At 55.4% G+C, this 115,343-nt stretch carries 80 protein-coding genes and 1 other RNA gene (2 of these 81 running past the window's edge); 22 read left to right on the forward strand and 59 right to left on the reverse strand.

The features are described 5' to 3' along the window. The 9 genes from NR302_RS15230 to NR302_RS15270 all read right to left on the reverse strand — a co-directional run. Positions 1–1,339, reverse strand: partial view of an efflux RND transporter permease subunit gene (locus tag NR302_RS15230; protein WP_258143841.1) — the 5' portion only. 1,766 nt of this gene lie to the left of the window's left edge; the window shows 1,339 of its 3,105 coding nt (coding positions 1–1,339); the start codon lies at positions 1,337–1,339; its stop codon lies beyond the left edge, outside the window. Continuing rightward, on the reverse strand, positions 1,336–4,485 hold the full coding sequence (locus tag NR302_RS15235; protein ID WP_258143842.1) for an MdtB/MuxB family multidrug efflux RND transporter permease subunit: 3,150 nt from the start codon (positions 4,483–4,485) through the stop codon (positions 1,336–1,338). The genes NR302_RS15230 and NR302_RS15235 overlap by 4 nt, the downstream gene beginning before the upstream one ends. Continuing rightward, a complete protein-coding gene (locus tag NR302_RS15240) occupies positions 4,482–5,726 on the reverse strand; it encodes an MdtA/MuxA family multidrug efflux RND transporter periplasmic adaptor subunit (protein WP_258143843.1) in 1,245 nt (414 codons plus the stop codon). The genes NR302_RS15235 and NR302_RS15240 overlap by 4 nt, the downstream gene beginning before the upstream one ends. A 142-nt stretch (positions 5,727–5,868) precedes the next feature. Continuing rightward, the gene (locus NR302_RS15245; RefSeq protein ID WP_258143844.1) at positions 5,869–7,269 is read right to left on the reverse strand and encodes an efflux transporter outer membrane subunit; all 1,401 of its coding nucleotides are present in this window, start codon (positions 7,267–7,269) and stop codon (positions 5,869–5,871) included. 91 nt (positions 7,270–7,360) lie between these two features. Further along, entirely contained in the window at positions 7,361–10,492 is a 3,132-nt protein-coding gene (locus NR302_RS15250) for an efflux RND transporter permease subunit (protein WP_258143845.1), read from the reverse strand. A gap of 9 nt (positions 10,493–10,501) precedes the next feature. Next, positions 10,502–11,638 carry an efflux RND transporter periplasmic adaptor subunit gene (locus tag NR302_RS15255; protein WP_258143846.1) on the reverse strand — a complete coding sequence of 379 codons (1,137 nt, stop codon included), beginning with the start codon at positions 11,636–11,638 and terminating at the stop codon, positions 10,502–10,504. 290 nt (positions 11,639–11,928) lie between these two features. Beyond that, on the reverse strand, positions 11,929–12,117 hold the full coding sequence (locus tag NR302_RS15260; protein WP_061719884.1) for a hypothetical protein: 189 nt from the start codon (positions 12,115–12,117) through the stop codon (positions 11,929–11,931). A gap of 404 nt (positions 12,118–12,521) precedes the next feature. Continuing rightward, positions 12,522–14,252, reverse strand: a complete 1,731-nt coding sequence (locus NR302_RS15265; RefSeq protein ID WP_061719881.1) for a penicillin-binding transpeptidase domain-containing protein — start codon at positions 14,250–14,252, stop codon at positions 12,522–12,524. 269 nt (positions 14,253–14,521) lie between these two features. Continuing rightward, the gene (locus tag NR302_RS15270; RefSeq protein WP_258143847.1) at positions 14,522–16,783 is read right to left on the reverse strand and encodes a molybdopterin-dependent oxidoreductase; all 2,262 of its coding nucleotides are present in this window, start codon (positions 16,781–16,783) and stop codon (positions 14,522–14,524) included. 197 nt (positions 16,784–16,980) lie between these two features. Here NR302_RS15270 and galR point away from each other — a divergent pair, with 197 nt between their 5' ends. Further along, entirely contained in the window at positions 16,981–17,982 is a 1,002-nt protein-coding gene (gene galR, locus NR302_RS15275; RefSeq protein ID WP_036649453.1) for an HTH-type transcriptional regulator GalR, read from the forward strand. Between the two features lie 43 nt (positions 17,983–18,025). Here galR and NR302_RS15280 read toward each other — a convergent pair whose 3' ends face one another. Continuing rightward, positions 18,026–18,475 carry a GNAT family N-acetyltransferase gene (locus NR302_RS15280; protein WP_154192399.1) on the reverse strand — a complete coding sequence of 150 codons (450 nt, stop codon included), beginning with the start codon at positions 18,473–18,475 and terminating at the stop codon, positions 18,026–18,028. After that, complete coding sequence (gene lysA, locus NR302_RS15285; protein ID WP_258143848.1) at positions 18,475–19,728, reverse strand: diaminopimelate decarboxylase; 1,254 nt, start codon at positions 19,726–19,728, stop codon at positions 18,475–18,477. Before lysA ends, NR302_RS15280 begins: the two co-directional genes overlap by 1 nt. A gap of 110 nt (positions 19,729–19,838) precedes the next feature. Between lysA and NR302_RS15290 the strand changes: the two genes are divergently transcribed. Further along, a complete protein-coding gene (locus NR302_RS15290) occupies positions 19,839–20,759 on the forward strand; it encodes a LysR family transcriptional regulator (RefSeq protein WP_258143849.1) in 921 nt (306 codons plus the stop codon). Here the strand turns inward: NR302_RS15290 and NR302_RS15295 are convergent. Next, positions 20,756–21,919 (reverse strand): MFS transporter, encoded by a 1,164-nt coding sequence (locus tag NR302_RS15295; protein ID WP_061719877.1) that lies wholly within the window; start codon positions 21,917–21,919, stop codon positions 20,756–20,758. The two genes, NR302_RS15290 and NR302_RS15295, sit on opposite strands and share 4 nt — an antisense overlap. Before the next feature lie 362 nt (positions 21,920–22,281). On the opposite strand from NR302_RS15295, the gene NR302_RS15300 reads away from it, so the two are divergent. Then, on the forward strand, positions 22,282–22,908 hold the full coding sequence (locus tag NR302_RS15300) for a hypothetical protein (RefSeq protein ID WP_008108213.1): 627 nt from the start codon (positions 22,282–22,284) through the stop codon (positions 22,906–22,908). Between the two features lie 48 nt (positions 22,909–22,956). Here NR302_RS15300 and NR302_RS15305 read toward each other — a convergent pair whose 3' ends face one another. From NR302_RS15305 to prfB, 9 genes are all read right to left on the reverse strand, one after another. Continuing rightward, positions 22,957–23,628: a DUF1989 domain-containing protein gene (locus tag NR302_RS15305; RefSeq protein ID WP_061719875.1), complete on the reverse strand. Its 672-nt coding sequence runs from the start codon at positions 23,626–23,628 to the stop codon at positions 22,957–22,959. A gap of 13 nt (positions 23,629–23,641) precedes the next feature. Continuing rightward, complete coding sequence (locus NR302_RS15310) at positions 23,642–24,307, reverse strand: amino acid ABC transporter permease (RefSeq protein ID WP_258143850.1); 666 nt, start codon at positions 24,305–24,307, stop codon at positions 23,642–23,644. Next, the gene (locus NR302_RS15315) at positions 24,307–24,957 is read right to left on the reverse strand and encodes an amino acid ABC transporter permease (RefSeq protein WP_008108217.1); all 651 of its coding nucleotides are present in this window, start codon (positions 24,955–24,957) and stop codon (positions 24,307–24,309) included. The genes NR302_RS15310 and NR302_RS15315 overlap by 1 nt, the downstream gene beginning before the upstream one ends. 3 nt (positions 24,958–24,960) lie before the next feature. Continuing rightward, on the reverse strand, positions 24,961–25,608 hold the full coding sequence (locus NR302_RS15320; protein WP_258143851.1) for an urea carboxylase-associated family protein: 648 nt from the start codon (positions 25,606–25,608) through the stop codon (positions 24,961–24,963). Further along, the gene (locus tag NR302_RS15325; protein ID WP_258143853.1) at positions 25,592–26,224 is read right to left on the reverse strand and encodes an urea carboxylase-associated family protein; all 633 of its coding nucleotides are present in this window, start codon (positions 26,222–26,224) and stop codon (positions 25,592–25,594) included. Before NR302_RS15325 ends, NR302_RS15320 begins: the two co-directional genes overlap by 17 nt. Positions 26,225–26,226: 2 nt before the next feature. Then, entirely contained in the window at positions 26,227–27,063 is an 837-nt protein-coding gene (locus tag NR302_RS15330) for a transporter substrate-binding domain-containing protein (protein ID WP_154192403.1), read from the reverse strand. Between the two features lie 262 nt (positions 27,064–27,325). Further along, entirely contained in the window at positions 27,326–28,177 is an 852-nt protein-coding gene (locus NR302_RS15335; RefSeq protein WP_258143855.1) for a MurR/RpiR family transcriptional regulator, read from the reverse strand. A gap of 131 nt (positions 28,178–28,308) precedes the next feature. Further along, the gene (gene lysS / locus NR302_RS15340) at positions 28,309–29,829 is read right to left on the reverse strand and encodes a lysine--tRNA ligase (RefSeq protein WP_154155352.1); all 1,521 of its coding nucleotides are present in this window, start codon (positions 29,827–29,829) and stop codon (positions 28,309–28,311) included. Between the two features lie 9 nt (positions 29,830–29,838). Continuing rightward, positions 29,839–30,937 (reverse strand): peptide chain release factor 2 gene (prfB, locus tag NR302_RS15345; protein WP_258143857.1). Its coding sequence is split into 2 segments (ribosomal slippage): positions 29,839–30,861 and positions 30,863–30,937, totalling 1,098 coding nucleotides; the frame shifts between segments, so codons are not numbered across the junction. A gap of 554 nt (positions 30,938–31,491) precedes the next feature. On the opposite strand from prfB, the gene NR302_RS15350 reads away from it, so the two are divergent. Continuing rightward, entirely contained in the window at positions 31,492–34,254 is a 2,763-nt protein-coding gene (locus NR302_RS15350) for an autotransporter domain-containing protein (RefSeq protein ID WP_258143858.1), read from the forward strand. Between the two features lie 81 nt (positions 34,255–34,335). Here NR302_RS15350 and recJ read toward each other — a convergent pair whose 3' ends face one another. The 3 genes from recJ to xerD are packed head-to-tail and all read right to left on the reverse strand — an operon-like array spanning position 34,336 to position 37,699. Then, positions 34,336–36,063, reverse strand: a complete 1,728-nt coding sequence (gene recJ, locus NR302_RS15355; protein WP_258143859.1) for a single-stranded-DNA-specific exonuclease RecJ — start codon at positions 36,061–36,063, stop codon at positions 34,336–34,338. A gap of 6 nt (positions 36,064–36,069) precedes the next feature. Next, the gene (gene dsbC / locus NR302_RS15360; protein WP_154155349.1) at positions 36,070–36,783 is read right to left on the reverse strand and encodes a bifunctional protein-disulfide isomerase/oxidoreductase DsbC; all 714 of its coding nucleotides are present in this window, start codon (positions 36,781–36,783) and stop codon (positions 36,070–36,072) included. 22 nt (positions 36,784–36,805) lie between these two features. Next, entirely contained in the window at positions 36,806–37,699 is an 894-nt protein-coding gene (gene xerD / locus NR302_RS15365; protein ID WP_008108233.1) for a site-specific tyrosine recombinase XerD, read from the reverse strand. Between the two features lie 100 nt (positions 37,700–37,799). Between xerD and fldB the strand changes: the two genes are divergently transcribed. Further along, the gene (fldB, locus tag NR302_RS15370; RefSeq protein ID WP_258143860.1) at positions 37,800–38,318 is read left to right on the forward strand and encodes a flavodoxin FldB; all 519 of its coding nucleotides are present in this window, start codon (positions 37,800–37,802) and stop codon (positions 38,316–38,318) included. On the opposite strand, the gene NR302_RS15375 is transcribed toward fldB, so the two are convergent. Both NR302_RS15375 and sdhE read right to left on the reverse strand, forming a co-directional pair. Beyond that, positions 38,315–38,674 carry a protein YgfX gene (locus NR302_RS15375; RefSeq protein ID WP_258143861.1) on the reverse strand — a complete coding sequence of 120 codons (360 nt, stop codon included), beginning with the start codon at positions 38,672–38,674 and terminating at the stop codon, positions 38,315–38,317. The genes fldB and NR302_RS15375 overlap by 4 nt on opposite strands. 34 nt (positions 38,675–38,708) lie before the next feature. Then, entirely contained in the window at positions 38,709–38,975 is a 267-nt protein-coding gene (gene sdhE, locus NR302_RS15380) for an FAD assembly factor SdhE (RefSeq protein WP_061719865.1), read from the reverse strand. A 218-nt stretch (positions 38,976–39,193) separates the two neighbouring features. Here sdhE and ygfZ point away from each other — a divergent pair, with 218 nt between their 5' ends. After that, positions 39,194–40,177, forward strand: a complete 984-nt coding sequence (ygfZ, locus tag NR302_RS15385; RefSeq protein WP_258143862.1) for a tRNA-modifying protein YgfZ — start codon at positions 39,194–39,196, stop codon at positions 40,175–40,177. Positions 40,178–40,226: 49 nt separating this feature from the next. On the opposite strand, the gene NR302_RS15390 is transcribed toward ygfZ, so the two are convergent. The 9 genes from NR302_RS15390 to NR302_RS15430 form a co-directional block, all read right to left on the reverse strand. Next, on the reverse strand, positions 40,227–40,880 hold the full coding sequence (locus NR302_RS15390; RefSeq protein ID WP_061719863.1) for a hemolysin III family protein: 654 nt from the start codon (positions 40,878–40,880) through the stop codon (positions 40,227–40,229). 241 nt (positions 40,881–41,121) lie between these two features. After that, on the reverse strand, positions 41,122–41,865 hold the full coding sequence (locus NR302_RS15395; protein ID WP_258143863.1) for an SDR family oxidoreductase: 744 nt from the start codon (positions 41,863–41,865) through the stop codon (positions 41,122–41,124). Between the two features lie 62 nt (positions 41,866–41,927). Beyond that, positions 41,928–44,801 (reverse strand): aminomethyl-transferring glycine dehydrogenase, encoded by a 2,874-nt coding sequence (gene gcvP / locus NR302_RS15400; protein ID WP_258143864.1) that lies wholly within the window; start codon positions 44,799–44,801, stop codon positions 41,928–41,930. Positions 44,802–44,900: 99 nt separating this feature from the next. Further along, a complete protein-coding gene (gene gcvH / locus NR302_RS15405; RefSeq protein WP_008108250.1) occupies positions 44,901–45,287 on the reverse strand; it encodes a glycine cleavage system protein GcvH in 387 nt (128 codons plus the stop codon). A 22-nt stretch (positions 45,288–45,309) separates the two neighbouring features. Further along, complete coding sequence (gene gcvT / locus NR302_RS15410) at positions 45,310–46,407, reverse strand: glycine cleavage system aminomethyltransferase GcvT (RefSeq protein WP_008108251.1); 1,098 nt, start codon at positions 46,405–46,407, stop codon at positions 45,310–45,312. A 508-nt stretch (positions 46,408–46,915) separates the two neighbouring features. Continuing rightward, positions 46,916–48,118, reverse strand: coding sequence for an FAD-dependent 2-octaprenylphenol hydroxylase (gene ubiI / locus NR302_RS15415; RefSeq protein WP_154155339.1), 1,203 nt, complete (start codon positions 48,116–48,118; stop codon positions 46,916–46,918). A 20-nt stretch (positions 48,119–48,138) separates the two neighbouring features. Beyond that, positions 48,139–49,317 carry a 2-octaprenyl-6-methoxyphenyl hydroxylase gene (gene ubiH, locus NR302_RS15420; protein WP_258143865.1) on the reverse strand — a complete coding sequence of 393 codons (1,179 nt, stop codon included), beginning with the start codon at positions 49,315–49,317 and terminating at the stop codon, positions 48,139–48,141. After that, positions 49,314–50,636: a Xaa-Pro aminopeptidase gene (gene pepP / locus NR302_RS15425; RefSeq protein WP_258143866.1), complete on the reverse strand. Its 1,323-nt coding sequence runs from the start codon at positions 50,634–50,636 to the stop codon at positions 49,314–49,316. Before pepP ends, ubiH begins: the two co-directional genes overlap by 4 nt. Before the next feature lie 50 nt (positions 50,637–50,686). Further along, positions 50,687–51,268, reverse strand: coding sequence for a YecA family protein (locus tag NR302_RS15430; RefSeq protein WP_061719857.1), 582 nt, complete (start codon positions 51,266–51,268; stop codon positions 50,687–50,689). Between the two features lie 170 nt (positions 51,269–51,438). On the opposite strand from NR302_RS15430, the gene zapA reads away from it, so the two are divergent. The 3 genes from zapA (at position 51,439) to NR302_RS15445 (ending at position 52,662) form a co-directional block, all read left to right on the forward strand. Then, positions 51,439–51,768 (forward strand): cell division protein ZapA, encoded by a 330-nt coding sequence (zapA, locus tag NR302_RS15435; RefSeq protein WP_007890288.1) that lies wholly within the window; start codon positions 51,439–51,441, stop codon positions 51,766–51,768. A gap of 39 nt (positions 51,769–51,807) precedes the next feature. Further along, positions 51,808–51,991: non-coding RNA, 6S RNA (gene ssrS / locus NR302_RS15440), on the forward strand. Between the two features lie 74 nt (positions 51,992–52,065). Then, the gene (locus NR302_RS15445; protein WP_258143869.1) at positions 52,066–52,662 is read left to right on the forward strand and encodes a 5-formyltetrahydrofolate cyclo-ligase; all 597 of its coding nucleotides are present in this window, start codon (positions 52,066–52,068) and stop codon (positions 52,660–52,662) included. Positions 52,663–52,700: 38 nt separating this feature from the next. Here NR302_RS15445 and serA read toward each other — a convergent pair whose 3' ends face one another. Both serA and rpiA read right to left on the reverse strand, forming a co-directional pair. Next, the gene (gene serA / locus NR302_RS15450; protein WP_258143870.1) at positions 52,701–53,939 is read right to left on the reverse strand and encodes a phosphoglycerate dehydrogenase; all 1,239 of its coding nucleotides are present in this window, start codon (positions 53,937–53,939) and stop codon (positions 52,701–52,703) included. A gap of 279 nt (positions 53,940–54,218) precedes the next feature. Continuing rightward, entirely contained in the window at positions 54,219–54,878 is a 660-nt protein-coding gene (rpiA, locus tag NR302_RS15455; RefSeq protein ID WP_008108258.1) for a ribose-5-phosphate isomerase RpiA, read from the reverse strand. A 181-nt stretch (positions 54,879–55,059) separates the two neighbouring features. On the opposite strand from rpiA, the gene NR302_RS15460 reads away from it, so the two are divergent. After that, the gene (locus NR302_RS15460; RefSeq protein ID WP_007890292.1) at positions 55,060–55,965 is read left to right on the forward strand and encodes a LysR family transcriptional regulator ArgP; all 906 of its coding nucleotides are present in this window, start codon (positions 55,060–55,062) and stop codon (positions 55,963–55,965) included. Positions 55,966–56,003: 38 nt separating this feature from the next. Here the strand turns inward: NR302_RS15460 and NR302_RS15465 are convergent, their stop codons facing one another. Then, positions 56,004–56,732 carry an oxidative stress defense protein gene (locus tag NR302_RS15465; protein WP_008108260.1) on the reverse strand — a complete coding sequence of 243 codons (729 nt, stop codon included), beginning with the start codon at positions 56,730–56,732 and terminating at the stop codon, positions 56,004–56,006. A gap of 218 nt (positions 56,733–56,950) precedes the next feature. Between NR302_RS15465 and NR302_RS15470 the strand changes: the two genes are divergently transcribed. Beyond that, positions 56,951–58,258 (forward strand): MFS transporter, encoded by a 1,308-nt coding sequence (locus NR302_RS15470; protein ID WP_258143871.1) that lies wholly within the window; start codon positions 56,951–56,953, stop codon positions 58,256–58,258. Here the strand turns inward: NR302_RS15470 and NR302_RS15475 are convergent. Beyond that, on the reverse strand, positions 58,245–58,943 hold the full coding sequence (locus NR302_RS15475; RefSeq protein ID WP_258143872.1) for an IclR family transcriptional regulator: 699 nt from the start codon (positions 58,941–58,943) through the stop codon (positions 58,245–58,247). The two genes, NR302_RS15470 and NR302_RS15475, sit on opposite strands and share 14 nt — an antisense overlap. 57 nt (positions 58,944–59,000) lie before the next feature. On the opposite strand from NR302_RS15475, the gene NR302_RS15480 reads away from it, so the two are divergent. After that, positions 59,001–61,259, forward strand: a complete 2,259-nt coding sequence (locus NR302_RS15480) for an FAD-dependent oxidoreductase (protein WP_374990646.1) — start codon at positions 59,001–59,003, stop codon at positions 61,257–61,259. Here NR302_RS15480 and argO read toward each other — a convergent pair. The 6 genes from argO to tkt form a co-directional block, all read right to left on the reverse strand. Then, entirely contained in the window at positions 61,256–61,879 is a 624-nt protein-coding gene (gene argO, locus NR302_RS15485) for an arginine exporter ArgO (protein WP_258143874.1), read from the reverse strand. The genes NR302_RS15480 and argO overlap by 4 nt on opposite strands. Before the next feature lie 127 nt (positions 61,880–62,006). Beyond that, positions 62,007–62,882 (reverse strand): small-conductance mechanosensitive channel MscS, encoded by an 876-nt coding sequence (gene mscS / locus NR302_RS15490; protein ID WP_008108267.1) that lies wholly within the window; start codon positions 62,880–62,882, stop codon positions 62,007–62,009. Positions 62,883–63,070: 188 nt separating this feature from the next. Further along, positions 63,071–64,150, reverse strand: coding sequence for a class II fructose-bisphosphate aldolase (gene fbaA, locus NR302_RS15495; protein WP_154155324.1), 1,080 nt, complete (start codon positions 64,148–64,150; stop codon positions 63,071–63,073). A gap of 104 nt (positions 64,151–64,254) precedes the next feature. Then, positions 64,255–65,418, reverse strand: coding sequence for a phosphoglycerate kinase (gene pgk / locus NR302_RS15500; RefSeq protein ID WP_258143875.1), 1,164 nt, complete (start codon positions 65,416–65,418; stop codon positions 64,255–64,257). Positions 65,419–65,469: 51 nt separating this feature from the next. Beyond that, on the reverse strand, positions 65,470–66,489 hold the full coding sequence (epd, locus tag NR302_RS15505) for an erythrose-4-phosphate dehydrogenase (RefSeq protein ID WP_008108272.1): 1,020 nt from the start codon (positions 66,487–66,489) through the stop codon (positions 65,470–65,472). 340 nt (positions 66,490–66,829) lie between these two features. After that, a complete protein-coding gene (tkt, locus tag NR302_RS15510; protein WP_154155320.1) occupies positions 66,830–68,821 on the reverse strand; it encodes a transketolase in 1,992 nt (663 codons plus the stop codon). Positions 68,822–69,094: 273 nt separating this feature from the next. On the opposite strand from tkt, the gene NR302_RS15515 reads away from it, so the two are divergent. Next, complete coding sequence (locus NR302_RS15515) at positions 69,095–69,847, forward strand: M48 family metallopeptidase (RefSeq protein ID WP_008107309.1); 753 nt, start codon at positions 69,095–69,097, stop codon at positions 69,845–69,847. Positions 69,848–69,924: 77 nt separating this feature from the next. Here NR302_RS15515 and NR302_RS15520 read toward each other — a convergent pair whose 3' ends face one another. From NR302_RS15520 to traF, 3 genes are all read right to left on the reverse strand, one after another. Next, on the reverse strand, positions 69,925–70,329 hold the full coding sequence (locus NR302_RS15520; protein WP_008107307.1) for a YidB family protein: 405 nt from the start codon (positions 70,327–70,329) through the stop codon (positions 69,925–69,927). 54 nt (positions 70,330–70,383) lie between these two features. Continuing rightward, positions 70,384–71,304, reverse strand: a complete 921-nt coding sequence (gene speB, locus NR302_RS15525; protein WP_258143876.1) for an agmatinase — start codon at positions 71,302–71,304, stop codon at positions 70,384–70,386. 157 nt (positions 71,305–71,461) lie between these two features. Then, positions 71,462–72,670 (reverse strand): conjugal transfer protein TraF, encoded by a 1,209-nt coding sequence (gene traF / locus NR302_RS15530; protein WP_258143877.1) that lies wholly within the window; start codon positions 72,668–72,670, stop codon positions 71,462–71,464. 470 nt (positions 72,671–73,140) lie between these two features. Here traF and NR302_RS15535 point away from each other — a divergent pair, with 470 nt between their 5' ends. The 5 genes from NR302_RS15535 (at position 73,141) to NR302_RS15555 (ending at position 78,368) form a co-directional block, all read left to right on the forward strand. Beyond that, positions 73,141–73,917, forward strand: coding sequence for an ABC transporter permease (locus tag NR302_RS15535; protein ID WP_258143878.1), 777 nt, complete (start codon positions 73,141–73,143; stop codon positions 73,915–73,917). Continuing rightward, positions 73,914–74,573 carry an ABC transporter ATP-binding protein gene (locus NR302_RS15540; RefSeq protein WP_258143879.1) on the forward strand — a complete coding sequence of 220 codons (660 nt, stop codon included), beginning with the start codon at positions 73,914–73,916 and terminating at the stop codon, positions 74,571–74,573. The genes NR302_RS15535 and NR302_RS15540 overlap by 4 nt, the downstream gene beginning before the upstream one ends. Beyond that, positions 74,570–75,553, forward strand: coding sequence for a galactosyltransferase-related protein (locus tag NR302_RS15545; protein WP_258143880.1), 984 nt, complete (start codon positions 74,570–74,572; stop codon positions 75,551–75,553). Before NR302_RS15540 ends, NR302_RS15545 begins: the two co-directional genes overlap by 4 nt. Next, a complete protein-coding gene (locus NR302_RS15550) occupies positions 75,550–77,055 on the forward strand; it encodes a stealth conserved region 3 domain-containing protein (RefSeq protein WP_258143881.1) in 1,506 nt (501 codons plus the stop codon). The genes NR302_RS15545 and NR302_RS15550 overlap by 4 nt, the downstream gene beginning before the upstream one ends. Before the next feature lie 122 nt (positions 77,056–77,177). Then, positions 77,178–78,368 (forward strand): DUF563 domain-containing protein, encoded by a 1,191-nt coding sequence (locus tag NR302_RS15555; RefSeq protein WP_258143882.1) that lies wholly within the window; start codon positions 77,178–77,180, stop codon positions 78,366–78,368. A 130-nt stretch (positions 78,369–78,498) separates the two neighbouring features. Here NR302_RS15555 and NR302_RS15560 read toward each other — a convergent pair whose 3' ends face one another. The 11 genes from NR302_RS15560 to speA all read right to left on the reverse strand — a co-directional run bounded on the left by NR302_RS15560 (position 78,499) and on the right by speA (position 110,616). Continuing rightward, the gene (locus NR302_RS15560) at positions 78,499–79,674 is read right to left on the reverse strand and encodes a capsule biosynthesis protein (RefSeq protein ID WP_258143883.1); all 1,176 of its coding nucleotides are present in this window, start codon (positions 79,672–79,674) and stop codon (positions 78,499–78,501) included. 15 nt (positions 79,675–79,689) lie between these two features. Then, positions 79,690–81,717 carry a capsular polysaccharide biosynthesis protein gene (locus tag NR302_RS15565; protein ID WP_258143884.1) on the reverse strand — a complete coding sequence of 676 codons (2,028 nt, stop codon included), beginning with the start codon at positions 81,715–81,717 and terminating at the stop codon, positions 79,690–79,692. A gap of 12 nt (positions 81,718–81,729) precedes the next feature. Then, entirely contained in the window at positions 81,730–83,406 is a 1,677-nt protein-coding gene (locus tag NR302_RS15570) for a polysaccharide biosynthesis/export family protein (protein ID WP_258143885.1), read from the reverse strand. A gap of 23 nt (positions 83,407–83,429) precedes the next feature. Continuing rightward, positions 83,430–84,572, reverse strand: a complete 1,143-nt coding sequence (locus NR302_RS15575; RefSeq protein ID WP_258143886.1) for a capsule biosynthesis protein — start codon at positions 84,570–84,572, stop codon at positions 83,430–83,432. 44 nt (positions 84,573–84,616) lie between these two features. Then, on the reverse strand, positions 84,617–85,594 hold the full coding sequence (locus tag NR302_RS15580; protein ID WP_258143887.1) for an SIS domain-containing protein: 978 nt from the start codon (positions 85,592–85,594) through the stop codon (positions 84,617–84,619). Positions 85,595–85,914: 320 nt separating this feature from the next. After that, complete coding sequence (locus NR302_RS15585) at positions 85,915–87,141, reverse strand: HlyD family type I secretion periplasmic adaptor subunit (protein ID WP_008107279.1); 1,227 nt, start codon at positions 87,139–87,141, stop codon at positions 85,915–85,917. After that, the gene (locus NR302_RS15590) at positions 87,138–89,309 is read right to left on the reverse strand and encodes a type I secretion system permease/ATPase (RefSeq protein WP_008107276.1); all 2,172 of its coding nucleotides are present in this window, start codon (positions 89,307–89,309) and stop codon (positions 87,138–87,140) included. The genes NR302_RS15585 and NR302_RS15590 overlap by 4 nt, the downstream gene beginning before the upstream one ends. Further along, the gene (locus tag NR302_RS15595; protein ID WP_008107274.1) at positions 89,306–90,757 is read right to left on the reverse strand and encodes a TolC family outer membrane protein; all 1,452 of its coding nucleotides are present in this window, start codon (positions 90,755–90,757) and stop codon (positions 89,306–89,308) included. Before NR302_RS15595 ends, NR302_RS15590 begins: the two co-directional genes overlap by 4 nt. 74 nt (positions 90,758–90,831) lie before the next feature. Then, the gene (locus tag NR302_RS15600; protein WP_258143888.1) at positions 90,832–106,923 is read right to left on the reverse strand and encodes an Ig-like domain-containing protein; all 16,092 of its coding nucleotides are present in this window, start codon (positions 106,921–106,923) and stop codon (positions 90,832–90,834) included. A gap of 308 nt (positions 106,924–107,231) precedes the next feature. After that, on the reverse strand, positions 107,232–107,921 hold the full coding sequence (locus NR302_RS15605; RefSeq protein ID WP_008107267.1) for an EAL domain-containing protein: 690 nt from the start codon (positions 107,919–107,921) through the stop codon (positions 107,232–107,234). A gap of 715 nt (positions 107,922–108,636) precedes the next feature. After that, a complete protein-coding gene (gene speA, locus NR302_RS15610) occupies positions 108,637–110,616 on the reverse strand; it encodes a biosynthetic arginine decarboxylase (RefSeq protein WP_008107264.1) in 1,980 nt (659 codons plus the stop codon). 784 nt (positions 110,617–111,400) lie between these two features. Between speA and metK the strand changes: the two genes are divergently transcribed. The 4 genes from metK to endA form a co-directional block, all read left to right on the forward strand. Further along, positions 111,401–112,555 (forward strand): methionine adenosyltransferase, encoded by a 1,155-nt coding sequence (gene metK, locus NR302_RS15615; protein ID WP_061720231.1) that lies wholly within the window; start codon positions 111,401–111,403, stop codon positions 112,553–112,555. A gap of 465 nt (positions 112,556–113,020) precedes the next feature. Beyond that, entirely contained in the window at positions 113,021–114,415 is a 1,395-nt protein-coding gene (locus NR302_RS15620; protein ID WP_008107259.1) for a sugar porter family MFS transporter, read from the forward strand. Positions 114,416–114,533: 118 nt separating this feature from the next. Then, positions 114,534–115,046: a SprT family zinc-dependent metalloprotease gene (locus tag NR302_RS15625; RefSeq protein ID WP_258143889.1), complete on the forward strand. Its 513-nt coding sequence runs from the start codon at positions 114,534–114,536 to the stop codon at positions 115,044–115,046. A 113-nt stretch (positions 115,047–115,159) separates the two neighbouring features. Beyond that, positions 115,160–115,343: the 5' portion of a deoxyribonuclease I gene (gene endA / locus NR302_RS15630; protein WP_258143890.1), read on the forward strand. Its footprint extends 524 nt past the window's final position; 184 of the gene's 708 nt are visible here — the first part of the coding sequence; the start codon lies at positions 115,160–115,162; its stop codon lies beyond the right edge, outside the window.

A 115,343-nucleotide genomic window follows, 5' to 3' on the forward strand; every position in this document is an offset into this window, starting at 1 on the left:
TAAACACCGCAATCAGCGACATGGTCATCGACAGCACGGTAAAACTCACTTCCTGCGCGCCACGCAGCGCCGCGCGCAGCGGACTGAGCCCTTCTTCGATATGACGCGTGATGTTTTCCAGCACCACAATCGCGTCATCAACAACAAAACCGGTGGCGATAATCAGCGCCATCAGCGACAGGTTATCGAGGCTGTAACCCAGCAAATACATCACCGCGCAGGTGCCAATCAGCGAGACCGGCAGCGCCAGCGCCGGGATAATCACCGCCTGCACGTTGCGCAGAAACACAAACACCACGCCGATCACCAGCAGCATCGCCACCAGCAGCGTCTCTTCGGTGTCGTACAGCGAAGCGCGCACCGTCGGCGAGCGATCCACCACCACTTTCAGTTGAGTGTCGGCGGGCAGATCTTTTTCCAGCGCCGGCAGCTGCGCTTTAATGGCGTCAATGGTGTCGAGCATATTGGCACCGGCCTGGCGCTTAATGCCCACCATCACCGACGGCATAGCGTTGAGGAAACCGGCCTGATACTGATCTTCCACCGAATCATAAACGGTCGCGACATCGTGCAGCCGCACCGCTTTGCCATCTTTATACGTGACGATCAGATCCTGGTACTGCGCGGCTTTATCCAGCTGGCCGTTGCTGTCCACCACCCACGACTGGCTACTGCCCTGCAGAATCCCTTTCGGCTTATTGGTGGTGCTGTTGGCGATGGCGCTGCGCACCGTATCCAGCGAAATGCCGTACTGCGTCAGCTTCAGCGGCTGTAGATCGATACGCACTGCCGGTAAGGCGCTGCCCATCAGCGACACTTCACCCACGCCTTTCACCTGCCCCATCGCCTGCTCGATTTTGCTTTCGGCCAGATCGTAAAGTTCGCCCGGCGTGCGCGTGGCGGAAGTCAGCGCCAGCATCACAATCGGCGCATCGGATGGATTGGCTTTGCGATAGGTCGGCAGCGACTCCATGGCGCTCGGCAGCAAACTGCGCGCGGCGTTGATCGCCGCCTGCACGTCACGCGCCGCGCCATTGATGTCGCGATCGAGATCAAACTGCAAAATCACGCTGGTCGATCCCTGCGAACTGCTGGAGGTCATCTCGGTGACACCGGCGATCTGCCCCAGCGAACGCTCCAGCGGCGTGGCAACGGTGGCCGCCATGGTTTCCGGGCTGGCACCAGCCAGGCTGGCGCTCACCATAATGGTGGGGAAATCCACCTGCGGCAGCGGCGCGACCGGCAGCAGCCGGTAGCCCAACGCGCCCAGCAGCAGGATCGCCAGCGTCAGCAATAATGTGGCAACCGGGCGGAAGATAAACAGCCGGGTGAGGTTCATCGCTCGCCTCGCGCCTGCTGCTGCTTGCGCTGCATGTAGCGCTTGCCGCGCTGCGCGATGCCATCAAACCACAGGTAAATCACCGGCGTGGAGAACAGCGTTAGCACCTGGCTGACAATCAAACCGCCGACAATCACCAGCCCCAGCGGCTGGCGCAGCTCGGCACCGGAACCGGACGCCAGCATCAGCGGCAGTGCACCCAGCAGCGCCGCCATGGTGGTCATCAGAATTGGGCGGAAGCGCAGTAAACACGCCTGATGAATCGCGTCCCGCGCGCTCATGTGCTGCTTGTTTTCCGCCTCCAGCGCGAAGTCGATCATCATAATCGCGTTCTTCTTGACGATACCGATCAGCAGGATCACGCCAATCAGCGCGATCAGGCTAAACTCGCTGCCCGCCAGCAGCAGCGTCAACAGCGCACCGACCGCCGCCGACGGCAGCGTCGAGAGAATGGTCACCGGATGGATAAAGCTTTCATAGAGAATGCCGAGCACCACGTACATGGTGATCAACGCCGCCAGAATCAGCCACAAGGTGTTGCCGGTGGCGCTCTGGAACGCCGAGGTTTCGCCCTGATAACGCAAGGTGATGCTCGATGGTAGATTGAGCTGCTGCGTCACCTCGGCGATCGCCTTCTGACCCTCTTCCAGCGAGTAACCGCTGTTGAGATTGAACGACACCATTACCGCCGGGAACTGATTAAGGCGCATATGCATCAGTGAACCGGTGCGCTGATGAATGGTGGCGATGGAAGTGAGCTTCACCATGCCGGTGGTGGTGGTTGTGGTGGTGTCATCAGTTGAAGACGTGGTACTGCTGGTCACCGGCAAATAGACATCATCAAACGAAGCTGGCGATTGCTGATACTGCGGCGCCACTTCCAGCACCACGCGATACTGATTGGCCTGGGTAAAGATGGTGGAGACCAGGCGCTGACCGAAGCTGTTGTACAACGCGGTATCGACGTCGGCGGCGGTAATGCCGTAGCGCGCCGCTTTATCGCGGTTGAGTTCGACGTAAGCCACACGCCCTTGATCCTGCAGGTTGCTCACTACGCCGTTAAACTCCGGACGCTGCTGCAAGGCGGCGACCATCTTCGGCGTCCAGCTCACCAGGTTTTCGCTGTCGGCATCATCCAGCGTGAATTGATATTGGCTTGGCGACACCTGATCGTTGACGGTCAAATCCTGCGCCGGTTGCAGATAGAGCTGAATGCCCGCCACCTGCTGCGCCGCCTGTTGCAGCTGTTTGATCACCACATCAGCTTTGTCATCGCGATCGCCAAATGGCTTGAGGTTGATCTGGATGCGCCCGCTATTCAGGCTGGTGTTGCTGCCATCAATACCGATGGTTGAGGACAAACTCTCCACCGACGGATTTTGCAGAATCACCTTCGCCAGCGCCTGCTGCCGTTTCGACATCTCGCTAAACGACACATCCTGCGACGCCACGGTGACGCCCTGAATCAGCCCGGTATCCTGGGTCGGAAAAAAGCCTTTTGGGATGGCGATATACAGCAGCGCGGTGAGCGCAAAGGTCGCCAGCGCCACCAGCAGCGTCAGCTTCTGATGGTTCAGCACCACCGTTAGCATTCGGTCGTAGCCGCGCACCAGTTTGTCGAACACTTCGCCGCCCTTACGCGAGAAGCGCGACTGTTTTTCCGGCGGAATGTGCTGCAGCAAATAGGCGCACAGCATCGGCGTCAGCGTCAGTGACACCACCATTGATACCAGAATCGACACCGCCAGCGTGATGGCAAATTCGCGGAACAGCCGCCCAACCACATCGCCCATAAACAGCAGCGGAATCAGCACCGCAATCAGCGAAAAAGTCAGCGAGATGATGGTGAAACCAATTTGCTGAGAGCCTTTCAGCGCCGCCTGCATCGGCGTTTCGCCCTCTTCCAGCCGCCGTGAAATGTTCTCCACCACCACAATCGCGTCGTCGATAACGAAGCCGGTGGCGATGGTCAGCGCCATCAGCGACAGGTTATTCAGGCTGAAGTCGGCCAGATACATCACGCCGAAGGTGCCAATTAGCGACAGCGGCACCGCCACGCTGGGAATCAAGGTCGCCGCCACGTTGCGCAGGAACAGGAACGTCACCATCACCACCAGCGCCACCGACAGCATCAGCTCAAACTGTACGTCGCTGATCGAGGCGCGAATGGTTTGCGTACGATCCGACAGGATGCTCATCTTCACGCCGTCCGGCAGCGCCGCTTGCAGCTTCGGCAGCTGCGCTTTGATGCTGTCCACCACCTGAATCACGTTGGCGCCCGGCTGGCGCTGCACGCTGATCACAATCGCCGGGCTGTTGTTAGCCCACGCCGACTGGAAACTGTTTTCCGGCCCTTGTTCGATATGCGCGATATCTTTCAGCCGCAGCGCCGCGCCGTTTTGGTAAGTGATGATCAGATTGCCGTACTCATCGGCGGTGCGCAGCTGATCGTTGGCGTCGATAGTGACCGAGTGATATTTGCCGTCGAAGCCGCCTTTCGAGCCGTTCACGTTGCTGTTGCTAATCAACGTGTTGACGTCTTCCAGCGACAGCTTGTGCGCTGCCAGCGCTTTCGGGTCCATCTGCACGCGAATCGCCGGTTGATGGCCGCCCGCCAGCGTCACCATGCCGACGCCGTTAATCTGCGACAGCTTGAGCGCCACGCGCGTGTTCACCAGATCCTGCACCTGCGTCAGCGGCAGCGTGTCGGAACTTACCGCCAGCGTAATCACCGCCGTATCGGCCGGATTGACCTTTTTGTAGGTCGGCGGATTGGGCAGATCGCTCGGCAGCAAGTTGTTGGCAGCGTTGATCGCCGCCTGCACTTCCTGCTCGGCGACATCCAGCGACAGATCGAGGCTGAACTTCAGCGTGACGATCGACGATCCGCTTGAGCTGGTCGACGTCATCTGGCTCAGGCCGGCCATTTGCCCGAGCTGGCGCTCCAGCGGCGAGGTGACGGACGACGCCATCACATCCGGGCTGGCGCCGGGATAGAGTGTGGTGACCTGAATGGTCGGGTAATCCACCTGCGGCAGCGCCGAAGTAGAAAGAAAGCGATAGGAGAAGAGCCCGGCGATCAGCACGCCAACCATCAGCAAAATGGTGGCGACCGGACGCTGGATAAACAGGCGAGACGGATTCATTTGGCCTCGGCGGTCGCGGTGGTTTTGCTCTCATCCGCCAGCTGCACTTTGCTGCCGTTGGTCAGGCGATCGATGCCTTCAGTCACCAGACGATCGCCCGGCTCCACCCCTTTGAGGATTGCCTGCTGATCTTCACCAAACGTTGGCCCGGTGGTGACCGCTTTGCGCGTCACGGTGTTGTCTTTATTGATGACAAACACGAAGCTGCCGTCGCTGCTCAACTGCAGCGCCTGCGCCGGGATCACCGTGGCGTTTTTCAGGATGTTGGTTTGCAGACGCAGATTGACGAACTGATTGGCAAACAGCGATTCGTCTTCATTCGGGAAGGTGGCTTTCAGCTCGATGGTGCCGGTGGCGGTATCGATCTGGTTGCTGATGAACTTCACCTCGCCCTGCGCCAGCGCACTGCTGTTGTCCTGATCGTAGGCGGTGGCGGGCAGACTTTGTCCGCCGTGCAGCGCTTTGGTCAACTGCGGAATGTTGCCCTGCGGCACGCTAAAGGTCACGGCGGCGGGCTGCATCTGCGTTACCACCACGATGCCGGTGGTATCGGTGGTTTGCACCATATTGCCGGGATCGACCAGACGCAAACCGACGCGTCCGCTGATTGGCGAAGTGATGCGCGCGTAGTCGATATCCAGTTTGGCGCTGGCGATCTGCGCTTCATCGGCGGCGACCGCGCCTTTGTACTGGCCAACGGTGGCGGTTTGCGTATCAAGATCCTGGCGCGACAGCGAGTCCTGCGCCGCCAGTTTCTGATAGCGCACCAGCGTTAACTGTGCGCTTTTCAGCAACGCCTGATTCTGATTGAGATCGCCCTGATACTGCGCCAGCGTGGCTTGATAGCTACGCGGATCGATCTGCGCCAACAATTGTCCGGCGCTGACTTTCTGCCCTTCAGTGAAGAACACTTTTTCTAACTGGCCGGCCACGCGGCTGGTCACAGTGACGCTGGCGTTAGGGATAACGGTACCGAGCGCGTTGAGGTATTCCGGCACATCGGCGGTCGTGGCGACGCCGCTGTGCACCAGCGTTGCGCCGCCCATCATCATCGCCATGCCCGGCGGGCCGCCCGCGCCACCACGATGACCGCCGCGTCCGCCTTTCTCACCGCCCGGTGGCATGCCGCCATGTCCGCCGACCACGCGCCAGATCACGCCCGCCACAATCAACAGCACAACCAACAGGAGCAGCCATTTCAGCCAGCGAGAGAACGTGGAACGGGAAGCGTTAGGAGTCATCAGGATCTTCAAGTCAGCAAGAAAAAGGAAAATCCCCGGTAAAACAGGGGATTATTTCAAAGGGAAATCATCACTGCGCGCATTATCGGTTGAATGCCCGCGCGAATTCCATACGCGAACCGTAAGGGTTTCGTTAAGGCGATTAAGATTTCCAGCCGCCGCCTAACGCCTTGTACAGGGTGATTTTCTGGCTCAGCTGGCCCAGATGCGCGCTGATCAGCGACTGCTGCGAACTGTAAAGCGATCGCTGGGCCACTAACACATTGAGATAATTGTCTACGCCTTGCTTGAAACGCAAAGCGGAATAGTCGTAGTCGCGCTGATTCGCGCCAACCTCCTGTTGCAGCGCCGTCAGCTGATCCTGCCAGGTATCCTGCCCGGCCAGCGCATCGTTCACCTCTTTGAAGGCGGTTTGAATCGCTTTCTCGTAATCAGCAATGTCGATGCGTTTTTCGATATGCGCGATATTCAGGTTGGCCTCGTTTTTACCGCCGTCAAAAATCGGCAGATTAATCGATGGCATGAATGACCATGCGCCGGTGCCGCCGCCCAACAGGCTGCCAAGCGAACTGCTGCTGGAGCCGCCGGACGCGGTCAGCGTGATGCTCGGGAAGAAGGCGGCACGCGCCGCGCCGATATTGGCATTCGCCGCCTTCAGCGTGTGCTCCGCTGCCATGATGTCCGGGCGACGCGTCAGCAGGTCCGACGGCAAGCCAGCCGGCGTGGCCGGGAATTGCCAGTTGGCGTCCAGCGTGGCGTGCGACAGCAGCGTGGCGGGCAGATCGGTGCCGACCAGCAAGCGCAGCGCATCGACATCCTGCCGCACCTGCCGCGTGTAACTCGCCACGTCGGCCTGCGCCGCGCGCACCGTGCTTTCAGCTTGCGCCAGATCCTGATCGCTGCTGGCACCGCCGTCGTAGCTGAGTTTGGTCAGGCGATACGATTCCTGCTGGCTTTGCGCGGTACGTTGCGCCAGATGCAGCAGATCGTTATCCGAACTCAGCGTCAGCCACGCCGTCGCCACTTCCGCAATCAGCGAGATGCGCGTGGCGCGCTCGGTGGCGGCGCTCGACAGATAGGTTTCCTGCGCCTGATCGCTCAGGCTTTGCAGGCGACCAAAGAAATCCAGCTCCCACGACGTCACACTCAAGCCGCTGTTCAGCTCGTGATAGGTCACCGCGCCGCTGGTTTTGGTGTTGTAGAGATTGGCCGGTTCATGCGCCGAGGTCTGACTGGCCGTGGCGTTGATCGACGGCATCAACGCCGCGCGCTGCACCGTGACGCCCTGCTGCGCCTCTTGCACATTCAGCGCCGCCACGCGCAGGTCGCGGTTGTTGTCGAGCGACAGCTGAATCAGGTTGCGCAGCGTGGCATCAGTGAAGAAGTTCTGCCACGGCAAATCCGCGACGTTGCCGACCGGCGTCGCCTGGTCGTATTTAGCATCCACCGGCAGCGCCGGGCGCTGATAGTGCGGTGCCATGCTGCATCCGGCCAATACCAGCATCAGCGGCAACAGCGCGAGACGGAAATTTTTAGTGTTCATTTTTAACTTAAGCATTCAAGTGCCTTTGTATGAAGGTGCGCATCAATGCGCACCCTACAAAACCTGTAGGGTCGCCATTCATGGCGACCGTTTAACTGTCTTGCACGGTCTCTGCTGCGGCTTTTTTCTTGCGCGCAAAGAACTGCGAAACCACCACGTAAAACATCGGCACAAAGAAGATGGCGAGGAAGGTGGCGGTGATCATTCCGCCCGCCACCGCCGTACCAATTGAGTGCTGACTGCCTGCGCCCGCGCCGTTGGAGATGGTCAGCGGCAGCACGCCGAGAATAAACGCCATCGAGGTCATGATGATTGGACGGATACGCAGCCGCGCCGCTTCCACCGCCGCTTCCACCAGTGTTTTGCCCTCGCGCTCATGCAGCTCTTTGGCGAACTCGACGATAAGAATGGCGTTCTTCGCCGCCAGCCCGACCGTGGTGAGTAAGCCAACCTGGAAGAACACATCGTTCTGCAGGCCGCGCAGCAGCACCGCGCTGATGGTGCCGAGAATGCCGAGCGGCACCACCATGATCACCGAGAACGGGATCGACCAGCTCTCGTACAGCGCTGCCAGACACAGGAACACCACCAGAATCGAGATCAGATAGAGCTGCGTGGTTTGGCTGCCTGAGGCTTGCTCCTCATACGAAATGCCGTACCACTGCACGCGGAACCCGTGCGGCAGTTGCTTCGCCAGCTGCTCCACCGCCTTCATCGCTTCACCGGTACTTTGGCCTGGCGCGGGCGATCCGAGGATCTCTTCGGCGGTTAGGCCGTTAAAGCGTTCAAAGTGCGGCGAGCCGTACACCCATTTGCCCGAAGCAAAGGCGGAAAATGGCACCATGGTGCCGCTGCTGTTGCGGAAGTACCATTTGTCGAGATCGGACGGCGTGACGCGTGAGTCCGCTTTGCCCATCAGATAGACCTCTTTCACGCGGCCGTTATACATGAACTGATCGATGTAGCTGGAGCCCCACGCCACCGACAAGGTGTTGTTGATGTCGGTCATGCTCAGGCCAAGCGCGCTGGCCTTCTCATCATTGATCTCCAGCTGATACTGCGGCTCATCTTCCAGCCCGTTAAGACGGACCTGCGCCAGATGCGGATCTTTGTTCGCCAGCGAAATAAGCTGGTGCGCGGCATCCATCATCTGCTGATGGCTGTGCGCGCCGGTATCCTGCAGATAGAGATCGAAGCCGGTGGCGTTACCCAGCTCCATCACCGCTGGCGGCACCATGGCGAAGATTTTGGCGTTCTGATAGTTGGCGAAGTGCGCCATCACGCGGTTCGCCAAATCCTGCACGCTTTGCCCGCTGTGCGTGCGGTCGCCCCAATCTTTCAGGCGCACAAAGGCCATGGCGTTGCTCTGGCCGCGACCGGCAAAGTTAAAGCCCGCCACGCCAAAGGTGGTGGTCACCACCGACGCTTCGTTCTGTTGCAGATAGGCGTTGAGATCGTTGATTACCTGTTGAGTGCGCTGCGACGACGAATTCACTGGCAGCGTGATCTGCACCATCATCAAGCCCTGATCTTCACCCGGCAGGAAGGTGGTTGGTACGCGGGTGAACAAAAAGCCCGTCACGCCGACGATCACCAGATAGATCACCAGGAACAGGCCGCGACGGGAAATCACTTTGCTGACGCCGTTGGTGTAATGCATCGCGCCGCTGTCGAACTTGCGGTTAAACCAACCGGCGAACCCGGTGGTTTTGTGCTCCGCCGCCGCCGGTTTCAGCAAGGTGGCGCACAGCGCGGGCGTGAAGATCAGCGCCATGATCACCGACAGCGCCATCGCCGAGACGATGGTGACCGAGAACTGGCGGTAAATCACGCCGGTCGATCCGGAGAAGAACGCCATCGGCAGCAGCACCGCCGACAGCACCAGCGCGATGCCAAACAGCGCGCCCTGAATCTGCTGCATCGACTTGATGGTGGCAGCTTTGGGATCGAGATGCTCTTCGTGCATCACACGCTCGACGTTCTCCACCACCACGATGGCGTCATCCACCAGCAGCCCGATGGCCAGCACCATACCGAACATGGTAAGAGTGTTAATGCTGTAACCAAACGCCGACAGAATGCCGAAGGTGCCCAGCAGCACCACCGGTACCACCAGCGTGGTGATCAGCGTGGCGCGCAGGTTTTGCAGGAAGATCAGCATCACGAAGAACACCAGCACTACCGCTTCGATCAGCGTTTTCACCACTTCTTCAATCGAGGCGCTGACCACCGGCGAGGTGTCGTACGGATACTGAATCTCGACGTTATCCGGCAGCGAATCTTTCAGGTCGGCGATGGTTTGGCGCACCGCTTTGGCGGTATCCAGTTCGTTGGCACCGGTTGCCAGACGCAGCGCGATACCGGCGGCCGGTTTGCCGTCCATGGTGGCGTCGATGCCGTAGCTCTGCGGCCCGAGCGCTACGCTGGCCACATCTTTCAGCCGCACCTGCGAGCCGTCGCTGTTCACTTTCAACAGCACATTCTCAAACTGCTTCACGGTGGTGAAACGGGTTTTGCCGAGGATCGTCGCCTCGGTTTTTGCGCCCTGAATGGTCGGCAATCCGCCCAGTGAACCAGACGACACCTGCACGTTTTGGTTATCAATCGCGGTGGTAACATCGCTCGGCATCAGGTTGTATTTGTACAGCTTGGCCGGATCGAGCCAGATGCGCATCGCGTATTCCGAGCCCAACACCATGAAGTCGCCGACGCCCGGCGTACGCGAGATCGGATCTTCCAGTTTCGACACCAGCATGTCGGCCAGATCGCCGTTGGTCAGCTTGCCGTCTTTGGAGATCAGCCCAATCACCATCATGAAGTTTTTCTGGTACTTACGGATGCGGATGCCTTGCTGCGTGACATCGGTGGGCAGCTGCGACTCCGCCAGCGACACGCGATCCTGTACCTGAACCTGGGCAATATCGGGATTGATGCCCTGATTAAAGGTGGCGATGATCTGCGCGCTGCCGTCCGAGGCGCTGCTCGACTCCAGATAACGCAAACCATCCAGACCGTTCAGCTGCTGCTCAATCACCTGCACCACGGTGTTTTGCGTGGTTTCAGCGCTGGCGCCCGGATAGGTCACCGAGATGGAAACCGCTGGCGCGGAGATGTTGGGATATTGATTGACCGGCAAACTGATGGCGGCAATCGCGCCCACCAGCATCACGATAATCGCGATAACCCAGGCAAAAATTGGACGTTCAATAAAAAACTTCGACATGCCGCCCCCTTATTGCGCTGCTGCGTCAGTCATCGAAAGACTCACCGCATTAGCGGATGGCGTGTCATTGGTGTTGGCGGCGGTGGTGGTGACTTTCACCCCGCTGCGCACGCTTTGCAGGTTGTTCACCACCACGTTTTCCCCTTGCTGCAGGCCCGACGTTACCAGCCATTCGCCTTTGATCATCTCGCCGGTGTTGATGCTGCGCTGCTCAATGGTGTTGTCGCTTTTCACCACATAGACATACGGCTGACCTTTGGTGTCATGCATGATTGACTCTTGCGGCAGCAAAATGCCTTGCTGCTGAATGCCCTGCGGGAAGCTGGCGTGCACGTACATGCCGGGAAGTAATTCGTTATTAGGGTTCGGGAACACCGCGCGCAGCACCACGGTGCCGGTGGCGGTATCGACGTTGACTTCCGAGAATGCCAGCTTGCCCTGCTCGGCGTACTGGCTGTTATCTTCCAGCGACAGGCCAACGGCGGCGGTGTTGTCGGCCACTTTGGCAATCTTGCCTTCCGCCAACGCGCGGCGCAGACGCAGCAAGTCGGTGGACGATTCGCTGACATCAACATAGATCGGATCAAGCTGAGTGATAGTGGCGAGATAATCGGTTTGCCCATTGGTGACCAGCGCACCAGCGGTATACAGCGAGCGGCTGATGTGGCCGGAAATCGGCGCTTTCACCAGCGTATAATCGAGATTCACCTTGGCGGTTTCCACATCGGCCTGCGCTTCACGCGCGGCGGCGACCGCATCGTCGTAAGTTTGCTGACTGATGGCGTGCGCGTTGGCCAGCGGCTGATAGCGCTTCACCACCATCGCATCGTTCTGCCAGGTCGCCATCGCTTTGTCGTAGGCCGCTTTGTAGGTGGCCGGATCGATTTGATACAGCGGCTGGCCGGCTTTCACTTCACCGCCCTCAGTGAACAGGATTTTTTCAATCACGCCGCTCACCTGCGGACGCACCTGCGCGGTTCTCACCGCCGTGGTCCGGCCTGGTAATTGGGTAACGAGCGTAACGGGTTCCGCTTTCAGGTTGACCACGCCCACTTGCGGGGTGGCGGATGCGGCGGGCTTTGCTCCGCCCTGGTCACAGGCTGCCAGTAAAAACACCACGCTGGCAGAAAGAAGTTTCAGGCGCATAGTTGTTCTCTAAAAGATAGGAAGGGAATAGTCACGAAGGTAATGACTCAAAAAGTCATTGTAGGGAGGCGGGTTAAGCGAGGTTGTTAAGGTTGCGTAAAATATATTTTCCAAAGGAAAATGGTAAACCTTTCGTGCCATAAATCGTTGGGAATTTTAGCTTTTCGCGGGTTTTTAATGGGGATAGCGTCCGTGCATATCGCACCCGTAGGGTCGCCATTCATGGTGACCGTTCCGAAGGCCGCACAGTACGGTCATTGGCAAGGTCGTCATAAATGACGACCCTACGGTTATCCCTTCGGTTCGATGCCGCGGCGGCGCAATTCGCGGCGCGCCAGCTCTTTTAACCAGCACGACAGCGTGACGTTGTCGTCGTCAGTCACACTGCGCAGCTGTTCGTGCAGCTCCGGATGAATACGTAATTGAAACGCCGAGGATCGGCCCTCGCCTTTTGGCGTGCGGTCTTTGGTTTTTGGCATTGCGGGTGGCCTCAACGAATCGCAATAAAAAATCGCCCCCTAAAGCGCTACCAACACTGTAAGGGGCTAGCGAACCGCCATGGAATGCGACATCGCGGTGCGTTACATACAGGTTACACAACCAGATATTTTTATGTTGCCGGGGAAGTGTTAAGACTCAGACAAGAGGTGTGAGCGAGTTCGCGCGGCAGTAAATAACAGGCAAAAAAAACCCACGCATCTGCGTGGGTCGGTGTAATAACAGGGTACTGCCAAAGCAGCTTGTTTCACACCCATCAATACCTCTGGGATGTCCATACTCGCACCGTTGAGCCGGTGAAAGACAGGTGCAAAAAGCAACGGTGTTTGGGGAAGTGAAACGAGGTGTGAATATTCTCCACACCTCACTTACACTTTTGATTTAACTAAGATTTGTCTGAAGAAGGTTTACTGTAGATCGCGTCAGGTGCCACGTTCATGTGCTTGAGTACCGGGCCCATGATGTTGCCGAAGATGGGTGCCGCCACCGAGCCACCAAAGTGATCGCCAGCGGTGGGATGGTTGATCATCACCACCAGCGCCACTTCCGGATGGCTGGCAGGCGCGATGCCTGCGGTGTAGTTGATATAACCGCCATCATACTTGCCGCTGGTGCCCATCTTCTCTGCGGTACCGGTTTTAGTCGCCAGACGATAACCCGGTACAGCCGCTCTGACACCGGTGCCGCCCGGCAGCACGTCGCTCTCCAGCATGTGCACCACGGTTTGCACCACCTGCGGATTCGCCACCTGCTTGCCTAACACCGGCGGCGTCACTTTGGTGATCGACAGCGGACGATAGACGCCGTACGAACCGAGCGTGGCGTATTCACGCGCAATCTGCAGCGGCGTGACACGCAAGCCGTAGCCAAAGGCGAAGGTGGCGCGTTCGATATCGGCCCAGCGCTCGCGGTGCAGCGGGAAGTAACCGACGCTCTCGCCGGTCAATCCCAGCCCGGTAGGTTTCCCCAAACCAAACGCCTGATAGGTGTTTACCAGCGCTTCAGCGGGCATCGCCAGCGCAATGTGCGAGACGCCGATGTCACTCGATTTCTGCAGGATGCCGGTCATGGTGAGGCGCGGCCAGTGGCCAACGTCGCGGATCAGGTGGCCGTTAACGCTGTACGGCGTGGTATCGATCACCGAATCGGCGCGCACCAGATGGCGCTCCAGACCTTCCATCACCACCAGCGGTTTCACCGTGGAGCCTGGTTCGTAGCTGTCGTTGATCGCCGAGTTACGCATCTGCGCCGGCGTGGCGTTTTCGTAGTTGTTCGGGTTGAACGACGGATAAGAAGCCATCGCCAGAATTTCGCCGGTGTCGATTTTCACCAATACCGCCGCGCCTGAATCCGCCTTGTTGAGCAGCACGCCGTCGCGCAGTTTGCTGTAGAGCGTAAATTGGTCGAACTTGTCGATGCTGAGCTGCACGGTTGGCGGCTGCTGTGGCGGCTGGTAATCGATCATCGCAATGATGTTGCCTTCGCCATCCTGACGATAAACCTCTTTGCCGGGATCGCCCTGCAGCACATGATCGAAGCCTTTTTCGATGCCGTTCAAGCCGTTGCTGTCGGCTCCCACGATGCCAATCAGCGGCGCGGCCGCTTCACTCATCGGATAGAAACGGCTGTCGTTGTACACCGAACTGATGCCTTTCAGTTTCAACTCGGCGATATCTTTGGCGATGCCGAGTTCGATTTTGCGGCCCAGATAGAGGAAGCGTTTTTTCGGGTTGGCGGTGATGGCCGCACGTAGATCTTCCGGACGCTGATTGAGCGCTGCAGCGAGATACGCCCATTTGGCGCTGGTGAAATCGGGATTCGCCTCCAGCACGCGCATTGGATCGGCGATGATGTCACGCGCCGGAACGCTCAGCGCTAACGCCTGGCCGTCGCGGTCCAGCAAGGTGCCACGGTTGGTCGGCAGCGTCACGGTTCGCAGCGAGCGCTGATCGGCTTCGTGCTCCAGCATCGGATGCTTGATCAGCTGCAGGTCACCAACGCAGATCAGCAACAGCACCAGACAGCAGAAAACGCCAAGGCAAATCAGGCGAAAACGAAACGGGTTAAATGGCGCTTTTATCTGGTCTTTTCCCAGAAATTTTTTAATAGGAGGCATAACGTCCACTGCGATAAAAAATCAGGCTTAATGCCAGCAGTTATAAAGAAACGTAAACCGAGTTGACAGGAAAACTGTGTTTCGATTCGTTAAGCAAAAAAAAACCTGCGCATCTGCGCAGGTCGGTGTAATCAAGAAAACTTTTTGATGTTCACCCATCAATACCTCTGGGACCCTGACTGTAGCAAGGCGGCACGCTGGGAAACCATCTCCTAAACGCAACAGTTACCGGCAAAATGTAACCAGCGATGAGATTATTCGTTGCCCATTCACATCAGATGTTTTTTGATTTCCACCAGGCAACTCATGGCGTTAGGGCCCTGGGTTAACGACGAGGTGCCGATGTCTAATGTCAGTACATTCGGGTTGCCAGCGCGATCCCACGGCTGCCAGCCGCGACCAAATCCGGGATCAAACCAGGCGCCGGTGGCGATGATCACTACGCCCGGCGTTAAACCGTCGGTCAGGCGCACACCGGCCAGCATGCGACCACGCGCGTTGCTCACCTCAATCTCATCGCCATCCTGAATATCACGCGTTGCCGCATCCTGCGGATGCATATACAGCGTCTCATGTCCGGCGGTTTTGTTGCCTTGCACCGTGGCGGTGGCATCCATCTGACTGTGCAGACGATCGGACGGCTGAATCGAGATCATATGCAGCGGGAACTCGGCGCTGAGCGGCGCACCCAGCCACTCCTGCGGCTCGCGCCACTCCGGATGTCCAGCGAAATCGTCCAACTGATAATCGGCGATGGTCTGGCAGAACAGCTCAATCTTGCCGCTGGCGGTTTGAATCGGATGGCTGATCGGATCGGCGCGGAAATCATCCATAAACACGAACGGCTTGCCGCCTTCCGGGATCTCGACAAAACCGCGCTCCCAGAACTCACCGAACTCCGGGAAGGGAATATCACGACGCGCATGCGCTACCGCGCACTGCTGATACAGATGCTCAATCCACTGCATCTCATTGCGCCCTTCGGTGAACACATCACGATAGCCCAGACGATCGGCGATATCGGCGAAGATATCGAAATCGTTACGCGCCTGATGTTGCGGCTTGATCGCCTGATGCATCGCCAGCACAAAGCGATCGCGTGACGATCCGCCGATGTCGTTGCGCTCCAGCGTGGTGGTGGCGGGCAGCACGATATCCGCCATCTGCGCCGCCGGCGTCCAGACGATATCCTGCACAATCACCGTATCCGGGCGCTGCCAGCCTTCCACCAGACGATTTAGCTGCTGATGATGATGGAACGGATTGCCGCCCGCCCAGTGCACTAAGTGGATATCGGGATAGTGCTGAGTTTCGCCCTGGAATGCGTACGGCTGGCCGGGATTGAGCAGCATGTCGCTGATGCGCGCCACCGGAATCGACAAATTGCCCGGATTCGGGCCGGTGCTCATCATCGGTGCCGGACCGTCCTGACGCGGATTGCCGACGCTGTTCATCGAGCCGTGACCAAAGGAGAAACCGCCGCCCGGCAAGCCCGGCTGACCGAGCATCGACGACAGCGCAATCATCATCCAGTACGGCTGCTCGCCGCGATGGGCGCGCTGAACCGAATAGGAGCAGGTAATAAAGCTGCGTTTGCCCATCAGCTGCTGCGCCAGCAACGCAATGCGCGCCGCCGGAATGCCGGTAATGTTGCTGGCCCACGCAGGCGTTTTAGCAATGCCATCGCTTTCACCAAGCAGATAGCCGCGCAGCTGCGGCCAGCCGGTGCAGTGGCTAGCGAGGAAGCTTTCATCCAGCGCGTTACAGCGGGTGATTTCAAAACCCAGCGCCAGCATCAGCGCCACGTCGGTGTTTGGGCGAATCGGAATCCACTCGGCATTGACGAACGCCGGACAGTCATCGCGCATCGGGCTGATGTTGATGATTGGCGTGCCTTTAGCGCTAAGCTGCTCCAGCGCCGGTTTCAGGCTGTGCTGCCCCGCGCCGCCGGACGCCACCTGGCCATTTTTCAGCGCCAGGCCGCCAAAGGCGATAAAGATGTCGGCGTGCTGCACCACTTCCGGCCAATCGGTCACGCGGCCGGTCAGCGGCATATAGGTGCCAATCACGTACGGCAGGAAGAACTGCGCCGCGCCCCAGCTGTAGTTACCTTGCTGGTCGACACCGCCGCCGCCCTGAAAATAGAAGCGGCGAATCAGCGTGCGCGCGTGGTTGACGCGCCCGGCGGATGACCAGCCGTATGAGCCGTTGAAAATGCCGGATGCGCCGTAGCGATCGCGCACGCGGCGATTCTCTTCCGCCACCAAATCCAGCGCGGTATCCCAATCCACCGCCACGAAATCTTCCCGCCCGCGTAAGGTGCGATCGCTGTTCTCGCGCGACTTCAACCATGAACGGCGCACCATCGGCTGGCGAATACGCTTGTCCGAATAGACCAGTTCAGGAATGGTGTTGAGCATCGGCGACGGATCGGCATCGGCGAAGAAGGGTTCACAGCCAATCAGGCGATCGTTTTCAGTGACGGCAGTGAATGCGCCCCAGTGCGCCAGGTGTGGCACGCGAGTTTTCATGGTTTTTGGGTCCGGCAGGCAGGTGTAATGATGTCTGGCAGCATAACATGAGGCTGTAATTGAGCTAAAGCACGGCTGTGAGCGCCTGATTTTCCGTGCTTTTGCGACAGCGCTGGCATTCTGCCGGGTTGCTACAGGGTGGGTTTTCCGTAACACTGGTGGCATGTGTAAACGTTTTCCCGGATGTCGATAATCGCATGGCTACCATTAAGGATGTTGCCCGTATGGCTGGGGTGTCGGTTGCGACCGTCTCCCGCGTCATCAATAATTCGCCCAAAGCCAGCGAGAGTTCTCGCCTCGCCGTCACGGCGGCAATGGAGCAGTTGCAGTATCACCCGAACGCCAATGCACGCGCCCTGGCGCAGCAATCCACCGAAACCCTGGGTTTAGTGGTGGGCGATGTTTCCGACCCGTTTTTTGGCGCGATGGTCAAAGCGGTGGATGAAGTTGCGGGCCAGACCGGCAACTTTTTGCTGATTGGTAACGGTTACCACAATGAGCAAAAAGAGCGTCAGGCGATTGAGCAACTGATGCGCCATCGCTGCGCCGCCTTAGTGGTGCACGCCAAGAAAATCCCCGATGACGATTTAGAGATGCTGATGAAGCAGGTGCCGGGCATGGTGCTGCTGAATCGTCTGCTGAAAGGTTTTGAACATCGCTGCATCGCGCTGGATGACCGCTACGGCGCGTGGCTGGCAACGCGTCATCTGATTCAGCAAGGCCATACGCAAATCGCCTTTATCTGCTCCACTCACACCATTTCCGATGCCGAAGATCGGCTGCAAGGCTATTACGACGCGCTGAAAGAGCACGGTTTGCCGTGTAACGACCGTTTGGTGGCGTGGGGCGAACCGGACGAAGTGGGCGGCGAACAGGCGATGACCGAGCTGATGGGACGCGGCAAGCAGTTCACGGCGGTGGCCTGCTACAACGATTCGATGGCCGCCGGCGCGCTGGCGGTGCTGAGTGATAACGGCATTCGCGTGCCGGAAGAGATGTCGCTGATTGGCTTCGATGATGTGCTGGTATCGCGCTATGTGCGCCCGCGTTTAACCACGGTGCGCTACCCGATTGTCACCATGGCGCAGCAGGCGGCGCAACTGGCGCTGGCGCTCGCCAATGGCAGCGAGATGCCGGAAGTGACCAATATGTTTAGCCCGACGCTGGTAAGACGGCATTCGGTGAGTGGACCGGGTTAAGTCCTAACCGTCTTTCGTAGGGTCGGCATTCATGCCGACCTGGTTACAAACTTCGCGAATACACCTTCACCCGCACATCCGGGAACTCCAGCGCGTCGCACTGATACTGCCAGCCAAAACGCTCGTAATAACCGCCAAACGTTGACCATAACCACAGCTTGTCATGACCTCGCTGCTGCGCGAAATCGATCACATGCTGCTGCAGCGCTTCGCTCAATCCCTTGCCGCGCGCAGACTCCTCGACAAACAGCGCCGCCACCCACGGCGTGAGATCCTGACGGCTGATCAAATCGCAGCGCCAGAATCCCACCGTGCCGAGCGGTATGTCGCCATCAAGCGCCACAAAGGTCACCGGGAAATCGGCGCCGTTGAGGCTGCTGCGCACAATGCTGTCGTAAAACTCACGCGACGTACCATCGCCAAACGCCTGCCACAGCCAATCGGTGATCTGCGAGGCATGATGCGGTACTTCGCTGAGCGCGACGATCTTCATCAGATCAGCTCCAGCGCCAGCAGCTCCTGAATGGTCTGCGCACGACGAATTTCACGCGGTGCGCCATTCTCGAACAGCACTTCCGGAATCAGCGGGCGGCTGTTGTAGTTCGAGGACATCGATGCGCCGTACGCGCCGGTATCGTGGAACACCAGATAATCGCCGACCTGCGCCGCAGGCAGCGCGCGGGTTTCCACTTTGCCGCCTTCCAGCTGCGTGAACACGTCGCCCGATTCACACAGCGGACCGGCCACCACGCTCTCGACAGTGGCGTCGCCCAGCGCGCGGCCATCGACCGGCAGCAGAGAAATGTGATGATAGCTGCCGTACATCGACGGACGCATCAAATCGCTGAAACCGGCATCGACCAGCACAAAGTGACGGCTGCCCATCTCTTTCACCGCACGCACCTGCGACACCAGCACGCCCGATTCGGCCACCAGGAAACGGCCTGGCTCGATCTCCAGTTTCACTGGATGACCGAGATGCGCGGCGATACGCTCACGCGCACCGTTCCACAAGCCGTAATAGTGCTGGGTATCAATGGCTTCTTCGCCAAAGCGATAAGGAATCGACAAACCGCCGCCGGCAGAAATCGCCTCGAGATCCTGACCAAACGCCACCACCTGATCGACCATTGCGTCACACACCTGCTGCAGATGGCCGTAATCCACGCCGGAACCGATGTGCATATGCAGGCCGACCAGATGCAGGCCGTGCTGCTGAATCGCCGCCAGCGCCAGCGGCAGATCGCGGTGCCAGATGCCGTGCTTGCTGTTCTCACCGCCGGTGTTGGTTTTCTGGCTGTGACCGTGACCAAAGCCAGGATTGATGCGCAGCCACACCGCGTGGCCCGGCGACAGTTCGCCCAGTTGATGCAGCATATCCACCGAACCGGCATTGACCGGCACTTTCAGCTCGGCGATGCGCGTCAGCGTTGGCTGATCGAACACATCGGCGGTGAAAACGATATCTTCGCCGCCCGGCTGATAACCGGCGGCAATAGCACGCTCGATTTCACCCAGCGACACCGAATCGACTTTGACGCCCGCCGCGCGCATCAGACGCAGAATGTGAATATTGGAGCAGGCTTTCTGCGCAAAACGCACCACGTCAAAGGCGCCGAGTTGCGCAATGCGCTGCTGAATAATTGCGGCATCGTACGCCCAGAATGGGCCAGAATAACGCTGAGCCAGCGGCAGTAAGTTGGCGGCAGTTAACGCGGTTTCGCTGTTGTTGAGTGGGCGTGGCATGTCAATTCTCCTGTGTCATTGAGGCTATTTAGCCACAGCGCATCAATTCAGAAAAATATCTGTTTTAGCGACATCTATACAAATATGATATGGGTTGAGCGGAGGAGACGATGGCAAAAATTAACTGGCGACATATCGAAATTTTTCACGCGGTGATGACCAGCGGCAACCTGACGCAGGCGGCCACGCTGCTGCACACTTCGCAGCCGACGGTGAGCCGTGAACTGGCGCGCCTGGAGCAGCAGCTTGGCCTGCAACTGTTCGAACGCGTGCGTGGCCGCCTGCAGCCGACGGTGCAAGGCTTGCGGCTGTACGAAGAGGTGCAGCGCTCGTGGTACGGACTGGACCGCATCATGGATGCCGCCGAGGGATTGCGTCAGTTTCGTCAGGGCGAATTGTCGATCGCCTGTTTGCCGGTGTTTTCGCAGTCGCTGTTGCCGCCGCTGCTGCAGCCCTTTCTTCAGCGCTATCCGCAGGTCAGCCTGAATATTATTCCGCAGGAGTCGCCGCTGCTGGAAGAGTGGCTGTCGGCACAGCGTTACGATCTCGGCCTGACCGAAACCCAACACCCGCCAGCGGGCACCGAACGTGTGCCGCTGCTGACCTGTGATGAAGTGTGCGTGCTGCCGCCACAGCATCTGCTGTGTCAGCGCGAGGTGTTGACGCCGCAGGATTTCCACGGTGAAAACTACGTCAGCCTGTCGCGCAGCGATAGCTATCGTCAGCTGCTGGATTCGCTGTTTCATGAGCAGAATGTAGAGCGTCGTTTGGTGCTGGAGACGCACAGCGCGGCGTCGGTGTGCGCGATGGTGCGTGCAGGCGTGGGGATTTCGATTGTGAATCCGCTGACGGCGCTGGATTACGCCGACAGCGGTGTGGTGATGCGTCGTTTCAGCATTGCCGTGCCCTTCACCGTCAGTCTGGTGCGGCCGCAGCATCGACCGGCTTCAGCGCTGGTCGATCACTTCTGCGACCACCTGCAACAGCAAGTGGCCGCGTTTCCACAACGTATTGCCGAGCGGCTGGCTTAAGCGTTGACCGCTTCGCCCTGCCCGCCCGATTTGCGGAAGGTGATCAGGCAGATCACCAGGCCAACTGCCGCGAGTGCAGCAGCGGCAACCGGCACCGACGTCAGGCCATAACCTTTTTCGATCACCGCGCCGCCGACCCAAGCGCCGAGCGCATTGCCGACGTTGAAGGCGGAGATATTCAGCGTCGAAACCAGATTTGGCGCATCTTTGCCGTGGCGCACCACGTTAATCTGCAAGCCCGGCACGGTGGCGAAGGTCGCCATCGCCCACAGGAACAGCGTGATTTCCGCCAGCCACAGCGCATGGCTGGTCCAGCTGAACAGCAGCGAAAACAGCGCAATCAGCACAAAGCTGAGGATCAGACTGAACGACACTTTCCAGTCGGCCAGCTTGCCGCCAAGGATGTTGCCGACGGTCAGACCCGCGCCAATCAGGAACAGCGTCCAGCTGACACCACGATCCGAGATGCCGGTCACCTGCAGCAGCAGCGGCGCAATGTAGCTGAACAGCGCAAACATCGCCGCCGCAAAGAACACCGTCATCAGCAGCGACAGCCACAGTTTACCGTTGGCCAGCGCGCTGATTTCACTCGCCAGATGCACCGGCTTCTCTTCTTTGTTGGTCGGCAGGCTCACAATCAGCGCGATAAAGGCAAAGATGCCGATGATCGCCACGCCCCAGAAGGTGGCGCGCCAGCCAAACATCTGACCAAACCAGGTGCCGAGCGGCACGCCGAGCACGTTCGCCAGCGTCAGGCCGGTGAACATCAGCGCCACAGCAGAAGCTTGTTTACCCGGAGCTACCAGACTCGCCGCTACCACCGCGCCGATGCCGAAGAACGCACCGTGACACAGCGCCGTCACCACACGCGCCAGCATCAGCAGGTTGTAGGTGTAGGCCAATGCACAGAGCACGTTGCCGATGATGAAGATGATCATCAGCAGAATCAGAGTACGTTTACGCGGCAGTTTAGCGGTCAGCAACGCCATGATCGGCGCGCCAATGGCGACGCCCAGCGCGTAACCGCTGATCAGCCATCCCGCAGAAGGAATCGTCACTTGCAGATCGCCCGCCACCTCGGGCAGCAATCCCATAATGACGAATTCCGTGGTGCCGATGGCGAACGCACTCAGCGCCAGCGCCAGTAATGCAACAGGCATAACACACTCTCCCAATAATTTTTTGCAGGCGGGCCGCACTGCGAGCGCAGTACGGTTACAAAAGACGCTTATTAAAATTTGAACTGCGTCACACTGTTATTAAAGCATAGCCCTCTCATGCCAACCACCCCGCGCGCCGCAAGGCTTATTTGCGCCCGCAGCAATAATCCCTGCGCGGGAAAATGTCACTAACTAACCATTGAGACAGATTGATGTTTCCGCGCTACGCTTGAAAAGGATGTGATCCTTATCACAGTGAGTCAGCTTTTGACGCAAAATCAAACAGTAAAGGATGGACGTGCACTGCCGATACCTCAATGGATTGCCCGGTTATGTGGTGTCAAAAATCGAGGGGAAAGCGTATGCGATGGCTCATCGCGCTAACGGTTGGCTGCCTGAGTGGCTGCTCTGTTGGGCATTACGAATACAGCAAAGAAGCAGCAAAACGCGTCGATATGACCGTCACCGGCATTCCAACGGTGCTGGGCATTGGTGCGCTTGGCACCACCATTCCTCTCACGCCCGAATACAGCCTGACGGCGGCCCACGTGGCCAAGTATTCACTCTATCGGGTGAAAGCCTGGCATCCCGAATGCGATATCGCCGTGGTGTACCACAAAAACAGCGAAGCCAATCTGCCACCGCCGTTTCGCAATAGCCATATTGGCGATGAAGTGAATCTGTATGGTTACAGCTTTATTTCCGCGATGCCGGTGGCGTCGAGCGGCAAAAATCTGATCAACACCACGCTGGCGAATGACTGGAACAAGGCCAGCTGTGTGGTGGTGGCGGCCAATGCCGGTGTGGTGAAAGGCATGTCCGGCGGCGCGGTGTATAACGCCAGCGATGATACGCTGGCGGGCGTGATTGTTGGTTACAGCAGCCAGATCGATGACAATAAAAGCGGCAAGACGCTGTTTAAGAATGTGGCGCTGTATGTGCCGTATGCGCGGTTTCAGGCGTGGCTGGATGGGGTGGTGAAGTCTTAGGATTGTGCGATGTTTAGCAAGGTCGCCATGAATGGCGACCCTACGGAATCACGCGGGAACCCACGCGCCCTTCAACTGCACCTGCGGGAATCCGCTGGTCAAAATACGTAGCTCGGCATCGCGTGGGGTGTTATCGCCCTGCCCCTGAATGCTGACGATATCCTGCGGACAGGCGGAAAATGCCACAAAACAATCCATCTCGGCGCGCAGCACAATATAGTCGCCCGGCTTCGTCACCACCGGCAGCGTCTTCAGCGTGATGCCATCCGGCTGCACCTGAATATTCATAAAGATATTAAACGAGGCCAGATTGCCGTGCGGCAGCGTCACGCCTAACTCGCTCATGCCTTCAAACAGATTGTCATGGCAGTTGCGATGCGGTTCGGTGCAGCCGAGCAGCTCATAACGACGCGCGTCGCAGGCCGCCATAAAGGTGTCGTGCACGCCTGGCGAGGTATCTGCCACCAGCGTCAAAATCGGGTGGCGCTGGCTGGTGATAAAGCTGTCGCCCACTTTGGGATTGAGACGCTGATTCCACACGCGCGTCGCCTCCATACACATATATTCACTCACGTCTTCAGCGTTATACGCCCAGCAATCCACCACCTGCGTGCCGTGCAGGTTAATCACCTGCACCGCTTCACCTTTCTGCAGACGCACCGCTTTGCCGTAGCGCGCGGGAATGGTCATCGCTTCACGATGCTGAAATTCAGCCGACATGTTGTTCTCCTGATTAATGCTGCATGGCACGACGATAGCGCGTCATGCGAGATTCAAGGCCGCGCGCCAGCCAGTCGATGACGCTGTTGAGCAGCCAGTAACAGAGCGCCACCGTGAGATAGATCTCCAGCGGCGCGTAGGTATCCGAAATCGCCTGTTTGGCGGCGTACATAAACTCCTGCACCGAGACAATCGACAGCAGCGCAGAGTCTTTAATCAAACCGATCATCAGCCCGACCAGCGGCGACAGCATCTGCGGCAGGGTTTGCGGCAAAACCACATCGCGCAGCTGTTCACTGCGGCTCAGGCCCAGCACGCGGCACGCTTCCCATTGACCTTTTGGCAGCGCATCAATCGCCGAGCGGATCACCTGCGCAATGTAAGGCGCGTAATAGAGCGTCAATGCCAGCACGCCCACCACCGGCGATGACAGCGTGATGTCATATTCCGGCAGCACAAAGTAGAGCAGATAGATCACCACCAGCAGCGGCAGCGCGAGGGTTAAGCCGCTGTAAAGATTGAGCAACCGTAGCCAGAACCGCGAGGCGCGCATCAGCAGCACGGCCAGCAGCGCGCCCCACAGCAGCGAGCAGAGCGCCGCCACCAGACAGAGCTGCAAAGTGGCGATCAGGCCGTCACCGAGCGATGGCAAAGAGGTGATAATTGCCTGCCAATCCATTACGCCAACCTCCGTTTCGCTTCTAAACGACGCGCCGCCGCAATTAACGGCATGGCGATCAGCAGATAACCGGCCGCCACCAGCAGCAGAACCTGCGTGGCTTCGTAGGTGCGGGCGATGACGATCTGTCCGGCGTAGGTCAGTTCGGTCAGCGCCACCACCGACGCCAGCGGCGTGGTTTTCAGCAGAATAGTGAACTCATTCACCAGCATCGGCAGACTGGCGCGCATCACTTGTGGATTGATAACGTACCACCACGTCAGCAAGCGACTCAGGCCCAAGGTGCGCGACGCTTCCAGCTGTCCGCGCGTCACCAGACTGCGATTGACGCGCAGGATTTCCGCCACGTAAGCGCCGCTGTTGAGGCCAATGGCAATCACCGCGGCCAGCATTGGCTGACCGCCCAATCCCAGCCGCGGCAAGGTGAAAAACACCACAAACAGCTGCACAATCGCCGGCGTTCCGCGCATCACGCTGACATAGAAACGCCCGATGGCGCGCCAGATCCAGGCACGACGCAGCTGCAGGAAGCAGCCGAGCTGCCCCATCACTACGCTGACCAACGACGCCAGCACGGTGAGCACCAGCGTCATCAGCAGGCCGTGTCCGAGTTCCGGCAGCGCGGCCACTACCTGTTGATCCAGCCCCATGCGTTACTCCGCGTTAAAGTCGTGCAGGTTTTCCGCCACCGACAGCAGCAGCGGCGCGGGACGATCGTTGCCCTCAATGCCGGTGTTGCAGGCGGAGACGATGAACTGCGTGTCCATCACCACGCGACAGGTAATGCTGTCGCCGGCTTTGGTCAGGTTGGTTTCCGGCAGAATATCGCCTTCCCGCGTCAGCTTGACGTGCATAAACAGGTTGATGGGATCCGGCAGCTTCGGCACCACCATGCCCAGACGCGCCAGCTCGCCACGCAGCGCATCAAGGCTACCTTCGCCCTGATAGCCGCGTTCATTGAGAAACGCCGTGGTGGAGGCCGGCAGCAGCAGGTCGTGACGCTTCACGCTGTCTTTGCCCAGCACCATCATCGGACGGCGACGGTTGTTCACCAGACGCATGCCGGAACCGAGCAGGTAGCTGTTGCTGAACACCCGCGTGTGATGCACCGACAGCCATACGGCGGGATCGGCCAGGCTGAAGCCAAACAGCGAAGCCACCGCGCCGTCGCCCTGTGCGGTGATGCGCAGTAACTGGCCGCGCAGCACGCGAATCGAACCGATGCTGCCCGGTGCAACCTGCACCGGTTCAGCCAGCGTGCGCACAGCGGTTTCTTCATAACTTTCACGCATTAACAGCATGATTCATCTCCTGAGCGTGAAAATGGTCGCTGACCACGATGTCGATGGGCGTCACCTGCAGGCCATTGCCGGGAATGATGTCCTGCGGGCAGGATGAGACCGAGCAGATGAGATCGCACAGCGCTTCAAAGGTGATGCTGTCGCCCGCTTTGCTGTTGGGATCGGTCACTTCCATGCGGCCATCGGCGGTGACCGGGCCATTCTGGAACAGGTTGAACGGCTCTGGCAGCGAGAAGTAAGTGACGCCAAATTCCTTCATCCCTTCCAGCAGGTTATCCACGCAGTTGCGATGCCCTTCAACACCGAAATCGATGCTGAAACGGGTGCGATCGCAGGCGGGCACGTTGGCGTCGTGGATGCCGATGCTGTCGGCAAGAATGCGCAGCATCGGACGGTTTTCACTCGACCACAGCGCGTCGCCCGGCTTGAAGAACAGCGAGCGCAGTTGTTGACGCGTATGCACCGGCGACAGCTTCTCATTCAGATCATCGGCATTCACCGCGACGAAATCGGCCGCCTGCTGCCCTTCACTATCAATCACGGTAATAAACTGGCCCCTGCGCACGCGGAAGGTTTTGCCAAAGCCGGCGGGCACCGTCAGGTTGGACTGGCACATAATTACTCCTGCGGAATGAAGTCGCTGGCGGGCACGGTAAAGGTGGTGCCGAGATACTGCTGCTGCAGTTTGGTCAGTTCGCCATCTTTCTGCATCGCCAGGATGTGGTCGCTAATGGCTTTATTCAGGCTGCCATCTTCTTTACGTGTCGCCCAACCCATCCACTGCGACGGGCCGACTTCGCCGACCTGCGCCACTTTACCGGCATATTTTTTTGCCACCGGCGCGAGTACCGAGATGTCGTCATAAACGAAGTCGGCGCGTTTGGTCATCAAGGTGCTGACGGTTTGATCCAGTGAATCGACGTTGATGATGGTGATCGGTTTTTTACCCTCTTTCTTCAACTGCTCGTTGAAGCCCTTCAGCAGTTGCTCTGGCACGCTGGCGGTTTTCACCGCGCCGCGCAGACCCGATAAGCTTTCCGGACTCAGGGTTTTGCCGCTGAAGGTTTTCGCCTCGGCTTCACGCACCAGCACGCCATTAACGGTTTTGCTGTACGGCACGGTGAACAGCACTTTCTTCGCGCGTTCCGCCGTGACGTTAAGGGATGAACCTTCGGCATTGAAGGAGCCCGAAATCAGGCCCGGCAAAATGCCACTGAAGGCGGTTTTCTGAAACTCCAGTTTCACACCGAGATCTTTGGCGAAGGATTGCATGATCGCCACGCTGTAGCCGGTGATCTCGCCTTTGTCATCGGTGTATTCGTATGGAGGAAAGGTTGGATCGATACCGACGGTGATTTTGCCGCTGCTTTTGATGTCGGCCAGCGTGTCGGCTTGCGCCTGCGCCATAGTGCCTACGGAGAGAAGTGCGGCAATCAGCAGTGCTGTTTTTTTCATTATGGTGTTTCCCTGGTGTTGGTGAAATGTCTTTTTCTACTGAGCATATTTTGTGCCAGTTTTTTCACCACTACGTAGGGAAACCCACAACAACTCATTCTTTAGCTAATAAAATCAACTGGAAACATTTGTTTCTTGTTTTTTATTTTTAATTTCCATGATTTCACATGATGCAGAATGGGGATGAATGGATTGGCGGAGAGTGGACAGAATTGCACCGTTTTGGTGATTTTTCTGGCGCACCATGCGCCAGCACGGCGCATTATTCGAGTTCGTCGAGGGTTTGGTGCAGCGCTTCGATTTGCGCGAGATGATCGTTGCTGGCTTTACCCATTTGTCGGGCCACCAGTGAACAGAGCAGATTGCACACGCCAGAGAGCGCGGCGGTGCTGTCGAAGATTAGGCTGCTGTCGGTGTGACAGCGGATTACCCACTGCGCATGGCGCGCCGGTTTGCCGGAGAGCACGTCGGCGATATATAGCATTGGCACGTTGCGCTCGGCCAGTGCGTTCATTGCCGCTTCCAGCGCGGGCATACGCCGACGCAAACCGACGCAGATCACCACATCTTCAGCGGTTAGAGCCGCCATATGTTCCGCCAGCGAATCGCCGGGACGCGGCAGCAGACGCACGTCGGAGTGAATATGGATCAGGTCGCGATAGATCAGATGCGCGATGGTTTGGCTGTGGCGCCAGCCCATCACCACCACGCGTCGCGCCTGGCTGATGGCGGTGACCGCCTGCTGCAACTGTTCGCTGTCCAGCGTGCGATAGCTGTTGACCAGATTGGCGATCTCTTTTTCCAGATGCTGCTGCATGATGCTGGCCAGCGGCGACGCGCTGGGTGCCGGTTGCAGGTAGAGCGGTGATCCGCTGCTCTGCATTTCACGTGCCTGGCGGCGTGCGGCTTCATAACTTTCGTAGCCGAGATGGCGGAAGAAGCGCGTGGTGGTGGCTTTGGAGACGCCCGCGCTGTGCGCCAGTTCGGTGGCGGTGTTCATGGCTAGCTGGCCCGGTGCGGCGAGTAGCACATCGGCAAGTCGCTGCTCGTGGCTGGAGAGTTGATCCCAGTGCTGACGAATCCGGCCCTCTAACGTTGCCGCTTTTGCACTCATGGTGATTCCCTGAAAATGAAAAAAACCATCCTGCACAGAGCGTGCCGGGTTGTCATCAGGAATTTTGTTTTGGAAGGCGGGAATAAAAAAAGGTCGCCATGAATGGCGACCCTACAAGATGCCGGAGAGGATTACTTACCGGTCGGGCGCAGTGCCGGGAACAGAATGACGTCACGGATGGTGTGGCTGTTGGTGAACAACATCACCATACGGTCGATACCAATGCCCAAACCTGCGGTTGGCGGCAGGCCGTGCTCCAGCGCGGTGACGTAGTCTTCGTCGTAGAACATCGCTTCGTCATCGCCAGACTCTTTCGCATTCACCTGCTGCAGGAAACGCTCAGCCTGATCTTCTGCATCGTTCAGCTCCGAGAAGCCGTTACCGATTTCACGGCCGCCGATGAAGAACTCAAAGCGGTCGGTGATTTCCGGGTTCTCGTCATTACGACGCGCCAGCGGTGACACTTCAGCCGGGTATTCGGTGATGAAGGTTGGCTGAATCAGGTGCGCTTCAGCGGTCTCTTCGAAGATCTCCGTTACTACGCGGCCGAGGCCCCAGCTCTTCTCGACTTTGATGTGCAGCGATTTAGCAATCGCTACCGCTTTATCGAAGTCTTCCAGATCGCTCAGGTCGGTTTCCGGACGGTATTTCTTGATCGCTTCACGCATGGTGAGCTTCTCAAACGGCTTACCGAAATCGAAGCTGTGATCGCCATACGGCACTTCCGTGGTGCCCAGCACATCCTGCGCCAGGGTACGGAACAGGCTTTCAGTCAGCTCGATCAGATCTTTGTAATCCGCATACGCCATATAGAGTTCCATCATGGTGAACTCTGGATTATGGCGCGGCGAAATGCCTTCGTTACGGAAGTTACGGTTGATCTCGAACACGCGATCAAATCCGCCTACTACCAGGCGCTTCAGATACAGTTCTGGTGCAATACGCAGGTACATATCGATGTCGAGCGCATTGTGATGGGTGATGAACGGACGCGCAGACGCGCCGCCAGGAATCACCTGCATCATCGGGGTTTCCACTTCCATAAACTCGCGGTTAACCATGAACTGGCGAATGCCGGCCATGATTTGTGAGCGAATTTTGAAGGTTTTGCGCGAATCGTCGTTGGAGATCAGATCGAGATAACGCTGACGATAACGAGTTTCCTGATCGGCCAGGCCGTGGAATTTGTCCGGCAGCGGACGCAGCGCTTTGGTCAGCAGACGCAGCTCAGTGATGTGGATCGACAGCTCACCGGTTTTGGTTTTGAACAGCTTACCGCGCGCACCGAGGATATCGCCGAGATCCCACTTTTTGAACTGCTCGTTGTAGACGCCTTCTGGCAGATCGTCACGTGAGACGTAGATCTGAATCTGGCCGCCGACATCCTGCAGGGTAGCGAATGACGCTTTCCCCATGATGCGGCGCGTCATCATACGACCGGCCACGCTCACTTCTACGCCCAGCGCTTCCAGCTCTTCGTTCTCTTTAGCGTCATAGCTGGCGTGTAGCACATCGGACGTGGTGTCGCGGCGGAAATCGTTAGGAAACGCCACGCCTTTTTCACGCAGCGCGCTGAGTTTTTCGCGACGCGCTTTCAGTTCGTTGTTTAACTCAAGGGCGGCATCAGCGCTCTGCGGTTGTTGTTCAGACATGTCGGTTCCTTATAGCCCTGCTTTTAAACTTGCTTCAATAAAACGATCGATATCGCCATCCAGCACCGCTTGGGTGTTGCGGGTTTCTACGCTGGTGCGCAGATCCTTGATGCGTGAATCGTCGAGAACATAAGAACGAATCTGGCTGCCCCAGCCGATATCAGATTTGTTATCTTCCGCTGCCTGCTTGTCCGCGTTTTTCTTCTGCATCTCATACTCGTACAGCTTGGCGCGTAACTGCTTGAAGGCCTGATCTTTGTTCTTGTGCTGTGAACGGTCGTTCTGGCACTGCACCACAATGTTGGTCGGCAAGTGGGTAATACGCACCGCAGACTCGGTTTTGTTAACGTGCTGGCCGCCCGCACCGGAGGCGCGGTAAACGTCGATACGCAGATCGGCGGGATTGATATCGATATCGATGTTGTCATCCACTTCCGGGTAGATAAACACCGAACTGAATGAGGTATGACGACGGCCGCCGGAATCGAACGGGCTCTTACGCACCAGGCGATGAACGCCGGTTTCGGTACGCAGCCAGCCAAACGCGTAGTCGCCGATGATTTTAATGGTGGCGGATTTGGTTCCGGCCACTTCACCGTCTGACTCTTCGATAATTTCGGTTTTATAGCCTTTGGCTTCCGCCCAGCGCAGATACATGCGCAGCAGCATGCTGGCCCAATCCTGCGCTTCGGTGCCGCCGGAACCGGCCTGAATATCCATGTAGCAGTCGGCGCTGTCATATTCGCCGGAGAACATACGACGGAATTCCAGTTCGCCCAGCTTCACTTCCAGTGCATCAAGCTCGGCAACCGCTTCGTTGAAGGTCTCTTCGTCGTCGGCTTCCACCGCCAGATCCAGCAGGCCCTGCACATCTTCCAGGCCTTGTTTCATGTGATCCAGGGTTTCGACCACGGCTTCCAGTGAAGCACGTTCTTTGCCCAGCGCTTGCGCGCGCTCGGGTTCATTCCAGACGTCTGGCTGCTCCAGCTCGGCGTTTACTTCTTCGAGGCGTTCTTTCTTAGCATCGTAGTCAAAGATACCCCCGAAGAACGTCGCTGCGCTCGGTGAGATCCTGAATACGATTTTTGACCGGATTAATTTCAAACATGGCTTTTCAGTCTTTTTTGACGATTCGGTGAAAGGAGATAAAAACTAACGCGCTAGTTTACCCGAAAGTGTGCGTACTTTGTAGCATTGCACGCAGTGTGAGTGAGTGCGCACGCGCCGCGAGAAAAAAAGTTCTCAACCTTCTGGAAAGCCGCATTCGTTACGTTTTCCAAAACCCCCCAACAAATACCTCACCTTCAGAACCTTCTTAGGAATTTTCCTGCAAATTTTAGGCAATTAGCGCTGAAAGACGTCATTAAAGATCATGATTTATAAAGATAAATCATTAAGAATTGTCTTGTGAGAAATTTCCTGCAAGAAAGCAGACACGTCTCAAATAACGCCATTAAGCAGCGGATATTCAGCCTATCGATTTGTTAGCGCCCTTTTATCATTTTGCTCAGTGACTATCCCCCCGATGGACATCACTAACGTCCAGACCGTTTGTCACCACGACCGCCAGGAATGCGCAGCTTCGACAGGGAATGACACAGTAATCAGCGCCCGTTAACGTGAGCGGGCACAACATGTCCTGAGAGACATGAAGGAGTATCGATGTTTATTCCCGGTTTGCGCACTTCTCCGCGCCTGCTTGCCTTGTTAATGCCCTTGTTACTTGCCGCCTGCGGTGGTGGCGGCGGAGGTGGAGGCGGCGGTAGCGCAGCAACCTCGCCCACCGCCGGCACGCCTGAAACACCCACGCCAGCGCAGCCCAGCGCGTCAGGCAATGCCAGCAAAGTCGGCATTATTGATTCGGGGTTGTCGCCCGATCGCAGTGAAATTAATTACGCTAACGTGCAGTTCACTAGCTACGTCGGCGGCGGAAGCAGTTTAAATGATAATCAGGGCATTAACGGTCACGGCACCGTGGTGGCGCTGACGTTATTGGGCTTGTCACCGAGCAGCACGCTGTATGTGGCGCAGGCCTCGCAGAACAATGTCTTTCAGTACAACGATACCGCGCGCGCGGTGAGCGGCCTGCTGAGCCAGGGCGTGCGGGTTTTCAATATGTCGTACGCCTCCAGCGAGCGTTTAACCACCGCTCAGGCGTTAACCGATGCGCAGCCGCACTATCAGGTGCTGGTGCAAAGCATGCGTGAGATTGCGGCGGCTGACGGCTTAGCGGTGGTGATCACCGGCAATGGCGGCACCGCAACACCTTCTCCTAACGCACAGCTGCCGTTGATTTATCAGGACAGCGCGCTGCAAAAGAACATGCTGGCGGTCACCGGCGTGATGGACAGCACCTCATACGACACGGCAAACCGCGCGGCGTTAACCGGGCCGTTTGACGCCTGCGGCAACGCCGCAGCATGGTGCCTGAGCGCGCCAGGTTACAGCGATTATCGCTTTCAGAATGCCGATGGCACCTGGGTGAATGCGCGTAGCTACGGCACCTCGTTTGCCGCACCGCGCGCCGCTGCTGCGGCTTCGCAAGTGTTGCAGCGCTTTCCGTGGATGAGCGGCTACAACCTGCAGCAGACGCTGCTGACCACCGCCACTTACCGCAGCGATGCTTATGCAGGCGCTGCGGATAGCGCCAACGGGCGGCCTTACAACGATACCTTCGGCTGGGGCGATCTCAACCAGGCGAAAGCGCTGAACGGTCCAGCGATGTTTTGGGCCGATGATTTTCACGCCAGTCTGGATGCAGGCAGCTATGTCTTCTCAAATGCCATCAGCGGCGATCGTGGTCTGATCCTTGACGGCGCGAATAATGGCGGCGTGCTGCAGTTAACCGGCAACAACAGTTACCTCGGCCAGACCAGCGTTGCGGCCAATACGTTGCTTATCGATGGCGCGATTGCTGGCAGTGCCAACGTCAGCGGCAGCGGCACTCTGGGCGGCAGCGGCGTGATTGGCGGCAGCTTGCTCAATCAGGGATCGGTCAACGGTGGCTTGCAGGTGCAAGGCGATTACCAGCAAAGCAGCAATGGCGTGCTGAATATTGCGCTGAACAGTCCACTGCGCGTAGCGGGCCACTCGACGCTGGACGGCACGCTGAACCTTGCGCCACCGTCATCAACCTATGTAGTGAAACAGCAGGAAACGCTGCTGACCAGCGATGCGGGCGTCAGCGGCCAGTTCAGTCAGGTCAATACCGGCGTGTTCCTTGATGGTTCGGTCAGCTACAACGCCAACAGCGTGATCGGCCAGCTGACGCGTAAAAATACTGCGGCAGCCGCGGCAGCGATGGGCATCAACGGCACCAGCACCCAGCAAACGGCCGCAAATCTGGAGCAGGCGTTCAGCGTGGCGGATAGCTGGCAGCAACAGGGATCGCTTAGCAGTGCACAGCAGTCGGCACTGGGCGCGGCCGGAGCTTTCCAGACGCTGGCGGATGCCAGCAGTGCGCAGGCTGCCATCAATTCACTTTCCGGTCAGGCGCACGCCTCCAGCAATGCGGTGCTGTTTAACGCGCTGGATTATCAAAGCCGCCTGTTGAGCAATCGCATCGCCGACGCCAGCGCCGACAATCGTTACGGCTTCTGGATCGAGAGCGGTCAACTGCGCGGTTCGCTGGATCAGGCGGGCTACCTCGGCACCGATTATCGCAACACGCTTACTGCGCTGGGCGTAGATAGTGATTTAGGCGTTTCCGGTCTGCGCGTGGGCGTGGCCTGGACGCAGAATCAGATCGATTCCACCTACGACCAAACCGGCGGCACCAGTCGTAATCGTCTGCAAGGCGCGATGCTATATGGTCGCTACGATTTGACGCCAGAGTGGTATCTGCAGGGCAATCTTAGCTATCAACATGGCCGTGATGAGTTGAAGCGTTTGGTGTTGCTGGATGAAGCTTCGCCGGTGTCATCAACCACCAGCAGCAACAGCTGGCAGGCGGCGCTGCAAAGCGGCTATCGCTGGACAATTGAGGATAACTATCGCCTCGAACCTTATCTCGGCTGGCGTGAAACCGGGCTGGATACCGGTGCGTTTGAGGATAAAGGCAGCGCGTTTGGTCTGAGTGGTGACGGCGACAGCTATCGACGTAGCGTGGGATATAGCGGTTTGAGTATCAGCGCGCGACAGGATTGGTCGGCTGGATTGTGGAGCATGCTGAGCGTGTATGGCGAATATCAGTACGCGTTCAACAATCCGTCGATGGATGTCAGCGCGCGCTGGGGCGGATTTGGTGATGACCAGAACCGCTTCACGATTCCTGGTATGCAGCTCGATCGCCGGTCGCAGTGGTTAGGCGTGCGGTTGGATGTGGCGCAGACGTCACGTGCGCGCCTGTTCCTGCGCGCCGACCAGCACTTCGCCGATCGCGGTGACGAAAAAGTGCTGCGCGGCGGTGTGGATGTGAGTTTCTGATAAACGTTTTAAGGCCAACCAGGTGCGCATAAATGCGCACCCTAAGGTGTAGGGTCGCCATTCATGGCGACCTCACGCACCTTACATCGGCCAGATATGATCGATAATCAATTGCACCGAACGGTTACCACGATACTCGTTGATATCCAGCTTGTAGGCCAACTGCACCTGACGCACGCTGCTGTCTGGCCACAGCGTGGTATCCACGTTGAAGGCAATTCCATCTAACAGCGGGCCGCCGCCGAGCGGCTCGACCATCACTTTTAAATGGCGCTCGCCCACTAACCGCTGTTGCAGCAGCTTGAACTTGCCATCGAACACCGGCTCCGGGAACGCCTGGCCCCACGGACCGGCTTCTCGCAGCATTTCGGCGGTGTGCAGCGTAAACTCCTGCGCATGCAGTTCGCCGTCCGACCAAATCACGCCCTGCAACGCTTCGCCATCCAGCCACTCATCAATTAACGCGGCAAAACGCGCACGGAACTCCTCGTACTTCGCGGTTTCCAGTGACAATCCGGCGGCCATGGCGTGACCACCAAACTTGATCATCAAACCAGGGAATAGCGTGTCGAGGCGCTCCAGCGCATCGCGCAGATGCAAACCGGCAATCGAGCGGCCAGAACCTTTCAGCGTGCCGTCTCCGGCGGGAGCGAAAGCGATCACCGGACGATGGAAGCGCTCTTTCAGCCGCGACGCCAGAATCCCGACCACGCCCTGATGCCACTCAGGATGGTAAAACGCCAGACCCAGCGGCAGATCGGTGTGCTGGCGCTCCAGCTCATCGCACAGCGCCAGCGCTTCACTCTTCATGCCCTGCTCAATCTCTTTGCGCGTCTGATTCAGCGCATCAAGTTCATTCGCCAGCATGCGCGCCTCGGAGATATCTTCGGTGAGCAGCAACGCCACGCCGACCGACATATCGTCCAGACGACCAGCAGCATTAAGACGCGGACCGACGGCAAAACCGAGATCGCTGGCGGCAAGTTGACGCGCATCGCGATTGGCAATCTCCAGCAGTGCGCGAATCCCGGCGCGGCATTTACCGGCACGGATACGGCTCAAACCTTGCCACACCAGAATGCGGTTGTTGGCATCCAGCGGCACCACATCGGCTACCGTGCCCAGCGCCACCAGATCGAGCAGTTCCGCCAGGTTTGGCTCGGCGCGGCTATCGCTAAACCAGTTTTGCTGACGCAGATGCGCACGCAGCGCCAGCATCAGATAGAAGGCCACGCCAACACCCGCCAGCGAACGTGAAGGGAATTCGCTGTCGTTGAGGTTCGGGTTCACAATCGCTTCGGCGGCGGGCAAGGTTTCGCCCGGCAAGTGGTGATCGGTAACCAGCACCGGAATGCCGTGCTGATGCGCAGTATCCACACCGGCATGTGATGAGATGCCGTTGTCGACGGTGAGAATCATCTCCGCACCGCGCGCTTTGGCCTGCTCGACCACTTCCGGACTCAAGCCGTAGCCATCTTCGAAACGGTTTGGCACCAGATAATCAACGTTGCCGCCGAGGCTGCGCAGCGCCAGCACGGTTAACGCGGTGCTGGTGGCGCCATCGGCATCGAAATCGCCTACCACCACAATGCGTTTGCCTGCCAGCAGCATCTGGTGCAGCAGCGTCACGGCGGCTTCGATGCCACCCAGCGTTTGCCACGGCAGCAGATGTTTAGCGCCGCGCTCCAGTTCCAGCGCCTCTTTCACGCCGCGTTGCAGATACAAGCGGCGCAGCAAAGGGGGCAAATCAGCGGGTAGGATGGCTTCGGTCTCGGCTTCGCGCCGACGCAATTCAACAGAATGAATCACTGTGCGTTAACCGCCACGCTTCTGGCCGTCAAGCACCTGCTTCAGCTCTTGCGGTCCCTGATAGCCAGGAATCATCATGCCGCTATCAGTGAGAATGGCTGGCGTGCCCTGAATGCCAAACAGGATGCCGAGTTTGTACTGCTGCTCAATATTGATTTTGCAGGTCGCTGGCGCATCCATCTGCGGCGCATCGCCTTTCATCGCTGCATCGAAAGCTTTGTTACGGTCGGCGCTGCACCAGATGGCGCGCATGGCTTTTTCTACCTGACCGTTGAGACCTTCACGCGGGAAGGCCAGATAGCGCACGGTGATGCCGAGCGCATTGTAGTCGGCCATCTGCTCATGCAGCTTGCGGCAGTAGCCGCAGGTGATGTCGGTGAACACGGTGATGACGTGCTGCTCTTTCGGCGCTTTGTAGACAATCATATCTGGCGCCAGCGCGGTGACTTTTTTATCCAGCAGCTGGTTGGTGACGTTGACCGGTTGGCTGCCGCTAACATCATACAGCGGGCCCTGAATCATGTGTTTGCCGTCTTCAGAGACGTAAAGCACGCCGCTTTCGGTCAGCACCGTTTTGATACCCGGTAGCGGTGACGGCTGGATTTCAGCCTGCTGCAATCCCAGTTTTTTCAGCGTTTGCTGAATGGCGTTGTCATCGGCATGCGCCAATCCAGTGAATGCACTGACCAGCAGAGCCAGCATCGTTAGCTGCTTTTTCATCTTAAATCCTTGTTACCGCATCTCAAGCGCGCGGATGATGCTGTTGATGTAACAGACGCAGGCGCTCAGTGGCGACGTGCGTATAAATTTGGGTGGTCGAGAGGTCGCTGTGGCCCAGCAACATCTGTACGACGCGCAAATCGGCGCCATGGTTCAGTAAATGTGTGGCAAATGCGTGGCGCAGCACGTGCGGCGAGAGCTTTTCGCTATCGATACCGGCAAGGGTCGCATAGTGTTTGATGCGATGCCAGAAGGTCTGCCGCGTCATTTGCTGCGCGCGCTGGCTGGGAAACATCACGTCCAGCGTTTGCCCGTTGAGCAGCCACGGCCGACCATGTTCCATATAGTATTCAATCCAGTACACCGCTTCTTCACCTAACGGCACAAGACGCTCTTTGTTGCCTTTACCGATGACGCGCACCACGCCCTGACGCAGGCTGATATCGCTGATGGTCAAACCCACCAGCTCCGTCACGCGTAAACCGGTAGCGTACAGCAATTCCAGCATCGCCTTGTCGCGAAGTTCAAGCGGCACATCAATGCTCGGTGCCTGCAACAAGCGTTCGACCTGATTTTCACTGAGATCTTTCGGCAGACGCTGCGGCAATTTCGGTGCCGAGAGCAGCGCGCTGGGATCGTCGCTGCGCACTTTTTCCCGATAGAGATATTGGCACAAGCGGCGAATGGCGCTGAGGGTGCGCGCCGAGCTGGTGGCTTTGTAGCCGCCCTCGACGCGTTCGGCAAGAAACTGCTGCAAATCAAGCGCTTCTAACGTCAATAGCGTGCGATCGTGGTGATGCAGCCAACCGGTGAGCGTTTGCAGATCCTGCCGATAAGAGGCGAGCGTGTTCTGCGCCAGATTACGCTCAATCCAAAGCGCATCCAGAAACTGTTCGATCAGATCGCTGTCCTGCACTGTACTCTCCGCCCGTGTGAAATCGTGCTCATTATGCCTGAAAGTAGCCTGCTTCTGGTACAATTGCCCCCGAGTCAGTTTCAGACAGAGCATTAATTGCATGAATATTGGTTTGTTTTATGGTTCGAGCACCTGCTACACCGAGATGACGGCGGAGAAGATTCGCGACTTTATCGGTGAAGAATTAGTCACGCTACACAATTTGAAAGATGACGATCCGTCGCTGATGGAACAGTACGATTTGCTGATCCTCGGTATTCCGACGTGGGATTTCGGTGAGTTGCAGGAAGATTGGGAAGCGATTTGGCCGCAGATTCCGGCGCTGAACTTGCGCGGGAAAATCGTGGCGCTGTACGGCATGGGCGATCAGGGCGAATACGCCGAATGGTTCCTTGATGCGCTGGGCATGCTGCACGAACTGTTGCAGCCGATGGGCGTGCAGTTTGTGGGTTACTGGCCGCTGGAAGGCTATGAGTTTACCAGCAAAAAACCGCTGACCGCCGATGGCAACCAGTTTGTCGGCCTGGCGCTTGATGATGTTAATCAGTTCGAACTGAGCGATGAGCGCGTCGAACAGTGGTGCGAACAGATTCTGACGGAAACTGCAGCGCTGCTTTAAGGCAGCGTTTGCCCCTCGCGCAGAAAACAGCAGGCGCGTAACGTGCGCCATTCACCGGGCGGCAGGTTGTCGTGCATTAACCACAGCCGCCAGCGTTTCCCCTGCTGATTACGCAACACCAGCAAAACGCCATACGGCAACCAATCTGCCCTGCGCTCCGCTCGCCAGCGCACGCCGCGCCACAGCCAGTTGCCCTTCACGTCCAGCGCCAGATGACCTACGCGCTGCACCAAACGGCGCTCGTTGCGCCAGCACTCTGCCAGCAGCAGCACTAACACCGGCGCTTTACTCCACGCCCACGCGTCAGGCCACTCAAGCGCCAGCAGCAAACCGGCGCACAGCAGAAAGAGCGTCACATTCAGTGCGCGCGCACTGCGTGACGCCCGCAGATCACATTGCCACCGGACCGCGTTCACGGTTGCGCTGCTGAATCAGTTTCACCATGCGTTTGAACTCGGGATCGACCGGTTCACCGTGATTCATTAACCAGTTGAACAGATCGGGATCGTCACTCTTTAACAGCGCGATAAACACCTGCTTATCGGTGTCGTCCAGCGAATCATATTCGAATTTGAAAAACGGCATGATAGCGATATCCAGCTCCAGCATGCCGCGACGGCATGCCCATTGGACGCGGGCTTTGTCGTTAATTTCCATGTCTCAGGTTCCATGACTAAAAACAGTGGCGCTCAGTGTACCTGCTTTTTTTTCTCGCTGCAGGCGCTGTGCTTAACCCTGTGCAATGCCTCGGCGTTACATCCCCCAGTTTGCAATGGGTATCACGCGATTTGTGCGCCATATTCAGTAAACAGGTTGCAAAGCCGCACTGCTCTTTTACCATTGCAACCTATTACCTCATTAATCAGGAAAGACCTATGTCGATTTTTACCCTTCCACCTCGCCAGCCTGCTGCATCGTCACGCCTGCCATTGACCCTGATTTCGCTCGACGAATGGGCGCTGGTAAAGGTGCAGGGCAATGACAGCACGTCTTATCTGCAAGGTCAGCTAACGCTGGATGTTGCGGCGATGGGCGAGACGCAACATCGTCCCGCCGCGCACTGCGATGCCAAAGGAAAAATGTGGAGCAACATTCGTCTGTTCCATCGCACCGAAGGTTACGCGTACGTGGTGCGTCGCAACCTGCGCGAGCAGCAGCTTACCGAACTGAAGAAATACGCGGTGTTCGCCAAAGTCACCCTCGTCGCTGATGATGAAGCGGTGCTGCTGGGCGTTGCTGGTTTCCAGGCGCGCGCTGCGCTGGCGGGCGTGTTCAGCACGCTGCCGGATGCCGAAACACCGGTGGTGCAGCAAGGTGACAGCACGCTGCTGTGGTTTGCCCAGCCAGCCGAACGTTTCCTGCTGGTGACCACGTCAGAACAGGCGAATGCGCTGAAAGAAAAACTGGCGGGAGAAGCGCAGTTCAACGACAGCCTGCAATGGCTGGCGCTGGATATCGAAGCGGGCATTCCGGTAATTGAAAGCGCCACCAGCGCGCAGCTGATTCCACAAGCCACCAACCTGCAGGCGCTAGATGCCATCAGCTTCAAAAAAGGCTGCTACACCGGCCAGGAGATGGTGGCGCGCGCCAAATTCCGCGGCGCTAACAAACGCGCACTCTATTGGCTGGCGGGTAAAGCCAGCAAAGTGCCGGACGTTGGCGGTTCAATGGAGCTGCAGATGGGCGATAAATGGCGTCGTACTGGCACGGTATTGAGCGGCGTGCAGCTGGATGACGGCAGCGTTTGGGTGCAGGTGGTCATGAACAACGATTTGGAACCGGATAGCGTGTTACGCGTGGAAGGCGATGAAAGTGGCAAGTTGACCATTCAGCCGCTGCCTTATTCATTGACAGAATAATTGCGCACCAAACCCGTAGGGTCGCCATTTATGGCGACCTGGATCGAGCTTACATGACGTAAAAATAAATCGCGCAGAAGTGCAACACGCTGCCGCCAAGCACAAAACCATGCCAGATGGCGTGACTATAAGGAATGCGGCGCGAGACGTAGAAAATCACCCCCAGCGAATAAACAATCCCACCGGCAGCCAGCAGCCAAATCCCGCCCGGCGACAGTTTGATCGCCAGCTGATAAATCACCACCAGCGACAGCCAACCCATACCGAGATAAGTCACCAGCGACAGCGCTTCAAAGCGATGAGCAAAGGCGATTTTGAACAGGATACCGGCCAGCGCCAGACTCCAAATCACCACCATCAAACCCTGCGCCAGCGGCGAATTGAGCCCCACCAGCAAGAACGGCGTGTAAGTGCCGGCAATCAACAGATAGATGGCGCAGTGGTCAAATTTCTTCAGCCAGTATTTGGCTTTTTGATGGGGAATTGCGTGATACAGCGTTGAGGCGAGATAGAGCAAAATGATGCTGCCGCCGTACAGGCTGTAACTGGTGATTGCGGTGATGTTAGCTTGTGATTCAACGGCTTGTGTCAGCATTAACACCAGCCCGATGATACCGAAAATGCAGCCGATTCCGTGGCTGATACTATTGGCAATCTCTTCTGCCAACGAGTAGCCCTGGGCAATAACTGGGTTTTGTACCATGAAGGGATTCCTGAACAACGGAAAAAGCGAGTGTGCTATTTCTGAGCAACCAGAGTAACCGGGATAATTTTCAGAGTACACATGTACGCTAAATTAAATCTGTGAGTGGGTGTGACAGGTGAGAGATTGATTTAATCGGTCGCCATGAATGGCGACCCTACGGTGATTTGCTGAGGTTTTATGCGTAAATGATCGTCGATTTCAGGTTTTGTAGGGTTGGCATTTATGCCGCCCTGGTTAATTATCGCCCGCCAGCCGCATCAATAAAGGTGCCCGTCACATAAGACGCGGCATCGCTCGCCAGCCAGACAATCGCTTCAGCAATCTCTTCGGCCTGACCACCACGTCCCATTGGCAATATGCTCGCCAAACGATCGACTCGGCCCGGCTCGCCGCCGTCGGCGTGCATTTCGGTATAAATAAGGCCAGGGCGCACGCTGTTGACGCGAATGCCCTGCGCCGCCACTTCCAGCGATAAACCTTTGGTCAGCGTATCCATCGCTCCTTTTGAGGCGGCATAATCCACATATTCACCCGGTGCACCGAGACGTGACGCGGCGGATGACACATTGACGATGGCACCACCTTTGCCACCATGATGCGTCCCCATGCGTTTCACCGCTTCACGACAGCAAATGAATGTACCGGTGACGTTGGTGGCGAACACGCGTTGAATACGTTCGGCATCCAGATCTTCCACCCGGCATTGGGTAAACAAAATACCTGCATTATTCACCAGCACACGCAGTTCGCCCTCTTGCTGATCCAACTCGGCAAACATGCGTATAACCTGCGCTTCATCGGCGATATCGGCCTGCAGCGCAAAGGCACAGCCGCCCTGCGCTTCAATCTCTGCCACCACGCTTGCCGCTTCGGCTTGACGCTGGCGATAGTTGATCGCCACGCGATAACCCGCCTGCGCCAGCAATAACGCGGTTGCGCGGCCGATCCCGCGGCTGCCGCCGGTAATCAAAGCCAGATCCATTTTTGCCTCCAAAAAAAAGGCCGAATAATCGGCCCTTCATAAATACTACCCGTAACTTTAGCCTAAATATATTCGCTCATTGGTACACAGCTGCAGAACACATTGCGGTCGCCAAATACATCATCCAGACGTTTCACCGTCGGCCAATATTTGTTAGCGCTGCCGGCCGGGAACACTGCCAGTTCTCGGGTGTACGGATGCGTCCAGTCGCCGACGATTTCTGTCTGCGTATGTGGCGCGTTCACCAGCGGGTTATCTTCCAGCGGCCATTCACCATCGGCAACGCGATCGATTTCCATGCGGATGGCCAGCATCGCATCGATAAAGCGATCCAGCTCAATTTTGCTTTCTGATTCCGTTGGTTCAACCATCAGCGTTCCCGCAACCGGGAATGACATAGTTGGCGCATGGAAACCGTAATCGATCAGACGTTTAGCAATGTCCAGCTCGCTGATGCCGGTCTGCTCTTTCAGCGGACGAATGTCGAGAATACATTCGTGCGCCACGCGGCCATCGCGGCCCGCATACAGAATCGGATAAGCAGATTGCAGACGGCTGGCGATATAGTTGGCGTTCAGAATCGCCACGGAACTGGCTTGCTTCAGACCTTCTGCGCCCATCATGCGGATATACATCCAGCTGATTGGCAGAATCGATGCGCTACCAAACGGTGCGGCAGAAACCGCGCCCTGCTGCGTCAACACACCATCAATTTGCACTACGCTGTGACCGGGTACGAACGGCGCCAGATGCGCTTTCACGCCGATTGGGCCCATACCTGGACCGCCACCGCCGTGCGGGATGCAGAAGGTTTTGTGCAGGTTAAGGTGCGATACGTCCGCGCCGATGTAACCTGGCGTGGTGATACCAACCTGCGCATTCATGTTGGCACCGTCGAGATATACCTGGCCACCATGCTGATGCACGATCTGGCACACTTCGCGGATGGTTTCTTCATAAACGCCGTGCGTTGACGGATAGGTCACCATGATGCACGACAGCTGCTCACCGACCTGCGCGGCTTTCTCACGCAAATCGCCGAGATCGATGTTGCCTTGTTTATCACAAGCCACCACCACAACCGACATGCCCGCCATTTGTGCAGATGCCGGGTTGGTGCCGTGCGCCGAGCTTGGGATCAGGCAGACATTACGTCCACCTTCGTTGCGGCTTTCGTGGTAACGACGAATCGCCAGCAGACCGGCGTATTCGCCCTGCGCACCCGAGTTGGGCTGCATGCACAGCGCATCGTAGCCGGTCAGTTGCACCAGCCATTGCGACAGCTGGCCAATCATCTGCAGATAACCCGACGCCTGCTCAGCCGGGCAGAATGGATGCAGTTCGGCGAATTCCGGCCAGGTGATCGGAATCATCTCCGCCGCAGCGTTGAGTTTCATGGTGCACGAACCGAGTGGAATCATCGCCTGGTTCAGTGCCAGATCCTTTTTCTCCAGGCTGTGCATGTAACGCATCATCTCAGTTTCGCTGTGATGACGGTTGAACACCGGATGCGTCAGGAAGGCGCTCTCACGTACCTGACCCGCCGGGATCGCGCTGTTTTCCGCAGCAACGGCGGCATCCAGCGCATCAATGTCCTGCCCGTGCGCATCGCCCAGCAGGATCGCGAACAGTGCTAGCACATCTTCACGTGCGGTGGTTTCATCCAGCGTAATGCCGACGGCATTGTGGATATCGCTGCGCAGGTTGACGCCAAAGCTCTGCGCACGGTTCAGCACCGCCGCTTTATCGGCCACTTCAACCGTCAGCGTATCGAACCAGCTGTTATGGCGCAGCTTCAGGCCACCGTTTTGCAGTCCTGCAGCCAGAATGCTGGTCAGACGGTGAATACGTGAGGCAATACGTTTCAGGCCAACCGGACCGTGATACACCGCGTAAAGACCGGCGATATTCGCCAGCAGCACCTGCGATGTACAGATGTTGGAGTTGGCTTTCTCACGACGGATATGTTGCTCGCGGGTTTGCATCGCCATGCGCAGCGCGGTGTTACCGGCGGCATCGCGTGATACACCAATGATGCGGCCTGGCATCGAGCGTTTATGCTCATCGCGGCTGGCGAAGAACGCAGCGTGTGGGCCGCCGTAACCCATTGGCACGCCGAAACGCTGGGCAGAACCGAAGACGATATCTGCGCCCTGCTTGCCTGGCGCTTCTAACTGCACCAGCGCCATGAAGTCTGCGGCTACGCTCACCACTACTTTACGGCTTTTCAGCTCGGCAATCAGTGCGCGGTAATCGTGCACTTCACCGTGCGTGCCAACCTGTTGCAGCAACACGCCAAACAGATCGTCGTGATCTAATACCTTGTCAGCACTATCAATAATCAGTTCAAAACCAAAGGTTTCTGCGCGGGTGCGCACCACATCCAGCGTCTGTGGATGGATGTCATTGGCGATGAAAAATTTGGTAGCAGTTTTCAGTTTGCTGACGCGCTTGGCCATCGCCATCGCTTCGGCAGCGGCGGTCGCTTCATCCAGCAGTGACGCGGAAGCGATATCAAGACCGGTCAGATCCAGCGTCAGGGTTTGGAAGTTCAGCAGCGCCTCAAGACGGCCCTGTGACACTTCTGGCTGATACGGCGTATATGCGGTGTACCAGCCTGGGTTTTCCAGCATGTTACGCAGGATAACCGGCGGTGTGATTACCGCGCTGTAGCCCATGCCGATCCAGGATTTGTAGCGTTGGTTCTGACTGGCAATGGCTTTCAGCTCTGCCAGCGCTTGCTGCTCGGTCGCGGCGTCGCCCACTGCCGGCGGGCCAGGCAGTTGGATATCGGCAGGCACGATAGAACTAATCAATGAAGAGAGCGAACTGGCACCGATCGCTTTCAGCATTAAGTCCTGTTCTTCCGGCGTAGGACCGATGTGGCGCTCAATGAAAGCACCGTTGTGTTCAAGCTGGCTGAGAGTCTGGGTCATTTGCAGTAAATCCTGAATCGGGCTGGGTTACAAAAATGGCGTTAAATCAGGCAGATAAAAAAGAAGGTGGCGCAGCGCGTCACCTTCTAAAACTACCGGTTACTCGTCGATCGCGGCTTTGTAGGCATCAGCATCCAGCATGGCGTCGAGCTCTGACGCGTCGCTGGCTTTGATGCGGAACAGCCAACCATCGGCGTACGGCGCGCTGTTCACCAGCTCTGGCGAATCGCCCAGTTGGTCATTCACCGCAACAATTTCACCGCTCAGTGGCGCATAGATGTCTGAAGCCGCTTTCACAGACTCCGCAACGGCGCAGTCATCACCGGCCGCGAAGGTGGCGCCAACGTCTGGCAGATCGACAAACACCATATCGCCCAGCAGTTCCTGTGCGTGTTCGGTGATACCAACAGTAAAGGTGCCGTCGGCTTCTTTACGGACCCACTCGTGGCTATCGCGGTATTTCAATTCACTTGGCACATTGCTCATTGGCCATTTCTCCTGAAAAAAATTACTGGGCGACCGGCTTACCGGCGCGAACAAAAATCGGTTTGGTGACGTTTACTGGCATTTCACGGTTGCGGATTTCCACAATCGCCTGCTCACCAATTCCTGCTGGCACACGCGCCAGCGCGATGCTGTAACCCAGGGTTGGTGAGAAGGAACCACTGGTAATAATACCTTGCTGCGGCTGACCTTGTTGATCGGTGAAACGCACCGTTAAGCCGTTGCGCAGCACGCCTTTTTCGGTCATCACCAGGCCAACCAGCTTCTCGGTGCCATGCTCGCGCTGCGCCTGCAGGGCATCACGACCAATGAAATCGCGATCGGCAGGTTCCCAGCTGATGGTCCAGCCCATATTGGCGGCGAGCGGCGAAACGCCTTCATCCATCTCCTGACCGTACAGGTTCATGCCCGCTTCCAGACGCAGCGTGTCACGCGCACCGAGCCCCGCCGGTTTGACACCTGCGGCCAACAGCTGCTGCCAGAAAGCGGCAGCTTCAGTGGCAGGCATGGCAATCTCATAACCCGCTTCGCCGGTGTAACCGGTAGTGGCGATAAACAGGTTTTCTGCCTGCACGCCAAAGAAGGGTTTCATGCCGGCAACGGCATCACGCTGAGCGGCGCTAAACAGCGTTTGTGCTTTCTGCTGCGCGTTTGGACCTTGCACCGCAATCAGCGCCAGATCGTCACGCTCGGTCAGCTCCACGCCAAACGGCTGCGCATGCTGTTTAATCCACGCTAAATCTTTCTCACGCGTGGCAGAGTTCACCACCAGACGGAAGAAATCTTCGCTCATAAAGTAAACAATCAAATCATCAATGACGCCAGCGGAGGCATTCAACATACCGGTATAGAGGGCTTTGCCCGGCTGGGTCAGTTTGGCGACATCGTTCGCCAGCAGATAGCGCAGGAATTCGCGGGTACGTGCGCCGCGCAGATCGACGATGGTCATGTGGGAAACATCAAACATGCCGGCATCGTTACGCACCGCGTGATGCTCATCCATTTGCGAGCCGTAATGCAGCGGCATCATCCAACCGTGGAAGTCCACCATGCGCGCACCGCTTGCCTGATGCTGTTCGAATAGAGGCGTTTGCTGAGTCATAACCATCCTGTGAATACAAGTGAGTGTGACGCGCCTGCGTCGCCTTAGCAGGCTGACGCAAACGTTCTCTTTATGCTGAAGTTATCACCTAATGCGGCAATTAACCATGAGGAAAACGAGGGCGAAACACTACCACCTTTCAATGAGCCACCGAACAGCCACTAGCATAAATCACTGCGTTATTGTGATTTGCCTCGCACAAAATACGACTAAATTACTTTCATGCAGCAAATTTAGGGAATAGACGCCGCAGGTTTAAGAAATGGTCCGGCATGCGAATGGTTATTGCATGAATTAATCTAATGCGAATTAAGGGGTAAAATTAGAATAAATCAAACGAGGCGCGATTGCGGTGCAGCTCTGCATTATTACGGTGCAGCAGAGAAAGGTGAGGTTGATTTGGGCGTAATGGATGTCAGTAGAACGGTCGCCATGAATGGCGACCCTACGGATATTTGGTGGGAGTTTGTAGGGTGCGCATTCATGCGCACCGGGGATACAGAGGTGATTAGCGTATCCAGTTGGGTAGATCGTTAAGCCCCATCGCCTGTTTCAGCATCAGCGGTTTGACGCCCGGCAAAGTATCGGCGAGTTTGAGGCCAACATCACGCAGCAGCTTTTTCGCCGGATGGGTGCCGGCAAACAGTTCGCGGAAACCTTGCATCCCTGCCAGCATCATCGCCGCGCTGTGCTTGCGGCTGCGCTCATAGCGACGCAAATAGAGATGCTGCCCGATGTCTTTGCCTTCCTGATGCAGGCGGCGAATTTCACCAATTAATTCAGCTGCATCCATAAATCCAAGATTCACGCCCTGCCCGGCCAGCGGATGGATAGTGTGGGCGGCATCGCCGACCAGCGCCAAACGGTGCGCGGCAAAGTTACGCGCATAACGCGCCGTCAGCGGGAAGGTTTTACGTTCGCTCTCGACCTGACACAAGCCAAGGCGCATATCAAATGCCACCGACAGCTGCTGATTAAATAGCGCTTCCGGCATCGATTGCACGCGCGCCGCTTCCTGCGGCGAGAGCGACCAGACGATTGAGCATAAATGGGGATCCTGCATCGGCAGAAACGCCAGAATACCGTCGCCATGGAACACCTGGCGCGCTATGGCATCGTGCGGCATATCGGTGCGGATGTTTGCCACCAGCGCATGATGTTCGTAATCCCAGAAGGTCAGCGGAATATCCGCTTTGTCGCGCAGCCACGAATTCGCACCGTCGGCAGCCACCAGCAAACGGGCGCTCATCATGCTGCCATCTTGCAGCGTAATGAAGGCTTCGTTATCGCCAAACGCCACTTGCTGTAACTGTGCCGGGGCAAACAGCGTGATATCGCTGCTTTGACTGGCGCGCTGCCACAACGCGCTGTGAATCACTTCATTTTCAATGATATGACCGAGGTGCGATAAACCCTGCTGCTCATCATCAAAGCTGATCGATCCGAAGCTGTCCTGATCCCACACTTCCATGCCGTGATAGGCGCTGGCACGCAGCGCCAGAATGCTCGACCAGACATCGAGCTTTTGCAGCAGGCGCTCGCTGGCAGCGTTGATGGCGGAGACGCGAATCGACGCCTTGGCCGCCGGATCAAACTGTGGCTCGGGTGCTTTTTCCAGCACGGCAACGCGTAAGCCGCTGCCTTGTAGTCCGCAGGCGACGGCCAAACCCACCATGCCGCCTCCGGCAATTGCCACATCAAAAGTTTGCATTGCTGCCCCTTAATTCGTGCTTAACGCTTAACCCAGCCGAGCGTGCGCGCGGCAAGTGGATTTCGTAGCCAAGGCAGATGGTCCATTGCCACCAGCCCAAGATTTCGTCCTGCTACCAACGGCGCATAGCGGTTAGCAAACAGTCGGACTAAACCGTCAGTGACGCCAACCGTGGCGGCACGATCCGGCTGACGTCGCGCGGCAAAATGCTGTAATACCGCGAAACTACCGGGATCTTGCTGCTGACGATGTGCGCCCGCCAGCGTTTCCGCCAGCGACATCACATCGCGCAGACCGAGATTGAAGCCTTGTCCGGCAATCGGATGCAGCGTTTGTGCCGCGTTGCCCACCAGCGCCAGACGATGCGTCACCTGACGTTCGGCGGTTTGCAGCGCCAGCGGATAATGCTCGCGTTGACCGGTATGCGTGAAACGCCCCAACCGCCAGCCAAATGCGCGCTGCAGTTCTTGCAGGAAGGTGGCATCGTCCCACGACTTAATGGTTGCTTGCGCCTCAAGCGGATGGCACCACACCAGTGACATGCGATTGTCGGACATCGGCAACAACGCCAGCGGGCCGTGCTCGGTAAAGCGCTCAAAGGCGCGCCCCTGATGCGGCAATTGCGTCGACACATTAGCAATCACCGCCAGTTGCTGATAATCATCGCGCTGCCAGGTGATGCCGCAGGACGCGCCTAAAGGTGAACGCGCACCGTCGGCGGCCACCAGTAATGCGCCTTCCAGTTGTTCGCCGCTGTTCAACATAACCTGCACGTTATCCGCCGTACGCGATACCGAGGTAACGTGATCCGGGCAGCGCAGCGTGACGCCTGGCGCTTTCTGCAGGCGTTGAAACAGTCGCTGGCCGACATCAAACAGTTCGACCACCTGGCCGAGCGCGGGAACCTGATGATCTTGTGCTTTAAGCGAAACAAAGCCGGTATGACCGCGATCGGAAACGTGAATATCGGTAATTGGCGTGGCGCAATCGGCCAGCGAGCGCCACAGATCGATATCCGCCAACTGCTGGCAAGTACCTGCCGCCAAAGCAATCGCGCGTCCGTCGAAGCCGGGATGTGCGCGGCTATCGGGCTGGCTGCGCTCAATCAGGGTAACCGGCAGCTGGCCTTGCGTCAGATGTGAAATCGCCAGCGCCAGAGTCGCACCGGTCATGCCGCCGCCGGCAATCAGAATGCTCATGCGTGTCGTGCCGCCGCCATCAAGGCTTCAATCGCGTCGGCGTCTTTCACTACGCTGTCGGTGAGATTTTCGTTGCCGTCAGCGGTGATGACGATGTCATCTTCGATGCGAATGCCAATACCGCGATATTGTGGCGGCACTTTGGCATCTGGCGCGATATACAAGCCTGGCTCAACGGTCAGCACCATGCCCGTCTCAAGTAAGCGGTCGCGGCTTGGCGTGCCGTAATGGCCAACATCGTGCACATCCAGCCCCAGCCAGTGGCCCAAACCGTGCATGAAGAACGGACGATGCGCCTGCTCTTCAAACAGCGTATCGATGTTGCCATCCAGAATGCCGAGATCGACCAGCCCGGTGATCATGATGCGCACCACTTCGTCATTGACGTCATGAATGCTGATGCCTGGACGGAACATCGACAGCGCTTTGTAGAGCGAGGCCAGCACGATGTCGTAGATAGCACGCTGCGGCTCGCTGAAGGTGCCGTTAACCGGGAAGGTGCGAGTGATATCGCCCGCATAGCCGTGGAATTCACAGCCTGCGTCGATCAGCACTAAGTCGCCATCGCGCATCTCACATTCGTTTTCGGTGTAGTGCAGAATGCAGCCATTTTCGCCGGAACCGACAATGGTGTTGTACGAGGGGAAACGCGCGCCGTGGCGATTGAATTCGTGATGAATTTCGCCTTCCAGCTGATATTCAAACATGCCGGGACGACAGGCTTGCATCGCTCGCGTGTGCGCCAGCGCGCTGATTTTGCCGGCGCGGCGCAGAATCTCAATCTCTTCCGCACTTTTGAACAGGCGCATTTCATGCACCCACGGACGCCAGTCAGTAAGCGTATCCGGCGCACTGAGGTTCTGACGGAAGCCGCGACGCAGTTTTTCCAGCGCGCTGAACACCAGCCGATCGGCTTCAGCGTATTCGCCCTGCGCGTGGTAAACCACATCCAGCCCGTTAAGCAGTTGATGCAACTGATCTCCAATGTCATCCCACGGCAAAGCGCGATCGACACCCAACTTCGCCGGTGCGGCATCCTGACCTAGGCGGCGACCAAACCAGATTTCGGCTGTCAGGTCACGCACGCGATTGAACAGCACGCTGTGATTGTGCTTATCATCGCTTTTGATCAATACCAGCAGCGCCTGCGGTTCGTTAAAACCGGTGAAGTACCAGAAGTCACTGTTTTGTCGAAAGTTGTATTCGGTGTCGTTGCTGCGCGTCACTTCAGGTGCAGCAAAAATCAATGCCGCGCTGCCTGGCGCCATGCGGGCAATCAGCGCCTGACGACGTTGTTGAAACGTATCCAAGGTAATCATGTTTGCACTCCCTGTTGAAGACGGGCCACAACGCGCCCGCATTGACGCGCTTAGTGTAACGTAGGTTTCTGTACTTCTGGTGCGGTTGGCTGATGCTGGCGCGTGAAGGTGTCGTGGCACAGCAGAGCGGCAACGCGCACGTACTCAATCACCTCTTCAAGCGACTGCTCCAGCTCTTCCTGATCTTCATCTTCGTCATAGCCAAGCTGTGCGATAGTGCGCAGATCGTCAATCGCTTCACCGGTTTCACCGGTCACTTTCTCCAGCTTAGGTTGAGTGACGCCCAAACCGAGCAGGAAGTGGTTTACCCAACCGGCCAGTGCATCCGCGCGATCGAATACCGTGATGTCATCATCTTCCGGCAACATCAGCTGGAACATAAAGCCTTCATCTTCCAGCGTGGTCGCCAGGCTTTCATGCAGCGCTTGCAACGGCTGAGACAGGCTCTGCGAAAACGCCATGCCTTCGTTGGTGAGATCGTGAACCATGGTTTTCCAGCTGGTATCCTGATTGCCGCCGCACAGAATCCCGGAAAGGAGACCATGCATTTCGGCTGGCGTCATGCCCACGCCCTGCTGTGAAAGGGCCGCGGCCAGCGTGTTGTAACTCGGCGTTGCGTTCTGTAAAGACATAAGCTTTGGTCGTCGTTGGCGGAATAAGTTCGTGTTATGCTACCACCAGGTGCCTCTGGGTTTCCAGAAAAGGGGTTGTAACTTATAACTCGGGTATATATAGTTTCGCACCTCCCAACCCATTGACCGGTAAGGGAGATGCGATCGAAGTAATCAGTTAGGATGGTGGCATGTCTGCACAACCAGTAGATATTCAAATTTTTGGTCGTTCGTTAAGAGTGAATTGCCCGCCTGAACAGCAAGATGCGCTGAATCTGGCCGCAGAGGATCTCAATCAACGGTTGCAAGATTTAAAAGTTCGCACTAGAGTCACCAATACAGAGCAACTGGTGTTCATCGCCGCGTTAAACATCTGCCACGAGTTGGCACAAGAGAAAGGTAAGACGCGCGACTATGCAGCAAACATGGAACAACGTATCCGCATGCTGCAGCAGACCATTGAACAAGCGTTAGTAGAGCAAGGTCGCATAACTGACCGCCAGGGCCCTAATTTTGAATAACACTTCATGGTCCTCATGCTAGAGTGACGGTGAAGTAAATTTTCTCTGAGATGTTTGCAAGCGGGCCAGTCCCCTGAGCCGATATTTCATACCAACAGAATGTGACGCTCCACAATTTGTGCGCATGCTCGGTCCGTCCGAGAAGCCTAATAGTTGTGACGGCATGTTCACCTTGAACCAAGGGTTCAAGGGTTACAGCCTGCGGCGGCATCTCGGAGATCTCCATTTAGTTCCAATCTGCATCCCCCGGTTCGCATGATATAGTGGCTGGCAACAGCCCAATCTGCCGGGGATATCATGTCAGCACCCTCATTTCTCGACCGTCAAGACATCCGTCAGCATGTGCGCCATTTGCGCCGCAATCTTACGTCTGAGCAACAGGAACAGGCCGCAGATCAGTTGGCTGAACACGCCATCAACATTGCGCCGATCGCTAATGCTCAACGCATTGCGCTGTTTTTGTCTGTCGATGGAGAGATCAACACCCGCCCGCTGATCGCCAAACTGTGGCAGCAGAAAAAGCAGGTCTATTTACCGGTGCTCCATCCCTTCTCGCCTGGCAATCTGTTGTTTATCCGTTACACGCCAGAAACTTCACTCACGCCAAATAAGCTACGCATTCCAGAACCGCCGTTAGACATCACGCAGTTGGCAACGCTGGATCAACTCGATGTGATGCTGGTGCCGCTGGTGGCGTTTGATCATGCGGGTCAACGTTTGGGAATGGGTGGCGGATTTTACGATCGCACGCTGCAACACTGGCAGCAGCATGGTTTTCTTCCGGTGGGGATCGCACATGATTGTCAACGCGTAGAAGCGCTGCCGGTCGCCGCATGGGATGTGCCGCTACCCGCAATACTGACGCCATCGAAACTGTGGCAATGGGAATCATAAGCAGGAAAAACAAAGGGCGCCAATGGCGCCCTGATTAATCAGTACAGCAGACGGGCGCGGATGGTGCCCGGAATCGCCTTCATCGCCTGCAGCGCTTTATCCGCTACATCTTTTTCCGCATCGATATCAATAACCACATAACCCATCACCGGCGTAGTTTGCAGATACTGAGCCGCGATGTTGATGCCCTGTTCGGCAAAGATCAGGTTGATGGCCGTCAACACGCCTGGACGGTTTTCGTGGATGTGCAACAAACGGCTCGCGCTTGCCGCATGCATTGGCAGCGAAACTTCCGGAAAGTTAACCGCAGACAGCGTTGAACCATTGTCCGAATACTTCGCCAGCTTGCCAGCAACTTCGATACCGATGTTTTCCTGCGCTTCCTGCGTTGAACCGCCAATGTGCGGCGTCAGGATCACGTTATCGAACTCGCACAACGGAGAATTGAACGGATCGCTGTTGGTTGCAGGTTCAACCGGGAACACGTCGATGGCGGCACCTGACAGATGTTTGTTCGCCAGGGCATCACACAGTGCCGGAATATCAATAACGGTACCGCGCGCGGCGTTGATCAGCAGCGCGCCTGGCTTCATCAGCGCCAACTCTTCGGCACCAATCATGTTCTGGGTCGATTGGGTTTCAGGAACGTGCAGGCTCACCACGTCGCTCATATTGAGCAGATCGGAGAGATGGCGCACCTGCGTCGCGTTACCCAGCGGCAGTTTGCTTTCGATATCGTAGAAGAACACGTGCATACCGAGGCTTTCTGCCAGCACACCCAGCTGCATGCCGATGTGGCCGTAACCGATGATGCCCAGTTTCTTGCCGCGTGCTTCAAACGAACCGTTGGCGACTTTATTCCAGATGCCACGGTGCGCTTTGGCGTTGGCTTCAGGAATGCCACGCAGCATCAGCAGCATTTCGCCAATCACCAGCTCAGCCACTGAACGGGTGTTGGAGAACGGTGCGTTGAACACCGGCACACCGCGTTTTGCCGCAGCACCAAGATCAACCTGGTTGGTACCGATACAGAAACAGCCGACTGCCACCAGCTTTTCTGCGGCAGCAAAAATCTCTTCGCTCAGTTGGGTACGGGAACGGATACCAATGAAGTGCGCATCGCGGATGGAGGATTTCAGCGACTCCGCATCCAGCGCCCCTTTGTGAAACTCGATGTTGGTGTAGCCTGCTGCACGCAGGTTTTCCAGCGCACTCTGGTGAACGCCTTCCACCAGCAGGAACTTAATCTTGTCTTTTTCCAGTGATACCTTTGCCATTTCCCGACCCTATTCAGAATTCAATGAGGACTACCATAAGGTAGCCTTCTGTCAAAATATCAAAAATTTCGTGCGCAGCAATACAAACGATTGCCTGGGAGCCAGCACGCGCCCACGCGGAGACAGCACAATGCCGTACAAAATCGTGACATCCTGAGTGGACGAAGTACGAACTCACTGCTGATGAATCTTTTGTGACATAAGTCACCAAATTTCAGCCTGGCGAGAAAAGATGTTTTGCGGATGGAAATAACCGGCGCATGACGCGCGCCGGACAGATCATTTTACGATGGTTTTCACGCCGTCAGCGGTGCCAATCAGCGCGACATCGGCGCCACGTCCCGCAAACAGGCCAACGGTCACCACGCCAGGCAGCGCGTTGATGGTTTTTTCCAGCTCGATGGGATCGAGAATACGCAGATTATGCACGTCGAGAATAATGTTGCCGTTGTCGGTAATGACGTTCTGACGATACTCCGGCAAGCCGCCGAGTTTAACCAGTTCACGCGCCACATAGGAACGCGCCATCGGAATCACTTCAACCGGCAGCGGGAAATTACCCAGCACATCGACTTCTTTCGATGCATCGGCAATACAGATGAATTTCTTCGCCACCGCTGCAACGATTTTCTCACGCGTCAGCGCTGCGCCACCGCCTTTGATCATCTGCATCTGCGGATTGATTTCATCGGCGCCATCGACGTAAACCGACAGTTCATCAATTTCGTTGAGATCAAACACGTGAATGCCTAACGCTTTCAGTTTCTCCGTCGAGGCTTCCGAGCTGGAAACTGCGCCTTCAATCTGATTCTTCATGGTGCCGAGTGCATCAATGAAATGCGCTGCCGTTGATCCGGTACCTACGCCGACAATGGTGCCGGGCTCTACGTACTGCAGGGCTGCCCAACCTACCGCTTTTTTCAGTTCATCCTGGGTCATGGTATGTTTAAAACCTGTGCGACATCGAAGTGCGCGTAGTATAAAACAAGGCGCTGTAAAAAAGCGCGACTGTTAGACAGCCGATTTAACGCTTTGGAAGCCAGCCCGCAAAAATGCGCCGCAGCACAATTTGACAGTTTTATGGCATAGTAACGTCCACCCTGAACGAGAGAGAACAACAATGAAACGCCCGGATTATCGAACGCTTCAGGCGCTGGATGCTGTGATTCGCGAGCGCGGCTTTGAGCGTGCGGCACAAAAACTCTGCATTACCCAATCTGCGGTTTCGCAGCGAATTAAACAGCTGGAAAATTTATTTGGTCAGCCGCTGCTGGTGCGCACCGTGCCGCCGCGTCCGACCGAGCAGGGACAAAAGTTACTGGCGTTGTTGCATCAGGTTGAGCTGCTGGAAGAGGAGTGGCTGGGTGATGATAACGGTGGAACCACGCCGCTGTTGCTGTCGCTGGCGGTCAACGCCGACAGTCTGGCAACCTGGCTGCTGCCCGCGCTAAAAGATGTGCTGGCCGATTCGCCGGTGCGCCTGAATTTGCAGGTAGAAGATGAAACCCGCACACAGGAACGTCTGCGTCGTGGTGAAGTGGTCGGCGCGGTGAGTATTCAGCCGCAGCCGCTGCCAAGCTGCTTAGTGGATCAATTGGGCGCGCTCGATTATCTGTTCTGCGCCTCACCTGATTTTGCTGCACGTTACTTCCCAAATGGCGTGACGCGCTCTGCACTGCTGAAAGCGCCGGCGGTGGCGTTTGATCATCTGGATGATATGCATCAGGCGTTTTTACAGCAGAACTTTGACCTGTCGCCGGGCAGCGTGCCTTGCCACATCGTTAACTCGTCAGAAGCCTTTGTGCAGCTGGCGCGTCAGGGTTCGGTGTGCTGTATGATTCCGCATCTGCAAATTGAGCGCGAGTTAGCGCAGGGTGAGCTGGTGGATTTGACGCCAGGCCTGTATCAGCGTCGTATGCTGTATTGGCACCGGTTTGCGCCGGAAAGTCGTTTGATGCGCAGCGTGACCGATGCGCTGATTGCGCACGGACATCGCGTGCTGCGTCAGGATGTATTGCCGGCATAAAGATCAGGTCGCCATTAATGGCGACCTGGTAAACAGACTTACGGCGTATTCGGTTTGATTTCGAACACCACATCCACCTGATCGTCAAAGTGAATGCTCTGCTGTTCGTAAGTTTGCTGCGCGGTGGTATCAGCAGGTGCAGCGGCGGCTTTATACATGCGCGCCATCGGCATCGGCTGGTAGTTCGCAACGTGATAGCGGATGCTGTAAACCGAACCTAACTTAGCGTTAAACCCTTCTGCCAGCGCATTGGCCTGCTGCGTAGCATTGGCGATCGCCACTTTACGCGCCTTCTCTTTATAGCTGTCCGGATTTGCGACACCAAGTTCAACCGAACGAATTTCATTCAGGCCAGATTTTAACGCGCCATCCAGCAGCTCGTTCAGCTTGTCCAGCTGACGCAACGTTACCTGTACCTGACGCTCGGCACGATAGCCTTTCAGTACCGACTTACCTTCTTTGGTGTAATCGTACTCTGGCTGCGTGCTGAGGTTTGCCGCATCAATATCTTTTTTCTCGATGCCGTTCTTTTGCAGGAAATCGAAATATTGCGCCACGCGGTCATCAGCTTGCTTTTTCGCTTCCGCCGCGTCTTTCGACGAAACACTCACCACAATAGCGAGCCTGGCGATATCAGGCGTGGCATCAACGCTTGCCTGTCCAGACGTCACCACATGCGGTCCATTCGGCAATTCGCCTGCCTGAACTAAACCGGACAGTGCGCCGGTGCTCATTACGGCGGCCAGCGCCAGTGCTTTCAGTTTCACGAAAGTCCTCCTTGAGGGATTCAATTTGCAGGTCGCCACTATGGCTAAACCCAAAACACATTACCATGCGTGATGCTCTGAGTTTTGATTCAGCAAAAAGTTCGGGCACTCTGCTGTTTTAACCTCGCCGCGATCGCAAATTTAGCCGTACAGATTCGCCAAAAAAACACTTAAACGTTTCTATTAAAGAAACATCTCTGGGTTCGGGAGAGTTGCCAATGACAGAACAGCCGCTTAGCCAAACTGCCGTCAGCGTTCGCGCTGGACGCACGCGCTTTCTGATGCTCGCTCTGGTGTTTATTAACATCATTATCAATTACATGGATCGTACTAACCTGTCGGTTGCCGCTACGGCAATGGCGGGCGAACTGCGCTTCACGCCGATGGAGATGGGATTGATCTTCTCTGCTTTCGGCTGGATCTACGCCGCGCTGCAGATCCCCGGTGGCTTCCTCATTGATCGCCTTGGCGCACGCGTGGTCTATGGCGTCGGTTTATTTGCCTGGTCGCTGATCACTGCGCTGCATGCGCTTGCCAACAGCTTCGGCGCGCTGTTCGGTCTGCGGCTCGGCGTAGGTGCGTTCGAAGCGCCAGTGATGCCCTCCAACAATCGCGTAATTTCCAGCTGGTTCCCGGAGCAAGAGCGCGCCAGTGCGATCGGTATTTACTCCTCAGCGCAGTTTGTTGGTCTCGCCTGCATGACGCCGCTGCTGTTTCATCTGCAGGATGCGTTTGGCTGGCGCGGGCTGTTTTTGATTACCGGAGTCGCGGGGATGATTTGGGCGCTGGTGTGGTATTGGCTCTACCGCGAGCCGAATCAGCATCAAGGCGTATCCGAAGCGGAGCTCAACTATCTGCGCGACAACGGTGCGCTGCTGGAGAGTCGGCAGAATACGCAGCAACCCAAAGCGCGCTGGAGTGATTTGGCGCAGATGTTCCGCAGTCGCAAGTTGGTCGGCATCTATATTGGCCAGTTTACCATTTCCGCCACCTTCTGGTTCTTCCTCACCTGGTTCCCGACCTATCTGGTGGAGTATCGCCATATGGGCTTCATCAAAAGTGGATATGTGGCTTCGGTGCCCTACTTCGCCGCCTTCTGCGGTGTGCTGCTGGCCGGATTTGCCTCGGATCGCATGATACGTCGCGGCATTTCTGCCAGCGTGGCGCGCAAGCTGCCGGTGATCCTCGGTCTGTTCCTGACGCTGTTTATCCTTGGCGCCAACTACACCGATGATTCCACACTCATCATCCTGTTTATGTCGCTGGCGTTCTTTGGCAACGGTCTGGCGACCATTACGTGGGTTTTTGTCACGGCGCTGGCACCGCGCCATTTGATTGGTCTGGCGGGCGGCGTATTTAACTTTACCGGCGCGCTCTCCTCCATCGTGGTGCCGATTGCTATTGGTGCGTTAATCGATGGCGATAACTTCGCGCCAGCACTGGCATTTATCGCCGTGCTGGCCGCGATTGGCATCTGCAGTTATCTGTTTATTGTTGGGAAAATCGATCATGTTAGCGCGGGGTGATGACGGTTTGTGCCAGCGATTGCAGCTGTTGCAGCCGCTGCGCGAGATGCGCCTCATCATCCTGCCAGATTTTGGCGAACGCCAGCGACGCACGGTTGTTATCCATCGGCTGCGCCATGCTGATTTCACCGTCATCGCGATGCCAGATCAGATAACCATCAGCACGCTTACGCGCCAGCAGCGGCGCGATTTGCAGCCACTGTTCGTCGCTAAAACGCGGACGCAGCGCCTCATCACTCTCCGCCGCCAGCAACGACACGCCAATCACCGATTGCCATGCGGGCAGCATGCGGAAACCGGCCAGCGCCTGGCTGGCGTTGATGCGTTCACCGGGTTCCGAGTGCCAGATGTAGATCACCTGATCCTCCCACAGCACGCCCAGCGCCACCACGATATCGCGCGGCGCATGCAGTTCCAGCTGCGGCAACGCCTGCGCAAACAGCGAAGATCCGCGAATCGCCTGTGCCGCCAGCGCGTGAATACCGGGGCCGGGCAAATAGCGTCGATGCTCATCCTGCGTGGTCAGTCCAATCGATGCCATGGTCATCAGCAGTCGATTCACACGCGTGCTGTTCATCCCCATCTGGCGCGCCAGTTCACGGCAACCCACGGCTTTATCACTGGAAACCAGATATTGCAGGCAGCGAATACCGTCAATCAGGCTTTGGTTGGGTTGAGAAGACATAGATCACCTGCGGCGGGCAAAATCCAATCTTAGCCTTAGAGTCAGAGGAATGAAATGATGCAGACTTTCTCTACGCAAAATGTGCGCGACTTTCCGCAACAACGGCTACAAGCGGAGTTAGTTATCGTCGGCGGTGGACTAGCAGGCGTGTGTGCCGCGCTCGCCGCCGCACGCGATGGCCTTGATGTAGTGCTGATTCAGGATCGTCCGGTACTGGGCGGCAACGCTTCCAGCGAAGTGCGCTTGTGGGCCAACGGCGCTACCTCGCACATGGGCAATAACAATCGCTGGGCGCGCGAAGGCGGCATCATGGGCGAAATCATGGAGGAGAACCTGTGGCGCAACAAAGAGGGCAATCCGGTGCTGTTCGATATGGTGCTGCTGGACATGGTGCAGGCGCAGCCCGGCCTGACTTTGCTGCTTAATACGGTTGTTACCGATATCGAAAAATCTGGCCACCGCTTGCAGTCAGTGCAGGCATTCAATGCCATTAATCAAACGCGTTATCAGGTTTCGGCGTCACAGTTTATCGATGCCAGCGGCGATGGCGTGTTGGGCTATCTGGCCGGTGCGGCGCATCGCGTGGGCGCGGAATCTGTGGAGGAGTTTGGCGAGAAGATGGCGCCGGGCGAGAATTTTGGCCACAAGCTCGGGCATTCCATTTACTTCTACACCAAGCGTACAGCGCAACCGGTACGCTTCGTTGCGCCCTCTTTCGCACTGAAAGAGATCACCGCCATTCCGCGCTATAAACGCCTGAGCTCAGAACTGAACGGCTGCGATTTATGGTGGCTGGAATGGGGCGGACGGCTCGATACCGTGCACGAGAGCGAAACCATCAAGTGGGAGCTGTGGAAAATTGTCTGGGGCGTGTGGGATTACATCAAAAACTCCGGCGAATTCCCCGATGCCGATAACCTCACCATCGAATGGGTTGGTCTGATTCCCGGCAAACGCGAGAGTCGGCGTTTTCTCGGCGATACCCTGCTTTGCCAGCAGGACATTATCGAACAGCGCGATCACTACGATGCGGTGGCGTATGGCGGCTGGTCGATTGATCTGCATCCGGCCGACGGCGTTTACAGCGAACACGATGGCTGTCGCCAGTTCCACAGCAAAGGCACTTACACCATTCCCTTCCGCGCGCTCTACAGCCAGTCGCTGGATAACCTGTTGTTAACCGGCCGACTGATCTCCGCTACGCACGTCGCCTTTGGCAGCGCTCGCGTTATGTGCACCTGTGGCGTGCTGGGAGAAGTGGTGGGTCGCGCGGCAGCGCTATGTCAGCAGCAGCAGATCACGCCTGCCGAGCTAGCGCAGCCGGACCGCGTTGGCCAGCTACAGCAGCATCTGCTGCGTCAGGGTGCGTTTATTCCACGACATCCGTTGGCGAACCCCGTGCGTGATGCGCATGTCACGGTGAGCAGCACCTTACAACTGCGCGCCCTGGCCGCCGATGGAGGCTGGCAGCCGCTGAAATCCCGCTGCGCGTTGCTGCTGCCGCTCAAAGCGGGCGAACGTTTGCCAGCGATCAACGTGCAGCTACGCGCTGCAAATGCGCAGAAACTGCAGGTGTCTCTGCTCACCAGCGATAATCAGGCGAATACTTGCGGCGATTGCCATCTGGCCACACAGAGCATCACGGTGAATCAACAAGGCACGTATCGGCTGAGCTTTGATTATCGAGCCGATTGCGATCGCTATGTGTTTATCGCCTTTGAGGAGAACGCCGCGATTGAGGTTGCGCTGACCAGCCAGCGTTTGCCGGGCGTGATGATGGTCTTCAACAGTCTGAATCCGCGCGTGGCGAAACGCACACGTCAGATTAACGATGGCGATTACGGCGTTGAGGAGTTTGATTTCTGGCTGCCGCGCCGTACTCCGCAGCAAATCCTGCTGGCATTTGCGCTGGAAACACCGCTGCAACTCTGGCACCGCGATTATCTGCTCAACGGCAAGCTACGCCCGGAACAGCACACCAATTGTTGGGTGCCAGCGCAGGATGATGCGCATCCCAACGCGTGCTGGCACTGGAACGAACCGCAGCGGGCAAAACAGATTACATTGCTGTTCGACAACGACTTCGATCATGCGATGGAAACGGTGCAAATGGGCCATTCACTGGCGGTGACGCCGCACTGCACCACGCATTACCGTATATGGCTGGATGAGATACTCTTGGCTGAGGTGACGGAAAATCATCACTCGCTGTGTCATCACGCGGTGCCAGAAGGCGTGAGTTTTAGCCAGATTCGGCTGGAGTTGCTCGCCAGTGCGGGCGCGCTGCCCGCACTGTACGGATTACATCTGCATTAGAGAGCGGCAATGCCCTGACGCGCCAGCTGAATGGCGATAAACCACATCACGCCGCCGACCAGCAGATTGATAATGCGCTGCGCCCGCACGGTGCGCAGCCGTGGCGACAGCCACGCCGCCAGCAACGCCAGGCCGAAGAACCAGATGATTGATGCACTCACGGTGCCAAATGCAAACCAGCGACGCGCATCTTCAGAGGGAAGCTGGCTACCGAGGCTGCCGAGCACCACAAAGGTGTCGAGATAGACATGCGGATTGAGCCAGGTGACCGCCAGGATGGTAGCGATAATGCGCCAGCGCCCTTGTTTCAGCTCTGCGTCAGATGCCAGTGAAACATCGCCTTTCCACGCGCAGCGCAGCGCGCCCCAGCCGTACCACAGCAGAAATGCCACGCCCGCCCAGGTGATCAGCATCAATAAGATCGGCGATTGATTCAACAACGCGCTGCCGCCAAAAATCCCACCGCAGATCAGCGCAATATCGCTGACGGTACACAGCGATGCGGTCATCAAATGGTAGTGGCGTTTGATGCCCTGATTCATCACGAAAGCATTTTGCGGCCCTAGCGGCAGAATCAGCGCAGCACCAAGAGCAAGCCCTTGTAAATAAACAGATAACACGGAAATAGTCCTAAAGAATGGGGAGATGCGATGCAGTATAGTGACGCGAGGATATTAGAGGAAATTGAAAGATTTAATCGGTCATTAGAATAAGTAATAAAAAGGCACCCGTAGGTGCCTTTCTCAGTTATTCGCTGCGTGCGGGCTGTTGCTGCTCGCTCTTCACCTGATGCAGATGCACATCCATCTGCGGATAAGGAATGCCGATGCCGTTCGCGTCCAGCGTACGCTTGAAGTTCTTCATCAGATCCCAATAGACGTTTTGCAGGTCGCTGCTTTTGCTCCAGCAACGCACCACAAAGTTGAGCGATGACGCGGCCAGTTCATTCAGGCCGATTTGGATACCCAAATCTTTCAGCACACGCTCATCCGCTTCAACCACTTCACGGAAAAGTGCAATTACCTGATCAACATCCGCATCGTAAGCGACGCCAATAATGAATTCGTTGCGGCGGATCGGTTCACGCGAATAGTTAATGATATTACCCGCGATGATTTTACCGTTTGGAACCACGACGATTTTGCCATCGGCCGTTTTCAAAGTGGTGGAGAAGATCTGCACGTTTTGTACCGTGCCCATTACGCCGCCGAGATCAACAAACTCACCGGTTTTGAACGGACGGAAGGTCACCAGCAATACGCCTGCAGCCAGGTTGGACAGGGAACCTTGCAGCGCCAAACCCACAGCCAAACCGGCAGCACCCAGCACGGCGATAACGGAAGCGGTTTGCACCCCAACGCGTCCCAGTGCAGCAATGATGGTAAAAGCGATAATACCGTAGCGCACCATTGCAGAGAGGAAATCTGCCACTGTCGCATCAATGTGACGCGCCAGCAGAACGCGGTTAATCGCATTGGAGATAATGCGGGCGATGAACATACCAATGATGATGGTAACAATCGCCGCCACAATATTTACCGCATAGCTCAGGATCAGTTCCTGATTACGTACCAGCCATCCGCCAGCATTGTTAATGCCATCAACGACATTTAAGTCTTCCATTTGTTAGCCCTGTTGTTGAGTTTCCCGCAGGAAATTGCCAAAAACTGCCAGATTGACTCCGACACTCCGCATACAAGGGTAAACAAAAATAGGGCGAAGCGCCAAAAATGGCCTTAAATTACGGGACTTTCCAGACCAGGCGCATAAAAAAAGGCCCTTACGGGCCTTTTTTGTACTGTAAGGAAAAATTACAGTACGTCGACAGCGTTAAGCTCTTTGAAAGCCTGCTCCAGGCGAACAACCATTGAAGCCTGAGCAGAACGCAGCCACACGCGTGGATCGTAGTATTTCTTGTTCGGGCTATCTACGCCAGTCGGGTTACCCAACTGAGCTTGCAGATAGTCTTCGTTCTTTTTGTAGTACTGCAGAATACCGTCCCATGTTGCCCATTGGGTGTCGGTATCGATGTTCATCTTGATCACGCCGTAGCCGATAGACTCTTCGATTTCTGCAGCAGAAGAACCTGAACCACCGTGGAACACGAAGTCCAGCGCGTTGTGCGGCAGATTGTGTTTCTTGGTCACGTATTCCTGAGAATCACGCAGGATGGTTGGAGTCAGTTTCACGTTGCCTGGCTTGTACACGCCGTGCACGTTGCCGAATGAAGCAGCGATGGTGAAACGTGGGCTGATTTTGCTCAGCTCGGTGTAAGCGTAATCAACGTCTTCTGGCTGAGTGTACAGAGCAGAAGCGTCCATGTGGCTGTTGTCCACGCCGTCTTCTTCGCCACCGGTGCAACCCAGTTCGATTTCCAGCGTCATATCCAGCTTGGCCATGCGCGCCAGATACTTAGCAGAGATCTCGATGTTCTCTTCCAGTGACTCTTCAGACAGGTCGATCATGTGAGAAGAGAACAGCGGCTTACCGGTTTTCTTGAAGTGCTCTTCGCCCGCGTCCAGCAGACCGTCGATCCACGGCAGCAGTTTCTTGGCGCAGTGGTCGGTGTGCAGGATGACTGGCACGCCATACTGTTCAGCCATCAGATGCACATGGTATGCACCCGCGATAGCGCCGAAGATAGCCGCGCCCTGAGGCTTGTCGGTTTTGAAACCTTTACCGGCGATGAAGGCAGCACCACCATTGGAGAACTGAACGATGACCGGCGCTTTCACTTTGGCCGCAGCTTCCAATACCGCGTTGATAGAGTCCGTGCCGACGCAGTTAACTGCTGGCAGAGCGAATTTGTTCTCTTTCGCTACCTGGAAAATTTTCTGAACGTCGTCACCAGTGACAACGCCGGGTTTTACGAAATCAAAAATTTTAGACATGTTTGTGTCCCGTTTCGTTACCGTTCATCCCCGAAGGGATTGCGATTTGATTGCCCCATAAAGGGCTAGCCTTCAGGCGACGCCAAAGCGCCGCCCCCAAAGAGTTACTGCTTGGCGCGCTCTTCCAGCATAGCAACTGCTGGCAGTTTTTTGCCTTCCACGAACTCGAGGAATGCGCCGCCGCCGGTAGAGATATAAGAGATCTTATCTTCGATACCGAACAGGTCGATTGCAGCCAGCGTATCGCCGCCACCTGCCACTGAGAACGCATCGCTATCAGCGATAGCATTCGCCACGATTTCGGTGCCTTTACGGAAGTTCGGGAACTCGAACACGCCAACCGGGCCGTTCCACAGAATGGTTTTCGCGCCTTTCAGAATCGCGGCCATTGCCTGTGCAGTTTCGTCGCCGAAGTCCATAATCTCTTCGTTATCCGCTACTTCGGAAACCTTTTTCACGGTTGCCGGCGCAGTTTCAGAGAATTCCGTGCCTACGCGAGAATCGGTAGGAACCGGGATGCCATGCTCGTCACGCAGTTTTTTCGCTGCTTCAACGAAGTCTGGCTCGTACAGTGATTTACCGACGTTGTTTTCGATAGCCACGAAGGTATTCGCGATACCGCCGCCCACAATCACGGTGTCAGCAATTTTCACCAGCGACTGCAGCACATCAAATTTGGTCGACACTTTAGAACCGCCAACCACAGCAACCAGCGGACGCTCTGGGTTGCTCATTACTTTGCCCAGCGCTTCCAGCTCAGCTGACAGCAGCGGACCGGCACAGGCGATTGGTGCAAACTTGCCCACGCCGTGGGTAGAAGCCTGTGCGCGGTGCGCAGTACCGAACGCATCCATCACAAACACGTCGCACAGCGCGGCATATTTCTTCGACAGGCCTTCTTCGTCTTTTTTCTCGCCTTTGTTAAAGCGTACGTTTTCCAGCACAACCAATTCGCCAGCGCCGACTTCAACGCCGTCGAGGTAATCTTTTGCCAGGGTAACGTTGGTGCCGTTCAGTTTTTCTTTCAGGTAGTTAACAACCGGCAGCAGGGAGAACTCTTCGTTGTATTCACCTTCGGTCGGACGACCCAGGTGAGAGGTAACCATCACTTTCGCGCCCTGTTTCAACGCCGCTTCGATGGTAGGCAGAGAAGCACGAATACGTGCATCTGACGTCACTTTCCCTTCTTTCACTGGCACGTTGAGATCGGCACGGATCAGAACGCGTTTACCAGCAAGATCCAGATCGGTCATCTTAATTACAGACATGGTGAACCCTCTCGTTGATTCTCATAAGTTTTGCCAGACGCAGTCCGCGTCTTACCTGAAACCGCTTGCGGCCATTGCTAACGTGGTGTCGATCATGCGGTTAGCAAAGCCCCATTCGTTGTCACACCAAACCAGCGTTTTGATAAGGTGATGACCACTGACCCGCGTTTGCGTGCCATCGACTATGGCACTGTGCGGATCATGGTTAAAATCTACTGAGACTAACGGTAATTCCGTATAGTCAACTATACCACGAAACGCCCCTTCTGACGCGTTTTGCAGCAACGCGTTGACCTCACACGCCTTCACCGCTTCGCGCACCGACACGCTCAAATCAATGGCTGTCACGTTGATGGTGGGCACGCGCACCGCAATCGCCTCAAAGCGATCGTTAAATTTCGGAAAAATACGGGTAATGCCAGCAGCAAGACGCGTATCTACCGGAATGATCGATTGGCTGGCGGCGCGGGTACGACGCAGATCGCTGTGATAGGCGTCAATCACCTGCTGATCGTGCATCGCCGAGTGAATGGTGGTCACGGTGCCCGACTCAATGCCAAAGGCGTCATCCAGCAACTTGATCACCGGAATAATGCAGTTGGTGGTGCAGGATGCGTTGGAGACAATGCGGTCAGTTTGTTTAAGAGCTTGTTCGTTAACACCAAATACGACTGTGGCATCGAGATCGTTACCGCCCGGATGCGAGAACAACACTTTCTTCGCACCTGCTGCCAGATGGGCTTCGCCATCAGCGCGGCTGCCGTACACGCCGGTGCAATCCAGCACGATATCTACATTCAGTTCGCGCCACGGCAGTACATCAATTTCCGCCTGATGCAGGATGCGAATGGTGTCGTCGCCAACAAACAGCTGATCGCGCTCCTGGCGCACATCAAAGGCAAAACGGCCGTGGCTGGTGTCGTACTTCAGCAGATGCGCCATCCCGGCGGCGTCGGCCAGCTCGTTAATGGCGACCACGGTGATCTCAGCCCGGCGACCGGTTTCATAAAGAGCGCGCAACACGTTACGCCCGATACGACCAAAACCATTTATTGCTACGCGAACGGTCATTTCTACCTTCAACAACACCCGAAAAAACGTGCCGATTAGCCTGAGCGTTTCACACCGTTTTGTACAGGGAATTATTGCTTGCCCGCACCGGCAAGATGCACGTTCTCGCTCGCAACTGAAACGGTTCAGCTAGAGTAATGCAAGAGAGGAATAACGGGAATGATTGCGATCAAGTGAGTGGCGGAATATTGGATCTACGTCACAAATTTTGCACTGCGGGATTATTACTGCAGGAATAATTGAACCGTTTCAGGTTGGAGGTGATGAAACAATAAGGGCGCCCCGGTTGGGACGCCCTTTATACCCGCTGTGTAGGGTCGCCATTTATGGCGACCTCAAATCACAGAATCGATTTCGCCGTTTTAACCACATTCTCAACGGTGAAACCAAACTCTTTGAACAGCTGATCCGCAGGCGCTGACTCACCGAAGGTGGTCATGCCGACGATCGCACCGTTCAGGCCGGTGTATTTGAACCAGTAATCCGCGATACCCGCTTCAATCGCCACGCGTGCGGCAACCGCTTTCGGCAGCACGGATTCACGGTACGCCGCGTCTTGTTTGTCGAAGGCGTCAGTGGATGGCATAGACACCACGCGCACCTTGCGGCCTTCCGCCGTCAGCTGTTCAAATGCAGCCACCGCCAGCTCCACTTCTGAACCGGTAGCGATCAGGATCAACTCTGGCGTACCTTCGCTGTCCTTCAGCACGTAACCACCGCGCGCCACGTTCGCCAGCTGCTCAGCGCTGCGATCCTGCTGCGCCAGGTTCTGACGCGAGAAGATCAGCGCCGACGGGCCGTCAACACGTTCAATCGCGTACTTCCACGCCACCGCTGACTCAACCTGGTCGCACGGGCGCCACAGGCTCATGTTTGGCGTCACGCGCAGGCTGGCCATCTGCTCAACCGGCTGGTGCGTCGGGCCATCTTCGCCCAGACCAATCGAGTCGTGGGTGTAGACCATGATCTGACGGATTTTCATCAGCGCGGCCATACGTGCGGCGTTGCGCGCGTACTCGACGAACATCAGGAAGGTGGCGGTGTACGGCAGGAAACCGCCGTGCAGCGCCAGACCGTTAGCGATGGCGGTCATACCGAACTCGCGCACGCCGTAATGAATGTAGTTGCCTGCCGCGTCTTCATTGATCGGCTTGGAGCCGGACCACATGGTGAGGTTGCTTGGCGCCAGGTCAGCGGAGCCGCCCAGATATTCCGGCAGGATTTTACCGAAGGCTTCGATGGCGTTCTGCGAGGCTTTACGGCTGGCAATTTTCGCCGGATTGGCCTGCAGCTGCTCGATAAACTTCTGCGACTCAGTTGCCCAGTTAGCTGGCAGCTGGTTGTTGACGCGACGTTTGAACTCCGCAGCCAGTTCCGGATGTGCAGCGGCGTAGGCAGCAAATTTCTGGTCCCACGCAGACTCTTTCGCCTGGCCGGCTTCTTTGGCATCCCACTGCGCGTAGATGTCTGAAGGGATTTCAAACGGACCGTGGTTCCAGCCCAGCTGCTTGCGGGTCAGCGCGATTTCATCGGCACCCAGCGGCGCGCCGTGCGAATCGTGCGTACCGGCTTTGTTCGGTGAACCGAAGCCAATCACGGTTTTGCACATCAGCAGCGAAGGTTTGTCGGAAACCGCTTTGGCTTCTTCAACCGCTTTCTTAATTGCGTCTGCGTCGTGACCGTCCACGCCGCGCACCACGTGCCAGCCGTACGCTTCAAAACGCTTGGCGGTGTCGTCGGTGAACCAGCCGTCAACGTGACCGTCGATAGAGATGCCGTTGTCATCATAGAAGGCAACCAGTTTGCCCAGCTTCAGGGTACCGGCGATGGAGCAGACTTCGTGTGAGATGCCTTCCATCATGCAGCCGTCGCCCATAAACACGTAGGTGTTATGGTCTACGATGTCATGGCCCGGACGGTTGAACTGCGCCGCCAGCGTGCGCTCGGCAATAGCAAAACCGACTGCGTTCGCGATGCCCTGACCGAGCGGGCCGGTGGTGGTTTCAACACCTGCGGTATAACCGTATTCCGGGTGGCCTGGAGTTTTAGAGTGCAGCTGACGGAAGTTCTGCAGCTCGCTCATTGGCAGATTGTAGCCAGTGAGGTGCAGCAGGCTGTAAATCAGCATTGAGCCGTGACCGTTCGACAGCACAAAGCGGTCGCGATCTGCCCACAGCGGGTTAGTAGGGTTATGGTTCAGGAAGTCACGCCACAGCACTTCGGCGATGTCCGCCATGCCCATCGGGGCACCCGGATGTCCCGAATTGGCTTTCTGTACTGCATCCATACTTAACGCGCGAATGGCGTTGGCAAGCTCTTTACGAGAGGGCATCTTCTACTCCAGGTCGGATTAATGCTCCGCCACGCTTAACTTATTGTAATTAATCAGTTATAAGGCGAAGCGAGAAAAAAGTCGCACATCAATGTACATGAAAATCAGGACAAAAGTACATGCATCTGGGTGCTAAATCACGGGTAACCGTTTGCATTTCCGGCCTTGTCTGCTAGCCATTGCACAACATGCGAGCTATAACCAAATCGTTTAAACACCTGTGACGGTTTCAGGTGTTTGTTTTCTTTACCTTGTTACCCAAAGGATGCCGATATGAAAATGAGAGCTACCATTGTTGCTCTGGGAATGGCTTCGTTGCTGAGCGGCTGCGAAGGATTTGATAACAACGCGCTGCTGCAATCTGGTGCGCAGGCTTATCAGGCCTACGCGCTGAACGATGCACAGGTGAAAGAGTTAAGCGATCAATCCTGTGCGCAGATGGACAAAGACAATCAGGTTGCACCCGCCAACAGTGAATATCAGCAGCGCCTGAACAAAATCGCGGCGGCGCTGGGCGATAACATCAACGGCGTGCCTGCCAACTACAAGGTGTATCAGACTAAAGACGTCAACGCCTGGGCGATGGCCAACGGTTGTATTCGCGTCTACAGCGGCTTGATGGACATGATGACCGACAACGAAGTCGAAGGTGTGCTTGGCCATGAGATGGGCCACGTCGCACTGGGCCATACGCGTAAAGCGATGCAGGTAGCGCTGACTACCACCGCAACGCGCACCGCTGCGGCTTCCGTCGGCGGCGTGATCGGTTCGCTATCACAATCGCAATTGGGTGAAATGGGCGAAAAACTGGTGAATGCACAGTTCTCACAAACCCAGGAAACACAAGCCGATGATTACTCGTTTGACCTAATGAAAAAGCGCGGTATTGATCCGATGGGATTAGCGACTAGTTTTGAGAAACTGGCGAAACTGGAACAGGGACGCCAGAGTTCGATGTTTGATTCGCACCCGGACTCGGAAGCGCGCGCCCAGCATATTCGTGAGCGCATTGCCGCTGGGAAGTAATATCACACGCAGCAAAAAGGAGCGCATTAATGCGCTCCTTACACGTAGGGTCGGCATTCATGCCGACCAGGCAAAACTCAACGCTTAAACAACCCATCCACCATCGCACCCAAATCCTGGGTATTCGACGTATCGATGTGGCCCTGCGGCGACAGCTTATCAATCACCTGCGGCAACAAAGCGGCCAGCGTACCGGACGCACCATTGACATCGGTGCCAAGCTTATCCGCCAGCGACTGCAGCTGATCCTGACCAAGCGCATTTTGAATCTCGCCACCATCAACCGACTGATTACTGCCGCTGCCAATCCAGCTATTCAGCACCTGCCCAAGTCCGCCCTGCTGAAATTTCTGCAGCAGCACTTCGACGCCGCCCTGCTCCTGTACCCAGTTCCAGATAGCCATCAGCTGTTGCATCTGATTACCCTGCCCGCTTCCGTTGCTGTTTCCCAGCGATCCAACTAAATCGTCCAGTAAGCCCATAGTCGCCTCCGCAGATTAATTAACCGCCAGTAAGTGTAGCCGCAAGCAAAAGGATTAACCTTTATTTGCCGCCTGCACGTGCAGCATGTCCAGCGCCAGTGTTGCTGCTGCCAGCGAGGTCAAATCGGCGTGATCGTAGCCCGGCGCCACTTCTACCAGATCCATGCCGACGATGTTCATGCCCTGCAAACCGCGAATCAGCTTAGTGGCTTTATCGCTGCTCAACCCGCCAATCACTGGCGTACCGGTGCCCGGTGCGTGTGCCGGATCGAGGCAGTCGATATCGAAGGTCAGATAGACCGGCAAATCGCCAACGGTGCGCTTCACTTCCGCCACAATGTCATCCACGCTGCGATCGTTGACCTGTGCGGCATCCAGCACGTTGAAGCCGAGGCTCTTATCGAACTCAGTACGAATGCCGATCTGCACAGAGTGTTGCGGATCGATCAAACCCTCTTTTGGCGCTGTGAAGAACATAGTGCCGTGATCGAAGGTTGGGCCGTTGGAATAGGTATCGGTGTGCGCATCGAAATGCACCAGCGCCATTTTACCGAAGTGCTTAGCGTGCGCGCGCAGCAGCGGCAGCGTGACGTAGTGGTCACCGCCAAAAGTCAGCATACGCTTACCGTTCGCCAGCAGTTTCTCGGCGTGCGCCTGCAGTTTGTCTGAGAGATCCTGTGAATCGCCAAAGGCATAAACCAGATCGCCGCAGTCCACCACGTTCAGACGCTGACGCAGATCGAAGTCCCACGGCCAGCGGCAGCCTTCCCACGCCAGGTTGGTTGAGATCTGACGAATCGCGCCCGGCCCTAAACGGCTGCCCGGACGGCCTGAGGTTGCGGCATCGAACGGAACACCGGTGATGACCCACTCAGCGTCACTGTCGTATGGCTGGAAGTTCAGCGGGAAGCGCATGAAACCGAAGGCGTTAGAAACCAGGGAGTTATCATACTGATTGCCCAGGGTGTTATACATAAATCGTCCTCATTAAGGCGGTAATCGTTTCACCAGTTTAGGATATAAATAAAAAATCCCCTCCGCGTCGTTGAACCCGACGAGGAAGGGATTGATTGGCGCGATTATCGCGGAGATTTCAGCGCCCTGCAATCAACGCCTTTAATGAGGAAGGCGATCAGAACTGGAAGGTAAACTGCGCCACGCCGCCGATATTGCGCATGCGCCCCGCCATCGCCGTTAAATCAAATTGCACGGCTTCAGTTGGCACGACTCCCACGCCCGCAGTGAACACGCGGTGATCATTACCGCGCATATCAATGCGATAACCGCCACGCACTTGAACCCAGTCCGCAGCCTGTAATTCTGCACCTGCGCCAATATATTGACGTTTATCGACATTTTCGAAGCCGCTAACCGGCGTGAGATCAATGTCGGAACTCAGCGTAACCGCGCCGGTGCGCCATGCGGTACCCGCAGTCACCTGTGGACGAATCACAAACGCGGTGCGCGTGCCATTGACTTCCTGTGACTTCACTCGATTCTGGATGAGGTTTTGCGCAGAGAGCGCCACGGTCCAATCCGGCTGTAAGTCAGCGTAGAAACCGGCATCAAGATTGCCGCTGATGGTCTGGCGCTGCCAGTTGCCGTCTTTAAAATCGGACGATTTATAATTATTGATGCCAACGTTGTAATTCCAGGTTTCGATACGCTGGATTTTCGGTGTCACACCAACCGCCACCGGCACGTCCATTACGGTAAACGGGTGCGCGATTGAAACGCCGTAATCGGTGACCAACGCCACCATTCCTTCGGCACGCGATGTCAGCTTATCCATATCACCTGGCGTTGGCGTGATGGAACCATTGCTGACACCTTCCAGATAGTCGAGATCGTTCTGGCTCACCAAACCGCGAGCGGTGCCCTGCCCCCAGCTATTAATGGATAGCGCAACCGATAACGCCGCATCTGGCACGGCCAGCACGAACGCCATGCCTGCTGTTGCGTTGGCATCTTTACCAGAAAGATCGGACATGATGTCTTTTAACTCGCCGGCTTGTGCATTAGCTGAGCCGCCATTATTAATGGCTCTCTCCAGTTTATTCCACGCAGGCTTAACATCTTTAAAGCTGTCAATAAGATGGCCTTCGTCATCGGCGTGCGCGCCAATAGACGGCGCAATCAAACTCAATTTGCCATCAGCAGGTGATTTGGCCAGTAATGCCGGGTTCACCAGAGGTGCTGAGCCGAATTTCCCCGCTGCAACACCGGTGCCGCCCATCGCCATAACACGCGCATCAAAGCTATTGGTTGAGGCCATGGCAAAAGGTGTAGATGTGATAAATCCTGCGACAGTCAGGCTGCGCATAATTAAAGAGAGTTTCATGTGAAGTTCCAGAGGTATAAATAAAGAAAAATAAAAAATGGTTAATAAACTCGATCGAGTCCATCCCACCAAAGTAAGCATCTAATTTTTTACTTACATTATCAGTGCGAATAGTAACATTGACATTAGCGATTCAATTTGTTGATAAACATCCATTAGTGAATACCCAACATGGTGATTCATTCGCACCAAAAACCAACATCCACCTTAATTTTCAAAAGGTTATGATTGCAGTTCTTTTCTGATTAATTTAAATGCATTTTTTATAAGTCAAAATAGCGACAATTTTGACAGCTCTTATACAAATTCAATATTTTTAGTTTACGTATAATACGCTGGAAATTAGAGGCGCATTTATCCGTCTTCTTATTGTTTAAATATATTTAGCTGAAATATGTTTAGCGCTCTGGCTGCTGTAAGCCAGGGGCGGTAGCGTATCAAATTTCAATTTATGATGAGTTTTACTGTACATGGCCAGAAGTGGATTTGAAGTCCAGCAAGCCGTAATCAAAGCGCTGTTCTTCCGAGAAATAAGAACACGTTTTGGTAAATATCGTTTGGGATATTTCTGGGCGATCCTGGAACCCTCGGCACATCTGTTAGTGATGCTGACGATATTCGGTTTTATCATGCATCGCACAATGCCTGACATCTCTTTCCCTATTTTCCTACTCAATGGCATTATCCCCTATTTTATCTTTAGCAGCATTAGCACGCGCTCCGTAGGTGCTATTGAAGCCAATCAGGGACTGTTTAACTATCGTCCCGTAAAACCCATTGACACAATAATCGCTCGCGCCGTATTGGAAACAGTGATCTTTGCTACGGTCTATATCTTACTAATGACGGCAATGTGGATGGCGGGGGAATACTTCGCCATTACCAACTTACTCAAGTTAGCATTTAGTTGGACATTATTGATTTTATTCTCATGCGGTGTGGGATTAATCTTTATGGTTGTGGGTAATACCTTTACAGAAACCCAAAAATTTCTGCCAATCCTACTTAAGCCACTCTATTTTATCTCAGGGATCATGTTCCCTTTGCATGCTATCCCCAAAGATTATTGGCCGTATTTATTATGGAATCCACTTCTGCAAGCAGTTGAGTTAAGCCGTGAGTCCGTAATGCCCGGATACGTAAGCGAGGGTGTTAGCCTGGAATATTTAGGACTCTTTGCGTTAGCCACTTTATTTTCTGGCTTGATGCTTTACCGTACACGAGAAGAGGCGATGCTGACTTCATGATAAAAATAGAGAATTTGACTAAGACCTACCGAACTCCTTCTGGCAAGCATTATGTGTTTAATGATCTTAATTTAGATATTCCCAGTGGAAAAAGCGTGGCATTGATTGGTCGTAATGGTGCAGGAAAATCCACTCTTCTAAGAATGATTGGCGGCATTGACCGTCCCAACAGTGGACGCATTATTACTGATAAAACAATTTCCTGGCCAGTGGGGTTATCTGGAGGATTTCAGGGGAGTCTAACCGGCCGGGAGAATGTTAAATTTGTAGCACGTCTATATACTAACCAGAAGCAACTTAAACAAAAAATTACTTTTGTGGAGGAGTTTTCAGAACTAGGTAAGTATTTTGAAATGCCAATAAAGACTTACTCTTCTGGGATGAAATCTCGCCTTGGATTTGGATTGAGCATGGCGTTTAGCTTTGATTATTATTTGATTGATGAAGTTACAGCGGTAGGAGATGCTAATTTCAAGAAAAAATGTGATACTTTGCTGAAAGAAAGAATAGCTAATTCTAATTTAATTATGGTATCACACAGCATAAACTCTTTGAAAGAGCATTGTGATAGCGCCATATATATAGGAAAAAAAGGTGTGCGGTATTACGATTGCCTTACAGATGCAATTAAAAATTATCAAGATGATTTAAAATGATAACAGTAATAATCCCCATAGATCTAAAATCGAGACCTAAGGATGTCATAAATAAAGCAATTTCAATTACTGAAAAGGCAGAGAAAACTGATTTCAAAATAATATTTGGCCATAATGACAGAAATAAAAGGCAGGACAAAAAATTTAAAGAAAAACTTAATAACTATGTTAACACAAGTGTCGTTTCCACATATGTTGATTCTGATGATATAAACATGTCACGTTTAAGGAACATTGCATTCCAACAGGTGGAAACTGAGTATTTATTGCTTCTTGATGTAGATATAAACTTCAACGAAAATTTATTTGTCAAGTATTTGAATAAATTAAAAAACAATGAAGGTGCGTTTTTCATCATACCTTGTCTTTACCTGACAAAATATGGCTCTCATATTTTACATAAAACCAATGATAATTATGTATTAAATCGATTCTTTAGTTTCTCAAGAAAAGAATTTCTTCACTTAGCAAGTCCATCCTCGATAACACTATTGAAAACACAAGACTATAAAATTCTCAATGGGTTCGATGAGCAGTTTAGTGGGCATGGGTTTGAAGACTTCGACTTCCTAACACGGTTAAGTAACCTCTATAATTTACTCCCAAAATCTGATGATTTCATAGCAAACAAGACAGCCCGGTCTCCGCTTTTCTCAGTGGGATTTAGAAAGTACCTGGGTGCTCTATGTCTTGATGCATTGATAGAAAAAGATATTGCCCTACACAAACATCATAGAAAAGAGAAAAAATCCCCTTATTATTTTAGAAGAGATATAAATTTCAATATCTTCAAAAATAAACACAAGAAAACTCATGAAGAAACAATTAATTCCCAACCCACTTTATTAATTGACTTCATGAGAATATGCTCAGTTAAAAACATTGACATTACTGATTACTCGGTTCTTTTTGATAACCGACCTGGGCACATTGACCGCTATGATACATTCTTAAGAAAACTGAGGTTTATACTTAAATGACCCCCAACATTTCAACAAAAAAAATAAAAAAACTTTTATTAAATCCAAATCAGTTCTTTTATGACTTCTTTAGCAAGCGTATATTCCCCAATGAGGTTTATAAAAATAAAGATCATGTTGATAATCTTAAGGTCTGCAACGACTTAATTAATATTGATGAAATCAACAAGAAAGGAATAACAGAATATTTAAAGAGTAACCTTAAAGCTGGATATGGTGCAGTAGATGGATGTGATGAAAATAGTTTACTATTTTGGTCTGGTTATTTGAATCGCTTAATTCAACTTATATCTTCGATCAAAGCTTCAATGTCGATGGATATAACCATATATACTTTAGGTGGTGGCTTCAGTGTTAATTTCCCGCACAACAGCAATTTTAATAGTGCTTTAGTTATACAAAAACTTGCTGCGAAATCTGACTTTGTTATTGAACTTAGCAATATGATGGGAGAGCTCAAAATAATTCACTGTTATCTTTATGATATTGATGACGAAAAAATAGCCACCATAAGATCAGGGAAAGCATTTTTAAGAAAATGTCATATTAACGAAATTGAATCAATATTCTCACACAATAATGAATCATCTCGATATCCTATTGATGCAGTTTATACTTGGGTTAATCAAGCTGACCCAGATTGGCAAAAATTATGGGAGAGTACATTTCAAGAAGAGGATTTTGATGCAGACCGGTTTACTAACAATGATGAACTGAAGTTCTCTTTAAGATCTTTAAATAAATATGCACCATGGTTAAATAAAATATATATTGTTTCTAACTGTGCAAAGCCAAATTGGCTTAATGACGATAAAAAGATAACATGGATTGATCATAAAGAAATTTTCCCTGAGATGGAAATGCTACCAACATTTAATTCTCATGCTATTGAGTGTTGCTTACATAATATTGACAATCTTTCGGAAAGATTTATTTATCTAAATGATGATTTTATTTTAACTCAACCATGTTTACCTTCGGACTTTTATGATGAAACAGGTCGTTCAGTTTCTTATTTTGAACCTTACGGCATGGTTCACTCTAAGACCAAGAAAAAAAACTTACCGGACTACCTGCAAGCCGCATTGAACTCAAGCAAGCTAATCCAGGAAAAATTCGACAACTACGATGCCAGAAATTTACATAGGCATGTTCCTTACGCTTTAAAAAAATCAGTACTAAAAGAAATGGAGGGCATTTTCCCTAACGAGTTTTATATAACCAGAAAGGCAAAAGTTAGATCGAATTCAGACATAAACGTTACTTCATTCCTTTATCATCATTATGCTTTTGCAAGTGGTCTATCGGTAAAGTCCAGCCTTTCAGGAATAATTGTTCGTCCTGAAAACATTTCACAGCTAATTAATAAAGATAAATTCAAGTATAAAATACTCTGCTTTAATGATGGAAATGGAAGCTCTAACAATAAAAACTATAAAAAATCAACTCAAGACTATTTGAACGCACGTCTCAAAGAAAAAGCTCCCTGGGAGGAAATCTAGAGTCTAATCGTTATCTTTTAAGCCACTTATGACACATTTTACTTTCAATAAATCAACTCCATATTTAAAACCCAACAATAATTAAAATAATAAAAAAACATTCAATTAAAGAGACAAAAACAATGAAAAAAACTAATTTATATGCTAATAACCTTCCTGAGTTTTCATCAGAGATTAAAAAGTCATTTTACAATGATGAGAAAGAATCTTTTGCTGTTTATGATAATGCACATATCCTACCATTGGTAAGAATACTTTCAGAAGATAAATCTAAAGAGTTTTTCTTAGGCGGAGTATGCGACGAAAAATTCAATTTCATTGCTGGCCATAAGCGTCGAGTTAACTCCAATGGTGTTAACAAAGAATGCTGGGCCTCATATACTCCAACATCCTTATCTAAACCCCAATATTTAGATGAAGATGTGATTTTTGGCGGAGTTTTGCATCGCCACTTTGGGCATTTTATAACAGAGTCTTTGTGCCGTCTATGGTATGCAATAAAATACAGAACTCCCGGACAAAAGGTTGTATTTCTGAAAGAATCAAATTTTAAAGAAAAATATCTGAAACTTCTTAACATTGCGGGTCTTAACTCTAATGAGATAATAATCATTGAAGAACCGATGCGATTTAGAAGTGTAGTTATTCCTGAACAATCAACGCTATTTTTCTCGTACTTCAATAGTAATTTCATAGTTCCTCATGAAAAGATGATGAAAGACATCGCGCCTTCTGAACATAAAAAGGTGTATCTTTCCAGAAGTAAGTTCACTAAAAATGACATCATTAACGAAAACTATTTTGAGGATTTTTTTAGAAAGCAGGGATATTTTATCGCATACCCAGAAACGCTTACTATGGAAGAGCAAATTTCTTTGATGAAAGGCGCTAATGATATAGCATCAGTGATGGGGACAGCATCGCATCTGGTTTTGTTTGCTAAGAAAAACGCAAATGTAATTATGCTACTTCGGTCTCGGAACAAATTTAATCATATGCAGCAAATGATACTTGAAGCAAAATCACATCAATATGTATATGTAGATGCAACTTTTAATTTCCTTCCACATGATTATGATTTCCCATGTTTCTTCTTAGCACCTACAGAAAGTTGGAATCAGTTTGTAAGAGACGAGTTTAATATAAATCCATCGGATACCTTAGAGAATTTCCTTGATAGCCCAGAAAGTAATATTTCAAGGTATTTTTCGCAATGGAAGGAATTGAGTAGTTCCAAAAAAAATAGAGATAGAATCATTAAAAAGCCCATAAGTGAACTTGTGAGCAGTATCCGTAATGGATTACAACCTTGACAGAACATTAAAACATATAGTGAATTAAATAAATAAATTCATATTTGATCGATCACTCGTAAACTAACATGACCGAGTGATTTATTAAAATAAAAAACATCGGCAAGAATAAAACATCAATTGTATAAAACTACCAACAGTAAAAAACAGTGTTAATTTGCGTTTTTTCTAGCAAATGCTTTTCAAACCTTTTAAACAAAATCGAATCACTTTTATTATAATCGTTCCAAAACCGATTGATACTCTCTTCAAATATTAACCCATCGATATCATAAATGGCATCCCCCATCACCTTTACCGGCTTACCATGGATTAACGCCGATATCCCCACCGTACTATTAATCGTCACCACACCTTTCGAGTGTGTTAATAACTCCGGCAGAGGCAAATCATGTACATAAATCACCCGCCCAACCACATCAAACACTTTACTTAATTGCGTAATTAGCTGGCTATATAGTCGATGTCCGCGATCCATCGGATGATGCTTGATAACTAAGTAGGTATCTTTCGGCGCATGCTTCGCGAAAGACTGCATTACCTCATGAATATATTCGCGCACATCATTGTACGGGCTATGGTGCTTAATCTGACTATCGTTATAAACCTGTAGCACCGCAAGGTAATATCGCTGGCTCAACTCAGTCTGTAGGCGCGGTAATATTTTTCGCTGCATAAAGGCATATACCGGCTTACGCCAATAAGCACGAAACCAGCAGCGCGCCTTGTACCAAGGGCAAAATGATTTGTGATGCTGATAGAGTGGAAACTCTCGGCGATAATAGCGCCCCATCAGGTAATACCAGGTGGTATGCCCGATCCTTTTTAACGCTGATGGTTTAAGTTTGACGATCGGCCTTACCGACATTTCAGGCAAACTATGATAAAACTCAGGATCTCGCGGCAGGGAGGAATACGCATTTACCCCGCCCTCTTCCAGCGTGATGAAGTGCGGACGTAAATAACCCTCTTCAAACACTAAAAAACGCACACCGGAAGTCTGTGTCCAGCTTTTAGCCGCCTGATGCAACGCACGACAATCGCCAAAACAAAGAATAGTGTCGAATGCATATTCGTTATGGATTTCGCTCAACCAGGCGGGAAATTCTTGCGGGGTTTGCAAATAGGTTAAGTATTTACGCTGGCGACAATAAAAACGATCGCCACCGTTAAATACCACATTTACCGCTTCTTTTTCTTTTGATTCCAGTAATTCGGCCAGGTCATTGAAAAAAGGGCCCATCGGCCCCTGAAGTAAAAGATATTTCTTACCTGCGAGCAATTTTTTAAAAGCATTACCTTGCATTACGAACCTTCATTATTACCCAAACTTTACTTTGAAAAACATCAGCAATTTGCGGCAATGGCGCTTTACACGCCCCGCTTTTTGCCGGGTATATAACATCTCGCCTCTTGGTTCGTTAATCAGCCATGCCACGGCCTCCTCAACACTCATCGCTTCCTGACGTTCAGGATGGATATAAGTGGGATAGGCAATCAACACCTGATAAATCAAATCCAACAGCGTTAATCTGCGTTGGCGACGCGTGCAGGCATATTCATCTTGCGTCAGGCCCCAACCGGCGTAAAAAGGCTGGCCGTAGCAATAAACCTGTTTGCCATGCAGCAACGCTTCAAAGCCAGAGAGTGACGTCATGGTATGCAGTTCATCAACGAGTTGAATACATTGAATAACATCGGCATCCAGCGCCTGATAATCCGCCAACTTATTCACCTGTTCTGCCGGAATATGGCCTTTACGGTTGCCAACCAACACGTCAGGATGCGGTTTATAAATGATGAACGCATCAGGGTTACGGTCGCGAACCCTGCGCAGTAACGCCAGATTGGTATTAATTGACAAGGTGCCGGTTAAAATTGAAGCATCATCTTCAACCTGACCAGGCACCAGTAAAACCCGCTTGCCTTGAGCGGCTGCCGGTAAACGAAAATCCGCGCCAAGATTGTATTTGCTAAGTTTTGTCGCGACTAAGTGCCGGTGCAGCGTTACCGCTCGTGTCAGTTGATCAGCGCTAAGATCGCTGTGATTTAGCATGACTTCTAAATCGCTTGGGCGCGAGGCATCGTAGTAGATTCCACGCTTATCCAGCACCAGAGAAAGCGGTGGCTGCAAATCTGAGCCCAATCCGGATGAACGTAAGAACCCATCCTCCATACGCCAGATGGGCAAACGGCGGGAACGTAACTTCTCTCGCCAATACTTTTCTTTGCTTGTTCCCCATACCACACAAGCGGTTGCCTGATGACAGCGACGTGAATAGCTCAACCGATTCGCTGAAGTACGCAAGAAGGGTTTAACAATGGTGGATTTCCACAACGTCATGCCAGGTGCCCATAGATGGCCACTTCGCTGTTGATGATGTTGGCGCTGTAACTGCAGCCAGTCCAGCACCTCAAACAGCGTTGCCGCCTCACCCGTTATCGGATGGATGTAGCGGCTGTAATGCAGATACGCAGCCGCAAACAGTTCTTGCAAGGTGGCGTTTCCACGACGTTGTGCCAGTTGCTGGGCCTGAGGATGTCGATCATCAGTCAATCCCCAACCCGCATACCACGGTTGGCCAAAGCAGGTCACCGGCTTACCTGCCAGCAATGCTTCAAAGCCATATTGTGAAGTGACTACATATACACGTGAGACATGAGGCAACAGCGATTGCGGGCTCACATCATCGGCCATCAAAAACACGCGTTCTGTCGCTTGCAGATGCGCAAAGTAACCGGCCTTCTTGCCCTGCATGACGTCTGGATGCACTTTTATCCATATTGCCGCCAGCGGATTTTCCTGCAGCGCAGCCTGCAACATTGATGCAAAGTGCTCCGCACACGCATTGCCATACTTCACAGACATATCGCCAAAGGTTTGATCGACCACCAGCACAATGTCGCGCCGCAACATTTCCTCCGCGACAAACGCCGATGCCTGGTTATATTTCGACAAATCCTGCGTAACGATGGTGTCGATTGCTTTCTGGGCGGAAGCGTCTACATCCTGATTGACAACTCGTTGCTGGATTAAACGTTCCAGCGTGCTGGGTTGACTGGCATCGTAATAAATCCCCTCTTTATCCAGCACCATTGAAAGCGGAGGCGCCCCATTCACGCCCAAATCCAGTGAACGGATAAAACCATCTTCCAGTCGCCAAATAGGCTTACCCTTTTTGCGCGCCATCTCAATCGGCTTGCTGGAACTTGGGCGATGTCCCCACACCGCGATGGCGCTGACCTCCTGCGGTAGCGGGCGATGCAGGGAGAGCTTCTGGCACGGTTGTGCCAGAAAGTTTTCCAGATGCGGTATACGCCAGATACCTGATGAATAGATACCAATCATCGCGTGGCTGCCTTAGATCGTCAGCAGCACTTTCGCGCCCACCGCCAGCTGATAAAGGATGGTAGAGATACCACGCGTTACTTCGATGTTCTTCGACTCATACTTCGGCAGCACCATCAGCTCATCGCCAGCATTGATGTGATCAACATCTTCTGCATTAACAGCCGCACCGTTTTGGCGAATCACAATAATTTTGGCATTACCCGATTTCTGCGTCAGACCGCCACACATCTCAATGTAATCTTTCGGTCGTAATCCTTTTTTCCAGCTCACCGCATTCGGGAACATCACTTCGCCGTGTACCATCACCAGCGAGGTTTTCTGCGGAATGCTGATCACATCGCCATCTTCCAGTAAGACGTTGTCGAGGTCTTTCGGGTTGAGGATCACTTCACCTTTCGGCACCACGGTGCGCGCTTTGGCAACAAAACGGCTCACCAGCTGTGCTTCCTGCATCCGTAAACTGGCTTCTTCTTTGGTAGAAGATTGCGCTGAGAGCGAAGCTTCTTCCAGCTTGCGGAGCGCCACATCGAGCATCTCTTTCTGACGCTGAGCAACCGAAGGGCGATAAAGCTGAATGGCATCCATTTGCGACATGCTATTGGTGCGGATTTTGGCCAGCACTGCGCGCATGCTGGAACCATATGGCAGGATCATGGCGTGCTCGCCGGAGTGCGCACCTTCCACACGAACCTGAATGGTGCCGGCATAACGATCGGTACTGACAATCAGCGTGTCGCCGTCCTGCAACATGCGGCCAGCGGCTGTGCCAATTGGGTAGTATTCACTGCGTTTCGCCAGACCTTGCTGACGAATAATGGTGATGTTAGTTGCGCCAGGTTTGGGACGCGCCCAGCTCAGCGCTTCTGTTACCGGAATGCTGCTGCTGCGGAACTCAAAGTCGTAGCTATTAAACACATCGCCCTGCACGCTGAATGTATGCTGACGTGGTCCAACGACAATGGTATCGCCATCGGCAAACTGCGATAAACCCAGTTTGCCGCTCAGCAGAAAGTCATACAGATTCACGCTCGAACGCACTTTGTTGCCGCGCTTCACGCTGATATCCACATAGCTACCGCGATCGGGATCAACCCCGCCCGCTTTAATCAGATAATTGAGCAGCGAATCAGAAGTGACGCCGCCGTATAAACCCGGGCTACGCACAAAGCCAGTAACGTAAACTTTTACTGGCTGCGCCTGCAGCAGCGAGGCATAGACACTGACGTTGGCCTGATAAACCTCTTTTACTTTCGAGGTAATTAACGCATTGAGCTGGCTATTGCTAATACCTGCCACTTTCACTGGCCCAACATTCGGCAGGAAAATATTGCCTTTTGGATCAACCTGTAACGCGCCATCAAACGTAAATGCGCCCCATAGGCGGATTTGAATGCTGTCGCCGGGATTCAGGATATATCCCGGATTAAATCCCACCGTGGCGCCGCTATCCGCGCTGGTGCCGTTGAATAACTGCGCGCCAAACATGCGGCTCAAAACAACCGGCGCAGCGGGTGGCGGCGTGTTATCAAATCCGCCACTGCTCTGCATGTTGTTCTGCTGACCGGTTAAAAAAGAGGGCAACGGCGCTGCACCGGTCATATTCGGATCGGCATTGATGTCAATAGCCTGGCTGGTTTGTGCCGCAAAACTGGCGGCAATCAATAGTAAATATTTCAGTAGTTTCATCACGAACTCGTTTAGCGACAGCATCAATCGCGGTGGTCTTCAATCACGGCTAACAACAGTTTGGTGGTGCCAAACAGCAAGCAACACACCAGTAACCAGCAGGCGATTAAGTAGGGATAATTGGGAAAGGTGGTTTCCTGCGGCTGTTGCGGTGAGCTGATCACCGATAGCACTTTTAGTTTGCGTGCCGCTTCGACGCGGGTTTTCTCAATCGCGGTTAGCGCCATGGTGTAAATCTGCGTATCGAACTCGACTTTGGCTTTTATCTCTTCGAACGCCAGCGCCATGCTGTTGAGCTTGTCGCCCTGCGGCGCGGTGATCTTATTTTTCTCTTCATCAATCTGCGCCTGTAGCGATTGAATAGCGTTACGGGCGCTAACCACCTGCGACGCATCATCACGCAAATAGGTGAGCAAATTACGCAGCTCTGCCTCCATCTGGATCTTCTGCCCCATCAACGTATTGACCAACGTGCTGGCCGCCAGCGCCGAGGCCTGCGGATCCAGCACATTGTGGCTATTTTGATAAGCCAGCATTTCCGCTTTACTGCTATCGAGACGCTGCCGTGCTTTGTCCATTTCGGCCTCGGCAAAATCAAGCTGATCACGCGCGATACGGTGCGATAACTCATTGATAAATCGCTCTGACTGCTTCAAAACGGCTTGATTGAAGCGCAAAGCAAACTCAGGACTAAAGCCCTGAGTCTGAATGTTTAACAGTCCAGATTTATCGTCGTATGCCACATTGATGCGGTCGCGATAATATTGCAGGAAACGTTCAGTGGTTTGCTGCTGGCCCAGATGATTAAGGAAATCCCATCCGCTATGGCTAAAGGCTGCATGGAAATCGAGTTGCTTATCTAGCGCCGCCAACATATCTGGCGAGCTGATGTACTCCTTGAGATAGAGCGCATCTTCCGCTGAACTCGGATTAGCGGCGCCCAGCAGCAGACCGACATTGAGGCTGCTGCCATCAATGTCGCTGGCTCTTTTAATGGCCACTTTGGATTCGCTCATAAAGCGTGGCTGGCTGAAGATCGCTAAATAGATCAGCAGCAACCCCATCGGTAACAGGATGACGATTTTTGCCAGATGTTTCTGCGCGTTGCCCAAGGTCACATGCGCCTGGATAAGCGCAGCAACCGTTTTCAGTTTTTCAACAAACATTGATGTGTCTTTCATTTTTTAGGGTTGGCATGAAGGTCTTTAATTCAGTCAAAAATGCGCACCAGCCCCACGACCTGATGACATACATCTGTTACCAATAGCACTGAGACACGATGTTTTTGCATCATCTCTTCAGCTTCGGTAACCATCATTTCCTGTGAAACCGTGAGCGGTGAACGCGTCATGATGTGGGCAGCGATGGCGCTGTGCAGAGTAGGTTTAAGCTCCATGAAGCGACGCAGATCGCCATCCGTGATAATGCCGACAAGATGGTTTTCCTTGTTAGTCACCGCCACCATGCCCTGACATCCGCTGGTGATGTTTTGGATAACGTCCGTGAAGCTGGCGTTTTGCGCCACCTTTGGCACATCGGGTTGCATCACATCCGACACCCTTGTCAACAAGCGGCGTCCCAACGAACCGCCTGGGTGATAGCGTGCAAAGTCATGTGGCATAAAACCGCGCTGCTTCATTAGGGCGATCGCCAGCGCATCGCCAATTGCCATGGTTAAGGTGGTGGAAGTGGTCGGAGCCAGATTGTTTGGGCAGCTTTCACTGCGCATATTGAGTTCCAATACCGCATCAGCATTTTTTGCCAGCGTTGACACTCCATTATTGGTAATGGCGACTATTCGGTTACCAAAGGCTTTTAAGGACGGAACCAGTTTGAGGATTTCATCGGTCTCACCGCTGGCAGAGATCAGAATCACTAAATCGTACGGCGTGATCATGCCGAGATCGCCATGAAAGGCTTCGGCGGGATGAATAAAGAAGCCCGGCGTACCGGTTGACGCTAATGTGGCGGCAATCTTCCGGCCAACATGACCCGATTTCCCCATGCCAGATAGGATGATGTGCCCTTGTGACTGCAAGATCAGCTTGAGAACATGTTGATATTGTTTGCGGTCAATGTGCTGTGCCAGATGCAATAACGCAGCACCCTGTTCACACAGCGTGTCGCGGATCGAGGCGATCGGATCGATGCTCTGCGGTGGATATTCAGAGACGATGTTTGCAGACATAGCAGTTCCTGTGCGCGGAGATGATGCTCAAGCTGAAGCAACACATGCGCGCTAGTGACAGTGCTGATTCAAAAGCAAGTAAGTAGAAAATTCGAACAGGCGCTATTTTTATGCTTTTCGCCGTTAACTCAAAGTGCGGATACCCGACAGTTATGCCACCTTTCGAGAGCTTTGAAGCCTGAGATAGCGAATGAAAGGATTGATGCAGCAGGAAGGAAAAGAAACAGGCGGTAATTACAGCAATAAAAATAAGGTGCGCACTATTGCGCACCTTACCTATGTAGGGTCGCCATTTTGGCGACCGATTTTAACTGCGCGGATTAACGCTCCCGCATCGCCTCTTTACCCTTATTAAACGGCTTAATCAGATAATCCATCACCGTCTTCTCTCCGGTCTTAATATCCACGGTAGAAACCATGCCGGGACTGATAGAGAAGCGCTTACCGGCTTTATTCTGCACATAGTCGTTATCGGTGCGGATAAACACGCGGTAGTAGTAAATTTCCGGCTTCACCTCATCCTGAATAGTATCCGGCGAGATGCTCTCTACTACGCCGTTCAGGCCGCCATAAATGGCGTAGTCATAAGCCGAGATCTTCACCACCGCCCGCTGGCCAGGACGAATAAAGGCGATGTCACGCGGTGACAATCGCGCTTCAATCAGCAGACGATCGTTCATCGGCACGATGTTCATCAGCTCGCCATTGGGTGGCACCACGCCGCCCACGGTCGAGACTTTGATGTTTTTCACGATACCGCGCATCGGTGAGCGGATGGTTAATCGCGTTACCGTGTCTTCGCGCCCTTTCACCACTTGCGCCATGCTGTCGGCTTCGGCATTGGCTTTCGCCAGCTCCTCGCGCGCCTGCACGTAATATTGCGAACGCATATCGGTGAGTTTCAGCTCCAAATCCGATTTATCGCGCTGTAAACGCAGCACTTCCACGCTACTGGCAGCGCCGGTTTTCGCCAGACGCTGCGTGATGGCCAGTTCGCGGTTGGCCAGCGCCAGCGACTCTTTGAACTGCGCGGTGGCATCGGTCAGCTGCGCGCGGCGAGTTTTGTACAGCCGCGTTTCTGATGCGATCAGATCGGGAAACTTGTTCAACTCCGCCGGGAAACTCAGCGGCTGATCGTTCACTTCCGCATTGAGGCGCGAGGCGGCAGCCAATGCCGCACGATAGCGCGCCGCACTTTCGCCGACGTTAGATTCCGATCGCGTAGCATCCAGACGCGCCACCACTTGTCCGGCCTGCACCTGATCGCCCTCATGCACATACAGCTCGGTGAGAATGCCGCCTTCCAGTGATTGCAGCACCTGATCGCGCGAGCTGGGAATCACTTTGCCGGTGCCAGTGGAGACTTCATCCAGCACGCCAAACCATGCCCAAATCACCGTAACGAGGATCAGTGCGGTACTGATCACGATCAGCCGCACCGCGCCGGTGTAATGGGTTTCGGATCGCAGTTCGCCCAGCAGATCGTCAGATGAATCCACTTCTGCCGCCGTGACTAAGCGCAGTCTTGCCGGTAATTGTTTGATCATGATTGCGCCTCCGGCGGAATGCCGTTAGCACGCGGTGCCGGCAAGGCATTCTCTTTCGGGCTATCCATCACCAGTTGTCCCTCCTTCAACACCAGCACACGATCCACCAACGCGAGGATCGCCGCGCGGTGCGTCGCCACGATCAAGGTGCGACCGTTAAGCCACTGACCGAGCCGTTCGATAAACTCTTTCTCGGTGTGATCGTCGAGCGCCGCCGTCGGCTCATCAAGCAGGATAATGTTGGGATCGCGCAGCAGCATGCGCGCCAGCAGCAGCGACTGACGCTGACCACCAGAAAGCCCAACGCCGCCTTCCATGATCGGATGATCAAGGCCGAGCGGCAGACGACGAATGAAATCCGCGCCGCCGCTGACGGTGAGCGCGCCGAAGATGGCATCATCGGTGGCGTGCGCCGCGCCCATGGTGAGATTCTCCCGCAGCGTGCCGTGGAACAGCCGCGCGTTTTGCGTCAGCAGGCCCACGTTGCGCCGTACATCCGCTACATCAATGTGCGGCAGGCTGAGATTATCCAGCCGCAGTTCACCGCCGACCAGATCGATGCCGCCGATCATCGCCTGCAGCAAGGTCGATTTACCCGAACCGTTGCGTCCCAACACCGCGATGCGCTCGCCCGGTTTGATGGTCAGGCTTTTGATGCGCAGCGCGATGTTCAGCGAATCGGTGTAATAACGGAACATCGCATCGGTGAATTGGTAGTGTCCAAACAGCACCGGCGTATGAATGCGTGTTTCATCTTTGCTGTTTTCCACCGGCAAATTCATCAACGCATCAAGGCTGCCTTTCGCCGCTTTCACCTGTTGCCAGCGCGCAAGTACGCCGCACAGCGTGGCCATCGGCGCAATCATGCGCGAGGAGAGCAGCGACGCCGCCACAATCGCACCGGTGGTGATATCACCGTTGATCACCATCGGCGCACCGATCACAATCACGCTGGCATACACCAAACCTTGTACGGTAACGCCCCAGGTAATCAGCGAGTGCATCACTTTGCGCATCTCCACGCCGGATTGCGCGGTGATGCGAATGTAGCTGTTCCACTGTTGCAGGAAGCGATCTTCCGCCTGCATCAGCTTGATATCCTCTAACCCTTGCACGCTCTCCACCAGCACCGCATTGCGCAGCGTCGACTCTTTCAGGTTTTGCTGCGCCAGTTTCGAAAGCTTTTTCTGGCTCAGCACGCCCGGCAAGATCATCAGCAGCACCGCCACCGGCGCAATCCACGCCAGCTGCGGCGCGATAATCGCCATCACCAGCAGGAACAGCAGGAAGAACGGCATATCGACAATCGCCGTTACCGTGGTGGAGGTGACCATTTCGCGGATCGCCTCCAACTCGCGCAGCTGCGAGATAAAAGTACCGGTCGAACGCGGCACCGCGCTGTTTCGCAGCCGCAGCGCGTGACCAAATACCCGATCGGAAACGCGCATATCGGCGCGCTTACCCAGCAGATCGGTTACGTGATCGCGTCCGACGCGCAGGATGTAAGTGAACACCACCGAGATGATCACGCCGATATACAGCACGTACAGCGTGGGATAGGACTGCGCCGGGATCACCCGATCGTACACCTGCATCGAGAAGATAATGCCGACCAGCGCCAGCAGATTGATCAGGAAGGATCCGAGCATCACGTAGCCGTACGGCCGCAGATCGTGCAGCACCAAACGGCGCAGCCAATCCGGTTTCACCGTGGCGAGATAGCGATCGACGCGGCTGTCTTTAGCCGCGGTAACTGGACGCAGCGCGGCGGCAAAACGGATTTCCGGCAGCAAGGTTTCCAGCGCAATCGGCGCTGGCTGTTCATCACCGGCGAAGTGCACCCGCACTTCATCGTCGCCATCAAACTGGGTGATCACGCCCACCTGACCGTCGGCCAGTTCTATCGCCAGCGGCAAGCGCCAGCTGGTGATCTCCCACTTATTCTCTTCATACAGCTGCAACGATAAACCTGCCTGACGCGCCAGATGGCGCAATGCTTTATCGCGCGACTGTTTGCCCTGCCATTCGGCAGCGGCCATGATCATGCCCGGCGAACAGGGCAAGCGATAATGGGTGGCAATCAGGATGATTGCGGTGGCCCATCCGTGTAAGGGCACATTTCCCCCGGACGCGCTATCGGGCGCGTCGGGAATCTGTAATTGCGTCATGGCTGGATCTCCACGGACTGGATCCGCTGATTATTCAAGGCAAACGCTGACCGCATATGCCCGGTGCTGTAGAGGCAATCGAGCTGCAGTGAGCGTAACTGACTGATGGTTTGCTGAAGCGTGAAACGGGTCTGGAACACTTCCTGCTCGGCGTTGAGTACATCCAGCAGCGGACGCGTGCCGAGCTGCAGATACTGATCCTGATACAGCGACTGAGTTTTCTCGCCCAGCGCCTGTTGCCGACCCATGATCGCCAGGCTGAGCGACAGGCTTTGCGACTCATTCTGCGACTCGCTCAACTGCTGACGCGCTTTAAGCCGTGCCGAGTTGACGGCGGCATTGGCGGCTTGCAGCGCATTGGCTGCTGCGTCCCGGCTGGCGGTGATGCCACCGCCCTGATAGAGCGGCATTTCTACTTTCACAAATGCCGAATATTGCGTGCGATCCAGCGTTTCGCTGCCGGAGTAGTGATTGTTGAGATAATGCGTCACCTGCGGTTCCAGCGAGATGGTCGGCATGTTTTGCGCGTTGGCATTATCGAGTTTGGCCTGCGCCTGATTAGCCTGCGCCCAGGCGGCCAGCACCGACGGATTGAGCTTGTCATCGGCTTTCGCCACCTGACAGGATTGCGTAAGTTTGGTGGGGAAATCGTCGCTGACTTTTTTCACCAGCGGCCAGCCCAGATAGGTCGCCAGCGTGGCGCGCCAGCGATCAAGGTTGGCTTGATATTGCGTTAAGGTGGTTCGCGCGCCTTCGATACGCGCATCGGTTTGCGTAGCATCCGAAAGTGACGCCGCGCCCTCTTCATTACGCTGTCGCGCCAGATCGCCAATCTTACTCAGCGCCGTGAGCTGCTGTTGCGCAATGATCACCAGTTGCTGATAACCCTGCACTTCCACCAGCGCTGCGGCGGTATCGTGCGCCACGGTATCAATGCTCACCAGCACGTTGGCCTGTTCCTGCGCCACGCCCGCTTCGGCGGAACGCACCGAACTGCTGACCTTGCCAAAGTCATACAGCATCTGCGAAACCGACAGCACAAACGACGGGCTGAAGCCCTTTTCGCTGTAAGCGTTGCTGTAGCCGTTGTTCATGCCAGCACTGATTTGCGGATAATATTTGGCTTTCGCCACATCAACCTGATTAGCCTGCTCCAGCATTTTCCCTACCGCCTGAGCGATATCGGGATGCCACTGAATGGCGCGCTGCACCGCCTGGTTGATGGTCAGAAAATCGGGGACATTAGCGAGGGCGGGTTCCGCCACCTCACCGGTTAATGAAGGCAGTTCTTGCTGTTGCGCTAAACCTGCTGAGGTAATTTGCCCCGCGCGGGTTAACGCATCACTGGCCGCTAAAAGTTGAGAACTGTAAAGTAAAGCCATGCCCGCACAGAGAACGCTGAGCTTAAACGAACGGCGAAATGTTGCGCCTGAGTGCATCAGTTCCATCGATAGTCCACCAGTCATTAAAGAGAAAGGGGCACATCCCTGTGCCCTAACTGCATCCCTGCATCACATAGCCATTAAGCCGTGTGGTTTTGGTGCGGTTGTTGCAGCAGTTCCTCCAGTGAAACGTTCACGCCTTCCAGCGTAATCAGTTGAGTACTGCTGTAACCCGTACCGGTACCATCACGGTCTATTGAGAGCACCGTATTGCCATCTGAAGTATGGTCCACTTTCACGAAATCATTAATATTACTTGTGGAATCATTCCAGCCGATAAGCAAGTTACTGACGTCAATTTTGTCGCCTTGCGCAACATTGAAGTCGGTCCAGGTATCGTGACCGTTACCGCCGGTAGCATCCGCACTCGCCAGTAAGTGATAAACCAGGGTATCTGCGCCGGCACCGCTGGTGATGGTGTCGTCGTAGGCACCGCCGGTCAGCGTGTCAGCCCCCGTGGTTCCTGTGATGGTTGGATGCAGCTCGATGGTGAACGACTGCGTGGTGATGGTGCCATCGCTTGCCGCCAGGGTGTAACTGAACACCTCTTTATGGGTAATGGATTGTCCATCCACGCCCGCATTCAGTGAGTAGGTGTAGCTACCGTTGGCCGCAATACTCAGCACACCAAAGTCCCCGGCAACCGACGTATTACCCACGCTGTGAACCGTGGTGATATCACCGTGTTCATTAGTGATACTCAAGGTTCCGGTGTGCGTACCGGTTGACGAGCCATAGATGCTGCCGCTGGCGTCGTGGTCGCTGGTGTTTTCTGCCACCAGGCTGTTAGTCGCCAGCAGCGTGCTGGTTGAAGCACCGTTATGCAGGTTCACCGTCAGGCTGGCCGAGGTCACCGCGCCGCTGGCATCACGCACCGAATAGGTGAAGACGTCGGTGGCTGGCACCAGATCGGCATCCAGTCCCGCCTTCAGCGTATAGGTGTAGTTACCATGCGAATCGATGGTCAACGTACCGTAGCTGCTGGTGATCACCGTGTTGCCGCTGGCCGCAATCGCATGTCCTGTCACCACCGTGACCGCCGTACCGTTCGGCACCGTACCGGCGACTGAACTGGTGTCGTTGGTCAACAGGTTGCCGGTGACGGTAGCCGCCACGGTCAACGCCAACGTCGTGATATCCGACGTGGTGGTAACCGTAGTTGATGGCAACACGCCAACGCCGGTGCTGGTGCCTAACAGCACGGCATAGTTACCGGTGCCGAGGTTGCTGTAAGTCACGTTGCCACCGGTTTGCGTACCAATGGTCAGGATGGTGGTGATGTAGTTGGCGTTGCTGGATTTCAGCAACCAGGTGCCGTTCGCCTGCTGTTGATACAGATACAGCGTGTAGTTAGACGTCAGGGCAACCAGGCTGGTGGCCGAGGCGTGCAACGTCACGGTACGGGTATCGCCGGTTCCCACGTTGAACATGTAGGCGTTGGTGTTGTTCAGAACACCCACTCCCACCGTGCTAAGCAGGTTAACGCTTAGCAACGCGGTGCTGGTCGAACTGGTATTGGCGTTGGTGATGGTGCCAGTTTGCGTGGTGTAATCCACTTCGTTGACATCATTGGCTGCCACGATACGAATCGCACCGGTCAGTGACGAGCTGGTCGATACGTTGCCTGCGCGGTCAGTCTGAATCACCGACAGCGAAGCACCGGTGGTCTGCGCCGTGCTCAGGCTAACCGACCATGTACCGCCGCTACCTACCGTCGCCGTACCCAGCGCGTTACCGCCCGCATCACGTACCGTTACCGTTGCCCCCACTTCACCGCTACCGGTCACCGTGGTACCGGCATCGTTGATCGCAAGGCCGCTGACAGCAGCCGGAGGCACGGTATCGACGTTTACCGTCACCGCCGTGTTACCGGTGCTGACGTTACCCGCCGTATCCGTGACCGTTACGCTTAACGGATGCGCACCGTTCGCCAATGCGGTTGGGGTGTAAGTCCAGCTGCCACCTGCACCAACGGTTACCGAGCCGAGCGCGGTAGTGCCATCGTAGATGGTGACAATCGCACCCACTTCCGCCGTGCCGTTCAGTACCGGCGTGGTGTCACGGGTGTACGCGCCATTGGTCAGCGTTACTGGCGTGCTGCCAGCGTCGTCGGTAATGGTGAGCGTACTGGCCGCTGGCGCGACGGTGTCGATGGTCAGCGTGGTTGAGGCATTCGGGCTCACGTTGCCCGCCGCATCGGTCGCCGTCACGTTCAGCGTGTGCGTGCCGTTGCTCAGCGTGGTGGAGACGAAGCTCCAGGTGCCGCCGCTGCCCACCGTGGTGGTGCCGAGCAATGTGGTGCCGTCGTACACGCTGATCCTTGCGCCGACTTCACCGTTACCACTCAACAACGGTGTGTTGTCGTTGGTGATGCCATTGTTCGGGATGGTCACCGCCGTGCTGCCGTTGTTATTGGCGGCCACAAGGTTGGTCACAGCCGCTGGCGGCGTAGTATCGATAATCACCGAGGCCGACGTCGTACCGCTAACGTTACCGGCGGTATCTGTCACCGTCACGCTCAGTGGATGCGTGCCGGTGGTCAACACGCCAGTAGTGAAGGTCCATGCGCCCGAGCCATTGGCAATCGTCGTTCCCAGCAGTGTGCTGCCATCGTAGATGGAGACACGGCTGCCCGCTTCCGCCACGCCACTCAAGGTTGGCGTGGTGTCATTGGTGGAACCGCCGCTCGGCACCGTGGTGTTGGTGACGTCGTTAGTGATCACCAGCGTTGACGCCGTTGGTGCCACGGTATCCACGGTAATGGAAACCGTCGCCGACGCGCTGCTGGTGTTACCCGCCGCATCGGTCACGGTGACGCTCAGTGGATGCGTACCGTTGCTCAGCGTGGCGGTGGTGAAGCTCCATGCACCCGAACCATTGGCGGTGGTGGAACCAATTGCGGTCGACCCGTCGTAGATGGTGACAATCGCGTTCGCTTCCGCCGTGCCGCTCAGGGTTGGCGTGGCGTCATCGGTGACTGCACCGTTTGCCAGCGTCCCCTGAATCGTACCGACATCATCGGTGATCACCAGATTGGTTACCGGATTCGGTGCCACAGTATCAATCGTCAAGGTGGTTGAGGCGTTAGGGCTTACGTTACCCGCCGCATCCGTTGCCGTGACGTTCAACGTGTGTGCACCGTTACTCAGCGCCGTTGAAACAAAGCTCCATGTGCCGTTGCTGCCCACCGTGGTGGTGCCCAGCAGCGTGGTGCCATCGTAGACGCTGATGCGTGCGCCAATCTCACCCGAACCGGTCAACAACGGCGTATTGTCGTTGGTCACGCCGTTGTTCGGAATGGTCACCGCCGTACTGCCGTTGTTATTCGCGGCAACAAGGTTAGTGACAGCCGCTGGCGGCGTGGTATCGATAATCACCGAAGCGGAGGTGCTGCCGCTAACGTTACCGGCAGCGTCCGTTACCGTGACGCTCAATGGATGCGTGCCGGTGGAAAGCACGCCGGTGGTGAAGGTCCATGCGCCTGTGCCACTGGCAATCGCCGTACCCAGCAAAGTGCTGCCATCGTAGATAGAGACACGACTGCCAGCTTCGGCCACACCGCTCAGGGTTGGCGTGTTGTCATTAGTGGAACCCCCGCTCGGCACCGTGGTGCTGGTGATGTCGTTGGTGATCACCAGCGTTGACGCCGTTGGCGCCACAGTATCCACGGTGATGGAAACCGTCGCCGATGCGCTGCTGGTATTACCGGCCGCATCTTTCACCGTCACGCTAAGCGGATGCACGCCGTTGCTCAGCGTCGCGGTGGTGAAGGTCCATGCGCCGCCCGTTCCGGCCACCACTGAACCCAACACGGTGGTGCCATCGTAGATGGTGACAATCGCATTGGCTTCCGCCGTACCGCTCAGGGTTGGCGTGGCATCATCGGTCACCGCACCGTTCGCCAGCGGCCCCTGACTTGCCCCCACATCATCGTTGATCGCCAGGTTAGTGACAGGCGCCGGTGCCACGGTATCCACCGTCAGAGTCAGCGTTGCGTTCGGGCTAACGTTGCCCGCTGCATCTCTCGCCGTGACGTTGAAGGTGTGCGCACCATCCGCCAGCGTTGGCGTGGTGAAGCTCCATGCACCGTTACTGCCGGCGGTGACAGAACCGATAATCGAGGTGCCATCACGGATAATCACCAGGCTGCCCGCTTCTGCCGTACCGCTCAGCGCTGGCGTGTTGTCATTGGTGCTGCCGTTATTGGCAATCGCTACCGGCGTGCTGCCGTTGTTGTTGGCTGCAGCCAGACCGGTTACGGCCACCGGCGCGACGGTATCAATAATTACCGTCGCCGAGGTGCTGCCGCTGACGTTACCGGCCGCATCAGTGACCGTGACGCTCAGTGGATGCGAACCTTGCGCCAGCACTGCAGTGGTGAAGGTCCATGCGCCGGTGCCACTGGCAATCGCCGTACCGAGCAGCGTGCTGCCATCGTAGATCGACACGCGACTACCGGCTTCCGCCGTGCCGCTCAGCGTTGGCGTGCTGTCGTTGGTTGAACCGCCATTCGGCACCGTGGTGCTGGTGATGTCGTTGGTGATCAACAAGGTTGAGTTAGCTGGTGCCACCGTATCGACATTGACCGTAAAGTTGGTCGCCGCGCTGGTGTTGCCCGCCGCATCGCGCACCGTCACGCTCAACGGATGCGATCCGTCGCTCAGCGCGGCGGTGGTGAAGCTCCATGCACCGCCCGTTCCGGCCACCACAGAACCCAACACCGTGGTGCCTTCCGAGATAATCACGATATTACCGGCGGTTGCGGTACCGGTCAGCGTTGGCGTGTTGTCATCGGTAGAGGCACCGCTGGTGAGCGTTCCTTGTGTCGCACCCACATTGTCAGAAACCACCAGATTGGTGACCGGCGTTGGCGCGGCTGTGGTTATGGTGAAGCTGATTGATGCATTCGGACTGACGTTACCGGCGAGGTCGGTAGCCGTCACGTTCAGGGTATGCAGACCATCCGCCAGCGTAGGTGAGGTGAAGCTCCATGCGCCATTGCTGCCAGCGGTGACAGAACCAATCACGGTAGTGCCATCGCGGATAACCACTACGCTGCCCGCTTCAGCCGTGCCGCTCAGCGCTGGCGTGTTGTCGTTGGTGTTGCCTCCTGCAGCAATCGCCACTGGCGAACTACCGTTGTTGTTGGCCGCCGCCAAACCGCTGACGGCCGTTGGTGCCACGGTATCCACGATCACCGTAGCAGTGCTGGATGCCACGCTGGTGTTACCCGCTGCATCTGTCACGCGGACGGTAAGTGGATGACTGCCTTCGCCCAGCACCGGTGAAATAAAGCTCCATGCGCCGCCTGTTCCGGCGGCAACCGAACCGAGCAAGGTCGTACCATCATAAACGCTGACGATACTGCCCACTTCCGCCGTACCGCTCAGGGTTGGCGTGTTGTCGTTGGTCGAACCGCCATTTGGCACAACTGTGCTGGTGACGTCGTTGGTGACCACCAGCGTCGAGGCATTTGGCGCCACGGTATCGACGGTAAGGTTCACCGCCGCAGAACGTGGTCCAATGTTCCCCGCCGCATCCGTCACGGTGACGCTCAGCGCATGTCCGCCCTGGCTCAGGGTTGGCGACGTGAAGCTCCATACGCCAAGTCCATTGGCGGTGGTCGAGCCGATAACGGTGTTGCCATCATAAACAGTGACAATGCCATTGGCTTCAGTGGTACCGGTAAGCTGCGGTGTGCTGTCGTTAGTCGAGCCATTGTTGGCAATCGGCACTGGCGAGCCACCGTTGTTATTAGCGGCAGCCAGGTCGGTGACAGCGACAGGGGCAACGGTATCAATAGTGAAGTTCACCGTTGGCGATGTTGCACCTGCATTGCCCAGCGAATCGACCGTGGTGATAAAGACGCCGTGCGCTCCATCAGTCAGCGTTGGCGTGAAGGTCCACTGTCCGGAAGCGCCGACCGTGACGCTGCCCAACACCGCTGCGCCATCGTGGATGGTGATCACATCGCCCACATTTGCCGCACCGGTTAATACCGGCGTACCGTCCTTGATATTAGCGCCGTCATTCACTGTAACCAGTGAACTGCCGCTATCGTCGGTGATCACCAGCGTACTGGCGGTAGGTGGCATATCCGCCGCGATATTCAGCGTAAACGCCGGGCTGCTCACCGCGCTGACGTTGCCTGCGGCATCGGTCACCGTGAAGGTAAAGCTATGCGAACCGTTCGAAAGCGCACTGCCCGGTGTGAAGCTCCATGTGCCGCCAGTGGCGATAACCGTACCCAGCAGCGTGGTGCCATCGTAAACCGACACGCGGCTGCCCGCTTCAGCGGTACCGCCCAGAGTTGGCGTGCTGTCATCGGTGGTTGCGCCTGACGTCAACGGACCGGTGCTGCCACCGACATTGTCCGTTGCCGTGAGGTTGCTGACCGTTGCCGGCGCGGCGGTATCGATATTGATAGTAATCGGCGTGGCTTCTGGGCCCGTAGTACCGGCGGCGTTGGTGACCGACACGGTGTAGCTGTGTTGACCATCTGCACGCACGCTGGTTTCGAAACGCCATACGCCGTTATCACCTACCGTGGTGGTGCCGAGTAAGGTGGTGCCTTCGTAGATGTTGATGGTGGTGCCCGCAACGCCGGTACCGCGCAACACTGGCGTGTTGTCGTTGGAGTAACCGTTATTCGCCACCTGCGAGGCTGTGGTATTGGCGTTGTTGTAGACGCCAAAGGTCAGCACCGCCGCTGGGGTTGAGGTATCCACCGTCAGGGAAACCGAGGCATTGGAGCTAATATTGCCCGCCGCATCGGTCACAGTGACGTTCAGCGTATGAGTCGCATCAGTCAGCGTGCTGGTGGTGATGCTCCATGCGCCGTTGCTGCCTGCCACGGTTGAGCCGACTAAGGTGGTGCCGTCGTAAACCCGCACGATGGCATTGGCTTCCGCCGTGCCGCTGATGGCTGGCGTGTTGTCATTGGTGATACCGCCATCCGCAATGGTCACCGGTGAGCCACCATTGTTGTTTTGCAACAGCAGATCGTCAGCCGGCTGCGGTGCGGTGGCATCCACTACCACGGTAAAGCTGGAGGATGGCGCACTGACGTTGCCGACCTCATCGGTCACGGTGGCGGTCAGCGTATGTGAACCGTCGGTCAACGCTGGAGAACTAAAGCTCCAGGTTCCGCCTGCCGTGGCCGTGGTGGTACCGATCACCGTGTTGCCATCGTAGATGGTGACCAGACTGCCCGCTTCCGCATTCCCGCTCAGCAACGGCGTGTTGTCGCTGGTGGTTGCGCCATTCGGTATCAGAACAGGCGAGCCGCCGTTGTCATTGTTAACCACCAGCGTGGTTGGCGCTGGTGCAACACTGTCGACGGTGAAACCAATCGCCGGTGACGCCGTACTCACGTTTCCTGCGGCATCCACCACGGTGGTGGTCAGACTGTGCAGCCCTTCTCCCAGCGTTGGCGATGTGAAGCTCCACTGGCCGTTGCTGCCCACCGAAGCACTACCGATGATATTTGTGCCATCACGGATGATCACCGTACTGCCCGCTTCGGCGGTACCGGTGAGGAATGGCGTGTTGTCGTTAGTGAAACCGCCGTTGGTAATCGCAACCGGCGACGTGCCTTCATCATTGCTGGCAACCACGTTCAACGCCGCAGCCGGTGGTGTGGCATCGATCACCACTCCGATGGTGCTCGGCGCACTAACGTTGCCCGCCGCATCGCTAGCGGTGACGCTGAAGGTATGGGTGCCATCCGCCAGCGCAGTCGCCGGCGTGAAGGTCCAGGTTCCGCCCGCACCGACGGTAGTCGATCCCAGCACGCCGTTCTGATCGGACACGGTGATGATGCTGCCCACCTGGCCAGAACCGCTCAGCACTGGCGTGCTGTCGTTGGTGAGACCGCCGTTTGGAATGTTAACTGGCGTGCCGATATCGTTGGTCAGCGTCAGCCCGGTTGCTGCTGGCGGTGCCACGGTATCAACGGTGACGGTGATGGTGCTGCTGGCCGGTCCGGTGTTACCCGCCGCGTCACGTACGGTCACGCTCAGGTTGTGGGTGCCATCGGTCAGACTTGGTGAGAAGCTCCAGGCGCCCAGCGCATTAGTAACAGCGCTGCCGAGCACGGTGGTGCCGTCAGACACAATCACGATGCTGTTCGCTTCCGCCGTACCACTCAGCACTGGCGTGTTGTCGTTGGTGGTGCCGTTGTTGGCAATCGGTACCGGCGAACCGCCATTGTCATTGTTGAGCGCCAGCCCAGTTGCCGCGCCTGGCGCAACGGTATCCACCGTAAAGGCGATGGCCGTGGACGCCGGGCCGACGTTACCCGCCGGATCGGTGACGGTCGCCGTCAGGCTGTGACCGCCTTCGCCCAGCGTTGGCGTGGTGAAGCTCCACTGGCCGTTGCTGCCGACAATCACGGAGCCCAGCACAGTGGTGCCATCCAGCACCGTCACCGTGCTGCCCGCTTCGGCAGTACCGGCAATCGCAGGAGTGGCGTCGTTGGTGGTGCTGCCTGCGGCGATGGTGACCGGTGTGCCGCCGTTATTGTTGTTAAGGGTAATCGCCGTTGGAGCCACCGGCGGCGTGGTATCGATGCTGAAGTTCAGCGCCGCAGATGGCGCACTGATGTTGCCTGCAGGATCGGTCACGGTGGTGGTCAGGCTGTGTGCGCCCTCGCCCAACGCCGTGGCGGGTGTGAAGCTCCAGGTGCCGCCGCTGCCGACCACCACCGAACCGAGCACCAGGCTGCCATCAGAGATGATGACCGTGCTGCCCACTTCGGCGTTGCCGCTTAACACTGGCGTGGTGTCGTTAGTTGCGCCACCTGCCGCAATCGGAACCGCCGTTTGGCCGGAATCATTGCTCAACTGCAGACCGGTCGCCGCTGATGGTGCCTGCGTATCCACGGTAAAGGTGATGGCGGTAGATGGTGAGCTGCTGTTGCCTGCGGCGTCGGTCACGGTCGCCGTCAGGCTGTGACTGCCCTGACTCAGCGCTGGTGTAGTGAAGCTCCATGCGCCGCCGCTACCTGCAATCGCCGTGCCCAATACGGTAGTGCCATCACGCACGGTGACGATGCTGCCCGCTTCGGCACTGCCACTCAACACCGGTGTGGTGTCGTTGGTGGCGCCGCCCGTAGCAATCGGCGTTGGTGTACTGCCCTGATCGTTATTGAGGACCACCGCCGTTGCCGCTGGCGGTGGCGTGGTGTCGATAGTCACAGCAATCGCCGTTGATGCCGGGCCCACGTTACCCGCCGTATCGGTGACGGTCGTGGTCAGGCTGTGCGTACCCGGATCAAGAGGTGTGGTGGGCGTGAAGCTCCATTTGCCATCGGTACCCACGGTGGTGCTGCCCAGCACCGTGGTGCCATCACGCACGGTAACCACGCCGCCCGCTTCGGCGCTGCCGCTTAATACCGGCGTGGTGTCGTTGGTGCTACCGCCAGCGGCAATTGGCACTGGCGTGCTGCCGTTGTCATTGCTGAGCTGCAGCGCAGTGGCGGCGGCTGGCGGTGTGGTATCCACGCTGAAAGTGATTGGTGTTGACGCGCCGCTGCTGTTGCCCGCTGGATCGGTGACGGTAGTGGTCAGGCTATGCGCGCCGTCGCCCAGCGCGGTGGCTGGCGTGAAGCTCCAGCTGCCGTCGCTGCCCGCTGTCGCGGTGCCCAGCACCGTGGTGCCGTCGCGCACCGTGACGGTGCTGCCCGCTTCCGCCGTGCCACGCAATATTGGCGTGCTGTCGTTGGTGATGCCGCCAGTGGCAATGATGGTGCCGCCATCGTTGCTCAACTGCAGACCGGTTGAGGTGGCTGGAGCCTGGGTATCAACGGTGAAGTTGATTGGCGTAGACGGATCGCTGACGTTACCCGCTGCGCTGGTGACGGTGGTGGTCAGGCTATGTTCGCCTTCGCTCAACGCTGGCGTGCTGAAGCTCCAGCTGCCGCCGCTGCCGACCACAACGGTGCCCAGCACGGTGCTGCCATCCAGCACTGTTACCGTGCTGCCCGCCGCCGCCGTACCGCTGATCACCGGCGTGGTGTCGTTGGTGGCGCCGTTATTCGCAATAGGAACTGGTGTGCTGCCGTTGTCGTTATTCAGCACCACGCTGCCTGCCACTGGCGGCTGCGTGGTGTCGATGTTGACGGTGATCGGCGTCGAGGTTGGGCCGACGTTACCGGCTGGATCGGTGACGGTGGTAGTCAGCGTATGCTCACCCGCCGTTAACGGCGTGGTTGGCGTAACGCTCCACGAGCCATCGCTGCCAACGGTCACGCTGCCAATCACGGTGGTGCCATCACGTACCGTGACGATGCTGCCCGCTTCGGCGGTGCCGCTCAGCGCTGGCGTGGTGTCGTTGGTGGTGCCGCCTGCGGCAATCGGTACCGGCGTCGTGCCTTCGTTGTTGCTCAGCTGCAGACCCGTTGCCGCCGCAGGTGGTGTGATATCCACGGTGACCACAATTGGCGTAGATGGCGCACCGGTGTTGCCCGCTGGGCTGGTAACGGTGGCGGTCAGGCTATGGCTGCCCTCGTTGAGTGCTGGCGTGGTGAAGCTCCATGTTCCGCCGCTGCCAACCGTCACGGTGCCGAGCACGTTGCCGCCATCAGAAACGGTAATGATGCTGCCCGCTGCTGCGGTGCCGCTCAATACTGGCGTTGCATCGTTGGTTGCCGCGCCAGAGGTAATCGGAACTGGCGTGCCGCTGGTGTCGTTACTCAGCTGCACACCGCCCGGTGCTGGCGGTGCCGTAGTGTCGATGGTGAAGGTTAACGGCGTGCTCGCTGCGCCGGTATTGCCCGCCGCATCGGTCACGGTGGTGGTCAGGCTGTGCGCACCATCGCCGAGCGTTGGAGAGGTAAAGCTCCAATTGCCATCGTTGCCGACGGTAACCGAACCTAACGGCGTGCCGCCATCGGAAACCGTCACAATGCTGCCCGGCTCCGCGCGACCACTCAATACTGGCGTCACATCGTTGGTGGTGCCGCCATCCGCGACCGGCACCAGCGTGCCGCTGCCATCATTGCTGAGCTGCAGATCGGTGGCGGCTGCGGGTGGTGTGGTATCAACAATCACAATCACCACTGACGATGAAGGGCCAACGTTACCGGCCGTATCGGTGACGGTGGTGGTGAGATTGTGCTGTCCTTCAGTCAGCGGAGTGGTTGGCGTGAAGCTCCAGTTGCCGTCGGTGCCGGTGGTTGCAGTGCCCAGCACGGTGGTGCCATCACTCACCGTAACGGTGCTGCCCGGTTCGGCGGTGCCGTTGAGGGTTGGCGTGGTGTCGCTGGTGGTGCTGCCTGAGGCCAGCGGCGTACCGTCGTCATTGGTGAACTGCACATTGCCCGCCGCCGCAGGCGGTTGGGTATCGATGGTCACGGTCACCGGCGTCGAAGCCGGACCGGTATTGCCGGCTGGGTCGGTAACGGTTGAAGTCAGGCTATGACCGCCATCGCTCAACGGTGGCGTGGTGTAACTCCAGGTGCCGTCTGTACCTACCGTGGTGGTGCCGAGCACAGTGGTGCCATCCGAGATGGTTACCGTACTGCCCGCTTCACCGCTGCCGGTCAGCGTTGGTGTATTGGTGTTAGTGCTGCTGCCATCCGGGATCGGCACGCCAGCACCATCTTCCAGCCCCACGCCGGTTGGTGCGCCTGGCACTACGGTATCGATGGTGATGTTGATGGTTGGCGAATCGGTATCGACGCCGGTGGTGGCGTTAGTGGCGACAGCGTGGAAAGCGTAGTTGCCATCGGCCAGCGCCGCTGGCGTGAAGTTCCACTGCCCATCGCTGCCCGCGACGGTGCTGCCAATGACGGTGGTGCCGTTATACAGCGTGATGAGATCGCCCGCGCCCGCCAGCCCGCTGAGAATTGGCGTGGTGTCGTGGGTGCTGGAGTTGTTTGGCAGTTCAACCAGCGTGCTGCCGCTGTCGTCGGTGACCACCAGCAAGCTGCTGGTCGCCGGAACGCCGGCATCGACATTCAGGGTAAATACCGGCGACGACGGGCTCACGTTGCCTGCCGCATCGGTAACGGTGGTGGTCAGGCTGTGTTGGCCGTTGGTCAGCGCGTTATCTGGCGTGAAGCTCCAGCTGCCGTCGCTGCCCGCTGTCGCTGAGCCCAGCAATGTGGTGCCGTCATACACACGCACCACCGATCCCGCTTCGGCGGTGCCGGTCAGGGTTGGCGTGCTGTCATCGGTGATAGCGCCAGAGGTCAACGGACCGGTGCTGCCGCCAACGTTATCGTTGACCACCAGGCCACTGACCGGCGCTGGCGCGATGGTATCTACGCTGAAGGCGATCGGTGTGGTCGCCGGGCTGACGTTACCTGCCGCATCGGTGACGGTGGTGGTCAGGCTGTGATTGCCTTCCGCCAGCGTCGGCGTGGTGAAGCTCCAGTTACCGTCGCTGCCAACGGTAACGGTGCCAAGCACGGTGTTGCCATCCAGAATCGTGACTTTGCTGCCCGCTTCCGCCGTGCCGCTCAGCACTGGCGTCGCATCATTGCTGGCCCCTCCCGCAACAATCGGCTGGGTAATGCTGCCCGCGTCGTTGGTGAGTTCCACACCGGATGCGGCATCCGGCGCGATGGTGTCCACGATGATGTTGATGGTTGCAGTATCTGTAACGTTGCCGTTGGCATCGGTGATGGTGCCATGCAGCGCGTGCGGGCCATCCGTCAGACCGCTGAGGTAGAAGATCCACTGGCCGTTGCTGCCCGCCGTGGTGCTGCCCAGCAAGGTGGTGCCGTCATACAGTGTGATGATGTTACCAGCACCCGCCACCCCGCTTAATACCGGGCTGTCGTTGTTGGTGCTGGCACCGTCAGTCAACTGCGCGACGGTATTGCCGTTTTCGTCCGTCACTTCCAGCGACGAAGTGGCAGGAGGAATATCTGCATCAACGGTGATAACAATCGGCGGGCTGGCTGGGCCAACGTTACCGGCCGTATCAGTTGCCGTGACGGTAAAGGTGTGATTGCCGTTGCTCAGCGCTGGCGTGGTGAAACTCCAGCTGCCGTCGGTGCCCACGGTGGTGTTGCCCAGCAGCGTGGTGCCATCGTAAATGCTGATAGTGGCATTCGGCTCGCCAGTGCCGCTCAGGGTTGGTGCGCGGTCATCGGTGGTGTCGCCAGAGGTTAATGGTCCTTGTACCGCGCCCACGCTATCTTCAATCACCAAATTGCCCACCACGGCTGGCGGCGTGGTATCCACCGTCACGGTGACCGGTGATGATGCCGGACCGGTATTGCCGGCAGGATCGGTGACGGTGGTGGTCAGGCTGTGATTGCCATCAGCCAGCGTTGGCGTGGTGAAACTCCAGTTGCCATCGCTGCCGACCGTTGCAGTGCCGAGCACGGTGGTGCCATCCGAAACGGTCACGGTGCTGCCCGGTTCGGCCGTGCCACTGAAGGTTGGCGTATTGTCATTGGTGGTGCTGCCTGCGGCAATCGGCACTACGGTACCGCCGTTGTTGTCACTCAGTTGCAGATCGGCTGCCGCCGCAGGCGCAACGTTATCAATGGTGATAGTGAGCGTGCCGGAATCGGTCACATTGCCGGTGGTATCTGTCGCCGTGGCGTGGAAGGCGTAAATCCCGTCTGGCAGCGCGCCGGGCGTAAAGCTCCACTGACCATCAGCACCTGCCACGGTGCTGCCCAGCAGCGTGGTGCCGTTGTACAACTCAATCACCGCGCCCGCTGACGCCAGGCCGCTAAGAATTGGCGTGGTGTCATGCGTGCTGGAGCCGTCTGGCAGGATTTTCAGCGTACTGCCGCTGTCATCGGTGATTTGCAGCGTACTGGTGGTCGGCGCGACGCCCGCATCAACCGTGAAGTTCACCCCGGTTGTCGCTGGGCTGACGTTGCCGGCCGCATCGGTCAGCGTCACGCTCAGCGTGTGCTGGCCATTGTTCAGCGCTGGCGTCGTGAAACTCCAGGTGCCATCGCTGCCGACAGTAACGCTGCCGAGCAGCGTGCTGCCATCGTAGATTTTAACGATGGCGTTAACTTCGCCGTTGCCGCTCAGCGTTGGCGTGTTGTCATCGGTAGTCGAACCCGCAGTAATTGGGCCGGTAGCTCCGCCGACGTTATCGCTGATCACCACATTGCTGGCCCCTGCTGGAGCCTGGGTATCCACGGTGAAGATGATCGGGCTGGAGGTTGGACCAACGTTCCCTGCTGCATCGGTGACGGTGGCGGTAATGCTGTGGCCGCCCTCCGTCAGCGTTGGTGAAGTGAAGCTCCATGTGCCGTTGCTGCCCACGGTTGCGGTGCCGAGTATGGTATCGCCATCACGCACGGTGACGGTGCTGCCCGGTTCTGCGGTGCCGCTCAGCACCGGGGTGGTGCTATTGGTCGCACCACCGGAAGCGATCGGTTGCAGCGTGCTGCCATCGTTATCACTCAGCGTGACGCCACCGGCCGCAGCAGGTGGCACGGTATCTACGGTGATGGTGATAACCGGCGTTTGCGTCACGTTGCCAGAGGTATCGGTTACCGAGGCGTGGAACGCGTAACTGCCATCTGCCAATGCGGCTGGTGTAAAGGTCCACTGTCCATCGCTGCCCGCGACCACGCTGCCCAACGCGGTGCTGCCGTTATACAGCGTGATCAGTGCGCCAGCAGTTGCCAGACCACTCAAGGTTGGTGTGTTGTCGTGCGTGCTGCCGCCATTGCTGAGCTGCACCAGCGTATTGCCGGAATCGTCGGTGATTTCGAGCGAGGTGGTTGCGGGGGGAATACCGGCCTGCACGTTGATATCATAAGGTGCTGAAGGCGCACTGACGTTGCCCGCCGCATCGGTTAAGGTCACCGTCAGGCTGTGGCTACCGTTGCTCAAAGCTGTGGTGGTGTAACTCCAGGTTCCGTCGCTACCCACGACCGCCGTACCCAGTAGCGTTTGCCCATCGTAGACGCTGACAATCGCGCCCACTTCACCGCTACCGGTAAGCGTTGGCGTGTTGTCATCGGTAGTGCCGCCATTGGTTACCGTACCGGAACTGCCGCCCGAGTTATCGTTGACCAGCAGGTCAGTTACTGCTGTCGGAGCTTGCGTGTCCACGGTGAAGGTGATGGTGGTGGCTGGGCTGGTATTCCCTGCTGCATCGGTTGCGGTGATGCTCAGCGTATGGCTACCCTGACTGAGTTCGGGGCTGGTAAAGCTCCAGGCACCGTTGCTGCCGACAGTGACACTGCCAAGCACCGTATCGCCATCGCGAATGGTGATAATCGAGCCCGCTTCAGCGGTTCCGCTCAGCACTGGCGTGGTGTCTTTGGTTGCGCCGCCGTTGGAGATTGGCTGCGCAGTGGTACCGCTATTGTTAATCACGCTCAGGCCGCCAACGGCGGTTGGCGCGACGGTATCCACGGTGAAATCTACCGGATTAGTCGCCGAGCTGGTGTTACCCGCCGCGTCGGTGACGGTGGCGGTCAAGCTGTGCTGACCGTCCGTCAGCGCAGGCGTGGTAAAGCTCCAGCGGCCATCCGCGCCAACGGTCACCGTGCCGAGCAGCGTGGTGCCATCGTAAATGCTGACAATGGCGCCCGCTTCAGCGGTGCCGCTTAAGGTTGGCGTATTGTCATCGGTAATCGCGCCCGCACCAATCGCGCCCTGGTACGGCCCAACCGTGTCGTTAATCACCAAATCCGTGATGGCGGTTGGCGGCGTAGTGTCATCGCCACCACCGGGATTGGTTGGGTTGGTCGGATTGGTCGGGTTAGTAGGATTGCCGCCGTTGTTGCCGTCATCGGGGTTACTCGGCGTGGCATTTCCGCCACCGCCACCGCCCGAACCGGCAAACATCGCACCTAAACCAGCCAGCGCCGCACCACCGATACCGAAGGCGGCGATGGTGCCGTCATTGGTGGTGTTTTCCGCTAACAGCCCTTCGGTGCTGTCGATTGAGACGTAATGGAAACCTTCAGTACCGGGATCTTCAACCCACCACATCGCGCCGCGATCGTCCTGCAGGACCAGATCGCTATCACCGTTCGGGCTGTAAAAATTATGAATAACAAGGACTTCACCAGATTTTGTGGTGACGACTAAATCATTACCATTGCGTGTGAAAGACTTAATATCAGACTGATTAAGATGCAGCTTCACCAAACTCGGAGCGGTCAAATTAACTTGATTTCCACTCAGCTCAGAAGCAACGGTCCCACCTTTTGGGGTTACTGAGATATTATTCATGTTATCGAGATCCCGCGAAGTTCCATTAAAATGCCCGGCATCCGCAGACACCGGCTTTTACCGTGAATAATCACCATGAATATTCACTTTTTCTCTTGTTCGATCTCATACAGGCTAAGAATGAAATCGCGTTGAGTTTTGTTTAGCCGCCATCCTGATAACTGATTGGATTTATTTCTAAAAATCACCACGGGAAAAAGTTTTATTTTCTCAATTGGCCGGGCACAAATGACGTGAAACGCATGGAGCCCAGGCTTTGACATTTTTCACTTCCCCGAGGGATGAAACCAATCCAGTAATATTCAGGATTATGCTAATAAATCATCGAGATAGACGCTCTGCCACAGATAACCCTGCATGCCATAAATCGCTTTATGCGCTAGCAGGTTGACCTGTTGTTGATTTTCAACACCCTCAACGATGACGCCGTTGCATAATTCGTTGAGATGGTCGAGCAGAATGTCAAAGGTGCGACCGTCGCCAAATTGCCAAAAAAATTCTTTGTCAATCTTGACGATTTCAAATATTCCGCTATCGAACATGGAAAGGTTGGAATAACCCGGACCAAAGTCGTCGAGCCATAAAGGGGCGGGAGTCACTTTCGCAACACCTTTTAAAATCAACAGATCGGCGCTATTAAATCGCGCGGTGAAGAATGCTGATATTTCCAGACGCAATAGCGTCAGTTGAGCCAGTTTTTCTTGTATTTCAGCATCTTTAAAAATGCTGGCTACGATATCTCTATCAACATTGACACTGACAATCTGGTCGAACCCTTTCTGGTATAGCTGAATAAGTTTTTCGATCTGGTGGAGGAATAACTGCCATTTAACGTCAGCAGAAAGCTGACTGAAGAACCCAACATCCCTTTCAGGATTACGCTTATTATTGATGTCTGCGTCATCTGCAAGACGCGTTAACAATTCCCTGGCAATCACCTGGCCGGATAAATCATAAACCGGCTCTAACAAGAACACTGTCTTCGGTTGATTGCTCATTTCACATCCTTACTGCAACTGCCTGATAGCATTAAACTGTCAGGATTTCTCATGTGAGAAGTAAGGTAAACATTGATAAAACTTAATGTCTTAACTGAAGGTTAACGTACAACTTACACTTTGAGAAATAGATTTCAGTAAACACCACTGACAACTTCAATCGTTTAAACCAATCAATAACGTAAGTAAATTTCTTTAAAATTCATAAAAACCTCGGATAAATCTGAGAAAAATTTAACTTAACGCTAACCTTGACAGCTCAACAAAACACGAACAAATTGAAAAATAACAATAAAAAGCAAATTAGCATTGATTGATTTTTATACTTATCTCAAATTTGAAAATGTTTCATCTGGAATTCATGATTCCAATAAGCTCCAATAAATAAAGTTATCGCGAGTGACTATTCAATCCTTAATGTTTAAATTTTGATTATGCATTGCAAGGAATACATAACAGATAAGCTGCTTAATCACTGATTAATCATTAGGTAATGTAAGGGCATTGGCGAAAAAGGAGGTTGTTACTGATTGGCTTTATCAGCAAAAAGAAAGAGATAGCACTGAAGATATAAATGCGATTTTTTGGCGGCAGGTTAAAAATAAGCGAAGAGTGATCGTCTTCACAAATAGAATTAAAAGGTTGAGGATGTGCGAGAATATAGCAGGAAAAGAGAAAACCGAGCCCTTTACGGGCTCGGTTTGAGAGCAGTTAATTACTCATCTTCTAAATAGGTGTAACCGTACAGGCCGCTTTCAAATTCTGCGAGGAACTGCGCACGCAGCTCTTCAGGAATATCGGTCTGCTGGGTCACCTGATCGCGGAACAGCGTCATTAGATCGTTCGGATTAAGCTGTACGTATTCGAGCATATCCGCCACGGTATCGCCCTCATCCGACAGCTGCACTTCCACGCTGCCATCCGGGAACGCAAACACATCAACCGCTTCGGTGTCACCGAACAGGTTGTGCATGTTGCCGAGAATTTCCTGATACGCGCCGACCATAAAGAAGCCGAGCATCGGCGGATTGTCGATGTCGTATTCCGGCATCGGCATGGTGGTGGCAATGCCATCGCCATCGACGTAGTGATCGATGGTGCCATCGGAGTCACAGGTGATGTCGAGCAACACCGCGCGACGCTTCGGCATTTTATTCAGCCCTTCCAGCGGCAGCACCGGGAATAGCTGATCTATGCCCCACGCATCCGGCATCGACTGGAACAGCGAGAAGTTGACGTAAATCTTATCCGCCATACGCTCCTGCAGCTCATCAATGATCGGGCGATGCGCGCGGTTGCTTGGGTCGAGGTGCTGCTGAATATAGTGGCAGATGCTCAGGTAAAGCTGTTCTGCCCAGGCGCGCTGACCGAGATCGTAGGTGCCTGACGAATAACCGGTATGGATGTCGAACAGATCCATTTGGCTATCGTGCAGCCATTCACGCAGCGAACGACGCACGTCAGGTTCGTGCATCTCTTGCCACGTATCCCACAAACTCTGAATCGGACGCGGTGAATCGGCATCCGGTGCCACCGGCGTGCTGAACTCGTTACGCTCAACACCAATGATGTTGGACACCAGCACGGTGTGGTGCGCCGTCACCGCACGACCTGATTCGGTGATCACGGTTGGATGTTCCAAACCGTTCTCTTCACAGGCATCGCCGATTGCCCAAATCACGTTGTTGGCGTATTCGTTCAGGCCGTAGTTGACCGAGCAATCAGACTGCGAGCGTGTTCCTTCATAATCCACGCCCAAACCGCCGCCCACATCGAAGCATTTGATGTTAACGCCCAGCTTCGCCAGCTCAACGTAGAAACGCGCCGACTCACGCACGCCGGTGGCGATGTCGCGGATGTTGGACATCTGCGAACCGAGATGGAAGTGCAGCAGCTGCAGGCTATCGAGACGACCCGCTTTGCGCATAATGTCGACCAGCTGCAATACCTGCGATGCCGCCAGACCAAACTTCGACTTCTCACCACCGCTCGACTGCCACTTGCCCGAGCCCTGCGACGCCAGACGCGCGCGGATACCAAGACGCGGAATCACGTTCAGACGCTCGGCCTCTTCCAGCACCAGACGCACCTCGGTCATCTTCTCGATCACCAGATAGACTTTGTGACCGAGCTTTTCGCCGATCAGCGCCAGACGAATGTATTCGCGATCTTTATAGCCGTTACAAACAATTACTGAACGGGTTTTACCGGCGTGGGCCAGCACCGCCATCAGCTCGGCTTTCGAACCGGCCTCTAAGCCCAGCGGTTCGCCAGAGTTGACCAGCGACTCAATCACGCGCTTATGCTGGTTAACCTTGATCGGGTAAACCAGGAAGTAGTCACCTTTATAGCCGTAAGATTCACGCGCGCGTTTGAAGGCGGCGTTAATCGAACGCAGACGATGCTGGAGAATCTGCGGGAAGCAGAACAGCGCTGGCAGACGTTGGCCGTCGGCTTCGCGCTCTTTCACCAGTTTCGCTAAGTCAACGCGCACTTCCGGCTGATCCGGATCGGGACACACGCTGATGTGCCCCAGCTCGTTGACGTCGTAATAATTGTTTCCCCACCAGGCAATATTGTAGGTACGCAGCATTCTGCTTGCTTCCTGATCGTTCATCGCCACCTCCTGCATGGAGCGGAGTACACCTTGTTCGCCAGCTGACGAACCCTTGATATTCTTCATGTCGTCAGACATCGCGAACCTCAATTTTCCGTTGAAATATGAATTTGTTACCGAGTTTTGTCATGGTGGCGCCGGGTAAAAATTGCCTCATCCTGCTTGCTGCCTCTGTAAGGTTGCAATGTGCAAAGCTGACTCTAAGTGTAAAACACCGCACCGAAGTCGGGGCAAATAGCCTGAGACTTCCACGGTCTGTAGACAGCGAAATGCAGTAATAGATGCAGAGAAATGTTAACCGGCGCGCGTGTCGGGAGAATGAACACAACGTCGATAGAAGAAAAGAACGGGTTTGGAGTGTGAAAGGAGTGCCAGCGCGCCGCAACAGCGCAGTGAACCAAAGCGAGAGAAAGAGTGGTTCATTACTTTAATCACCTCCATCGCCTGCTTAAAGCATGCGAGAAACGGCTTGGGTGAAGGTCAGATTAAATGGCATCTGACGGCGCGACGCACGGCGGCGTCATCCTTTGCGGCTGTGGTCGACAGCAGCGGCGTTTTATACAGCCACGCGGGGTAAATTGCAAAATCTTTGTCAGGTAACTGCGCGCGGTGTCAGGAAATAATTCCACTTGTGATGTTGCGGAAAATGCGGGATCAGAAAAAGCACTGGAAAAGTGCTCACTGAGTAACCTAGAATAGCCGTCCAGATGGTTTTCCATCTAAACTGATTAACATCCAGGCGGTGTGAGTAAATGCTCTCACTTCCTACTGCTTGCGGCTTTGCCTGAAGGGGCGTCGAGTCGGTCTGATCCCACTTACGCTATGCAGTCGTATTCAAACCATTTTTAAGGTAAAGAACAGAATGGCTAAACACCTTTTTACATCTGAGTCCGTATCAGAAGGACATCCTGATAAAATCGCTGACCAAATTTCCGATGCCGTGCTGGATGCGATCCTCGAGCAGGATCCTAAAGCGCGCGTGGCCTGCGAAACTTACGTGAAGACCGGTATGGTGCTGGTTGGCGGTGAAATCACCACCAGCGCATGGGTTGATATCGAAGAGATCACCCGTAATACCGTACGTGAAATCGGCTATGTCCATTCCGATATGGGCTTTGATGCTAACTCTTGCGCAGTGCTGAGCGCGATTGGTAAGCAGTCTCCAGACATTAATCAGGGCGTTGACCGTACCGATCCGCTGGAGCAAGGCGCGGGCGATCAGGGCCTGATGTTTGGCTACGCCAGCAACGAAACCGATGTGCTGATGCCAGCGCCGGTTACCTATGCGCACCGTCTGGTGCAGCGTCAGGCTGAAGTGCGTAAAAGCGGTTCACTGCCGTGGCTGCGTCCGGATGCAAAAAGCCAGATCACCTTCCAGTACGATGACGGCAAAATTGTCGGTATCGATGCGGTTGTGCTGTCAACTCAGCACGCTGAAGATGTCACCACCGCCGATCTGCGTGAAGCGGTGATGGAAGAGATCATCAAGCCGGTTCTGCCGACTGAGTGGATCACCGCCAGCACCAAATATCACATCAACCCAACCGGCCGTTTTGTTATCGGTGGCCCAATGGGCGACTGCGGTTTGACCGGTCGTAAAATCATCGTTGATACCTACGGCGGTATGGCACGTCACGGTGGCGGCGCGTTCTCCGGTAAGGATCCGTCAAAAGTTGACCGTTCTGCCGCTTACGCCGCACGTTATGTGGCGAAGAACATCGTCGCGGCTGGCCTGGCTGACCGTTGTGAAATCCAGGTTTCTTACGCCATCGGCGTGGCTGAGCCAACCTCAATCATGGTTGAAACCTTCGGTACTGAGAAAGTTTCTACCGAGCAGCTGACGCTGCTGGTACGCGAGTTCTTCGACCTGCGTCCATACGGCCTGATTCAAATGATGGATCTGCTGAAACCGATCTATAAAGAGACTGCTGCATACGGTCACTTTGGTCGTGAGCACTTCCCGTGGGAGCAGACTGATAAAGCTGCGCAGCTGCGTGAAGCGGCTGGTTTGAAGTAAGCCTAGAAGCGACATCGTTATTGAGCCCGCCACTGGCGGGCTTTTTTGTGCCTGTAGGGTCGTCATTTATGACGACCTGGTTCCTAACCACTCCAATAACTCCAAACCTCGATTTGTCACTTCCTCCAGGCTGTCTACACTTCTTTCACCTCGCTTACAACTTGGTGATAACGATTACATTTTGAAATCCTTTAACAATCGGCAATTTAGAGATTTTTCAGCGTAGTTATTAACGTGAAAATGCGTTATTTTCAGCGTCCTCTGATTGCCGGTATTTAGTGCGATGTCAGAAACTTAAAGGGTGCTATACCTTACTGGTTACGTAACTATTTCGGGCGGAAAATGCTGGATTGCAGGGTTTCAGCGTGTGTAACCGATTACACTGATGTGATCTTACTCACTTTTTTCCGCCGACAGGTTTCATAACATTGATAACAACAACGATGGATAAACTTTGGAGGCTTCATGCCTGGTAATACTCATAAGAGCAGAACTTCAAATAAGGTCATGACCTTGTTTGTCTGCTTTTTAGCGGCGCTGGCCGGCTTGCTGTTTGGATTGGATATCGGTGTTATCGCCGGTGCTCTGCCTTTCATCGCGAAAGACTTTAACGTCACCGCACATCAGCAAGAGTGGATCGTCAGCTCTATGATGTTTGGTGCAGCTGTGGGTGCTGTGGGTAGCGGCTGGATGTCATCGCGTCTCGGTCGTAAAAAGAGCCTGATGGCCGGTGCGATTCTGTTTGTTATCGGTTCGCTGTGGTCTGCAGGCGCAACCAGCCCGGAAATGCTTATCGCCGCACGTGTGGTGCTTGGCCTGGCCGTTGGTGTCGCCTCTTACACCGCGCCGCTGTATCTCTCTGAAATCGCGCCAGAGAAGATTCGTGGCAGTATGATTTCGCTGTACCAGCTGATGATCACCATCGGTATTCTGGCGGCGTATCTCTCCGATACCGCGTTCAGCGATGCTGGCGCATGGCGCTGGATGCTGGGCATCATCACCATTCCAGCGGTGCTGCTGCTGATTGGCGTGTTCTTCCTGCCGAACAGCCCACGCTGGCTGGCAGCTAAAGGTGATTTCCGCAGTGCTGAGCGCGTGTTGTCGCGTCTGCGTGATACCAGCGAACAAGCAAAACGCGAGCTGGATGAAATCCGTGAAAGCCTGAAAATCAAACAGTCGGGCTGGCAGCTGTTCCAGAGCAACAGCAACTTCCGCCGCGCGGTGTTCCTCGGCGTGCTGTTGCAGGTGATGCAGCAGTTCACCGGTATGAACGTCATCATGTATTACGCGCCGAAGATCTTCGAAATCGCTGGCTTCGCCAATACCACGCAGCAAATGTGGGGCACGGTAATTGTCGGTCTGGTGAACGTACTGGCCACCTTTATTGCTATCGGTCTGGTGGATCGCTGGGGCCGTAAACCTACGCTGGTGCTGGGCTTCATGGTGATGGCGATTGGTATGGGCATTCTCGGCACCATGCTGCACATCGGCATCCACTCGCCAGAAGCGCAGTACTTCGCGGTGGCGATGCTGCTGATGTTCATCATTGGTTTTGCGATGTCTGCCGGTCCGTTGATTTGGGTACTGTGTTCCGAGATTCAGCCGCTGAAAGGCCGCGACTTCGGTATCACGGTTTCCACCGCGACCAACTGGATTGCCAACATGATCGTCGGTGCCACCTTCCTGACCATGCTGAATACGCTGGGCAACGCGCCGACCTTCTGGGTTTACGCCGGTCTGAACGTGTTCTTCATTCTGCTGACACTGGCGCTGATTCCAGAGACCAAAAACGTCTCGCTGGAGCACATCGAGCGCAACCTGATGTCTGGCAAAAAACTGCGCGACATCGGTCAGAAGTAATCCCGATAAGCGAATACAAGGGCTGCCAATTGGCAGCCCTTTTTTACAGGTTCGCCATTAATGGCGACCGCTTCACACTCTGTTGATTCAACCGCTGCAACCTTTTATGCTGCCCCACATGAAAACACCACGCCTTCCCATCGCCTTACAGCAAGCCGTCATGCGCTCGCTGCGCCATTATTTGCAGCTGGCCAACGAAAAGCTGGAACGCCGCTTTGATGAGCCCTCTTTGATCTATCAGCAGCGCGGCACCGCTGCGGGCACCGCATGGCTGGAGAAGTGGGAAATCCGCATCAATCCGGTGCTGCTGCTGGAGAATCAGCAGGCATTTGTTGATGAAGTGGTGCCGCACGAACTGGCGCATCTGCTGGTGTGGAAAACCTTTGGCCGCGTGCCGCCGCACGGCAAAGAGTGGAAATGGATGATGGAGAGCGTGCTGGGTGTGCCTGCGCGTCGCACCCACCAGTTTGAAATCGACTCGGTGCGCAGCAACACCTTTCCCTATCGCTGCAGCTGCCAGCAGCATCAACTTACTGTGCGTCGCCATAACCGCGTGCTGCGCGGTGAAAGCGAATATCGCTGCGTGCACTGCAAAACCCTGCTGCAACCGGGTGAGTTTTTATCGAAATAGTTTAGCAATATAGTTTGTAATATAGTTCAGCAACATAGCCTAATCTCATATCCCGTGCGTCATCATTCTGTTACCCTGCCGCCCTTTTTCAGGACCAGGTTAATTTTTGGAATATGTCTCGCAAAACGCTGCTGTTACTTACCTTATTAGTTGCCCCGCTTAGCGCTTACAGTCTCAGTTTCACTAACTATCATCAAAACAATTTTAGTCAGGCCAAAGCGTATGCCACGCAGATTAATGCTGATGCGCCAGCCGACTTTTACTGCGGCTGCAAAATCAGCTGGCGCGGCAAAAAGG

The organism is Pantoea sp. SOD02 (genome assembly GCF_024707505.1).
Taxonomy (GTDB): Bacteria; Pseudomonadota; Gammaproteobacteria; order Enterobacterales; family Enterobacteriaceae; genus Pantoea; species Pantoea symbiotica.

Excerpts from the sequence above, each read along its gene's own strand:
- NR302_RS15260 (WP_061719884.1), bottom strand. The coding sequence starts at position 12,117 with ATGCCAAAAACCAAAGACCGCACGCCAAAAGGCGAGGGCCGATCCTCG.
- NR302_RS15625 (WP_258143889.1), top strand. The coding sequence starts at position 114,534 with ATGAAAACACCACGCCTTCCCATCGCCTTACAGCAAGCCGTCATGCGC.
- NR302_RS15620 (WP_008107259.1), top strand. The coding sequence starts at position 113,021 with ATGCCTGGTAATACTCATAAGAGCAGAACTTCAAATAAGGTCATGACC.
- NR302_RS15520 (WP_008107307.1), bottom strand. The coding sequence starts at position 70,329 with ATGGGCTTACTGGACGATTTAGTTGGATCGCTGGGAAACAGCAACGGA.
- NR302_RS15295 (WP_061719877.1), bottom strand. The coding sequence starts at position 21,919 with ATGCCTGTTGCATTACTGGCGCTGGCGCTGAGTGCGTTCGCCATCGGC.
- NR302_RS15235 (WP_258143842.1), bottom strand. The coding sequence starts at position 4,485 with ATGAATCCGTCTCGCCTGTTTATCCAGCGTCCGGTCGCCACCATTTTG.
- fldB (WP_258143860.1), top strand. The coding sequence starts at position 37,800 with ATGAATATTGGTTTGTTTTATGGTTCGAGCACCTGCTACACCGAGATG.
- NR302_RS15555 (WP_258143882.1), top strand. The coding sequence starts at position 77,178 with ATGAAAAAAACTAATTTATATGCTAATAACCTTCCTGAGTTTTCATCA.
- fbaA (WP_154155324.1), bottom strand. The coding sequence starts at position 64,150 with ATGTCTAAAATTTTTGATTTCGTAAAACCCGGCGTTGTCACTGGTGAC.
- NR302_RS15290 (WP_258143849.1), top strand. The coding sequence starts at position 19,839 with ATGGCAAAAATTAACTGGCGACATATCGAAATTTTTCACGCGGTGATG.
- epd (WP_008108272.1), bottom strand. The coding sequence starts at position 66,489 with ATGACCGTTCGCGTAGCAATAAATGGTTTTGGTCGTATCGGGCGTAAC.
- NR302_RS15515 (WP_008107309.1), top strand. The coding sequence starts at position 69,095 with ATGAAAATGAGAGCTACCATTGTTGCTCTGGGAATGGCTTCGTTGCTG.
- galR (WP_036649453.1), top strand. The coding sequence starts at position 16,981 with ATGGCTACCATTAAGGATGTTGCCCGTATGGCTGGGGTGTCGGTTGCG.
- gcvH (WP_008108250.1), bottom strand. The coding sequence starts at position 45,287 with ATGAGCAATGTGCCAAGTGAATTGAAATACCGCGATAGCCACGAGTGG.
- NR302_RS15585 (WP_008107279.1), bottom strand. The coding sequence starts at position 87,141 with ATGATCAAACAATTACCGGCAAGACTGCGCTTAGTCACGGCGGCAGAA.
- lysA (WP_258143848.1), bottom strand. The coding sequence starts at position 19,728 with ATGCCACGCCCACTCAACAACAGCGAAACCGCGTTAACTGCCGCCAAC.
- speB (WP_258143876.1), bottom strand. The coding sequence starts at position 71,304 with ATGTATAACACCCTGGGCAATCAGTATGATAACTCCCTGGTTTCTAAC.
- NR302_RS15390 (WP_061719863.1), bottom strand. The coding sequence starts at position 40,880 with ATGGTACAAAACCCAGTTATTGCCCAGGGCTACTCGTTGGCAGAAGAG.
- NR302_RS15330 (WP_154192403.1), bottom strand. The coding sequence starts at position 27,063 with ATGAAAAAAACAGCACTGCTGATTGCCGCACTTCTCTCCGTAGGCACT.
- NR302_RS15540 (WP_258143879.1), top strand. The coding sequence starts at position 73,914 with ATGATAAAAATAGAGAATTTGACTAAGACCTACCGAACTCCTTCTGGC.
- serA (WP_258143870.1), bottom strand. The coding sequence starts at position 53,939 with ATGGCAAAGGTATCACTGGAAAAAGACAAGATTAAGTTCCTGCTGGTG.
- NR302_RS15395 (WP_258143863.1), bottom strand. The coding sequence starts at position 41,865 with ATGGATCTGGCTTTGATTACCGGCGGCAGCCGCGGGATCGGCCGCGCA.
- NR302_RS15550 (WP_258143881.1), top strand. The coding sequence starts at position 75,550 with ATGACCCCCAACATTTCAACAAAAAAAATAAAAAAACTTTTATTAAAT.
- NR302_RS15325 (WP_258143853.1), bottom strand. The coding sequence starts at position 26,224 with ATGTGCCAGTCCAACCTGACGGTGCCCGCCGGCTTTGGCAAAACCTTC.
- NR302_RS15575 (WP_258143886.1), bottom strand. The coding sequence starts at position 84,572 with ATGTTTGTTGAAAAACTGAAAACGGTTGCTGCGCTTATCCAGGCGCAT.
- NR302_RS15565 (WP_258143884.1), bottom strand. The coding sequence starts at position 81,717 with ATGATTGGTATCTATTCATCAGGTATCTGGCGTATACCGCATCTGGAA.
- NR302_RS15605 (WP_008107267.1), bottom strand. The coding sequence starts at position 107,921 with ATGAGCAATCAACCGAAGACAGTGTTCTTGTTAGAGCCGGTTTATGAT.
- NR302_RS15255 (WP_258143846.1), bottom strand. The coding sequence starts at position 11,638 with ATGCGCCTGAAACTTCTTTCTGCCAGCGTGGTGTTTTTACTGGCAGCC.
- pepP (WP_258143866.1), bottom strand. The coding sequence starts at position 50,636 with ATGATTACCTTGGATACGTTTCAACAACGTCGTCAGGCGCTGATTGCC.
- dsbC (WP_154155349.1), bottom strand. The coding sequence starts at position 36,783 with ATGAAAAAGCAGCTAACGATGCTGGCTCTGCTGGTCAGTGCATTCACT.
- speA (WP_008107264.1), bottom strand. The coding sequence starts at position 110,616 with ATGTCTGACGACATGAAGAATATCAAGGGTTCGTCAGCTGGCGAACAA.
- lysS (WP_154155352.1), bottom strand. The coding sequence starts at position 29,829 with ATGTCTGAACAACAACCGCAGAGCGCTGATGCCGCCCTTGAGTTAAAC.
- NR302_RS15280 (WP_154192399.1), bottom strand. The coding sequence starts at position 18,475 with ATGAAGATCGTCGCGCTCAGCGAAGTACCGCATCATGCCTCGCAGATC.
- NR302_RS15240 (WP_258143843.1), bottom strand. The coding sequence starts at position 5,726 with ATGACTCCTAACGCTTCCCGTTCCACGTTCTCTCGCTGGCTGAAATGG.
- NR302_RS15320 (WP_258143851.1), bottom strand. The coding sequence starts at position 25,608 with ATGCTGTTAATGCGTGAAAGTTATGAAGAAACCGCTGTGCGCACGCTG.
- sdhE (WP_061719865.1), bottom strand. The coding sequence starts at position 38,975 with ATGGAAATTAACGACAAAGCCCGCGTCCAATGGGCATGCCGTCGCGGC.
- NR302_RS15315 (WP_008108217.1), bottom strand. The coding sequence starts at position 24,957 with ATGGGGCTGGATCAACAGGTAGTGGCCGCGCTGCCGGAACTCGGACAC.
- gcvP (WP_258143864.1), bottom strand. The coding sequence starts at position 44,801 with ATGACCCAGACTCTCAGCCAGCTTGAACACAACGGTGCTTTCATTGAG.
- NR302_RS15535 (WP_258143878.1), top strand. The coding sequence starts at position 73,141 with ATGGCCAGAAGTGGATTTGAAGTCCAGCAAGCCGTAATCAAAGCGCTG.
- NR302_RS15480 (WP_374990646.1), top strand. The coding sequence starts at position 59,001 with ATGCAGACTTTCTCTACGCAAAATGTGCGCGACTTTCCGCAACAACGG.
- NR302_RS15300 (WP_008108213.1), top strand. The coding sequence starts at position 22,282 with ATGCGATGGCTCATCGCGCTAACGGTTGGCTGCCTGAGTGGCTGCTCT.
- gcvT (WP_008108251.1), bottom strand. The coding sequence starts at position 46,407 with ATGACTCAGCAAACGCCTCTATTCGAACAGCATCAGGCAAGCGGTGCG.
- NR302_RS15595 (WP_008107274.1), bottom strand. The coding sequence starts at position 90,757 with ATGGAACTGATGCACTCAGGCGCAACATTTCGCCGTTCGTTTAAGCTC.
- mscS (WP_008108267.1), bottom strand. The coding sequence starts at position 62,882 with ATGGAAGACTTAAATGTCGTTGATGGCATTAACAATGCTGGCGGATGG.
- NR302_RS15250 (WP_258143845.1), bottom strand. The coding sequence starts at position 10,492 with ATGTCGAAGTTTTTTATTGAACGTCCAATTTTTGCCTGGGTTATCGCG.
- ubiH (WP_258143865.1), bottom strand. The coding sequence starts at position 49,317 with ATGAGCATTCTGATTGCCGGCGGCGGCATGACCGGTGCGACTCTGGCG.
- NR302_RS15475 (WP_258143872.1), bottom strand. The coding sequence starts at position 58,943 with ATGTCTTCTCAACCCAACCAAAGCCTGATTGACGGTATTCGCTGCCTG.
- NR302_RS15570 (WP_258143885.1), bottom strand. The coding sequence starts at position 83,406 with ATGAAACTACTGAAATATTTACTATTGATTGCCGCCAGTTTTGCGGCA.
- NR302_RS15545 (WP_258143880.1), top strand. The coding sequence starts at position 74,570 with ATGATAACAGTAATAATCCCCATAGATCTAAAATCGAGACCTAAGGAT.
- metK (WP_061720231.1), top strand. The coding sequence starts at position 111,401 with ATGGCTAAACACCTTTTTACATCTGAGTCCGTATCAGAAGGACATCCT.
- NR302_RS15265 (WP_061719881.1), bottom strand. The coding sequence starts at position 14,252 with ATGCCTCCTATTAAAAAATTTCTGGGAAAAGACCAGATAAAAGCGCCA.
- tkt (WP_154155320.1), bottom strand. The coding sequence starts at position 68,821 with ATGCCCTCTCGTAAAGAGCTTGCCAACGCCATTCGCGCGTTAAGTATG.
- NR302_RS15270 (WP_258143847.1), bottom strand. The coding sequence starts at position 16,783 with ATGAAAACTCGCGTGCCACACCTGGCGCACTGGGGCGCATTCACTGCC.
- zapA (WP_007890288.1), top strand. The coding sequence starts at position 51,439 with ATGTCTGCACAACCAGTAGATATTCAAATTTTTGGTCGTTCGTTAAGA.
- NR302_RS15305 (WP_061719875.1), bottom strand. The coding sequence starts at position 23,628 with ATGTCGGCTGAATTTCAGCATCGTGAAGCGATGACCATTCCCGCGCGC.
- NR302_RS15245 (WP_258143844.1), bottom strand. The coding sequence starts at position 7,269 with ATGAACACTAAAAATTTCCGTCTCGCGCTGTTGCCGCTGATGCTGGTA.
- NR302_RS15430 (WP_061719857.1), bottom strand. The coding sequence starts at position 51,268 with ATGTCTTTACAGAACGCAACGCCGAGTTACAACACGCTGGCCGCGGCC.
- NR302_RS15590 (WP_008107276.1), bottom strand. The coding sequence starts at position 89,309 with ATGACGCAATTACAGATTCCCGACGCGCCCGATAGCGCGTCCGGGGGA.
- NR302_RS15460 (WP_007890292.1), top strand. The coding sequence starts at position 55,060 with ATGAAACGCCCGGATTATCGAACGCTTCAGGCGCTGGATGCTGTGATT.
- ygfZ (WP_258143862.1), top strand. The coding sequence starts at position 39,194 with ATGTCGATTTTTACCCTTCCACCTCGCCAGCCTGCTGCATCGTCACGC.
- NR302_RS15470 (WP_258143871.1), top strand. The coding sequence starts at position 56,951 with ATGACAGAACAGCCGCTTAGCCAAACTGCCGTCAGCGTTCGCGCTGGA.
- NR302_RS15600 (WP_258143888.1), bottom strand. The coding sequence starts at position 106,923 with ATGAATAATATCTCAGTAACCCCAAAAGGTGGGACCGTTGCTTCTGAG.
- NR302_RS15445 (WP_258143869.1), top strand. The coding sequence starts at position 52,066 with ATGTCAGCACCCTCATTTCTCGACCGTCAAGACATCCGTCAGCATGTG.
- NR302_RS15350 (WP_258143858.1), top strand. The coding sequence starts at position 31,492 with ATGTTTATTCCCGGTTTGCGCACTTCTCCGCGCCTGCTTGCCTTGTTA.
- traF (WP_258143877.1), bottom strand. The coding sequence starts at position 72,670 with ATGAAACTCTCTTTAATTATGCGCAGCCTGACTGTCGCAGGATTTATC.
- rpiA (WP_008108258.1), bottom strand. The coding sequence starts at position 54,878 with ATGACCCAGGATGAACTGAAAAAAGCGGTAGGTTGGGCAGCCCTGCAG.
- NR302_RS15310 (WP_258143850.1), bottom strand. The coding sequence starts at position 24,307 with ATGGATTGGCAGGCAATTATCACCTCTTTGCCATCGCTCGGTGACGGC.
- ubiI (WP_154155339.1), bottom strand. The coding sequence starts at position 48,118 with ATGCAAACTTTTGATGTGGCAATTGCCGGAGGCGGCATGGTGGGTTTG.
- NR302_RS15580 (WP_258143887.1), bottom strand. The coding sequence starts at position 85,594 with ATGTCTGCAAACATCGTCTCTGAATATCCACCGCAGAGCATCGATCCG.
- NR302_RS15560 (WP_258143883.1), bottom strand. The coding sequence starts at position 79,674 with ATGCAAGGTAATGCTTTTAAAAAATTGCTCGCAGGTAAGAAATATCTT.
- pgk (WP_258143875.1), bottom strand. The coding sequence starts at position 65,418 with ATGTCTGTAATTAAGATGACCGATCTGGATCTTGCTGGTAAACGCGTT.
- NR302_RS15335 (WP_258143855.1), bottom strand. The coding sequence starts at position 28,177 with ATGAGTGCAAAAGCGGCAACGTTAGAGGGCCGGATTCGTCAGCACTGG.